Here is a 115,343-nt window from a genome sequence, read left to right on the forward strand (position 1 = left end):
ACCCGAGTTAGCTTTACATCAGCTATTTGCATTATAGATATGCAGATCCGCGGATATGCACTCTCAGGTAACGGCACAATTCCGAAAAAATTACAGCTTATGCGCGAAGATGTTAAGCATTTTATCTTGCCTAAAAAAAGAAAACACCGAACGTTTCCACGTTCAGTGCTTTATATACCATCAAGGTACCCGTTAAGATATAAGCCTAAAATTGCTTAACCGAACGGCATTGCTGCATTATTACAGGGCTGATTATTTATACCTTAGCGATAGTCTGTTATTAAACGCAGCTGTTAACCTTTGTAGATTTTCGGGTTAAATACATCCCTTAACCAGTCGCCTAATAAGTTAATAACTAATACCAGTGTCACTAATACTACACCCGGGAAAACAGTTATCCACCAGGCACCGGAGAAGATATATTTAAAACCGATACTGATTAAAGCGCCTAAAGACGGCTGATCTACCGGCAGGCCTAAACCTAAGAATGACAGAGCAGCTTCAGACATAATAGCATTAGCCACCTGCACCGTTGAAATTACTAAAATAGGCGACAGACAGTTTGGTAGAATATGGCGGAACATAATTCTGCCCGCTTTAAATCCCATTACCTGCGCGGCTTCAACATACTCTTTCTGCTTTTCTGCAAGCACAGAAGCACGTACTGTTCGAGCATATTGAGGCCATTCTGCCACACCGATAATCACCACCAGCATGATCACCGCATATTGACTGAAGAACTCACTGCCGAAACTGGCTTTAAAAATCGCCGAGACAATAATCGCCACCATCATGGTGGAAAAGGACAGCTGCACATCGGCAAAACGCATTAAGAAACTGTCAACGCGCCCTCCAAAGTAACCGGCAGACAAACCAATCACAATACCTAATATCAGCTGTACGCCGACAGCTAAAAAACCTATGGTCAGGGATAAACGTGAACCGTATAAAATGGTAGAAAGGATATCACGGCCCTGATCATCAGTGCCGAGCAGAAAGCGTTCGTCGCCCTCTTCCAGCCATGACGGCGGCAGCTCAGAGTCCATCAGATCGATACTGTTTAAATCGTAAGGATTTGTCGGCGAAATTAACGGCGCAAACAGTGCTGCAGTAAAAAAAGCTAAAAACAGTGCAAAGCTGAGCATTGCGACTTTATCTTTCTTGAAATGATAAATCAGATCTGAATTTTTAAATCGTTCCCAGCGGGTCGGCACGTGTGAAGAAGTAATAGTATTCATGGTTATGCCCCTTTACCGGTAATATTTACAGTCGGGTTAACAACCCCGTACAACAAGTCAACAATGGTATTGGTGACCACAAAAATCAGACCGACAAAAATAACATAAGCGGTAATTAAAGGTGTATCCACACGGTTAATCGCTTCTAAAAATAGAAAACCTGTGCCCGGCCACTGGAATACTGTTTCAGTTAAAATGGTATAAGCCACCATGGTGCCTATCTGTACACCACCCACGGTAAGAACCGGCAGCATAGTATTTTTAAGTGCATGCTGATAATAGATTTTGTTCATCGCTAAACCTTTAGCGGTGGCAAATTTTACATATTCAGAGCTTAATGCTTCGAGCATTTCCGAACGCACTAATCGAATAAACAGAGGCAGCATAATAGAAGCCAGCGAAATACTCGGCAGAATCAGATGCAGCAGACCGTCTTTGGTCAGAAAGCCCGTTTCCCAGCCGAGAATATTAACTGTATCTCCGCGTCCATAGGAAGGCAGCCAGTTAAGTTCAATGGAGAAAACATACATCAGCATAATCGCAGTCAGAAAAACCGGAACAGAAATACCAAAGCTGCTGAGTGCCATTATCACTTTTGTCCAGGCGCTTTTAGGATGAATAGCGGAAAACACCCCTAACGGTATAGACACAAAAACAATAATTAAGGCGGCCCCAAAAACCAGTTCCAGTGTTGCCTGCAGCTTATTAAGAATCACCTCGGCGGCAGGTTTTTTAAAGAAATAAGAAGTACCTAAATCCCCCTGAACAGCATTAGAGACAAAGCGTGTATATTTGGTCATATACGGATCATTAAGACCTAACTCGTCACGCAGAACTTGTCTTTCTTCTTCAGAAACAGACTGACCTACCAGCTCACGTAATGGGTCTCCGAGATTATCCTGAATGGCAAAGGCCACCAGGCTTATCACAAACATCACTATCAGAGCCTGAAACAGGCGCTTGACCAGAAACGTAAACATTGATACTTCCCTATATTATTTGAAATGATTAAATCTGGAAAAAGCAGACTTAAAAATTGACGTTTAACCCGGCAGAAAAATGCTGATTAAAACGTTGTAGACCTGTTATAACAAACACTTATAAACCATTGTTATAACTTAAAACCTCATACTGTAAAACTATACAGTCTGAGGTTGTTTAACATAAATTTTAAAGCCTTAGCGCAGGTAATTATAAAACATTAGCTGCGCCGGCCTTTATAACTGCTTTATTACAAACCGTTACTTAACAACCAGGTCGCCAAAGTACGGGAAGTTTTGTGCATTCACAATAGGTGTAATCTGCAGGTTAGATTTTGAACCCCAGGCAAGGTTCTGCCAGTGCAGCGGCACAAATGCGGCTTCTTTATAAAGTATCTGCTCTACTTTCTGCAGTGAAGCCGAGCGTTTAGCAATGTCGGTTTCTGAATTTGCCTCATTAACTAACTTGTCAACTTCAGGGTTTGCATAATAACCACAGTTGTATGCACCTTTACCTGTCTCTTTATTACGCGTCATGGTTAGGAATTCAGAGAAGTTTGCAGAATCTTCTGTATCTGAATGCCAGCCGATCATCATCATATCTGCAGCACAAACGTCAAATTCAGGCCAGTACTGCGCTTTAGGTAAAGTTTTCAGATCCACTTTAATGCCTATTTTAGACAGCATTGCAGAAGCCGCCTGAGCAATCTTGGCATCATTAACATAACGGTTATTCGGCGCCATCATAGAAAGTTTAAAGCCTTTCTCGTAACCTGCTTCTTTCATCAGCTGCTTAGCTTTTTTCAGATCATAACGCGGCACTAATGCTTCATCGTAACCAGAATAACCTGCAGGGCCCTGCTGCCCGGCAGTTGTTGCAAAACCTTTCATGATTTTCTTAACAATACCTTTATTGTTAATCGCATGAACGATTGCCTGACGTACGCGTACATCTTTAAGGGCAGGATTACTGTTCTGATTCATCTGGAAAGTAATAATGCGAGTACCAGAAAGGGTTGTTAACTCGATATCTTTCGTTGTTTTAACACGTTTCTGATCATTCGGTGCAACCGGATGAATCATATCTACATCACCGGAAAGCAGTGCGGCAACTCGAGTGGCATTCTCTTTAATCGGCACTAATGTTAGTTTATCAACATTACCCGGAGATTTAGTGTCCCAGTAATCGTCAAAACGCTCAAAGACAACTTTAATGCCCTGCTCGCGAGAAGTGACAATAAACGGACCTGTACCTGAAACATTGGTTGATGCAAAAGAATTACCGTGTTTTACAATAGCCGCTTTATCTTTGCCGTCAATTTGTCCGCCGTAGAACTTGCTGTCCATCGGAAAAATATACGTAGCTGTCTGCAGCACCAGAGGATAGGGTTCTGTTGATTTAATTTCTACCGTGTAGTCATCAACTTTAACCATTTTTTCATACGGGGCAAAAATAGCTTTAAAATCACCGGATACTTTCAGGCGGTTAAATGTCCAGACAACATCATCGGCTGTCATAGTATTACCAGAATGGAATTTAACCCCCTTGCGCAGATTAAAACGGAAAGTTGTATCATCGATTCTCTGCCATTTTTCAGCTAAACGCGCTTCAAAATCGAACTCTTTAGTCAAACGAACCAGCGGATCAAAAAGCATATGCGACATCTGCATAGTGCCTTCAGAAAGCTGCTCGTGCGGGTCAAGCGATACCGGATCGGCATCATAGGCAACAGTAATATCCGCGGCACTTGACGTAAAACTTAGACCTGCAGCCAGTAATGCTGCTGCTAGTTTGGTTTTGTAGAATTTCATTTAATAGCTCCTTTAACGGGAAATTTCCCTTTCCATTTTTAGTTGTTATTAGCAGGTGGTCACGGCTTTAGCTAAACTCGCCTAAAGCCGTGCACTTTATGCTGATTCTAAATCGTTTCTTAAGCCTTTAAATTCAGGCATTAAAGATACAAGATGTTTACTGTATTCATGCTGTGGATTAGTAAACAACTGTTCTGTCGGTGATATTTCCAGTAACTGTCCTTGTTTCATTACACCGATACGGTCACATACCTGACGGATAACCGGCAGATCATGGCTGATAAACAGCATAGTCAGATTTAATTCATCCTGCAGATCCTTAAGCAGGTTCAGGATCTGCGCCTGTACGGATACATCCAGTGCGGATGTCGGTTCATCACAGATAAGTAGTCGCGGACGTGTTGCTAAAGCACGCGCGATAGAGATCCGCTGACGCTGACCTCCCGAAAATTCATGGGGATATTTCACGCCGGCCATACGCCCAAGACCAACATGATCCAGCAGATCATGTACGATCTGGCGAATTTGCGCTTCTGATTCTGCTAACTTATGAAAACGAATCGGTTCAGCAATGATGTCGAATATTTTCATACGCGGATTCATTGAAGTATAAGGATTCTGGAAGACCATCTGCATCTGTCTGCGCATCGGACGGCGTTCTTTCTCCGACTTCAATGCGGTTAAATCAACACCTTCAAAAGTAACCTTACCCTCATCAGGCGGATATAAACCGGCAATAACCCGGGCAATAGTTGATTTACCGGATCCGGACTCACCTACCAGACCAAAAGTTTCACCTTCCTGAATCTGGAAACTGACATTATTTGATGCCTGCACAAACTCCCGGCGGCTTTCAAAAAAAGAGTCTTTAGTAATAAATCGTAAACTGACATTTTCAACATTCAGCAGAGGCCCGGTGTAGATCCGCTGATCTTCACTCTGTCCCAGCCAGTGCGTTTTAATATCCAGCTGCTCCATTTCATGCGCTTCTTCGATATAACTTACCAGCGGGAAACGATCCAGTTTAATATCTGAACGGGGAACCGCAGAAATCAGGCTGCGCGTATAGTCATGCTCCGGAGTGCCGAGCACCTGCTGCGTTGCACCGAATTCAACTAGATCACCGCGGTACATAACCGCAACTTTATCGGTAACATTTGAAACTACGCCCATATCATGGGTTACTAACATGCAGCCGACATTTTTCTTAATACATAAATCGCGGATAAGCTTGAGGATCTGATCCTGAATCGATACATCCAGTGCAGTAGTTGGTTCATCGGCAATAATTAAGTCCGGCTCACCTGAAAGTGCAATGGCAATTACCACACGCTGTCTCATTCCCCCGGAGAACTGATGAGGGTACTGCTTAATACGCAGATGAGGCTCAGGGATACCGACCTGCTCCATTAATGTTAACGCTCTGGACAGCGCTTCTTCTGGAGTAACATCAAGGTTGGCAAGTATTGTTTCGGTTAACTGACGTTCAATGGTGAACAGCGGGTTGAGTGATGTCATCGGATCCTGGAAAATAAACCCGATTTTGGAGCCGCGTACTTTACGCATCTCCTGCGGGGATAAACCGGATACTTTTTCACCTTCAAGAAAGACCTCTCCGCTGGCAATAACACCAGGAGGGCTTAAAAGGTCAATAATAGCATTACCCACAGTGGATTTACCGGCACCTGACTCTCCGACAACACCGACAATTTCTCCCCTTTCAATGGTGAAAGAGAGTGACTTAACGGCCGCATGAACTCCATGGCGAGAAGGATATTCAATGCGAAGATTTTTTACTTCTAATAGAGACATTACCTGATTCCTGGTAACTAAACGGTTTCCCGTGCAGTTAATAAATTGATTCCGTTCATTATCAGTATTATCTGCATGATTAAAAAACCGGCAGATCTACCTATAACAAAAGTGCAAAAAAGCAGCAAAAGTACAAAATAGCATCACTTTATGCTAGAGAATAAATTGATCCAGCACAATATTGCACCTGCAATTATGACTATGGCTTCAAATTAATAGCAGATATTTAGCAAAAAATAATACTGTGCAGAGAGTGAATTCAGCTTTAAAGCAAAGATAAAAAGTACCTGAATAGTTAACATAACATCAAGCTAAATATTTAAAATACAATCAGATAAGGATGTGGAGTAGGAATTTACTATAACAAGAGGAAGCTCAAAACAGTGCTGCCCGGAATATACCAGGCAGCGGCTTTACGGGGTGTTTTTGATTAAGCGACAGCTGCTTTGTGCACAGGTTCACGCAGCCCCTGCTGAATGAAATTAGAGAAGTGATTCAGCGCTTTTTGTGCCAGCGGCGGTAAATTATCAAAATCGATATTATCAAGCAGATTTTTAATCTCTAAGCCGAGCTCGGTATCCCCTTGAATGGATAAACGGCGCTGGAAAAACAGCGTATCAGGATCTTCTTTTCTTCCGGCAATAAGAATAAGTTCATTAACCGCACCGGAAAATACCACGTCTTCCTGGGCACATTTCTCTTCGATAATTAACTTATCCTCAGCAAAGCTTAAATACCAGGTCAGTTTCAGATCTGTTACTTCTACTTTTAACCACTTTTCTTGTAAAAACTCTAAATCGCCGTCTTCGATGGCTTCAGCAAAAACGTTATCTAATAATTCCGACAGTAGTTTTTTTTGTACAAAAAAAGGCAGCAGTGCGCTCGGCAGAGCAAGCACTTTAGGGGCATTAATAACAAGGTTATGATGAATATTGGCAAGCACAGATTTGAACATGGATTTTCCCGATTAATGATAACGGCTGGATTATAAATGTTAAGTTCAGATTTATATTAGTCTAAATCAATATTTTTTCTTAATGTTAAATTTTCTCTGCATTCCTGCCCTATATCAATAAAACAATCTGATATTTTTTTACAATTATGCAACTTTGTATAGTTAGGATATTTATGGAACTTCTCTGCCCTGCCGGCAGCTTGCCTGCTTTAAAAACCGCCATTGATTGTGGCGCCGATGCCGTTTATGTCGGTCTGAAAGATGATACTAACGCCCGCCATTTTGCCGGTTTAAATTTTAATGATAAAAAACTCGCCAAAGGCGCACAATATGTGCGTGATAATAACAAACATCTACATGTCGCCATTAATACCTTTGCCCACCCGGGCGGCGAAAAGCGCTGGCAGAATGCCGTTGATAAATGTGTCGATTTAGGCGCCAATGCTGCTATTATTGCCGATATTGCCACACTCGATTATGCGGCTAATAAATACCCGGAGCTGGAACTGCACCTTTCAGTACAGGCTTCGGCAACCAATACTGCGGCCATCGATTTTTATAAACAGAATTTTAATGTGAAACGCGTGGTGCTGCCGCGTGTTCTATCGATTCAGCAGGTAAAGCAGCTTTCCAGAAATACCGATATGGACCTGGAAGTGTTTGCCTTCGGCAGTTTATGTATTATGGCGGAAGGCCGCTGTTATCTGTCATCCTATTTCACTGGTGAATCACCAAATACTGTCGGCGCCTGCTCTCCGGCAAAGTTTGTCCGTTACCAGGAAACCAACAACGGCCTGGAATCGCGTCTTAATGATATTCTGATTGATCGTTATCAAGATGATGAAAAAGCCGGTTATCCAACCCTGTGTAAAGGTAAATTCAATGTTGATAATAATCTTTATCACGCACTGGAAGAGCCGACCAGTTTAAATACACTGTCTATGGTGTCGGAATTAATGAAAGCCGGCATCTGTTCGGTCAAAATTGAAGGCCGCCAGCGCAGCACGGCATATGTGGAGCAGATAACCCGTGTATGGCGTGAAGCCATTGACAGCTATAAAGCTAATCCACAAGCTTATCAGGTAAAAGAGCAGTGGAATGCGGTTCTTGCAAACGTATCAGAAGGCAGCCAGACAACACTTGGCGCATATCATCGTGACTGGCAGTAAATTTAAGGAAACAGCGTGAAATTATCATTAGGCCCTCTTCTCTATTACTGGCCGAAACAAACCGTAGAAGATTTTTACCAGCAGGCTTTAAAAAGCGAAGCTGATGTTATCTATTTAGGCGAAACCGTCTGCAGTAAACGTCGCGAATTAAAAACCCGTGACTGGATTGAACTGGCGAAAGCACTGGACGATCAGGGAAAAGAGATTGTTCTTTCCAGTATGGCGCTGTTAGAAGCGCCTTCGGAAGTTAAAATATTACGCCAGCTGTGCGAAAACGGCAGCTTAAAAGTTGAAGCTAACGATGTGGGTGCTGTGCAGTTACTCTCTGAAAGCAAGGTTCCTTTTGTCTGCGGCCCGGCTATTAACTGTTATAACGCCAGTGTTCTAAAACTGTTTGTTAATAAAGGCATGCAGCGCTGGGTAATGCCCGTTGAACTGTCCCGCGACTGGTTAGTTAAAACAATGACAGACTGTGAAGACTTAGGTATTCGCGAGCAGTTTGAAGTTGAAGTTTTTTCTCATGGTTTTATGCCGCTTGCCTATTCAGCACGCTGCTTCACTGCCCGCTCTGAAAACAAAGCCAAAGACGACTGCGAGCTGTGCTGTATAAAATACCCGACCGGACGTCCGACAACCACACAGGAAGATCAGCAGGTGTTTGTATTAAACGGTATTCAGACACAATCTGGTTACTGTTATAACCTGATTAATGATCTGCCGTCGATGGAAGGACTGGTAGATGTGGTGCGTGTCAGTCCTTCCGGCAGCGAAAGCTTCGAAGTGTTAAGTGATTACCGCGGCGCATTAAAAGGCTTAGACAAACCGGTTATTCTTGGCAGCAAAGAGTGTAACGGATTCTGGCATCAGATTTCCGGGCTGCAGACGCAGATGTAAATACTGATTTAAGCAGGTACGGCATTTACTGTACCTGTTTAAACAACTTCTTATATAAAAACCCCTGTACATAATCAATCCCGAGTTTTTCTGCAAAATTAAAATCATCCGAAGTTTCCACCCCTTCGAGTATCACCTGTTTACCGGTATTATGCGCATAACTTACCATACAGCTGACTAACGCCATGAAATTTCTATTGTTTTTATTTCTGAGTACATATTTATCCAGCTTAATATAATCCACCATCTGCACCACTGATGTTGACAACATCGACTGCGGATTAAAAAGATCATCAATCGCCGTATTAATATTATTCTTAGCAAGGTTATCAATCATCGCTAGACTCATCACGGCATCACTAAGCTCTGAGTTTTCAATCAGCTCAACAATCACATTAGATTTCTGATAATTATTAAACAGTTTTACAAAAGGATTATCACTTTTTAATAAACCCGGGGCTGAATAGGAGTCCTGATCTAGATTGACAAAAATATCTGTACTCTCGGGAGCATATGATAACTGCAGTATCTTTTGTGCATACTCTACCTGAAATAAACTCAGCGGATTATCATGTAAAGAAGCATACACAAGATCCGGGCGTATGCAGCTGTTATCCGCATCAAAAAAACGCGACAGGCATTCGTAGGCAAAAATATCATTACTGCTGACAGCAACGATCGGCTGGTATTCCACCCCGTAGCGTTTCTCTTCCATTAAACTCAATAACTGCGGGGCTTGAAGGCGGGCTTGCTGACTCATTAATTTATCCGTAAATTTACATTAGCACAGACTGTAAATGAGAATCATTAGCATGTAAATAGATCCACTGGAATATATAACCAAACTATCTGCAGATGCAGATTCAAGCCGCTTGAGTATAACTGCTGAAAAGCAGTTAATTAAAGAATTACAGGCTTTCCCCTAGAATACTGACCGCTTTAATATAAGCAAATACAGTCTGCCTAAGCTGCAGATTCAGCTCTTTTAATGATTTTAAGGTTATTTTAGCCAGCAGTTTCTGCTTACCCGTACTCAGGGTTAATAACACACTGCCGGCTGATAACGATTCAATCTGTTCGATACTGACCTGTAAGCAGTTCTGCAGAGAGCTGCCGCTTAAACGCTGGGCGGCAATAATCACATCTTTACTTTCGACTTTAATCTGCAGGCGGGTTTCGCCGGGCTGGGTATCAATCGCTAAAATAATTTCCTGATTGTCCACTAAACCATGCAGCAGCGAATACTCTTTATCCCAGCTAACTGAATCGACATTCAGCAGCAGTCCAGAATGCGCATGTTTAGCCAGGCTTAATTTAGGATTTAAAAACAGGGTCTGAGGCTCTCCAATCGCCTCCACCCTGCCCTGATCAATTAAAATCATCTGCCGGCTGAGATAAAACACCTCGGGCATAGAGTGGGTAATATAGATAATCGGAATACGTTTACTGACAGTTTTAATAAAAGGTAACAATAACTTACGGCTGTGCTGATCCAGTGAGGATAAAGGTTCATCCATAATCAGCAGCTGCGGATCGGTTAAAATGGCACGTGCAATCGCAATACGCTGCTTTTGTCCGCCGGACAGTTGATGGCTTTTTTTATCAAGCAGTGAACTGAAATCCAATAATTCAGCTAACTCATCGATTGTGTACAAACTTTTAGGCGCTTTTTTACACGCCAGCTGTAAATTGCCGAGCGCATTAAGATGCGGAAACAAACGCGGCTCCTGAAAAACCATGCCGATCCTGCGCTTTTCCGTTTTAATAAAAGAGCTTTGGCTCTGCCACTGACACTGTTTAAAATTTAATTTACCGGAAAAGGAGTTATCTAACCCGGCAAAAGCCCGTATTAGTGAAGTTTTACCCGCACCGGAATCACCAAAAACAGTGCAGACTCCTTTTAACTGTAAGGCCCCTTGAAAATGAAACAGCAGCTGCTCAGATTCATGTTTTATAAGATCAAACTCAAGCATTACTCAGCCTCTTCTGGCGTTTCTGCAGCACACCGTAAATAAACATCAGCAGCGCCATGGAAAAGGCTAACAGGCTGAATGACAGTACATGCGCCTGCTCGTACTGCAGCGTTTCAACATGATCAAATAGTGCAATGGATAATACCTGCGTTTCGCCGGGAATATTACCGCCGATCATCAGCACCACACCAAATTCCCCTATGGTATGTGCAAAACCTAATGCGCCGGCAATAATAAAACTCGGTAGCACCATGGGAAAAACCACCCGGTAAAATGTTTCCGTGGAATTAAAACCCAGTGTCGAAGCGACTTCAAGGTAGTCTTTATCTAAATTGACAAAGGCACTCTGCAGCGGCTGCACCACAAAAGGCAGGGAATAAATAATTGAAGCAATTAATAAACCGGAAAAAGAGAAAGCTAAGGTACCGCCGGTTAAACTCATCCACAAGCCGCCGAATAAACTGTCCGGCGAAAAGGAGATCAGCAGATAAAAACCCAGTACCGTCGGAGGCAGTACCAGAGGCAGTGCAACTAAAGCTTCCACGAAGGGACGATAAAAACGTTTGCTGCGGGCCAGCCACCAGGCCAGCGGCGGAGAAATAATTAATAAAATAACCGTGGTTAATCCGGCTAGTTTAAAGGTTAAAAAAATCGCGCTGTAATCTAATGCATCAAGCATATTTTATAAATAACCTTTTTCCCGAATGAATGCCTGTGTTGTTTCTGATTTTAAGTAATTGATAAAATTTAATACTTTTTTATTATCAGCGGCGGCTGTTAATAACACCCCCTGCTGCAGAATCGGCTGATGCAGATTATCCGGGATTAAATAATAATGCTGTTTATTATTCTGAAGCAGCAGTGAATAAGCCACAAATCCGGCATTAATATTACCCGAATCAATAAACTGATAGGTCTGGGCGATATTTGCACCTTTTATATAGGAAAAGCGCTGCCACAGATTTAACTGTTTTAAGGTCTGCTTTGATGCTAGGCCGTAAGGTGCAAGTTTAGGGTTGGCAATAGCCAGACGCCCGGAAAAATCCAGCAGCGTCTGCTGATTAACCTTTTCTCCCTGCGGCAGCCAGAACGCCAGCCTGCCCTGTGCATAGGTAAAACGCGAACCTTTTACGCCGTACTTGGAGTCTTCAATCAAGACAGCACGTTCACTGTCTGCGGATAAAAACAGATCAAATGGAGCGCCATGACGGATCTGATTAAATAAAGTGCCCGTGGATGCACTGGAGATAATCACTTTATCTCCAGATAACTGCTGATAGCGCAAAGCAATTTCATTTAATGTAGTTTTGAAATTACTGGCAACCGCCACTTTAATTGAAGCATGAAGCGGCATAACAAATATCAGCAGCAGCACTGTCAGCAGTTTCATTTATCAGTCCATTTATTTAAAGCTTCCTGATCCGAGTCTCGGGCATCAACCCAGTAACTTTGCTGCTGAGCATTGGTTTCTTTTTTCCAGAAAGGCGCCTGAGTTTTCAAATAATCCATAATAAATTCACAGGCGGCAAACGCATCCTGACGGTGCAGACTAGCAATACCGACAAACACAATCTGGTCCAGCAGCTGCAGCTCACCAATGCGGTGAATAACCGTACAGTCAATAATATTCCAGCGCGACTCCGCCTGCTTAACTATTTCAGCTAGAGAGGACTCGGTCATTCCCGGATAATGCTCCAGGGTTAAAGTGCTGACCTGCTCTCCCTGGTTAATATCCCTGACCAGTCCGCTGAAGGTCACCACGGCACCAACGCTGGGATCTTTACGCAGCCGGTTATATTCAACCTGCTGATTAAAGTCTTCACTCTGTACTTTAATCATAATTAACCGCCGGTTACTGGCGGAAAGAAAGCAACTTCATCACCACTGTGCAGATCAACATTGTCATTACAGATTGTCTGATTAACAGCAACCATCAGCCGGGTATTAGAAAGTACTCTATTCCACTTGTCATCACGGGCTTTCAAGTTACTCAGCAGCGCCTGTACACTGCTGTTTTCATCACTGGCCATCTGTAATTCGCTGGTTGCCAGCTGATCGCGAATCTGCGCAAAAAACAACACTTTAATCATCTTTAGTCCTTAATTTTAAATATTATCCGCTTTAAAGTGCCCGGATTTTCCGCCGGTTTTTTCAAGCAGCTTAACCTGGGTAATAACCATATCTTTCTGCACCGCTTTGCACATATCATAAATAGTTAATGCGGCTACTGAAGCGGCCGTTAACGCTTCCATCTCGACACCGGTTTTACCCGAAAGTTTACATAAACTTTGAATTTTAACGCGGTTAAACTGCGGCTCAGCAGTTAACTCAACTTCAACTTTTGTTAAGGCTAAAGGATGGCACAGCGGAATAACATCAGAGGTTTTTTTAGCGGCCATAATGCCGGCAATTCTTGCTGTCGCGAAAACATCACCTTTATGGTGCTGTCCGCTGACAATTAAATCCAGGGTCTGCGCCGACATTTCAACATAAGCCTGCGCAACAGCCTGACGCTCCGTGACACGCTTATCGGTCACATCCACCATATTCGCTTTGCCGTCCTGATTAATATGAGTAAATTGACTGTTCATATTAAACACCAACATGCGGCATAAAGTTACACGGTTTATGCTGAGAATTCAGCTGTTCAACAATTATTTTTGACCATGCGGTTTTACATGCGCCCGTTGACCCCGGCATACAGAAAATCACGGTTTTATTAGCAAAACCGGCAACTGCGCGGCTTTGAATAGTTGATGAGCCGATTTCCTGATAAGAGATATGGCGGAACAGTTCACCAAATCCTTCAACTTGTTTATCAAATAAAACCGAGACAGCTTCAGGTGTAGTATCACGCGATGTGAACCCTGTTCCGCCGGTAATTAAAATCGCTTCAATTTTCTCATCGGCTATCCAGCTGGAAACTACCGCACGAATTTTATACACATCATCAATAACAATCTGCTTGTCTTCCAGGTGGTGGCCCGCTTCTTCTAAAGAGTCGACCAGATAAGCACCCGAGGTATCCGTTTCTTCAGTACGGGTATCGGAGACCGTTAATACGGCAATTTTTGATGATTTAAATTCTTTTGTAGAGAGATGACTCATTTTTATTCCTTATTATTATTTTAGGGCCTATTTATCTTTGCTCTTTGTTCCTGCTGGAGGCTATTTTTATGCTCAGCAAGGCAGAAGTCATGCAGTGTAGCACTCTACATTAATGACTGATAACGAAGTTGAGTGTAAAAATAGCCCCAGCCCTTCGGGTTGAGGCTGAAAATCCCTCACTCTACGTTGCTCATCACTCATTTAGAACAACTAAACTTCATTCTTCGCGCCTTGATTGAGAAACTTTCAGGCTCAACAGGGGCAATTTTCAAGGATAAACAGGCCCTAGTTAGTCAGACAGTTTTGCATGCATTTCCTGACAGTTTTTCCATTCTTGTGGTGTATTACTGTTCTGGAAGCGGAAATCATCCTGCTGCTGGTAATTAACAGACTGTATTTTAAGTGTTTTAAGTAAACGGTACAGAGAGCGTTGTTTTTTCTGTGGTGAAATTAACGCTTCTGCTAAATAATCTTTGAGCTGCTTATTAAGCGGTAAAATCATAGGGAATGTCACCTGCTGGTAAAACACGCCGCGGCTGAACTGCTGATATTTTTCAATCAATAAAGCACAGTCGGTTTTCCGCAGTAAAGGCATATCTACGGGCATAATAAACAGCGCATCATATAAACCCGACAACTGTTCAACACAGGCATGTAAGCCGCCTATCGGCCCTAACTGCGGGTGCAGATCCGCAATGCAGTCAAACTGCGCATATTCTCCGCTAACATAAACATGTTGTAAATCTAAAGACTCCAGCAGATTAACACAGCGGCTGAGCAGCGTCTGCTCTTCTAATAATAACTTTGCTTTATCTTGCCCCATTCGGCTGGACAGGCCGCCGGCTAATACAATTCCTGCTATTTTCAAACCTAAAATTCCTAGTTATTCAATAAAAAAAGGGGCTTTACAGCCCCTTAATAGAGATGTCGGCAAGGTAGTTTACCAGCCTTCTACTCCCTTCATATCAGGTAACTGGTGCGCGATGCCTTTATGACAGTCAACACAGGTTTTATCGCCTGATGCTAAGGCAGTTGAGTGCTGTTTAACACTTAGTGCCCTCTGCTCACTGAAGTCCATGAAATCAAACTCATGACAGTTGCGGCATTCTTGAGAATTATTCGCTTTCATTCGATGCCATTCACGATTTGCAAGGTATGCGCGGCGTTCTTCAAATTTTTCTTGAGTATTGATAGTGCCCATTGCAAATGCCACTAACTCTTTAGACGCCTGTACTTTACGGACAATTTTATCTGTCCAGTTATGCGGAACATGACAGTCAGAACAGATAGCACGTACGCCGGAACGATTTGAGTAGTGAATTGTTTCCTGGATCTCTTTAACAATCGGTGCATGACAGCCTGAGCAGAACTCTTCTGTATTAGTTGCTTCCATACCCGTATTGAAGCCGCCCCAGAAAATAATACCACCGGCAAAACCAAGAAAAAGTATAAAACCAAATGCGGCCGATGACGGCGTTTTCATAATAAACCACAAACGTTTCAATAGTTTAAGCATAATTGTAAACTCCCGACTTATTGTAACGAATCAACAGGTTTGAAAGTATTTTCAACCAGAGGTTTAGCATCAGCCTGCGGTACATGACACTGTAAACAGAAATATCGGCGTGGTGAAACATCAGACAAGGTTTCTCCCTCACGCGTTTCAAAGTGTGTCACACTGATTTTTGTTGCAGCCATGGCGCCGGCATTTTTAAAGCTGTGGCAGGATAAACACTTATTCGCATTAGTATTAACCTGATAGCCGCGAATGCTGTGCGGAATTAACGGAGGCTGCTGTATATACTCTCTGTCAATCAGCTGCTGATCACGTGGAACACGCTTCATTGCCTCTGATTTATTGATATCTGAAACCTGCTCATAACCGCGTAATGATAAAACCCCGCCGTTATCTGTGATTATATCGCTGTCACTGCTCCACGCTGGTGATGCCGATAATGCTACTATCCCTGCTGCTATCACTGTTAGCAATTTTTTCATTTTATTTCTCCACCCTTTGCCAGGTTATTCTTACCGCTTAAAACGGTTGTAATTTCAAAAACATTTTCTGCACAAACATCAACACAACGGCCGCAGTTTGTACAAGTTAAGTCTTTAACTAAAGGTCCAATTTCATGTTTTTTTCCATATACCGGACCTTTTAAAATCTCGGGTTCAGGACAAACATCAAAACAGTCTGAGCAGTCTGTACATTGTTCACGTTTAACTGCACTCACTTTTATTAAACTAGTTCGATTGATCAGAGAGTAAAAAGCCCCCATCGGACACAAATGGCCGCACCAGCCGTTTTCAACAGCAAGCAGGTCAAACAGAAAGATCATTAAGAATAAGACCCAGCCTAACCCCATGCCGAAAAACAGCCCCCGGTTAAATGCAGAAACCGGATTAACCAGTTCCCATGACATTACCCCGGTAAAAAGGGGCAGTATCATTACCATTGCTAATATCCAGTAGCGCCATTGACGGCTTATTACTTTCTCTTTGCGTAATTTCAGTTTTCTTCTGCACCATGCGGCCGCATCAGTTAATAAATTAACCGGACAAATCCAGGAGCAGAATACACGCCCGCCAACTAATCCATAAAACAGAACAACAATTAATGCCCCTAAAAATGCCTGAAACAGCGGCAGATGTCCTGAAGCCATACTTTGAAGCAGTATAAACGGGTCAGTAAAAGGCACCACGCCTAATAGCAGACTGGAACTTAAATTACCTTGAATAATCCAGATTCCAGCTAACGGGCCGAGTAAGAAAAGCGTTAATATCATCAGCTGCACTGTGCGGCGCAGTATTAAAAAGCGGTTGGATAACAACCAGCCTTTTTTCTTTACTGCATCGAATCCTAAAGACTGATTATTTTTCATTTCAGCACCTCAGGAACACGGTCCGGCAGATCTAATACCGGGTCAATTAATGATTCGCCTGCTTTTTCTTTCTCTTTCCATCCCCAGCGATAATGGTGCCCAAGCTCGCCTTTAGCGATAGTTCTCGGCAGCACTTTAATCGCGGCTTCTTCTAATACACACGCTTCTTCACATTTACCACAGCCGGTACACAGATCGGAGTGCACCGTAGGAATAAAAACAGCATGATGTCCGGTGCGGATATTGCGATGCATCTCTAAAGTGATCGCTTCATCTATCAACGGGCATACACGATAACAAACATCACAGCGCAGACCTTGAAAATTAAGACAATTCTCCTGGTCAATCAGCACTGCCAGCCCCATTCTAGCGTCATCGATATTGTTAAGTTCCGGGTCAAGTGCACCTGTCGGACAGGCCGCTTTACAAGGAATATCTTCACACATCTCACAGGGATCTGTGCGTGCCAGGAAATAAGGTGTTCCGGTTGCTATCGGCTGAAATAACCTTCCTAATTTCAGCATATCGTAAGGACAAGCCTCAACACATAAACCGCAGCGGATACACGCGGACTGAAAATCAGCTTCAGTCAATGCACCCGGCGGACGCAGCATCTGCGGGTTAGCGGACTGGCTCTGATTCGAATAACCAGCCAGCCCCATTCCCATAAATCCGACGCCGCACGCCCCTTTACTTGTATTAACAAGAAACTGACGACGTGTAACTTTGCGTTGAGGACGTTTGCTCATACGTTTTTATCAAACTTTTTTAGTAATTTTTACAGCACACTTTTTATAATCCGTCTCTTTTGAAAGCGGATCTGTCGCGTCAAGTGTGATCTTGTTAACCAGCTGCTTCGCATCAAACCACGGCATAAATACCAGACCTTTCGGCGGGCGGTTACGACCACGCGTTTCAACACGCGAGGTTAGTTCACCACGGCGGGAAGCCAGCACAATTTCATCACCACGACGCAGTCCGCGTGATTTAGCATCAGCCGGGTGCATAAATACAACCGCATCCGGGAACGCACGATATAATTCAGGAACACGACGTGTCATCGAGCCTGAATGCCAGTGTTCAAGAACACGGCCGGTACTTAACCATAAGTCGTACTCTTCATCCGGAGACTCAGCCGGCGGCTCATAAGGCAGTGCAAAAATTACTGCTTTATTGTCTTTTTTACCGTAGAACTGTACTTCGCTGCCTTTTTCGACATACGGGTCATATCCTTCACGGAAACGCCATAATGTCTCTTTACCGTCAACTACCGGCCAGCGAAGACCGCGCGACTCATGGTACTGTTCAAACGGCGCTAAATCATGTGCGTGACCACGGCCGAAGGCTGCATATTCTTCAAACAGACCTTTCTGCACATAAAAACCAAAATGACGTGCTTCATCATTTAAATGCTCGTCTTTTACTTCATCAAGACCGAATGCATCAACATTACCGTTACGGTAAAGTACGTCGTACATAGTTTTGCCTTTCACTTCAGGCATTTTATCAATCAGATCTGCAGGCCAGACTTCTTCAATTTTAAAGCGTTTAGAAAACTCCATCAGCTGCCATAAATCAGACTTAGCGCCTTCAGGTGCTTCAACCTGCTGATGCCAGAACTGCGTACGGCGTTCAGCATTGCCGTATGCGCCCTCTTTTTCCACCCACATTGCAGTCGGTAAAATAAGATCCCCCAGTTGAGCAGTTACTGTCGGATAAGGGTCTGATACAACGATAAAATTATCAGGGTTACGATAACCCGGAATAACTTCTTCATTAATATTAGCCGCGGCCTGGGCGTTGTTATTACACATAACCCAGTAGGCATTCAGCTTGCCGTCTTTAAGCATACGGTTCTGCAGTACAGCATGGTAACCTGGTTTAGGGGGAATAGTACCTTCAGGCAGTTTCCATATTTTTTCAGCCGCAGCACGATGTTTAGGATTTTTTACCACCATATCAGCCGGCAGACGGTGTGAGAATGTCCCCACTTCACGCGCTGTACCACAAGCTGACGGCTGGCCAGTTAATGAGAATGGACCTGAGCCGGGTTTCGAAATTTTACCGGTTAACAGATGCACGTTATACATCAGATTATTCGCCCATACACCACGGGTATGCTGGTTGAAACCCATAGTCCAGTAAGAAGTCACCTTCTTATTCGGATCGGCATATACCTTAGCAAGCTTGATTAGTTTATCTGCTGGTACACCGGACATTTTTTCAGCATACTCAACATCAAATTCAGAAACATATTCAGCAAACTCTTCAAAAGTCATCGCTGTTGAAGCACCGGAATTAGGATTTTTTGCATCTTTCTGCAGAGGATGTGTCGGGCGCAGACCATAACCTATATCTGTTGCACCTTTACGGAAATTAGTATGTTTCTTAATAAACTCTTTATCTACTGCATCATTTTTAATAATGTAGTTAGCAATGAAGTTTAAGATTGCCAAGTCAGACTGCGGCGTGAAGATCATGCCGTTATCAGCCAGTTCAAAGGAACGGTGCGTGAAAGTAGATAAAACATGTACACGTACATCAGGATTACTTAAACGGCGGTCGGTCAGACGTGACCAGAGAATCGGATGCATCTCGGCCATATTTGATCCCCAAAGAACAAACGCATCGGCATTTTCAAGATCATCATAACAGCCCATCGGCTCATCGATACCAAAGGTACGCATAAAACCGCCTACAGCAGAAGCCATACAGTGACGCGCATTAGGGTCAATATTATTACTGCGGAAACCGGCTTTCATCAGTTTTGAAGCAGCATAACCTTCCCAGACAGTCCACTGACCTGAGCCGAACATACCAACAGAGGTCGGCCCTGTTTTCTTCAGCGCGTCTTTAAACTTTTCGGCCATAATATCAAAAGCGGCATCCCAGGATACTGGTGCAAACTGACCTTCTTTATCGTATACGCCGTCTGTCATACGCAGTAAAGGGGTAGTCAGACGATCTTTGCCGTACATGATTTTTGACAGGAAATAACCTTTAATACAGTTAAGACCTTTATTTACCGGTGCATCAGGGTCACCCTGTGTAGCTACAACCCGGCCGTTCTGCGTACCGACTAATACACTACAGCCCGTACCGCAGAAGCGGCACGGGGCTTTGTCCCATTTAATTTTGCTCGCATCCTTGCTGGCAATTAAATTGCTCGCGGAGGCCGGCAGCGTTATTCCAGCAACTGCGGCTGCAGATGCGGCCGCTTGTGCTTTCATAAATTCACGTCTCGTAAATTTCATCTTACTCCCTCACTCTTTTCTTTAGATTCTAGTTTTTCAAACTCGTGATAAACAAGTCCGGTATTAATGACGCCGTCTAGGGCGTTAATTTCGTCAATCACTTCCATGATTACTCTTTGATTAGGTGCTTCTAAAACAACAACCGCTTTCCCCTCCTGCGAAATTGTTATTAATTCAGCGCCCTGTAATGAATTGATACTAGTGGTAATGGTAGCAGCCTTTTCGGGATTAACATGTACAATCAAGCTGGATACATGTAATTCTTCATTTTTCATTGTAATTCCTTTATCTCAATAGCCTGTGCCGGACAAGGTGAAACACAAGCGCCGCATCCAGTACATAATTCTGTATTAATCTGCGGGAGCGCATTGATTCCAATTTTAAAAGTAAGCGCAAGGCTCTCGCAGCTTTCAGCGCAGCTGCGGCAGTAAATATTCTGTGCAGCCAGACACAAAGTGCTTATTTGTGCTTTTTTGTTCCATGGAGTCTGATCTGTAGTGGTAAATATTTGTTCATTACAGATATCTGCACATTTTCCACAAAAACTGCATTCCCCTAAATTAAAGTCAATCTGCGGATAACCGCCGTCGCCTTTTGTAATAATTTGTTCGGGGCAAATAGAAATACAATCAGCGCATTTAGTGCAGTTATTTATAAAAGCCTGTGCATCTTCTATCCAGGGAGGCAGGTTATGAACTGCAATCCTGTTTTTAGATCGAAATAAGCTTCGTTTATCGGAATTAAACTGCACCATCTAATAACCCTACAAGTTGAGTTGTTATTTTAACGTTAACTAATTGCGCTGAATTGTTAAGTAATACTAACCGAGAGCATATACCTATTTAGAGTAAACTTGGTGGACAATTGATGAATATCAAAGGAAATATATAAGGAGTGAGAGTTACCCCTCAATAAGCAAGGTTATATCGCCTAATTAACCGTCAATCAAGGACCTATAAAGATTTTAGCAATGATAATCAGTTACATTTAGAGGTTTGTTCTGCTAAATTTCGAGCGGAGTAACAGCTGTTATTAATAGACTCAACGACCTGTATAAATAATATTTAATGATTTAAATGTAAAATTAATGTTACCCGAGTAACACTATAGATAATAAATATATTTACGGTGCAGAAATAAACAACAAAATCTGAGCTGAAAATTACAACTCAGATAGTCTGTATATCAAATCAGCCTCCAATTGAAGCAAGATGAGGTGTTCCGCCCATCAGCCCTTCCTCTAAAAAATGTCCGGAAGTTTTACTCTGCAGTGCCTGCAGAATACGGGATTTTAAGGCTTCTTTATCATTTTCCGATGCCAGCAGATCTCGTAAATCAACGCCTTGTTCACCAAACAGGCAAAGATGCAGGCGTCCGCTGGAGGAAACCCTTAGGCGGTTACAGTTTTTACAAAAATCTTTACTGTAAGGCATAATCAGGCCTATCTCACCCTGATAATCTTCATGACTGAAAATCTGTGCAGGACCGTCATGACTTAAGGGTATTTTCTGTATCCAGCCCTCTGCCAGCAGCATTTGTTTAAACTTTTCTCCTGAAAGATGGTGACTGGCAAAAAACTCAGCATTGTCTTCTGTCTGCATCAGTTCGATAAAACGCAGCTGAATCGGCTGATTTTTAATCCATTCAAGATACAGGGATAAATCCTGATCATTAAAACCTTTCATCAATACACTGTTAATTTTTACCTGCTTATAACCGGCTTCCACCGACGCGGCAACGCCTTCCATCACTTTCTGAAAGATATTCTTTCCGGTGATCAGGTGAAAGGTTTTAGCATCCAGACTGTCAACACTGACATTAACTGCATCGAGACCGGCATCAAACCACTGCTGAACGGAGTTTTTGAGTTTGTAGCCATTGGTGGTGGCAGCCACTTTTTCGATACCAGCAGTCTGTGCAACAGCCGCAATGATCGAGGTAAAATCTTTACGTAAACTAGGCTCTCCGCCTGTTATTCGTATCTTTTTTGTTCCAAGCTCAGAAAAAGCCTGTACCAGATTCTTAATTTCCAGTTCACTCAAAAATTGTTTTTCCTGAGTTCTCTGGTAACCGTCCGGCAGGCAGTAATTACATTTAAAATTACATTCGTCAGTAATGGACAGCCGTAAGTATTCAAACTTCCTGTTGAAGTTATCCATGAGTTGCTGCATGTTCAGTTCCTTTCCAAATACGGGAGGCAAACCTGTTTCCAGATTTACCCTTCTTAATAAAGAAGGTATTCATTATCAAGCGGCTTAATCCACATATTGATTCATTCGAAAAAACTTAGTGATATAAAGCTCGGAGCTATATTAATAATTGTTACACATCTTGGTGAAAAATAAACACTATGTTACATTCAATTTCACTTTCTCTATTCTCTATTAGCTATGAAAATTAATCTACTGTTTCGTTCTCTTTCTCTGACAAAAGTTATAACTAATTTCTGTTTATTGATATTAATCATCTCAATCGTGCAGTTTGTAAGTGTATCCGGTATCTTTAATAACCATCTGTCCAACAGCGCCACAGCATATAAATTATTTAAGTTAAAAGTGACTACCGTGGAACTTCTCTATGCCTCGCGTTATGTTCCGGAAAATATCCCGGCGCTTATAATTGAAACCGAAAAAGCCCTGTCAAATCATGACCCCTTCAGCTCCGCATGGCTGGATACAGCTCCTCTCAACAACAAAAGAACGGAGCTTATGAGACAGTGGAAAGAGATTCATCTATTAATTACTCAGGAAAAAATATTTCAGGCAGAAAAAGAGTTAACTTCTTTTTCTGAGTCGCTTAACGATATGATCCGCATGTATCGGCAGCTCGCTTATAAAAAAATGACTTTAATCTATGCCATTGAAATGATCGAACTTCTGCTCAGTGCACTGATCGTTATATTTTTATTCTATTATTCAAAAAAACATATTATTAAACCGGTCACTCAGCTTGTTCAGAATGCCAAAGCTATTAAAGAACACCGCTTTAAAGTTGATTTTCCACAATGCAACAATGAAATAGGCTTTTTGTCCGACGGCATGCGTGATATGTCCGCCGAGTTAGAAAGTTTAATGACCGCTATGCAGGAGCAGGTAAAGCAGAAAACTCTAGAACTGGAAAAGGCCAATGACACCATTGAGTTTTTATTTTCTATATCGCAGCAGCTCAATACAGTGAAGCTGACCTCTCCAATTCTTTATAACACACTGAATTCTCTTGGTAAGCAGGCTAACTTATGCAGATTATGTCTGGAATTAAACAACGGTTATTTTATTAAAAGCGAGCTGGGCTGCGCTTCTATTTACCCCGCCACCTCCCGTATTGCTATCGTTATTAACGACAAGACTTACGGTTATTTAAATTACGTACAGAATGATAAATCACAGGACTGTGTCAGTCTTATTGAAAGCTTCAGCGGCCTGGTAGCCCGCGCTTTATATCAGGATGAGTATACTCTGCAGACTCAGAAAATTTCACTAATGGAGGAGCGCGGGGTTATTGCACGGGAGCTGCATGACTCAATTGCACAGTCTTTATCCTTCTTGAAAATTCAGTGCGCGGTTTTACAAAGGCAGGTAGGACAGACGGAGAACCAGCAGGCAGTACATACCATTGATAATATAAAAGCAGCTATAGCAGAAGCATATACCCAGCTTCGTTCACTGCTTTCAACTTTCCGTTTAAATGTGCCTGAATCGAATTTTAGAGATGCCCTTGAAACCATGATTGAATCACTGCAGATTCAAAGCAGTGCCGAAATCACTCTTAATAAATTTAAAGATTACTTTCATACCACACCTAACCAGCATATTCATCTGCTGCAGATAATCCGTGAAGCAACAATCAATGCAATTAAACATGCACAATGTAAACATATAGATATTTCCTGTATTATCACCAATGAAGATAATGTCTGGATCAGTATTATTGATGACGGCCTGGGAATCAGAGATAATTCTTCACAGGAAGGTCATTATGGACTGTCTATTATGAAGCAGCGTGCGGATGAACTGGGTGCAACACTTTCTATTATACCTTTACAAAACGGCACAGAAGTAAAACTTATCTTCCCTTATAAAAACAAGCTACTGAAACAAGGAATTGAAAATGTCTAATTTAACTCGGGTTATCATTGTTGATGATCATCCTCTTATGCGCAAAGGCATCCAGCAATTACTAAATATCGAACCTCGCTATGATATTATAGCGGAAGCAACCAACGGCATTGAAGCGGTCAGTTTTGCAAAGAAAATGCAGCCGGATCTGATCTTACTTGATTTAAATATGCCCGGTATTTCCGGATTAGAAACTCTGACTGCACTGCGCAAACAGGGCTGCAGTGCAAAAATCATCGTGTTAACAGTCAGTGACAGTAAGCAGGATGTTATCGCCATTATTAATCAGGGTGCAAATGGTTATCTGTTAAAAGATTCAGAGCCGGAGAGTTTATTAACTAATATCGACAAGGTAATGGCCGGCCAGCTGCTTGTCAGCGATGAACTGCATGATTACCTGAACGATCTGGATCAGGAAGATAATATCCGCAATAAATTAGCTTCTTTAACAAAACGTGAAGCGCAGATATTGCAGGAGGTGGCTAAAGGTCACAGTAATAAAGAGATTTCAGATAACCTGCATATTTCCGAAGGCACTGTAAAAGTACACGTAAAAAGCCTGTTGAAAAAACTAGAAATAAAATCCCGCGTTGAAGCCGCAGTTTTATATCTGCAGCAGGCTAGATAAGATTTTCTATAAACAGCAAACCACTGAGAACTGCGGCCATGCACCTCTCAGTGGTTTACTTATACCCTTTTTATATTATTCTATTTAAACTCGGGATTTATGCTTTCAGACTCACTAAAAAAACAGATCCGCAGCAGTTATGATCTTATTACTCAGTCCTTGCCAAACTTCACTAAACGTAAGGCACAGAACTATTTAGTGGCTGAAATAGCTAAAGTCCTTGCTGGTGAATATGATAAATCCCGTCGTATTCTTGTTGCAGAAGCCGGTACCGGTATAGGCAAATCACTGGCATACTTATTAGCGGGTATTCCTGTTGCGCAGCGGTCAAATAAAAAACTGATTATCTCTACCGCCACAATTACCCTGCAGGAGCAGCTGATACATAAAGATCTGCCCTTCTTTTTACGTCATAGTGACTACAAATTCTCTTTCACTTTAGCTAAAGGCCGGCAGCGTTACTGCTGTGAACATAAATTGTTTACTGCCCTTCAGGAGGGAGAACAGCAGCCTCTTTTCACAGAAAAACCGCAGGCAGGTGACCGGGAGCTGTTCAAACGCTTAAACGAGGCTTATCTCGCCGGTAAATGGCAGGGTGACCGTGACAGCTGGCCGACACAAATACCAAACCGCGTATGGTCGCATATCGTTTCCGATAAATTCAGCTGTAAACGTACTTTAGCAAACCATCGCCAGTGCCCTTTTCATCGAGCACGGGATGATATTAATAAAGCCGACGTGATCGTTGTAAATCATGCTTTACTGCTGGCGGATCTTGAATTGGGCGGCGGCATTATACTGCCGGATCCCGACAGCTGTTTTTATGTACTTGATGAAGCACATCATCTTCCCAAAATTTCCCGTGATTTTTCCAGTGCCCGGGCAAGCATTAAAGGCAGCCAGGACTGGCTGAAAAAAATAAAACAGCTCAGCCAGCATATTAACCGGGTGATCAAACGTCAGACCACCATTACACCGGGTTTAAATATGCTCGAAAGCGCAGTTGAATTAACTAAAGATCTAAAAATAGTAGAGCAGTATTTTACTGATAACCCGAGTTATTTCAGTGAATCTGAACAGTTTAGATTTACAATGGGCGAACTGCCCGATGCTTTAACTATTCCGGCGTCGAATTTAAAAGATGAAAGTAAAAAATGTCTGGCGGCGTTAAATAAACTGTCAACGATCATCAATGAAGAGATTAAAGACGGTAATGTCAAAATGAGTGATGCAGAGCCGCTGCTGATTGAATCCGGCTTTTTCCTGCAGCGCCTGGAAAATATGCATGCACTCTGGCTAATGCTGACCAAAGAACGTTCAGCAAAACACAGCCCTATTGCAGCCTGGGCTGAAAAAGACAAGTCAGATATCTACCTGAATGCCTCGCCGATTGAAGTCGGCGGTATTTTAGAATATATGTTCTGGTCACAGGCTGCCGGTATTATTTTATGCTCGGCCACCCTGACCTCGCTTAATAATTTTGAATTTTTCAAACGCCAGAGCGGCCTGCAGAGCAATGACGGCACCCAGTACTTACGCTTGAAATCTCCTTTTGATTATCCGTCGGTACCGTTAATTATCTCTAATATGGATAATGACCCGACACAGGCCGGCTTTGATAATGAACTGTTCGATAAAATACAAAATAATCTTCAGGATAAACAGGGCAACTTAGTGCTGTTTGCATCCTACTGGCAAATGAATTTAGCGGCTGATAAACTCGCGCCTAAATACGGCGATGCGTTATTAGTGCAGGGAGACTTATCACGCAGTAAACTTATTGAAACACATAAGAGCCGCTGTGATAAAGGCCAGACAAGTATCCTGTTCGGCACCGGTAGTTTATCCGAAGGACTTGATCTGCCTGGACATTATTTAACAAATTTACTGATAACTAAATTACCCTTTGCCGTTCCTAACTCTCCGGTTGAAGAAGCACATTCTGAGTGGATAAAATCACAGGGCGGCAATCCGTTTATGCAGCTGGCAGTTCCTGAAACCAGTAAAAAACTGATCCAGGCCTGCGGACGACTGATAAGAAAAGAAAATGATACCGGACAAATAATTATTTTAGATAAACGTCTGCAGACAAAACGCTACGGAAAAGGTCTGCTGGAAGCACTGCCGCCGTTTGCAGTGCAGTTCGAGAAGAACAAATAATGACTGATGTTTTATTTGACCCGAACAGTATTTTCATATCAATTGTAGTTATCACGGCACTTAATTTAGGATATAAGAGATGGCTGAGTTAAGTTCAATCAACTTTCCGCTGCAGCAGTTACAAGAACAGTTAACTGATTTAAGCAGCCGCTGCACTAAACTGGATGCAGTTATTCAACAAACAGAAAACAGATGCTTCGTCTTTGAAGTTCACCTGTTTGGCAAACGCTGTCTGACCCTGTGCGGTTATATTGAGCAGATAAACAATACATTTTCTTCATTAGAGAATGCTGTCTGCAAAAATCGTCCGGAAATACTGATTAAACATGAATGCGAACAGTTTATTGCTCAGTACCATGCGCTGCAGCAGCTGGTGCAGGGGCTGGAAAAAGGTGAAGCTGAACTGCTCTATAAATCCTATTCTTCTCCAAAAGAGAAGATTTACCAGCAGCTTCAGAAACAAGCGCAGTATGAACACAGGCTGCTGAATATGATTGCCGAACAGGAAGAGCTGCTGATAACCAGCAGTTATGCACAAAAAGCCTATATCAAAGAAAAAATCGAAGCATTAAAAATTCGCTATCAAAAATGTAATGCATTCACCCAGAAATTAGAATTCCAGTTAGAAGAGATTAGTGATGAGTAAAGAAAACCATAACAAAAGCAGTCTGGCAGATGCGCCGAAATCAGTGCAGCTGGCTGTTGATTTAATCCAGCTGCTAGAAGAAAACCAGATCGAAACGGATACTGCCGTTGAAGCCCTGAGTATTGCTTTAAATGATTTTAAACAAAAAGCGGCACGTGAATAAACACCGCCTTATATAATACGTCACAGGCATAAAAACTCTTCTTTATGCCTGTACGGTATTTCATTCACCTTGAGTTCATCGACTCGTGCAGTTTTCGGCCCGTTCTCCAGCCACAGGAGCATCTTATCTATTTTTTCCCTGTCGCCGAACATTAATACCTCTACTTCGCCGCCGTATAAGTTCTTGGCGTGTCCGACCAGTCCATATTTACAGGCCTCTCTGCAGGTAAAATAACGAAAACCAACGCCTTGAACCATACCAGACACCATCACTTTACAGCCGATATTTTCCATAATTTCTCCTAATCATCACTCCGTTATTGTACAGCTTAAGTTTAGAAGTAATTGTGAATAAGATTAAAAATAAGAGCAGCACTGTTTAATGTTGTGACGTGTAACTCAGCAGAACAAAACAGAGGTACAGGCTGTAAGCAGGAAATGAATTTAAAAGAGGAAGCAGCCGGCACTTGATGAATCAAGTGCCGGCTGTGGCGGAGTTTACTGTTTACGCCAGGTGGTACCGTTCGGACCGTCTTCCAGCACTATTTTTAACTCGGCAAGTTTATCACGAGCCTGATCGGCAGATGCCCAGTCTTTATTTGCACGCGCATCATTACGCTGTTTGATTAATGCTTCAATCATAACAACTTCATCATCACTTTCACCGCCCTGCAGGAACTGCTCCGGAGTCTGATTTAATAAGCCTAAAACATTAGCCAGTTTAACCAGTAGATAAGCGAGTCCCGCAGCCTGTTCACTATCGCTTCCTTTAACCCGGTTTATCTCTTTTACAAGGTCAAAAAGCACCGCTAACGCTTCCGGTGTATTAAAGTCATCATCCATTGCATGACAGAACTTAATATAATGACTGTCGTTTTTATCAAGCTCTGTAACTGCTGAAATATCCACATCGCGAATACAGGTATATAAACGTTCTAAACTAGCGCGCGCCTGCTTAAGATTGTCTTCAGAGTAATTAAGCTGACTGCGGTAGTGCCCTGAAATCAGGAAGTAACGCACTGATTCACTGTCGTAAACCTCTAAAACATCTTTAATAGTAAAGAAATTGTTTAATGATTTAGACATTTTTACTTTATCAACCTGCACCATACCTGAATGCATCCAGGTATTGACATACTGGCCGTGGTGCGCACAACAGGACTGAGCAATTTCATTTTCATGATGCGGGAAAGAAAGATCCGAGCCGCCGCCGTGAATATCAAATACTTCACCGAGATGCTTATTATTCATTGCAGAACATTCAATATGCCAGCCGGGACGACCGTCTCCCCATGGCGACTGCCAGAACGGTTCGCCGGCTTTCGACATTTTCCACAGTACAAAATCCAGCGGGTTATGTTTGCTGTCTTCTACTTCAACACGCGAACCAGCCTGAAGCATTTCCAGGTTCTGGCCGCTAAGCTGGCCATACTCAGAAAAACTTTCAACCGAGAAAAGAACATCACCATTATCGGCAACATATGCATGCTCTTTGCTGATCAGTTTTTCTATCATGCTGATAACTTCAGGCATATGATCAGTAACCCGAGGTTCAAGGTCCGGGCGTTCCATAAACAGGGCGTCAAAATCCTGGTGCATTGCTTTAGTAAAACGCTCAGTCAGCTGATCACAGCTTTCATTATTTTCAGCAGCGCGCTTGATAATTTTATCATCAACGTCGGTAATATTACGGATGAAATTAAGATCGTAACCGCTGAAACGGAAATAACGGGCAACGGTATCAAAAGCTACAAATGTTCTTGCATGTCCAATATGACAATAATCATAGATAGTCACACCACACACATACATGCCGACCTTTCCAGGAATAAGCGGTTTGAATTGTTCTTTTTGTCGTGTCAGTGTGTTGTAAATTTTTAACATGCAGCTTCCAGTCTAATTACGGATAAAAAACGTATTCTAACCTGACCTTGTGACAAATTCATCCTTTGTGTTTAATGAATTAATATGTTCAGGTATGATAGCGTTTTTTTACAGATACAGGATCTGAAAATGATTACTTTACATACAAACTTTGGCGATATTAAGCTTGATTTAAACGAAGAAAAAGCACCTAAAACAGTTGCCAACTTTATTAAATATGCAGAATCAGGTCATTATGACAATACAATCTTCCACCGTGTAATTGACGGTTTTATGGTTCAAGGCGGCGGTTTTGCACCCGGCATGGAAGAAAAAGACACTAATAAACCAGTTAAAAATGAAGCAAACAACGGCCTGTCAAATAAAAAATATACAGTTGCAATGGCGCGTACTATGGAACCGCATTCTGCATCGGCTCAGTTTTTCATCAACATCAACGACAATAAATTCTTAGACTTCAAATCAGAAACAACTGACGGATGGGGTTACTGTGTATTTGGTGAAGTGGTTGAAGGCACAGAGGTTGTTGATAAAATCAAAGGTGTTGCAACAGGTAACTTCGGTTTTGTACACCAGGATGTACCGCTTGAAGATGTAGTTATCGAAAGTGTAACGGTAGCATAACTTCTATGAGAACACTCTTCATCGCCGATCTGCACCTTAGTGAACATCAGCCAAAAGTAACAGATGCATTTTTTTCATTTTTAAACAGTGAAACAGAAAACGTTGATGCGCTTTATCTTCTCGGGGATCTGTTTGAGGTATGGATTGGTGATGATGAGCATACTCCACTGATGGACGAGGCCGCGGCCCGCCTGTCAGCTTATGCTCAAAGCAATAATATCAAGCTCTATTATATTCACGGCAACCGTGATTTTATGATTGGTAAAAGATATGCAGCACAGGCGTCCATGACCCTGCTGCCTGAACACACAACAATCACTTTAGACGGTGAAAATGTGCTGATTATGCATGGTGATACACTTTGTTTAGCTGACAAAAACTACCAGAAAATGCGCGCAGTTATTCATAATCCGTTTTTACAACTTATTTTTAATCTGCTTCCCCTGTCTCTGCGTAAAAAAATCGGCTGGAAGATCCGTACCGCCAGTCAGTCTAAAAAAGTATATAAAAACAGAGAGATGATGGGAGTTACCCAGGCGGAAGTATTACGTCTGATGAAAAAACATGATAGTCAGACCCTGATTCACGGCCATACACACCAGGCTGCTGAGCACAATTTTCTGCTTGCAGATAAAGCGGCCAGACGTTTTGATGTGGGAGACTGGTCGAAAAATTTAAGTTTTGTTGAAGCAGAACAAAGGCAGATAACCTTAGTCAGCCGCCCTATTGATTACTACGCTCAATTATAAAATCACGCCGTAAAAAAGTTCAGCCGCCTTGTTTTTAGTTTTTACGGCGGAAGATCTGCAGCCGTATACTGTGGATATTAATCACTGGCATGCCGGGCCGCAATACTCATAACATTATAACCGCATAGTGCAGAAAATTAGCCGTTACAACCACCTTGCTGTTCCCCTTCAGCACCTTTAAACTCTGCTAGAAACTCTCTTCAAACAGTTCCAGCCGGGGCGGATATGCTAGTTCTGCAAATCGGCATCAACATTTTCAAGATACCTGGCTAAACATGAGCGGTTCTCAATTTGCAGCAGACATAAAAAAGGCCGGCTAGCAGCCGACCTTAATAAAATACGGGAAAACGGATTATAGTTTAGCGTAGTCCAGAGTAATGGCGGCGGCTTCAATTAAAAAGGCATCAATAGGCTCAAAATCATCGGGTAAATCATTAATTGATTTAACCGGCGGTAAACCCGCGCGTTTTAAGCGTTCGTTATTACGCTCTAATAAAAGAAGTTCTTTCTCTTCACGTAGTTGAACCCGCTCGCTTTCAACAAGAGAGATACTGGTCATATCCTTTTCTTTACGATATTCCTTAATATCTTCAAGCAGGTAGCTGAACTCTACTTCGCCTTTAATACGTTTTTCATGCTTTTTAGCAAGTTTATTAATATCAGACTGTAAATCTCCGACCGGTTTATAAGCAGCTGATCTGATGTTATCCCAAGGTAAAGCATTTTTCTCTAAACTCTCACCTGTATCTTTACTGTCAACTGCAGTTGGAAATAGAATGTCCGGTATTACACCTTTATTCTGCGTACTGCCGCCGTTAACCCGGTAAAATTTTGAAAGAGTATATTTAACAGAGCCGATTTTCTCTTTGTCTTTATCATAAAAACGCGAGACTCCGCCATGCTGCTGCACAGTACCTTTACCGAAACTCTGTTCGCCGATCACAACCGCACGACCGTAATCCTGCAGAGCCGCTGCAAATATTTCAGAAGCCGAGGCACTGTAACGGTTAATTAATACTGTTAACGGGCCGTCGTAGCTTACTGATTTATTTTCATCTTCATGAACATAAATATTATTCAAGTTATCTCGTACCTGTACAACAGGTCCGGACGGAATAAACAAACCGGTTAACCAGGTTGCTTCTTTTAATGCACCGCCGCCGTTATTACGCAGATCAATAACAATACCTTCAACATCCTGTTTAATTAATGAAGCGATACCTTTTTCAACATCTTCTGTTAACTTGATATAAAAACTGGGAATAGTAATAACCCCGACTTTTTTATTGTCTATCTCTTCAACGGTAAATTTAGCCTCACGATCTTCGAGATGAATCTCTTCACGAACAATTTCAACAACCCGGTTTTTAACATCTGCTTTACCAGATAATATCTGCAGCTGTACTTTTGTGCCTTTCGGGCCTTTGATCAAGTCAACAATATCATCCAGGCGCCATCCGATAATATCAATAAGCTGCTCACCGTCTTGACCGACAGCAATGATTTTATCTTCTTTAAAAACCTGTTTAGAGCGATCGGCAGGACCGCCGGGTACCAGACTGCGGATCACAGTGTAGTCGTCTTCAAGCTGCAGAACTGCGCCGATCCCTTCTAATGACAGGCTCATTTCTGTTTTAAAACGCTCTGTATTTCTTGGAGATAAATAATTGGTATGGGGCTCGATTGTTTGTGCGTAAGCATTCATAAAGCTTTGGAATACATCTTCACTTTCTGTCTGAGTTAAACGTTTAAGCATATTGCGGTAACGTTTATTAAGCAGCTCTTTAATCTTGTCCCATTCCTCACCGCCTAATTTTAATGCTAATGCATCTGATTTTACTTTCTGCTGCCAGAGCTTATCAATCTCAGCCGAATCCTTAGCCCAGTCACTTTCGCTGCGGTCAAACTGGTATTCATCTTTTACATCAAATTTAATTTCATCCTTTAACAGCGATAAAGCATAGTTGTAACGCTCAAAACGGCGCTTAAGATTTAACTGGTAAATTGTGTAGGCAGGAGATAACTGACCGGATTTCAAACTGTCGTCAAGTGAGAACTGATAAGTTTTTAATTTATCAATATCACTGCGCAGAAAGATCTGTTTATTGTAATCAAGCTGTTCGATATAACGATCAAATACTTTCTGAGAAAGTGCATCATCAAGGGGAATAAATTTATAATGTGAGCGACTGAATAAGTCACTCACTCTTTTCGCCACCTTTGCATGCTGCTCCTGCTGCTGCAGCTGCGGAATATCTTTTATATCGAAACTAACAGGAAGTGCATAAGCGGCTCCGATAAACAGGGAGCAGGCTATAAACAGCGTATGGCGAAAAAATTTATTCATTATTTACCTTTATACAATTAGATGTTTTGCTTTAACTTTTACCGTCATTCCAGAATCAAGTTGAACCTGAACATCATCTTTAAGTATCTCAACAACAACACCAGATACCGGAGACTTACCTAATAAGACCCTAACTGACTGTTTAAGTTTCAATTCAGAGTGAGTTGCTTCTTTAAAATTACTTAAATCTTCAACTTTCTGCTCTTTAACCGGTGCTTTTTTGGCACGAGTCGGCACATTAACTTTTTTAGGAGCACGTTTCGGCGCTGCGTCTGCGGCTGCTTTTTTCTTATTGGCAAAAGCTTTATCTTTGCTCTCTTTCAGCGTTTTTAAAGCATGCTCTGCATGTTCTGCAGAAACTTCTTCACCTTCCGCGCCGTCAAGATCAACACGTTTAACAGCCTGTTTAATGCTGTGCAGGTAACGCCAGCTAAGTGTGTATTGACGTAGTGCCCCCCGCAGCTGAGTTTTACTGACGCGCGGCTCATTTTCTAAACGCGAAGCCAGCTCTTGAAATATTCCAATTTTTAATGGTTTAGCTTCATTACTAGCAGCTGTAAAACATAAAGGAAACTGTTCAGTTAGAAAGTTAATAATCTGTTTGTTGTTAGTAAATTTTTCTGTGTTTTCCATGTAAAACCTATATTAAAGCCAGTAGCCTGACGGTAAAAAACGACCAAACGGGTCATTTAAAATAAAAAATATTGCCATATTATAGTGATGCGCTAATGAAATGTGAAACTTAATTTGAGTTTCCCTACTATTTTCGCGAGCTTGGCAGTCTGTTTGCTCTATATATAGGCGATTTTAAACACTTTAAACTAGCCCTGAAAAACAGCACTCACAGGACTACCACTTTGTTATAAAAGCGGGTAGAATCCAACGCCCTGCAATACCTACAGAGCCAGACAACTGGTTTTATATTGCCCTGACTTGATATCAGAAGAGAATAAAATGACTCCAGAACTACTTTCACCAGCCGGTACACTTAAAAATATGCGTTACGCATTTGCCTACGGCGCAGATGCAGTTTACGCAGGTCAGCCTCGTTACTCACTGCGGGTACGTAATAATGAATTTAATCTTGAAAAGCTGAAAATCGGTATTGATGAAGCTCACTCCCAAGGTAAAAAACTTTATGTGGTATGTAATATCCAGCCTCATAATTCAAAATTAAAAACATTTATCCGCGATATGCAGCCTGTTGTTGATCTGAAACCCGATGCGCTGATTATGTCGGACCCTGGTTTGATTATGATGGTTCGTGAAGCTTTTCCTGATATGCCGGTACATCTTAGTGTTCAGGCTAATGCCGTTAACTGGGCAAGTGTAAAATTCTGGGAAAAACAGGGTATTGAGCGTGTGATACTGTCACGTGAGTTATCTTTAGATGAAATCGAAGATATTCGTCAGCACTGCCCTGACATTGAAATAGAAGTATTTGTTCACGGTGCATTATGCATGGCTTATTCCGGCCGCTGCTTATTGTCCGGTTACATTAACAAACGTGATCCTAACCAGGGCACCTGCACTAACTCATGCCGCTGGAAATATGACGCACATGAAGCCAAAGAAAATGAAACGGGTGATATAGTTGCTGTTCAACGCCCGGATTCAACCCTGGGTCAAGGAAAACCCACTGACCAGATGTTCCTGTTACAGGAAGAGGGACGCCCGAACGAATATATGCCGGCTTTTGAAGATGAGCACGGTACCTATATTATGAATTCAAAAGATCTGCGTGCTGTCCAGCATGTAGAGCGTTTATTAAAAATAGGTGTACAGTCACTTAAGATTGAAGGCCGTACCAAAAGTTTTTATTACTGCGCACGTACTGCTCAGGTTTATCGTAAAGCGATGGATGATGCCATTGCCGGACGCCCTTTTGATCCGAAACTGATGAGCACCTTAGAAAATCTGGCACATCGCGGTTATACTGAAGGTTTCTTAAGCCGTCATACACATGATGAATACCAGAATTATGATTACGGTTATTCAATCAGTGATACGCAGCAGTTTGTCGGCGAAATGACCGGCAGAAATGAAAACGGCCTGGCTGAAGTTACCGTTAAAAATAAATTTTTAGTCGGTGATAAACTTGAGTTAATGACCCCGCAGGGTAACCTGAATTTTACCTTAGAGCAGCTGCAGACACGTAAAGGCGAACTTGTCGATGTTGCACCGGGTTCCGGCCATGTTCTTTATATGCCGGTACCGAAAGAGATAGACCTTAACCATGGTTTATTAATGCGTAACCTGAATTCAGGTGCTAATACACGTAACCCGCACAGTAAATAAATATGGCATTATTAATTAAAGACAACTGCATCAATTGTGATATGTGTGATCCGGAATGCCCGAATGAAGCGATCACCTTTGGTGCTGAAATATACGAAATTGATCCGGCGAAGTGCACCGAATGTGTCGGTTATTATGAAAGACCAACCTGCATAGATGTCTGCCCGATCAACTGTATTATTGTTGATCCTGCCCATGTTGAAAGTGAAGCGCAGTTATTAGACAAATTCGCTGAACTGCACAGCAGCTGAATAGTTTGACACAAGCAAAATTTTTACAGGGTTCAATACTTAACCATGTAATGACCATGTCAGCGACTAATGCCCTGGGCATTAGTGCGCTGTTTATGGTTGATCTGGCCGATATCTACTTTATCAGTTTATTGGGCAGCTCTTCATTAACCGCGGCTATTGGTTATGCCAGCGCCATTCTTTTTTTTACCACCGCAGTCTGTATCGGTCTGGTTACTGTTAACAGCGCCAGAGTGTCAAAATCGATCGGGCAGCACAATAGAGGCCAGGCCCGCCGCCAGGTCAGCTGTATATCTTTATATGCAGTTATCTTCACAAGTTTTATCGCCCTGTTATTCTGGCTGTCTGCGCCTGAGCTGTTAACGGCGCTCGGTGCTCAGGGAGAGGAGCATAGGGAAGCGGCACTTTACCTGAGAATTATCTTACCCTCCCTGCCGATTTTAGCCTTAGCGATGCAGATGGGGGCAACCCTGCGTAGTTTAGGTGATGCTAAACACGCCATGTATGCCACTTTAGGCGGCGGTATTATTAACGCCCTGCTCGACCCTGTTCTTATCTTTGTTTTTAAATTAGATCTGCAGGGGGCGGCCATTGCATCCGTTGCGGCCCGCTGTACGGTACTGGCAGTTGGTTTCTATTTTGTATTCTTCAAATATTCGATGCTGACGCGTTTCAGTTTTTCTGATTTCTTCCCGGATATAAAAATAATTTCAAATATTGCCTTTCCAGCTATGTTAACTCAAATTGCCACCCCTTTAGGCAACTTATACGTTACCTATGAAGTGGCAAAGTTCGGCACTGAATATATCGCCGGCTGGGCGATTATCGGACGTTTGATTCCCGTTGCATTTGCTATGATGTTTGCACTTTCCGGTGCGGTCGGCCCTATTATCGGCCAGAATTACGGCGCTTTACAATTTTCCCGGGTTAGAGAAGTTTTAAATCAGTCGATTAAATTCATTATCAGCTACACCCTGGTGATCTCCCTTATACTGTCTATGGGTCAGGATATTGTGGTAAATATATTCAATGCTGAAAATCAGACCGCTGAGATTATAAGAATTTTTTGTCAGTACATCGCAGTCACCTTCATTTTTAACGGCATTACCTTTGTGGCAATGGCATTTTTAAACAACCTGGGTTATGCAAAATATTCAACAATACTCAATATAGGCAAAGTGACCTTCGGCACAATTCCATTTGTCACCATCGGCGCACTCTATTATGATGCGCCGGGAATTTTATACGGTCAGGCCGCCGGCAGTATTGTTTTCGGCATCATAGGGTTATTATTAACCCGCAAAGTGATGAATATCGTTGAAAAACAGCATATGAATAGCGATCCAGGTCCGCTTTCTTGATCTGTATTATGAATAAGCCTCTGAAATATTGGTCTAATATCAAGTGATAACTTACTTGTCACGCTAGCTAATGGAATAAGTGATTAACCATGCGTATTATATTTGTTTTTACCGTCGCACTGCTGTTAGGCGGCTGCTACCAGAATGAATCTGGTCTTAGCGACACTTTACTGTACTGCACTGAAAACAGTCCGCAGTCTTTTAATCCGCAGATCAGCCATGATGTTTCAACTTTGGATGCGACAACGCATCAGCTGTATAATCGTTTAATTAAAATCGATCCGACCAGTAACCGCTTTATACCCGATCTGGCAACCCACTGGCTGGAAAGCGAAGACAAACTAAGTTATACCTTTTTTCTACGCAGAAATGTCAGTTTTCACCAGACAGATTACTTCTCTCCTAAGCGTTATTTTAACGCCGATGACGTTATCTTCAGTTTTAACAGAATGCTTAATAAGAATCATCCTTTTCACTCTGTTAACCGCGTTTCAGACACCTTCTTTTTTAATCATCCGTTTACCAATCTGGTATCCGATATTATAAAAGTTGATCAATACACGGTAAAATTTGTATTAAACAGCCCGGATGCAACATTATTAGCAAATTTAGCCGCTCACTATGCCGTAATTCATTCACAGGAATATGCGCAGAGTCTGCTGTCCAGAGGGCATCCGGAAAAAATAGATTTTTATCCTATAGGTACCGGCCCGTACAAATTTAAAAACTTCCAGTCATCGCGGGTGACACGCTATCTTGCCCATGATCTTTACTGGGGAGAAAAGGCCGCAGTAAAAAAACTTATTTATGACGTAACACCAAACAATACCAAACGTTATACAAAATTACTTTCGGGGGAATGTGACGTTATTACCTACCCGGCGGCAAGTCAGTTAAGTAAAATCAGTAAAAACACCGATGTAGTGATCAGCAGTCAGCCGACCGCCAACATTGCATTATGGTCTTTTAACACAAGCAGAGAGCCCTTTGACCAGGTTGAGGTACGTCAGGCATTAAGTCATGCAGTCGACCAGAAAACCATTGTTGATGCCGTGTTCTTTGAAAGTGCCAGTGCTACCGATACCCTGCTGGCCAAACGGTCATGGGCATTTAATCCAAGATCGACTCATATTAACTACCAGCCGGATGACTCCCTGCTCTCATTAAAACAGAGGGGTTATGATTTTACTAAAAAACTAACTATCCTGACCCCCTCGGATAATTCGGTTTTCAATCCTAATTTCCATAAGACAGCTGAGTTGATTCAAGCTAATCTGTTTGATATCGGAATCGACAGCGAAATAATTTCCCTGACCCATGCTGAGCTGGAAAAACGTCTTCTTTCAGGTGATTACGATACCTATGTGACGGGTATTAATATTCATATCAATGATCCTGATAATTTATTCAGGCCCCTGCTTAGTTGTGATTCTACTGTGTTAGAAGGTAACTCCAGCCGCTGGTGCAGTGCTCAAGTACAAGAATTATTAGACTCGACACTGATAGAGCCGAGTTTTATAAAGCGCGTCAGGAATTATTACGAACTTCAGAAAATAATTCAGGAGCAGCGTCCCTATTTTCCAATCGCTCACGTACTGCGCATGGATGCATTCAACAAAAATATCTCAGGTTTATTAGTTAATCCGTTAACTGGTATTAATTTTCAAAATGTCCGAAAAATAGAAGCCCGGTAATATGCTTAAATATCTGTTTAGACGCCTTAATTTACTTATTATTACTGCGTTTATCTTAACCATAATCGCATTTATGCTGCAGCACTGGTCCAGCGGCAGTATAGATAATCGTAATTACTTTCTGCAGTACATCGATTATATGGCCAATATATTTCAGGGCCGGTGGGGAATCTCGTCAATAGACCAGCGCTCACTGCTGAATAAAGGTCTAACTGCTTTTGCTTCAACACTGGAGCTGTGTTTTGTTGCCTGTATTACATCAATCATTGTGGCGTTTCCATTAGGCATACTTGCAGGTCTCAAGCGCAACGGGTTTATTGATTATACAATAATGACAATTGCACTGATCGGCCTGGCTATTCCGGTTTTCTGGCTGGCGATAATTATGACTATGCTGCCTAATGCTGTCGGCATCAGCCTGCCTGTCGACGGCAATATCAGCCCGGTTTTTGAAGTTCCGGTTATTTCCGGTTTTGTATTAATTGACAGTCTGCTGGCTGCCGATCAATATCAGATGCGTGCCTTTGCTGATCGTGCCGCCCACCTGATACTGCCTGCTGTTGTTTTGTCATTTTTCTTAATCACAGAGATCATCCGGCTGACACGCCATGCAATCACTATGATAATGAGAAGTAATTATATAAAAGCGGCTTACGCAAAAGGACTGGCGACTAAACAAATTGTCTTACGACATGTTCTGAAAAATGCATTACCGCCCATTATTCATCAGATCCGCCTGCAGCTAAGCACCATTATCTCTTTTGCCATGACCATAGAAATTGTCTTTTCATCCGACGGTGCAGGAGTCTGGTTATTAACAAGCATTCAAGAAGGCGACTACCTTGCCCTGCCTGCTGCTGTGCTTATTATTTCCGGTTTTATTCTGTTATCGAGCATTTTAATCGATATTTTACTGATGATTATTTCGCCAACTAAACGGAAAGCTTTATATGCTGATCAATAACGAATTCAATGAAGATAAAATCCAGTCGCCTCTGCAGTATACCTGGGCTATTTTCAAGAACAAAAGCGCGGCGATTGTTTCTATGTGGGGAGTAATTACCCTTATATTTTTTGCTCTGTTTGCAGAGTTAATTGTTACCCATGAACCGTCAACACAATATGCACAAAACCTTTTATTACCGCCTTACTGGCTTGAAGGCGGCAGCACAGATCATATTTTAGGAACCGATGATCTGGGGCGGGACACATTAGCTCGTTTGATTCAAGGTCTGCAGCTGACCCTCGGCGGGGGCATATTAATCACTTTCATGATTTCGTTAATAGGTTCACTGATCGGTGCCACAGCAGTATTAACCAAAGGTTTAAAAGCCAGTATTCTACATCACCTGCTCGATGCCCTGCTTACTATCCCGACCCTGCTGACTGCGCTTATTCTTATTGTTCTGTTCGGCCCGAGTTATGAAAACTGTTTACTTGCCGTTTCCTTGTCGCTGCTGCCGCAGTTTATACGCGGTATCTATATTGCTATCGAAAATGAACTCAGCAAACAATACATAATAGCACTGCAGCTTGACGGAGCGACCAATACCCGGCTGCTGCGTTTCGGTATTTTCCCTAATATTATTGAACCTATGGTAACTCTGTTAAATCGAATTTTTACCATGGCAATCCTGGAAATTGCGACATTAGGGTTCTTAGGTTTCGGTACCCAGCTGCCCGACGTTGAACTGGGCTCATTAATCGCCAGCAGCATAGACCTTATCTATCTGTCTCCCTGGCTGGTGTTTTTTCCTGGTATTGCAATCTTTCTGATCATTATCATATTTAACGTTTTTTCCGAAGGTCTCCGCCACTCTGTTATTGAAGGGGAAGAATAATGGCGCTGCTTGATATTCGTAATCTAAGTATTGATATTACAACTGCGCAGGGAAAAGTACGCGTTATCGATAAAGCTTCATTAACTATCGTAGACGGCACAATCCATGGTTTAGTAGGAGAGTCGGGCTCCGGCAAAAGTATTATAGCTAAAGCTATTTTAGGACTGCACAACCCAAGCTGGACAGTGACCGCCGACCGTATGTTTTTAGGTAGTACTGATTTAAGCAAACTATCCTCGCCGGAGCGCAGAAAAATTATGGGTAAAGAGATAGCCATGATTTTTCAGCATCCCAGATCTTACTTAGATCCAAGCCGTAAGATACTGTCACAGATTAAAGAGGTGCTGCCGCATTCTTCGTTAAAATCGCGATTTATAAACATAGTAAAACCAACTAAAAAACAATCCGTTATGCGCCGGATTTATGAGCTGCTGCACAAAGTGGGCATTCAAAATGACAAGGCTGTACTGGACAGTTACCCGCATGAACTGTCTGAAGGTGTCTGCCAGAAAATAATGATCGCCATGGCGGTTGCCAACAGCCCGAGACTGATTATTGCTGATGAACCGACCAATGCAATGGAAGCTGTTACTCAGGCGCAGATATTCCGTCTGCTGTATAAACTAAATCAGCTGCACAATACTGCCATTTTATTATTAAGTAATAATTTCGGCAGTATTAGTGATTTATCGGACTATATCACTCTGGTTTACTGCGGCCAGACTGTCGAATCCGGCAGCTATAAACAGGTGATGGAAAGTCCGATGCACCCCTATACCGAGACAATGATCAAAACAATCCTGAACTTTGACGAGTCAATTGATCATAAAAGCCAGTTATATACATTACCCGGTAATATTCCGTCAGCCAATCAACTGCCGATCGGCTGCCGTTTAGGCCCCCGCTGTCCGCGAGCACAACGAAACTGTGTACAAAACCCGGATGCAGTAAACTACAAAGGTCATATTATCCGCTGTCACTTTCCAACTTTAGATGAAACTAAACATGCAAACACTTCTCAACGTAAGTAATTTATGTAAAAACTACAAACGCAGTGCGCGGTTTTCATCTACAGGTTTCCGCAAGACACTCGGCCCGCTTAATTTCACTTTAGAACGGGGAAAAACTCTGGCGCTTGTCGGCGAAAGTGGTGCAGGAAAAAGTACGCTGGTACAGATTATTGCCGGATTAATTAAACCCAGCTCAGGCGAAATTTATGTAAAAGACAAACCGCTGTCGACTTTTTCACAGCAGGAAAGGTGTACATCAATTCGTATGATATTTCAGGATCCGAGCAGCTCACTTAATCCTAAAGCCACCATAGGCAGGATACTGGCGGCGCCGCTGGAACTGAATACGCCTTTAACAATGGAACAACGTAGAAGGCAGATTTTAAATACATTAAATCTGGTTGGATTATTACCCGATTACCTGGATTTTTATCCGAATATGTTATCCAGCATACAGCAGCATCAGGTTGCCATTGCACGCGCACTGATTTTAAAACCGGACATCATAATTGCCGATGAAATTTTAGCAAGCTTAGATATTTCCCTGCGTTTTAAAATAGTTAACCTATTATTAAATATACAGGAAAAGATCGGCGTGAGTTATATTTTCGTTGCTCATAATATGAATTTAGTACGGCATATGAGCGACCAGATTGTTGTTATGGAAGACGGCATGATCGTTGAGAATAACAGTACCGAAAAAATCTATAATTTTCCTCAGTCAGCTGTTACCAAACAGCTTTTGCAGAGCCATCAGCCGCATTACAGAAAAGAGCGCTAATACATTGTATTTAATTACTAAAAAAAAGGTTTTGTTACTATGATGTAAGATATTCAGATAAAAAAACGTTATGATTAGCTTAATAAAGATTATTTATTAACCACATATGAAAATCATGGAGTGAGTTTTCGATGAATGACTATAAAAAAAGTCTTTGGATAAGTAACCTTATTGTTCTTCTATTTGCTGTTCTTGTGACTTTTGCCGTCAAATTAATATTTAACCCGCTGCTCTCTCAGCAGCAGGAGTTAATCGCAAAAGAACTTAATTTACAGAACAGCCCGTTAATAACCAATATTGAACAGTTAAATGAACTGATCGAGCATCAGGTCTTTGATTTTATAAAAGTCAGCAATAGCGACTTACCTGCACCTCTGGTTCACGAGGATCCGCAGCTTAGCAGATTCTTTTCTTCTTTATCTCCCGTTGCATCGACGACGGTTATCTCCAGCAGCGGCAGCCAGCTTATCGAGTTTACGGTACATAACAGTCAGCTTTTTACACTGTTGACTCAAATTCTCTTTGTAACTTACACGGCATTAATCATTTCAGCCTCGCTGATCAATATTGTTTACTACCGTTTGTATAAAAGTATTGAAACTTCGCTGGTACATGAAATATCAGATGAGCAGTCACCAGGCAGCCCTTTTGTTAAGGTATCAGAGCAGCTGCACCAGCAGAAAAAATTATTCCATAAAGCCCTGCAGAATCAGGAAAAGCAGATTGTAGATCTTGCACGTCAGGTCAATATGGATAATCTCACCGGGCTTAATAACCGTCATGCATTTCGTAAGGAGTTAACCGAAATACTCAGTGAAGAGGAAGAGCAGAAACACGCAATACTGTCCATTATCCGGGCCAGTGAATTAAATACCATTAATTCACAGCGCGGTTTTCAACAGGGTGATGACTACATTGTGAATATTGCCGATATTATCACTCAGGTCACCGACCGTTTTTCTGCGGTGTCAGTATTCCGCATCAGCGGCTCGGACTTTGCGCTGATTGCCCGGGAAATGAACGTAAGTGAGGCGCAGAGGATTGCTAAAGAGTTAAAATCTAAATTCGATCAGTATCAGAATGTTAATGAACTGGAAAGCATTGCCTACAACGGCATCTCTTCTATCATTTCCGGTCAGCTGCCCGAGCAGGTTTTAGCCCGTACCGATATGGCGCTGGCAAAAGCGCAGACCGAAGGAATTAACAGCTGGGCGTTTGAGCAGCATGATCATGATGAAAACCAGTTCGGTCAGCAGCACTGGCGTAATATAATCGACAGCATTATCGAAAAAAGAGCATTGATGCTGCTGCACCAGCCGATTCAAGCCATTCACCGCAATATGAAAGGCTATCAGGAGATATTTACCCGTTTTCTTGGTGAGAACAACAGTATGATCCCCACCGAAACCGTTTTTGCTATGGCGCAGCGTGTTGATATGAGCGTGAAATTAGAGCAGCTGATATTAGAAACAGTCGTCAGCCAGTGCCGCCATAAATCCGACGGCAGTACACGCTGGGGGATCAATATAACCGGCTCTGCTATACAGAACAGTAATTTTATCGTCTGGCTTGAAAGACTGTTATTAAGAGAGCCTAACATAGCAGGCTCTTTAATATTTGAAATGCAGGAAGAGGTGCTGGACTGCAACCTTGTTGCCAGCAAACGTGTTTTTGATATGCTCAAACGGACCGGCACCCGCTCAGCAATCTGCAATTTTGGTAAAGGAATCGGATCATTTAGATTATTCAAAGAGCTGAAACCTGATTTTGTCAAAATTGATGCAAGCTTAATAAGCAATATCGAACGCGACAGTGCAAACCAGCAGTTTGTACGTATGATCATTGATGTTGCTCATCGAATGGACTGCCGCGTTATAGCTGAAGGAATCGAACACTTAGAGCAGAAACAGATCTTAGAAAATATGTATATCGACGGTGTGCAGGGGTTCTTAATTGCACGTCCAAGTCCTCTATAACTCCCTTTTACCGCCCTGCCTCTGCAGCAGGGCTTTGCATCTCAAAACATCTTTTTGTACAATGCGCTTTCAAAAAAATGCCCTCAAATATTTCAAGGCTGAAGAATGTCAGACGCACTTACAAAAAAACAACAGTTCACCATTAAAAAACTCAATAAAGGTTTGCGTCGTTTAACCGGCCAGGCAATTGCAGACTACAACATGATAGAAGACGGCGACCGCATTATGGTTTGTTTATCGGGAGGTAAGGACAGTTTTACCATGCTTGATATACTGATCGAACTGCGCGCCGCGGCACCTATTGATTTCTCAATCATTGCTGTCAATCTGGATCAGAAACAGCCGGGATTCCCGGCTCATATACTGCCGGAATATTTACAAAGCCTGGATATTGAGTACAAAATTGTAGAAGAAGATACCTACAGCATAGTGCAGGACAAAATACCGGAAGGCAAAACTACCTGCAGCTTATGCTCACGCTTACGCCGCGGCATTTTATACCGCACCGCCAAAGAGCTGGGTGCAACTAAGATTGCACTGGGACACCATAGAGATGATATGCTGGCGACCATGATGCTGAATATGTTCTTCGGCGGCAAACTAAAATCTATGCCGGCAAAACTTGTTTCCGATAACGGCGAGCATGTGGTGATCCGTCCGCTTGCTTACTGTAAAGAAAAAGAAATAGAGCAGTACGCACAACTGAAACAATATCCGATTATTCCATGTAATTTATGCGGTTCTCAGCCGAACCTGCAGAGGCAGATAGCCAAAGAGATGCTCAACGACTGGGATGAAAAATTTCCCGGCCGTTTAGAGACGATGTTCACAGCGATGCAGAATGTTGTTCCTTCACACCTTTGCGATACCACTCTGTTTGACTTTAAGTCAGTCAATAAAGATTCCGGCATTATTGACGGTGGTGATATCGCTTTTGATAAAGAAGAAATTAAGCATAGCGTAGAACAAAGCGAGTCAATTGAAGCGCAGTACTACAGTCAGCATCAGACATTAGAAATTAAAGAACTGATTTAACCGGCTTTTGTGTAAAGCGCGCTTTTATTGAGCAGCGCTTATTCACATAGGTTTGTTTTAGATCAGTTTATTGCTTTTTACTGTAATTTAATTACAGTAAGTTGAAAAAATAGATAGGTTTCAACAGATAGTCATTTATAATCAACGCAGTTTTTAACAATTTCAATTAATATAATGGAGAAAACCATGAGAACACCTCTTGTAATGGGTAACTGGAAATTAAACGGTACTAAAGAATCTGTATCTACTTTAATCAAAGGCATTGAAGCTGCAGCTGACGCTGCTGCAAACGTTGAAGTTGCTGTATGTCCACCAGCTATCTTTATCGAGCAAGTTGCTAACTTAACTGCTGCTAACAGCATTGAGTTTGGTGCTCAAGATGTAAGCACGAATGTTGAAGGTGCTTACACTGGCGAAACTTCTCCAGTAATGGTTAAAGAGTTCGGTGCTAAATACAGCCTTGTTGGTCACTCTGAGCGTCGTCAATACCACAACGAAACTGATGCTGTTGTTGCAGCTAAATTTGTAGCTATCCAGAAACACGGTTTAGTGCCTGTATTATGTATCGGTGAAACGCTTGAAGAGCGTGAAACTAACGTAACAACAACTGTTGTTGAAACTCAACTTAAAGCAGTAATCGATGTTGCCGGTATTGATGCACTAGAAAACTGTGTTATTGCATATGAACCAGTTTGGGCTATCGGTACTGGTAAAGTTGCAACTTCTGAGCAGGCTCAAGAAGTTCACGCACATATCCGTTCTTGGTTAGCAGAGCAGAGCAAAGTTGTTGCAGAGAAAGTACAGATTCTTTACGGCGGCAGTGTTAAAGCGGCAAGTGCAAAAGAATTATTTGCACAAGCTGATATCGACGGTGGTTTAGTTGGTGGCGCTGCATTAATCATTGAAGAATTTGCTGGTATCATCGAAGGCGCTAAATAAGCCTTTAGCAGCATTTAAATACTAAGGCGCTTAATGCGCCTTTTTTTTCAGCTTAAATATTTTTACAGCGCTAAATAATCTTATCCCAGCTTTTTACCTGGTTATTAAAAAAACCGGAGTCAGTGTAAGCTTTTTCAAGCAGTCCTTTTTCCTTAAGAATTTTAATGCCCTTATTCAAAGCATTAATCACCCCTTCACCCTGACCATTCCTTTTTGATACAGCAAAATGACGACTGCCCTGCAGACCGACCTTTAACTCGGGCACGGGTACTAAATGAACTCCTTCCGGAGTAAATGACAAATCGTCACTGGGTTGAAACGGCGCTAATAAAAAATCTGCACGTCCTTTGGCAACCATTTTAACCATTGATGACCACTTTACCGTATTGATCAATGAATTCATTTTCATCGCATTTAAAGTCTGCCAGTCTGCGCTCCATGCTTTGCTTGAAACAGCTCTTAAGCGGCGGACGTCTGCAAGCGATTTTGCGTTTAACGCCTTTTTATTTTCGCTGATGGTATATAAACCGGCTTCAAAGCGCCCGTTTTCAATAACAGGATCAGAAACATAAAGCAGATCAGAATCATCAAGGAGATCCCGCCAGATTGAGTTTCCTGCCATTACTGCTTTTCCCGAATGAACCAGTTTGATTATTCGAGCATGGGAAGAAGCCACAATAAAACGAATTGAAGCATCTACACCTCCCAGTGCTAAAGCCTGCTGGATCAACACAACTTCAACAACATCACGTCGAGAGCCAGAGCCGCAGTAATCTGAGATCTGCAGCGGATCACGACCGTGCATAAAAACAGCATAATCCCGCTTCACATCCTTGGGGATCACAATAATCAGTTCATCTCGCTGTGTTATTGAAGGGTGCTGATTTTCCACAGCAGCAGCGGAAACATGAGTTATTAAAGTAATTAATAACAGCAGTATTTTTTTCATAAACTTCCTTATTTATTAAACCTGTTTCATTTTAATTAAAAACTTAATTCACCACACGCATTAAGATCTAATAATGCAGGCAGTCCCAGTATTTAAATAAATTTTTACATTTTTTTATATTGTGCAAATAAAAGTTTGCCTTTATACACAAAGCACATGCTATGATGAGAAATAACTATTTATGATTATCCGGAGAGCGTATGAATTCACCAACTACAAATACTCAAACACAGAGTCATGGTATTTCGATTAATAAAGTACTTAAAAATACCTATATTCTACTCGGCATGACCCTGACTTTTTCAGCATTAACAGCAACTATCGCAACTATGTTCAATATCGGTGCAATGGCGTCACTAGTACTGATGCTGGTTGGTTTTGCTCTTTTATTTGTTGTATCTAAAACCGCCGATTCCAGTAAAGGTATTTTCTGGGTGTTTATGTTCACCGGCGTAATGGGCGCTTCACTCGGTAACATGCTTAACCATTATTTAGCGATGGAAAACGGTGCTTCATTGATTATGCAGGCATTAGGCTCAACGGCACTGATATTCTTTGCTCTGTCGGCTTATGTATTAACATCACGTAAAGACTTCTCTTTTATGGGCGGCTTTCTGATGGCAGGTATGATTGTGGTTATTATTGCAATGATTGCTAACATCTTTTTACAAATTCCAATCATGCAGGTCGTTATCAGCAGCGTTGTAGTATTAATTATGTCAGGTTTCATTCTTTTTGATACCAGCCGCATTATCCACGGTGGTGAAACCAACTACATCCGCGCAACGGTTTCTTTATATTTAAACCTGTTTAATCTGTTTATTCACCTGTTAAGCTTATTAAATATTTTAGATGACTAATAGATAACCGTTACCCCTTATATCACCTTGTTACAAATAGTGACAAGGTGATACTTTCCCCGTCAGCTTTCTCTTCTTAGTTCTAATACTATTCCGACAATACAATTGCAAAAAACCTCCAACCAGAGAGGCGGAGGTTTTAGCTGATTACCCTTAATTCAAGAACGGACTGTTATTGGTTATCTTACCTGGTGCTGCGGTAACAGCGCCGTCAAGCACATAAACAGCCAGACCGGCATCCCCCCCCGTTGTCACATTAAAGGATATACTGCCGCCGTCGGTAGTAATGCTGTTACCTGTTACGGCATCAATATAGGTACCGGGCAGAACATTTCTGAAGCTGAAACTGGACTGGCCAACACCAACCAGGGCAAAAGAATCGATATCAACGCCGCCGACATTACCGACATAACGGCGGCGGTAACGTGCCCAGCCGCCGTCTGCATCAGCAACACTATACTGGCCCATCTGCAGCGCCGGCACTGCGTGACGGATTTTGTTTAAGCCCATTAGATGCTGTGCCAGATCATTACTCAAGGTATTATTCACTTCACCGCTTGCCTGGTATTCCGCAAAGTCACTAGCCGTAACATCACCCTGCAGGTGCTCACCAAAGTAAGAGCGGCCGGTTTTCTGCAGTGACATATTTACGCCGTTAGCGCCGCCGCCGGGCCAGTCATTGGGTTTACCTTGTGCAAAGCGAATTTCAGAACCGTAATAAACAATCGGAATACCGCGGAAGGTAAACAGCATTGACCATAACGGAGCAAAATCACCTTGATAGCGGGTTTCACCTTTATTCGGGCCGTAATCATGTGAATCCGCATACCAGGTTAAAAATGTTGCATCATTATATGCAGAATCATTACCTAGTGCTGCATTAAAACCGCCGCCGTGACCGTTGGTAAAGCCGTTATGGGAGACCATATCAATCACAGAGAAATGGTATTCAGCATCACCATGGGGCGCCATTTCACTGTAGTCAGGTGTGCGGTATTCATTGCCGTTAAGTTTATGATTATCACTGCTGACATCAAAGTTGTTATTGTCCCAGGTATAGTTCTGCTGGCGCAGCAGCGAGGTCTTATCGGTAATATTACCCACAAAGTTTGCTACTTCACCAAACATAAAGAAATCAGAACCACCGCGGGCAGATTCACTCTCTTTGGCAATGCGGTTAAACTCCGGCCAGTACATATCGTTAAGGGTTTTCTTATCGATATGCATAACGGTATCTACCCGGAAACCGTCAACCCCCATACGGATATAACGGCCGTATGCTTCAACAAGATAATCACGTACTGCTGGATTCTCTGTATTTAAATCAGGCAGATCTTCATGAATATTATTGAGATTTGCATTGGGGTAAACATCAAAGGAATCTTCACTACCGAAGCCCTGACTGTGAAACCACTGACTAGAAGTTTTATATTCATCGTAGCTCAGCGGACGCCCTTCATAATTATCCATAGTATAAACGTAGGATTCATTTGACGGCCATTGATACTTCATGATGCCCTGCGCATCAAGTTGATCTAGATTGTAGTCTGCAGTGTCGGCAGCTGTGAAAGGACGGCGGCTCGGGATCCTCTGGTAAGGAGGGATCGGCTCTCCGTTAATTGTCCCGGGTGATGTTAAACCGTCATATTCCCAGCCGTTCGGGAACTGAGCAATACCATTCAGGTATTTACTCTCGTCCCAAACCCAGCCGGCCCATTCATCCGGAAGCGGAAACAATTTAGGATCGCTGTTATATTTGATTTCAGCTTTGCCCTTTACACCTAAACGCCCCGTGTGGTTAAGTACAATATCCAGATAAACTTTCATATCGCGCGAATGTGCTTCGTCAATCACCCGCTGGAAATCATAACCGGGAGAAAGCAGACGCTCATCCTCTTTAGTAAAGTCGTAAGCATGGTAGCCGTGATACGCTAAATCACCGGCATTCTGTACAATTGGCGTGATCCACACAGCAGTGAAACCCAGGGCCTTAATGTAATCCATTTTTTTAACCAGGCCTTCAAAATCCCCTCTCCAGGTAACATCTTCAGGGCCGGTAAAACCGTCATCGCTGATATCATCTGTCATGCGTTCCTCAGTCCAGGAACACCAGTTATCACCAACCGTATTATCAGCATTACCGTCAAACCAGCGTGTTGTTAACAGGAAGTAGATGGTTTCCTGACGCGGATCGAAGCGGGTAATATTGACTTCACCAATACGGTAAGTAAAAGACTGCTCCGTCAAGTTGCCGGCATTATCAGCAGCCAGAAGATTAATCGTCGTATTTTCACTAATATTGAATGTTTGACCATAGTAAGGAGTGCTTTCAGTGGTTGCCTGGCTCCCGTCAAGGGTAAAGTACAATACAGGGCTGCTGTCACGGTTATCACTAACATTTAAAGTAACCGCAACAGGAGTCACTGAATGACCTGCCGGAGGATTAGCACTGATCACAGGCGCGGTGTTGTCTTCATTTAATCGATAGCTGAATTCTACAACATCTGACTGATTCGCTTTATTATCAACGGCGGTTACTTTGATAAGCGCATCAACCACAGCAGTTCCACTATCAGTAATACTAATAGCCTGGTCATACAGGGTAGAATTAACCGTCGGTAAACTGCCGTCAAGTGTGTAATAAACCTGCACCTCAGGATCGCGGTCATCAGCCTTGAGTTCAATTGTTAACGTACTTTCTTCATAACTGCCGGCAGCAGGCACAGCGCTTAGCACGGGTGCCTTAGTATCTTCAACATCACACTGATCCATGCTGACCCAGCTGTTATTCTGGTAGCAGGGAGTCTGCGCATTAAAACTTAAATCGGCAGTCTGTCCGGCACTGCCGTTAAAGATAACCTGCGCACTATCTATAGTCTGAGAAAACTCAAACTGATACCATTCGTCACCCAGAGACTGGAGCGTTTCACCGGGCCAGACTGTCTGCGTTAAAACAGGGTTAACATCCCAGTAGTGAATATTAGGAGCGCTATGGCCGGCACTGTTGTGGTAATAAAGCAGCGTACTTTCAGATGCGCCGTCTGCTATGACTGTATAAGCAAAGCTGCTTAGCGCACTGTTACCAGAAGCATCAACAGTAAATACTTTTAATAAAAGATCTGCCCCCGTTGTATTAATATCTTGTGCGCTGAAGCTTTGATTATTACAGTTAGTCGACTCGACTGTCGGTATTGAACCATCGGTTGTGCAGTACAGCTGCGGTGTCTTGTCCTGATTATCACTTACGCTCAGTGTAATCTGCTGCGCAGTGCTGTAAGTACCGGCGGCAGGAACTGCAGTTACGACAGCCGGCTGAGTATCAGCCTGAATAACTTCAACTGCGCTGATCTCTTTACTGTCGGCATTAATACAAACCTGGTAGGTTTTATCAGCATCAACGCTGAAATCCCCCTGCGGATAACTTTCTGACCAGTCACCAAAATGATCTATCTTAAAACGCGGATTATCAGAGCCAAAACTCTGCTCGCTGCAGTAAGTTATATTATCGCTGCTGAGCATTGCTGTACTTGCCCACGCATTAGGTGTTCCGCGAAAATACCAGCTGTCCTGTTCAATGACGCCGCAGGTGCTTACCTCTGTAACGGTAACGGCATGAGTATCACTCATAAACGAAATATTATAACTGCGGTCAGCAGAAACTATGTAATCTGCTGACGGATAACTTTCACTCCAGTCTGCAAAACGGTCAATTTTAAATCTTGGGTTATCAGAGCCGAAGCTTTGACAGGTTTGATATTCATTACCGGAAACATTCCGCATAGCTGCAGATGCCCAGTCATTTGCTGTTCCACGGAAATACCAGTCAGCCTGGGCAGTAACAGATACTGCCGTCAAACCGATCAAGAGTATTTTTTTCATCTTAGATTTCCCTTTCCAATGCGCTTAACACGATCAGCGCAGTCCGCTGTAGTAATTTGAGTGCCGCATGAAATCTATCCATACATTCAGCCGCAGTTCAGCTGATCAGTACAAACACCTAAAAGCTGACAAAAAAACTGCCGTTTTTAGAATCCATCGCACTAAGTCAAACTGGAACCATTCCAGCTCGGCTGTTAACGTAACAAAGCGCGGACCTTTGTTACGCCCTAGCACAACTACCTTTTATGCTAAGCTGTGTTAACTAACTGGGCATTTCCGGCAACATAATTTACAGTGATCAATACTCAACAAACCGGCATGCACAATAATTAAACTGCATTTAAAGTCGTACATGACGATTATTTATGCAATGTGATTTTGACTGCAAAAGGGCAAAGCAGCATACAGCTCAAAAAATAGTCACAACAACCCTGTAAAGTTATGAACAAGTTCACAGTCACAGCTTAATACAGCCGGCCTGCTCTTTTATTTGCGTCTTATTTATGCTCGCCAATCAGCTGTAGATGATTGATTAGTAAGGATTTTAAATGAAATTCATAGTGAGAGCGTTTACAACTAATTAGACTAGAGCTTTAAAAACGGCCGTGGTAAAAAGGTTTACAACGGACACGTTACAGTAATAACAACTAAATGATCACACGACTCAATAATGCAAAGGTTTACAAAATATGATTATGAAAAGGTTTACAGCAGTATGTTTACTTATCACTGCTTTTTTTGTTTTTTCCTGCAGTGACTCATCTAATATGCAGCAGCTGAATCCCGATCAGCCTATTCTTGCTTTTGGAGATAGTCTGACATTCGGCTACGGTGCGCCGCAGAATAAAAGTTACCCGGCGCAGCTAAGCCGACTGATCGACATACCGGTAATTAATGCAGGTATTAACGGAGAATTAAGTAAAAACGGCCTGGCCAGGTTAGAACAGCTGCTGGAGCTGCATGATCCGCAGTTACTGCTGCTCTGCCACGGTGCTAATGATATGCTCCGCAAGTCAGACTTAGCGCTTATGGCAGATAATCTGCGCGCCATGATAAGCATGGCACAGGATAGAGATATTCAAGTGGTGCTGATTGCCGTGCCTAATACCACCCTGCTGTTAACCCCTTTAAAGCAGTATCAACAGGTGGCCGATGAGATGGGCATTATTGTGGAGAATGATCTGCTGGCAGATGTTTTAAGCAGGCCCGGTCTGCACAGTGATCTGATTCATCCTAATGCAGCAGGTTATCAACAAATGGCCGAGGTAATAGCACAATTGCTGGCGGATAAAGGCGCAATATAACAGCAGCAGCGCAGAGCCGTAAGTTCTCTGCGCGGCTGTAACTTAATGACTGTAACCTAACTCCTCTGCCGGCTGAATATTACTTGCCCGCCATGCAGGATAAACAGTCGACAGAACACTCATTATAAAAGCAACAGCGGTAACACTGATTACCTGACTGATATCAAGCTGCGAGGGTAAAAAATCAATAAAGTAGATATCTCCGGATAAAAACTGATGCCCGGTAAGGCTTTCAATATATTTTATAATAGCAGTTAAATTCAAGGCTAAATAAACACCGCAAAGTGCGCCCAGCAGGCAGCCGACAACCCCGTTAAATGCCCCCTGCACCACAAAGATACCGCGCAGCATCCACTTAGAAGCGCCCATTGTTTTTAGAATGGCGATATCAGAGCGCTTTTCATTAACCGCCATCACTAATGTCGATACAATATTAAAACAGGCAACAGCCACCACCAGCAGCAGAATAATATACATTAATGATTTAACCATCTGAATATCCTGATACACCGAGCCCTGACTGGTGATCCAGCTTTTAATATACAAATAAGCAGATAAACTGTAACCGATATCACGTGATATCTTCTGCGCATCCAGCAGGTTTGTTACTTTAAATGCAACCGCATTAGCGCTTTTCATGGACAATATCTGTTTAGCATCATCAATATGAATAAAGCCGAGCATATTATCCAGCTGCCCGCCCATATCAAAAAGGCCGACCAGCTTAAATTTTAATTTACGCGGAGACTTTAGCCGACTGCCCGACTGTTTATCCGGTAATAATAGAGTGAGTGAATCGCCAACAGTAACTGACAGTTTTTTGGCAACACTTTTGCCCAGGATAATTGACTGTTCACCCGGCACTAAAAGATCCCAGCCCCCCTGCTTAATATACTGCTCAATACTGGTGACTGAGCTTTCAGAATCAGGGCTGACAGCACGCAGCTGCAGGGCTTTCATCTGCTCATCTTTCTGCAGCAGAGCACTGAATGTGATATAAGGCGCCGCACTGACAACATCCGGATGTGCTTTAACCTGTTTCAGAGTCTTATCAATATTTTTAAAACTGCCGCTAACCATCTCCAGCTCACCGTGAGGAACAACCGACAGAAGCTGATCCCGCAACGCTTTTTCAAAGCCGTTCATCGCCGATAAACCGATAATCAGTACGGCAACCCCCAGGGAGATCCCAAGTATTGAAGCGATGGAGATAAATGAAACAAATTTATTTTTGTGTTTTGCACGGCTGTAACGCAAACCGACAAATACAGATAATGGTCGAAACATTATGAATTACCCTGTAAAACGCCGCTGATCATATGCTCCTGACGATTAAGCTTATTAGCCAGTGCCTGATCATGGGTGACCACCACAAAGGCTGTTCCTAACTCTTCATTAAGTGTTTTTATCAGCTGATAAACACTTTCCGCACTTTTAGCATCCAGATTACCCGTAGGTTCATCAGCAAGCACCAGTTTCGGCTCGTTAATTAAAGCACGTGCAATGGCCACACGCTGCCTTTCACCACCGGACAGCTCCGACGGGCGATGTTCCATACGCTCCTGCAGTCCGACACGCTTTAACATCTGCTGCGCTTTTTCTGTTGCTTTCTTAATATTAACCCCGGCAATCAGCAGCGGCATAGCCACATTTTCCAGCGCGTTAAATTCAGATAACAGATGATGAAACTGATAGACAAAACCAAGGCATTGATTGCGCCATTTAGCCTGTTTGTCAGCAGATAATTTATGAATATCTTTACCCTGGTAATAAACCTCACCTTCACTGGGAACATCTAGTGCGCCTAAAAGATGCAGCAGAGTACTTTTACCAGAGCCTGAGCTGCCGACAATCGCTAACAGTTCACCTTCCTGCACGGTTAAATCAACACCGTGTAAAACCGTCGTTGACAGCTTACCTTCCTGATATGTTTTACCTAAATTTGAACAAACCAGCATATCTTTACTCATCTCTTAAAACCTTGCCCTGACGGGGCTTATAAAATCATTAGTTAACTATTTATCGTTGATATATCTTAATACTTTTGCAGTACGCCATGCAGAATATAACTTTGCTGACAAACTTAAAAAAATGCTGCAGCAAACATAACTTATTCATACCTTAACGCTTCGACCGGGCTTACTTTTCCGGCACGGTATGCCGGATATAATGTTGCTAATAAACTCAACAACATCGCCCCGGACATAATCACTACAATCTGCAGCGGTTCGTGTAAAACTGGTAATAGACGTGCACCGCCGGATGCATTAGACAGCAGATGTAAACCTAAAAATGCCAGCGTCTCGTTGATATAAGTACTTAAAAGCAGCCCCAGAGCGGTGCCGAACAGCGCACCGATAATACCGCTCCATGCGCCCTGGATAATAAAAATAAGATTAAGTGTACGGCCGCGGATACCCAGCGTTTTTAAAATCGCCACTTCGGCGTTTTTATCGCTGACCACCATCACTGATGAGGAAAGAATATTAAAAGCGGCTACTGCAATAATTAAACATAATAATAACCAGATCATGTTTTTTTCCATTTTAACCGCGGCAAACAGCTGCCCGTGTGTTTCCCGCCAGTCCGTAAGTCTCTGTCCGTCAGCCAGCTTAGGCGGAGTCCATGACTGAATATCAAAGGGATCATCAAGATACAGACGCAGTCCGGTGGCCTGCTCTTTTTCAATACGGATCAGGCGCGCCGCATCCTGAATATGCATCAGCACCATCTGTTTATCAACATCAGAGCCGACGGAAAATAATCCTGCCACGGTAAATTTTCGCTGACTGGGCATGCGCCCCAATGGTGTAAAACGACTGCCGCGGGCTGAGATAAGACGTACTTTATCACCGACCCCGACACTCAACTCCCTTGCTAGGGCCTGGCCGATAATAATGTTGTAGTCGCCGGCTTTAAGGTCTGTTAATCTGCCTGAATGAATGGTCGATTTAATCACATCACTGGCAAACAGCTCCGGCTTGATGCCTTCTATCTCAACCCCAAGCAGACCTTTACTGCTTTGAATAATAGCTTCAGTGCGCACCACTGGCTCGACACTTTTCACGTGTTCCAGCTGTGCAAACGACGCAAGTTCCTGCTGCCAGTCACTAACAACATTTTCCTGATTACTGACCATAGCATGCGGTACAGCGCCTAAGATGCGCGTTTTCAACTCCTGTTCAAAACCATTCATCACAGATAAAACTGTAATCAACGCCAGAACACCGAGTGTAATACCGCCTGTTGAGAAAAGAGAGACAAAGGAGACGAACTTATTGCTGCGTTTTGATTTGGTATAACGCAGTCCGATAAATAAACTGAGGGGGTAAAACATAAATTCCTTTGCTTTTTGCTAGTATTACATTGCATTACAATCATAATGATTCGTAATATAGTCGCTGTAACGGGTGAAAACATAAACGGCTTATATGCCCAAGCAGCTTGAAAATGCAGGAATCAGCATCTTCAACTGGTTTGCCTATATATAATATCCATTCTAATGTATCTTTATAAATCAAGATACTGAAAACTATGTAAAATAGTACTTTGCAGATAATTTAATAAAAAGGTCGAATAATGACAACCAGTGAATATTTTCTAGTTAACTACCAGCTTGCAATTAATGTCGAGTTACTCGATACTGATGAAAATATTCCAGACAGCGAGCAGTTTGAAGCAGAAATCCCCGCCCCTTTCCGTATGGCCAGCGACCTTGCCAGCATCGACTCACATCAGCTCCACTCTTTAAAGTTGAATAATGAAACAACCCAGGCATTATGGGGATTTTTACAGGCACAAAATCAGAAAATCAACACCCTGCTCAGCTATGTACTCAGCCAGCAGGATCAACCTGAATTTCATTACCAGACAAGTGCATTCAGTGCCGGATGCTGCTGTTTTGATGCCGACAGCAGCAGGTTCAGCACAGGCAGAGATGTGCGCCTGAAAATTTTTATTCCCGAAGAATCAGCCGCTGTTTACTGCTATGCATCAGTCAGCTCAAACACAGACAACAATATCAAGCTGACCTATCAGCAGCTCCGCGAAGAAGACAGAGAGCTTTTAATCCGTACTGCACTGCATATACAGTCAAAACAGCTGAAACTTCGTGCCGCACAACGTGCATTATCACAATAAAATATCACGGAAAAAAAGATCCAATGAAACAAACTCCTTTATTATCTATTCCAGCAGTTAAAAATAAAACTGACCGTTTAGCATTTGCTAATCTACTCGGCAGCAGCCAGGCCTTAGCAGTCAGTGAATGCGCCAGACAGCAGAAATCGCCTCTTATTTTAATTGTTAATGATACGCCGACAGCCTTAAAACTACGTTATGAGCTGGAATTCTTTGTCGAAGGCAAGATCGAGCTGATTGCATTTCCTGACTGGGAAACGCTGCCCTACGATCATTTTTCACCGCACCAGGATATTATCTCCACCCGAATTGAAACCCTGTATAAACTGCCGAACCTCAAACAGGGTATTTTAATTGTACCGATCAGCACCCTTTTATTACGCCTGGCTCCGCCTTCGTATTTAAAACAGCATACTTTAATCATTAAAAATGAGCAGAAAATTGAACTGCAGAGTTTACGCGCTGACTTAGAAGAAGCAGGTTATTATGCAGTTGAACAGGTGATGGAACACGGCGAGTTCTGTGCTCGCGGCTCTTTATTAGATATCTACCCCATGGGCAGTGAAACCCCCTACCGGATCGATTTCTTTGATGATGAAATAGACTCTATCCGCCCCTTTGACAGTGAAAGTCAGCGTTCTTTAAAACCGGTTAATGAAGTAAAATTTCTCCCGGCACATGAATTTGCAACCGACAGCGGTGCAGTTAAACGTTTTAAAGCTCAGTTTGCCGCCGTATTTACTAATCCGTTATCAACCGGTAAAGACTCCATTTTTAGAGAAATCAGCCAGTTTAACTTACCCGCAGGAATTGAATATTATCTGCCGCTGTTTTTCGAACAAACAGCCACGCTGTTTGACTACTTTCCGGCAAACTCAACACTGGCCGTTATCGGTGATATTAATCAGGCGGCGAATGATTTCTGGCAGACCATAGAGTCTCGTTATACGGAGCGTTCTGTGGATCTGTTCCGTCCATTATTACCCCCTGAACAATTGTACTTACGTCATGAGCAGTGCTTTGAGAAATTAAAACAGTGGCCCCGTTATTACTTTGAAAATGAAGCGTTTAAATCCCCAAAACCAGGTAAAGAAAATTTCAATATCTCGGCACTTTCTGATATCCAGATAGAGCATAAGCACAAAGAGCCTCTGCTTAAACTCAAAGAGTTCCTCAGCGGCTTCTCCGGTTCAATACTGTTCAGTGTTGAATCCGCCGGCCGTAAAGAATCGTTAACAGAGCTGCTTGCGCCATTAAAATTATCCCTGCCTGAATTTGTCGATCTTTCTGCATTTACAAAAAGTAAAAAAAGATTCGGCATAACAGTCAGTCCAGTTGCAGACAGTTTTATCCTAAATGATGCTGGTTTAGCTTTTATAACCGAAAATGAACTGCTCGGTTTTAAAGTCACGCAGCGCCGCAGACGTAAAGAAAGCAGCGATGAAAACTACAGTTCAGAGCATATTGTACGTAATTTAACTGAGCTGAAAATAGGCCAGCCGGTAGTACATATTGACCATGGAGTAGGCCGCTATTTAGGTCTGCAGACCATAGAAACAGCAGGCAGCTTAACTGAATTTGTAACCCTGGAATATCTGCGCGGTGATAAACTTTATGTACCGGTCAGCGCTCTGCACCTGATCAGCCGCTACAGCGGCCACGATGTAGAAAACGCACCGATCAATAAACTAGGCACTGAAACCTGGCAGAAAGCCAAAAAACGGGCGGCTGAAAAAGTACGCGATGTAGCAGCTGAACTGCTGGATGTGTATGCACAGCGTGCGGCTAAAGTCGGCTTCCGTTATAAACTGAACAAAAACAACTATGCCATGTTCAGTAACGACTTTCCCTTTGAAGAGACCCATGACCAGGCATTATCAATCAACTCAGTATTATCGGATATGTGCAGCTCGCAGCCGATGGACCGCCTGGTCTGTGGTGATGTAGGTTTTGGTAAGACAGAAGTTGCCATGCGCGCCGCTTTTTTAGCCACCGACAATACTCGTCAGGTAGCTCTGCTTGTTCCCACCACGCTGCTGGCACAGCAGCATTATGAGAACTTTAAGGATAGATTTGCCAACTGGCCGGTACGCATTGAAGTATTATCTCGATTTAAAACCGCCAAGGAGCAGAAACAGATCCTGCAGGATGCCGATCAGGGCAAGGTTGATATTTTAATCGGCACCCATAAACTGCTCAGCTCTGATGTTAAATTTTCCGACCTCGGTCTGCTGATTATCGATGAAGAGCACCGTTTTGGTGTGCGTCAGAAAGAAAAAATTAAAGCGCTGCGGGCGCAGATTGATATTCTTACCCTGACTGCCACTCCGATACCAAGAACACTGAATATGTCCATGAACGGCATGCGCGATCTGTCAATTATCGCCACGCCGCCGGCGAAACGTCTAGCAGTTAAAACCTTTGTTGAAAAAAAATCTGATCAGCTGATCAGCGATGCCGTTACTCGTGAAATTATGCGCGGCGGACAGGTGTATTTCTTACATAATAATGTCGACACCATAGGCAAAGCGGCTGAAGATATCCAGAGTCTGCTGCCGCTGGCAAAAGTTGCCGTTGCACATGGTCAGATGAATGAACATCAGCTTGAACGTATTATGTCTGATTTTTATCATCAGCGTCAGAATGTATTAGTCTGTACCACCATTATTGAAACCGGTATCGATATTCCCAGCGCCAATACCATTATTATTAACCGTGCGGATCATTTAGGCCTTGCGCAGCTGCACCAGCTTCGCGGCCGGGTCGGGCGTTCACACCACCAGGCATATGCCTACCTGCTGACACCAGCCCCTAAATTAATGACCAAAGATGCGAAAAAACGTCTGCAGGCGATTGAATCCTTAGACACTCTAGGCGCCGGTTTTACCTTAGCCACACATGATCTCGAAATCCGTGGTGCAGGTGAATTATTAGGTGATGAACAGTCCGGTCAGATCACCACTATCGGTTATAACCTTTATATGGAGATGCTCAACCAGGCGGTAACAGCATTACAAAACGGACAGGAACCGACACTGGATCACCTGCTGGCCAGCCAGTCAGAAGTTGAATTACGTATTCCGGCTCTGCTGCCCAATGATTATATAAGCGACGTTAATATGCGCCTGTCTTTATATAAACGCATTGCCAACAGTAAAAACCAGCATACTTTAAAAGAGATCCAGGTAGAGCTGATCGACCGTTTTGGTCTGCTGCCTGATTCTGCAAAAAATCTAATTCAAGTGACCGAAATCAAGCAGCAGTGCGGCAGTCTTGGTATAAAGAGGCTGGAAGCCCATGCCAAAGGCGGTAATATTTTATTTACTGAAAATACCCGGGTTGATCCTATGTTCTTAGTTTCTTTACTGCAAAAACAGGCAAATACCTTTAAACTAGACGGACCGACAAAGCTGAAATTTACTTGTGATCTGCTCGACTCAAGAGAGCGGCTAAAATGGATCGGCCAGTTATTAGCTAGTTTTAAATCTCATTTAATTAAATAAATTTAAGGATACATCTTGAATTACAGACTGTTATTACCCTTTGTTTTTATCTGCACTTCACTGTCAGTCAGCGCCGAACAGCGCTGGTTTGAAGTTGAACTGCTTCTTTTTCAACGCAATACCGACATTAAAAATGTAAATGAGAAATTAGCTTCAGATAATATCTCTGTTGATACAACAGACAGTATCAATATGTTAAAAGCGCAGCCGGACAGTCAGTGTCTGCCGGACGAAAGCTGTCTGCACCAGCAGCTGCCGGTCGTCATAAAAACTGAGCAGTTTGATAATGAAAACAATGTCTTTCAGCTGTTAGATGAGTCACATCTGCAGTTAACCGAGCAGCGAAGAAAATTAAAAAATCACGCCTCTTTCACACCCGTTGTGCATTTAGCCTGGCGTATGCCCGTTGACAACAGAGCCAAAGCGCTTCCTATTCACCTTTTTGCAGGGGAAAATTTAGCTTTTAAAGTACCCGCGGCTAAAACAGCAGACGATAACCCGACACTGCTCACGGCAGAAACTGAACTGACAGATACAGTAATGGAGGAATCTACTCAAACAACTACCCTGCAGCAGGCTATCAGCAGTGTACAACCGCCAGCTGTGCAGCAGACAGATAAATGGGAAATTGACGGTAATTTCAAAGTCTATCTGCAGCATTACCTGTTCATTGACAGTCAGCTGGTTATCCGCCAGACGGCCAGACAGGATATCGAACAGGCTGAAGTTCCAGCAGTTGCGGATTTTGAAGTGATCGACAGTGAAAACGATGTACAGATAATCAATCAGACTTCCGCAGTAGAAAGCATACCAACAGCTCAGGAAACGGTAATTAAAGAAGTGCTGTTCGATCAGAACCGCCGCCTGCGTAGTGAAGAGATACATTATCTGGATCACCCGTTAATGGGCATGATAGTGCAGATTCGCAAGATCCCTAAAAAAACTCAGTCTGCTGATTCAGCTGAATAGTTTTCAAGATAAAGCCCGCCGCAAGCGGGCTTTAACCTTACTCATTTACAAGCTTTTATCCCTTGTTTTCCAATACTGCTCTGCCAGCTGCAGACAATCCTGCTGACTGTCTGTCTCATTAAACTGCTTCAAAATAACTGCAATGGTAGAGATAACAGCCGCATCACCATATTCATCCTGTGCTTCCCCCGTCCATACTTTTCTTAAATACTCAGCCGAAACCTCACCATGAGCGCCACTGCTCTCTTGTAAATAGGTCGGCCACTGCTCCTCAAAGTAACTGCTGCTGTTATTTATGCTGCGCACACCGCAGACAGTTGTACTTACACGCGGATTAATTTCACTTTCACCGCCCTCGCCCTTAAAAGCAATCATATTAACTTCTTTACTTAATACAGCGGCCTGTGCATGCAGTTTTTCATAACCTTTGTGAAAGACACCGTGAACTGCATAGGGAGCTGCACAGGGATTAAGCGCTCTGGCAACCGTGTTAAGCGGCGTACGTAAACCGACTTGATCGCGTAATGCTAATAGAGGAATCAGCTTAGGACAGTAAGCAGATAAAGGCAGGTAGCAGATACTGCTCTTATCCAGAAGCTGCTCTGCCTGCTGTGGAGAATGTGCGATACCGATATTTAAGTCAGGACATGCCTGTTCAACCTGAAATTTAACTGCATCTACAGCATTGTAACCGTGGATAACAATACGTTTGCCCTGCTCTGCTAATACCTTAGCGGCTAATAATAACCACGGCGGCTGGCGTTTTTTCCCGGCAAAGCACGGCCAGTCTAAATCTGCATTTATTGACCGCCATTGCGGTGAAATCGTCTCACGCAGTGCTTCAATATAACCAGCGGCTTCTTCTGCAGTCTCACAGCGCACCCGCTGCAGCATCAGCAGTACAGCAAGCTGTAATAACTGTGCATCACCGTTAAGGTACAAAGTTAATGCATCAAAGGCTTCCTGCTGCGTTAAAGAACGGCGTCCTTTTTCACCCCGGCCGGTTATTTTAATGTATTCACTAAACATAATAATCCTTGTTTATATATAAGAGCCAAGCTGCGAGGGTAAATCATTTAATATTGCGATCGGTTTAAACTGCGAAAGTATCTGCTGATCATGTACTCCGTAGGTAACCCCCACACAGGCGATGTTAGCATTATTTGCCATTTCTAAATCATAACTGGAATCACCAATCATCAGAGCCTGCTCCGCTGTAATATCTAGTGTTTCTAATATTTTAAACAACATTAACGGATCCGGTTTAGAGCATGTTTCATCGGCGCAGTAGGTCACGCTGAACAGATCCAGCACATCATATTTGTCCATCATACGGTTAAGGCCGCGGCGGCCTTTACCCGTTGCCACTGCAAGCAGGTACCCCTGATCCTTTAGTGACTGCAGCCAGGATCTGATGCCGGGATAAAAAGGCGTTTCCTGCTGATTAATATGCAGATACTGCTGACGATATGCATCGATCATCTCATTATGTTTACTTGTATCCTGTAAAGGAAACAGAGTCTGCATAGACTTCTCTAAACTCAGTCCGATAATATGGCGGACCTCTGATGCTGATGGAGGAGGCAGTTGACAGGCATCGGCGGCATGCTGCACGCAGGTGATAATTTTATCGATAGAGTCCATCAATGTGCCGTCCCAGTCGAAAATAATAACCGGATATTTCATTTTACCTCTCTTTATCTATGATTCATTAAAAACCAGCATAAGGATATAAAAGGAAAATACAATAATAATACCAATCTGAATAAGCATCTGATTTTTTATGCTGGTTAAAATCAATTCTATCTTCGTTATTAATTTCGTAATTAGAATAACTAGTTACATCAATTAATACCTTGCTAGTATCGATTTTTCCTGCGCCTAAACTAACCATTTACTTAATCAGTTTGGTATAAGCTGCAGTTTTGTTAAATCAGGGCCGGGCAGCAGAGGGGGCTTAAGGAGTAACGGATGCTGAAATAAGCGCATAAACTTTAAGCACTTATTTCAGCTGATTTAAACTGCGTTTTCAGTTTAACTGCGCTGCAGTTTTTCCAGCAGAGCTTCAAGCTGCGCGCACAGCGGCGCACTGACTGTCATCTCTTTTTCTAAAACCGGGTGGAAAAAGGTGATATGTGCGGCATGTAAAAACAGACGGTTAAGCCCAAGCTCCTGCATTTTACTGCTGAAGTTCTCGTCTCCGTAACGTTCATCACAGGCAATATTATGCCCTTTACAGGCAGTATGCACCCGGATCTGGTGGGTTCGACCTGTTACCGGACTAGCTTCCACTAAAGTACAGCCCTGATAACGCTGCAGTATTTTAAAACGAGTTTCAGAAGGTTTACCTTCCGGACTGACTTTAACAACTGAGTTCTGCGCATGTTTTAATAACGGCTCGCGAACACTGCGCCATTTTTTATCCCATGCACCTTTTACCAGCGCCATATACTGTTTGTTCATGGTTTTATTACGCAGTTGTTCATGTAAAGCTCGTAACATGCTGCGTTTTTTGGCAATTAATAAACAACCGGATGTTGCTTTGTCAAGGCGGTGTACCAGTTCTAAAAAGCGCGCTTCAGGGCGTAATGCCCGCAGCCCTTCTATCGCGCCGAAATCAAGACCGCTGCCGCCGTGTACTGCCAGGCCGGAAGGTTTATTTAAAATGATCAGGCCGTCATCTTCATAAACAATTAAAGATTCTAATTGAGCAATTTTATTTAATTTAGGTGAAGGTAAAGAATTTTCTTGCGCAACACGCACCGGCGGAATCCGCACCAGGTCACCTTGCTGAAGTTTATATTCAGGTTTAATACGTTTTTTATTCACACGTACTTCTCCCTTACGCACGATCCGGTAGATCATACTTTTAGGGACACCTTTTAAATGTAAACGAAGAAAATTATCGATTCGTTGCTGTGCATTTTCTTGAGTGATCTCAAGTATGCGTACTGAGTGATTTATCTGTTCCATTCGTTAAGTTTATCACGACTTAAACAGATAATATGTAAAAATTTATATTGCGGGTAATACCCTATTAATGAGAGAATTGGCTAGTTAACGACTCGTTGATGCAATATTGACTAGAAGTCGAAATAACGAAAATAATGAAAACATAATGTTGAGCCTTTTTACTCATTAAGAATACCTTGATTAATTTAAATCAACAGGACTGTCGGTTTGCTGTTTTACAAGCTGTACAAGCCTGATTAATGAGATTCTTGCTTTCACTTTATAATGCACCTCTGCACATTCCCAGTCGAGAGACTGTATAAACAGACCCGAGGTCAAGTGAGCAAATGTATCGCCAACACACTAAAAAATAACGATAAAATTAAGAGTCATATAAAATGAAAAGAATGTTAATTAATGCAACTCAAGCAGAAGAGCTGCGTGTTGCCCTTGTAGACGGGCAGAAACTTTACGACCTGGACATTGAAAGCCCGGGTCATGAACAAAAAAAAGCAAATATCTACAAAGGCAAAATCACCCGTGTTGAACCAAGTTTAGAAGCCGCATTTGTTGATTACGGCGCTGAACGTCACGGATTCCTTCCACTTAAAGAGATTGCCCGCACTTACTTCCCTGAAGGTTACTCCTTTAAAGGCCGCCCTAATATCAAAGACGTGATTAAAGAAGGCCAGGAAGTTATTATCCAGATTGAAAAAGAGGAGCGCGGTAACAAAGGCGCGGCTTTAACCACCTTTATCAGTCTTGCCGGCAGCTACTTAGTATTAATGCCTAATAACCCTCGTGCAGGCGGTATCTCCCGTCGTATCGAAGGTGATGAACGTACTCAGTTAAAAGAAGCACTTAGCCATCTGAAACTGCCTAACGGTATGGGTTTAATTGTACGTACTGCTGGTGTTGGTAAAACACCGGAAGAACTAGAATGGGATCTTAATGTTTTAGTTAATCATTGGCAGGCAATTGATGAAGCTTCACGCTCAAAACCGGCGCCCTTCTTAATTCACCGTGAAAGCAACGTTATTGTACGTTCTATCCGTGATTATCTACGCCGTGATATTGGTGAAATTGTTATCGACCACGCCAAAACATTTGAACTTGCTAAAAACCATATCTCCATGGTTCGCCCTGATTATGTTAACCGTCTTAAATTATACCAGGGTGAAATCCCGTTATTCACTCACTACCAGGTAGAAAGCCAGATTGAATCAGCTTTCCAGCGTGAAGTACGTTTACCGTCAGGCGGCTCAATTGTTATTGATCCCACTGAAGCGTTAACCTCAATCGATATTAACTCTGCCCGTGCTACACGCGGCGGTGATATCGAAGAAACTGCATTTAATACCAACCTTGAAGCAGCGGAAGAAATTGCCCGTCAGTTACGCCTGCGTGATTTAGGCGGCCTGGTTGTTATCGACTTTATCGATATGACACCGGCTCGTCACCAGCGTGAAGTTGAAAACCGCATGCGTGAATCCGTACGTCAGGACAGAGCCCGCATTCAGTTAGGCCGCATCTCTCGTTTCGGTCTGATGGAAATGTCACGCCAGCGTATTCGTCCTTCTCTAGGTGAATCAGCATCTCGTGTCTGTCCGCGCTGTCATGGCCAGGGTACTATTCGTGATAATGAATCCCTTGCATTAGCCATCCTGCGTCTGATTGAAGAGGAAGGATTAAAAGAAAATACAGTACAGATTCAAGCAACTGTACCTGTTGCTGTTGCCGCATATCTGCTTAATGAAAAACGTAAAGCAGTAGCTAAAATCGAAAAACGCCATAGCTGTGAAGTGTATATCATTCCAAATGCTAATCTTCTAACACCGCACTTCGAAATCAAACGTACTCGTAAAGACGGTAAAGAAGACATTAACTATGATGCGCTTGAGAAGCAGCATACGGTTTATGTTCCAAATGTCATCAAAGATGAAAATAAAAAAGATTCAGATCCTGTATTAACCGGTTTTTCCAGCCCGAAAAAACAGGTAGAGGCTAAAGCGAAGCCGAGCAAAGCCGAAAGCAAACAAGTACAGCAGCCTGAATCGTCATTCGTTTCTCGTCTGTTCTCTGCTATCTCATCGCTGTTCTCAGATACAAAAGAGGTTCAAGCAGAAGAGAAAAAGCCTGAAGAGAAAAAAGTAGAACGCAGTAAAAACACCCAGCGTCAGCGCAGCAGCAGCCGTAACCGCAACCGTAACCGTAATCAGAACCGAGCAGACAAAAACAGCTCTGAAACAAAAGGTAACGAACGTAAAGCGAATACACGTAAAGACAATGAACGTGTTAAAAAGCAGGATCGCAGTCAGCAGCCGCATAGCAAAAAAGACAACGAAGAAGTAGTTGCAGTTCGTCGTAAACGCAGAAACATGCGCAAAAAAGTACGTGTGCAGAATACTGAACAAGCGCTAGAAAATGCAGCAGCACCAGTTACTGAACCTGTAGTACAAGCAGTTGAACAGCCTGTACAAGCTAAGAAAAAAACGCGTAAAGCAGAGCCTAAAGCAGCAGTGAAACAAGCAGCAGCCGCTGCGCAGAAAGCTGAAACAAAAGCAAAACAAAGCGAAACTGAACAGGTAGACAGCGAAGCTAAAGTAGCAACTGGTGATGAATATACACCGGTTGCAATTCCAAGCCGCCGTTCTCGCTACCTGCGCAACAACGGTCAGCGTAAGAAAAAGAACAACGTTTCTGAAGATAATATTGAAAGCACAGTACCGGCTAGTCAGCTGGATCCTGTCTGCAGCCGTTATCCAGAAACTGAAATTAATGCAGAAGCACCGTTCGAACCCGTTGCAGATCAGGCAATGGCAGAAATGGCTAACGCATTAAATGAAATTGAGCAGAAAACACGCAGTGAAGCACCTGTTGCCAGTGAAATCAGTACTATTGATAATACAGTTGATACTCACCAGGCTGCGCAGCAGCTTCAGGAAAGTATTTCTGAAGAGGTCATTGAACAGGCTACACAGATATTACCTGAAACAGCAGCTGAAGCACCTGTTGCTGAAACGCCTGTAGTTGAAACGCCTGTTGCTGAAACGCCTGTAGTTGAAGCACCTGTTGTTGAAGCACCTGTTGCTGAAACACCAGTAGTTGAAACACCAGTAGTGGAGACGCCTGTTGCTGAAGCACCAGTAGTTGAAGCACCAGTAGTTGAAACACCAGTAGTTGAAGCACCAGTAGTTGAAGCACCTGTAGTTGAAGCACCTGTAGTTGAAGCACCTGTAGTTGAAGCTGCGGTAGTTGAAGCTGCGGTAGTTGAAGCTGCGGTAGTTGAAGCTGCGGTAGTTGAAGCTGCGGTAGTTGAAACACCTGTTGTAGAAACAGCGGCGACAGCGAAAAAATTCGGAACAGTGAGCGCAGTAACACAGTATGCCGCTTCACCAATGACCAGAACGGTCAGTGATGCGCTGGACCTTAGTGCTGAAATTGTAATTATCGGTGCAACTGAACGAGCACCTATTACAAAATCAACACAACAGGCCGGCAGCCGTTTTGCCACAAATCACTCCAGCAGTGAAACGGTAAAAGCAGCCTTGTAATGCTGTAATATTACTCAATAGCTTTTACCTATTAAATTAAACGGATATTTCATTGAAATATCCGTTTTTTTATACTGCTATTTTTTTTCTACAGGTTTACTATAGCCTTCTAAAATCTATAACAGTTTGTTTACTTTTCACAACAAAAAGCGAACAACTCAATTTATTTCAAGGTATTTTTATGAGCGAAACAATACATCACAAACTATTAATTTTAGGCTCAGGTCCTGCTGGATATACAGCAGCTGTTTACGCAGCCCGTGCTAACCTGAATCCTGTTTTATTAACAGGTATGCAGCAGGGAGGTCAGCTGACTACAACAACTGAAGTAGAAAACTGGCCGGGCGGTAATGCTGATATGACAGGTCCAGGTCTGATGGACAACATGAAAGCACATGCCGAACGTTTTGATACAGAAATCATATTTGATCATATTAATGAAGTTGAATTAACTAAGCGCCCTTTTACTCTAAAAGGTGACAGCAATACTTACAGCTGTGATGCATTAATTATCGCTACAGGCGCATCGGCACGCTATCTTGGCCTTGAGTCGGAAGAAGCTTTTAAAGGTCGTGGTGTGTCTGCATGTGCTACTTGTGACGGTTTCTTTTACCGCAACCAGAAAGTTGCAGTTGTCGGTGGTGGTAATACCGCAGTTGAAGAAGCATTATACTTGTCTAATATTGCTTCCGAAGTTCACCTGATCCATCGCCGTACAGGTTTCCGCTCTGAGAAAATTTTATTAGACAGACTCAATGACAAAGTCGCTAACGGCAATATTATTCTCCATACAGACAGAGTCTTAGATGAAGTCTTAGGCGATGAGATGGGTGTTACCGGACTGCGTTTAAAAGATACTTTATCAGATAAAACTGAAGAGCTTGAAGTGATGGGCGCCTTTATCGCTATCGGCCACAAACCGAATACCGATATGTTCGAAGGTCAGCTGGAAATGAATCACGGTTACTTAAAAGTGCAGACAGGCAGTGAAGGTAATGCAACTCAAACCAGTATTAAAGGTGTATTTGCAGCTGGTGATGTCAGTGATCATATCTACCGCCAGGCTATCACTTCAGCAGGAACAGGCTGTATGGCAGCCCTGGACGCAGAGCGTTTCTTAGATAATCTGTAAAATTTTAAACCGTACTAACCAAAAAAGGTAACCCGCGGGTTACCTTTTTTATTTCCGAAAATTAACGCGGCTGCTGATTATTATTTAGTTCAGTCTGCAGCATCTTCTGAATCGCAGCTAATTCTATCAGTGAATACTTGTATTCAATAAAGTCATGCACGTTAGTAGCTGTGCTTAATTTAAAATAATAAATCGCAGTTTCTAAATCCCCGGATAATTTATGCCAGTGCGCCAGGTAAAAATAAGCTTCACATAAACGCTGTGCCAGCTCTTTATTGCTCTTAACACCGAATGAAACCCGTTCAAAAAACTCCTTTTCAGTGGTTCGCCCGGCAATAACATCAACCAGCAGCCAGGCATAACGTTTATCTCTATCCTGCTGCTGGGCATCCTGCAGAGCCTGCTGTGCTTCCTGCGGCGCTGTTTTGCTGTTAATAATAAAACGCCATAAAACCCGGTACGGATCGTTAACATCAAGTTCATAGAATGTGTCAATATCATCGCTGGCCAGCTCATAACGCTTTACCTGATACAAACCAATTGCACGATGCAGGTAACTGTAGTGCATATTTTCAGACAGCTCTATTGCAGAATCGAAGTTTTCAAAAGCTTCACTGTAAGACTGCGCTAATAGGAGATACAGACCTAAAGAGTTATAGGCATCAGCAAAAGTCGGATCAATATTAATTGCCTGATGGAAGTCATAGCGGCTGTGTGCGCTTAGCCCCATACGATCATAAATAATACCGCGTTCATAAAATAAGACAGCACGCTGTTTCGGATCCAGCGCTTTCTGCTCGGCAATCAGCTGATTAATACGCAGCAGCTTTACCTCATCCTGGTAATCAATCTGCACCGCAGTGGCAATCGGGAATACAGGCGATGCAGGAGTGGTTTCAGGTACCGGCTCATCATCAGTCGATACGCTCTGACAGGCAGTCAGCGTTAATAATAGCGGTAAGAAAAGCAGTGCAGACAAATGAATTCTCATGAATAAACCCTTGTAGATAAGAGATTTAAGAGTGAACTATAACACAGATAAAGTAAAGGTCGATCTCGGTAAAGCCTCTGCAAAAATATGATTTAGTGAGACAAGCTAAAACAGTTATGTATAGATTTAATACCTCTGCAGACAGCGGGGTAATATACTCTTAAAATCAAGGCATAAAAAAAGCACTGCGGACAGTGCTTTTTAGAGAAGAAAAGGAGTTAAAGCAGATTCTGTTAAAGAATCGCCTCCTGATCTGCCCCCTCTTTTTCAACAACTTCAGGGATCATATGATCACGTGAAATGCCTAATCTAATAGCCGATGAGCTGGCAACATAAATCGAGGAGTAAGTACCTACAAATATACCAATCAGCAGCGCTGTGGCAAAGCCGTGGATCAACGCGCCGCCGAAGATAAACAGTGACACAAGTACAAAAATGGTTGTACCCGATGTAATTAAAGTACGGCTTAAAGTCTGCGTTAACGAATGATCAACAATTTCTTCAGGTGTTAATGTAGCCTGCAGGCGGAAGTTTTCACGTATGCGGTCAAATACAACAATTGTATCATTAAGCGAATAACCTACTACGGCTAACAGCGCGGCCAAAACCGTTAAATCAAACTCCAGCTGAAACAGAGAGAAAACACCTAAGGTAATGATAATATCGTGAGCAAGAGCAAAAACTGAGCCCATTGCTAAACGCCATTCGAATCGAGCACTAACGTAGATCAGGATACAGATAAGCGCAATAATAATCGCTAAGCCGCCGTCTTCAGCCAGCTCGTCACCAACATTCGGTCCGACAAACTCAATACGGCGCATATCAACCTGACCAAAATCAGCCTGCTGCAGGGCATTAAGCACATTAGTACCAATAACCTCCCCTTTTACACCTTCACGAGGGGCCAGACGCACCATCACCTCATGGCTGCTGCCGAAGTGCTGCACAATTGCATCGGGAAAATCAGCTTGTGCAAGTGTCGCACGCACATCTGTTAAATTAGCAGGCTGCTCGAAACCAACTTCAATCAGGGTACCGCCGGTAAAATCAAGCCCCCAGTTTAACCAGTTAATGCTCAGTGTTGCCAGAGAACCCACAATTAACAATATTGAAAACCAAGAAGCAGGTTTTGAATATTTCATAAAGCGAAGAGTCTGCTTCGCTCTAAATAACTCAAACATAATTTATCCTTGCCCTAAATTGATAGTTTTTTAATGTTGTTACGACCGCCCCAGACTGCGTTGACAATAGCACGCGTTCCGAAAATTGACGTTAACATTGAAGTTGCAATACCAATCGCAAGTGTCACTGCGAAACCTTTAATAGGTCCTGTACCCACAGCAAACAGGATGATTGCAGTTATTAAGGTCGTAATATTTGCATCGGCAATGGTGGAGAATGCATTGGCATAACCCTCATGAATCGCTTTCTGCACCGATCTTCCCGCGCGTAACTCTTCACGAATTCGCTCAAATATCAATACATTAGCATCAACAGCCATACCTACGGTCAATACAATACCGGCAATACCAGGCAGCGTTAATGTTGCACCTGGAACCATCGACATTACACCGATAATCATCACGATATTAAATAACAATGCAGTATTCGCCACTACACCAAACTTACGGTAATAGACAAACATAAACAGAATCACAGCAAGCATACCGTAAGTCATCGCTTTAATACCGTTATCGATATTCTGCTCACCTAAGCTCGGACCGATTGTACGCTCTTCAACGATCTGGATTGGAGCGATCAGCGCACCGGCACGTAATAACAGAGCTAAGTTATGCGCTTCTGCGGCATTATCAAGTCCGGTAATACGGAAACTGCGGCCAAGCTGCGCTTGAATGGTTGCCACATTGGCAATTTCTTCACGCTTTTTGATTTCAAGTTTACCGTTGGCTTTTTTCTTGCCGGTCGGTAAATACTCGATAAACAGTGTTGCCATCGGTTTACCAATATTACTTTTGGTAAAGCGGGACATTTTACTGCCGCCTTTTGAATCAAGAGAGATATTAACCTGCGGGCGTCCGTATTCATCGGCACTGGACTGTGCATCAACAATATGGTTACCAGTTAAGATAATCTTCTTCTTAACCACTACTGGACGTCCGTTACGCTCTTTATAAATAACAGAAGAGGAAGGTAAACGGCCGGCTAATGCATCATTAACATCAGTCACTGAGTCTACCGGATGGAATTCCAGTGTAGCAGTTGCGCCGAGGATCTCTTTAGCACGGGCAGTATCTTGAATACCGGGTAATTCAACTACAATACGGTCAATGCCCTGGCGCTGTACTAACGGCTCAGCTACACCCAGTTCATTAACACGATTACGCAGAATACTTAAGTTCTGCTGCAGAGCATCTTCTTTTATTGCTTTTAATTTCAACTCTGTCATGGCAATAGACAAGACATACTCGTCATTTTCTACTTTATCAGTAAACTCAAAACCGGCATTTCGAGGTTTTAAGAAATCAACTGCTTTATCTAATGTATTCTGATCCGTAAATCGTAATAAAACACCAGTGGTACCGGAATCTTTACGGATTCCGCGAAAACGAATTTTTTCTTCACGCAGATCCGAACGCAGATCTTGAACCATCTGTTCCTGCGCTTTAACAACCGCTTCATCCATATCCACTTCCATCAGGAAGTGTACGCCGCCGCGCAGATCAAGACCTAGTTTTAAAGGTCCGCCGCCGATAGCTTCTAACCAGGCAGGTGTAGACGGGGCTAAATTTAATGCAGTTACAAAACCGTCACCAAGTGTGCTGCTGATATTCTCACGGGCAACAAGCTGGTCTTCACTGGATTTTAAACGAACTAATATTTGTCCGTCTTCTAAAGCCGCACTTTTAGGGCTGATGCCGGCCTGCTGTAAAATGCTTTGAACTTTATCTAAAGTAGCAAGTTCGACTTTTGCACCACGAGTAGCTGAAACCTGAATGGCAGGATCTTCCCCGTATAAATTCGGAGCGGCGTAAAGTAAGCTGATCAGCACAATAAAGCCGAGCAGTACATACTTCCACATTGGGTATTTATTTAACACATTTCTGTCCTTTGAAGTAGGGACTAAAAAAAAGCGAAGCAGATAACTGCTTCGCTTTATTTACTTAGATTGATTTAATAGTGCCTTTCGGTAGAGCGGCACTGATGAAATCTTTTTTAAGAACAATAACGTTATTTTCATTCAGTTCAATTTGAACATAATCATTTTCGTCACTGATTTTAACAATACGGCCGATTAAACCGCCTTGTGTTAATACTTCATCACCTTTACCAAGGTTGTCCATCAGACCTTTATGCTCTTTAGAACGGCGGGCCTGCGGGCGATAAATCATAAAGTAGAAAATCGCAGCAAAGATAACCATCATAAAAATAAAAGAAAAACCACCCTGCTCAGGTGCGCCTTCAGCTGCTGCATGTGCTTGTGAAATGAATAGACTCATCTTGTATCCCTTATAAATTGAAAATTAAATATTATTGTTGTAATTAATTCTGTTAAACGTCCAGCTCTGGTTTTTCTTTTCCAATGCGCTTATAGAACGTATCAACAAAGTCCTCTAATGTACCCTGTGAAATGGCATCACGCAAACCTTTCATCAAACGCTGGTAATAACGTAAGTTATGGATCGTGTTTAAACGCGCACCAAGGATTTCTCCACATTTGTCAAGGTGATATAGGTATGCACGAGTATAATTTTTACAGGTGTAGCAGTCACATTCTGAGTCTAAAGGACTTGTATCTTCACGGTGTTTAGCGTTACGGATTTTAACCACACCGTCAGTGGTAAACAGATGACCATTACGGGCATTTCGCGTCGGCATAACACAATCGAACATATCAACACCGCGGCGGACACCTTCAACCAGATCTTCCGGTTTACCAACGCCCATCAGGTAACGCGGTTTATCAACCGGTATTTTTGGTGCAATATACTCAAGAATGCGGTGCATATCTTCTTTCGGTTCACCAACTGCAAGGCCGCCGATTGCATAACCGTCAAAGCCGATATTAGTCAGACCGTCAAGCGAGATATCACGCAGGTGTTCATAACAGCCGCCCTGGATAATACCAAACAGTGCATTTGGATTTTCCAGTTCATTAAAACGATTACGACTGCGCTGTGCCCAGCGAAGTGACAGTTTCATGGAAATATCTGCTTCTTCTTCGGTTGCCGGGTACGGCGTACATTCGTCAAAAATCATAACAATATCAGATCCTAAATCATACTGGATCTCCATTGATACTTCAGGCGATAAGAATACTTGATCACCGTTTACCGGGCTGCGGAAATATACGCCTTCTTCTTTGATTTTACGCATTTTTCCTAAGCTGAATACCTGGAAACCGCCTGAATCCGTTAAGATAGGGCCCTTCCACTGCATAAAGTCATGCAGATCGCCGTGCTGTCGGATCACTTTCTGTCCCGGGCGCAGCCACAGGTGGAAAGTATTACCTAATAAAATCTCGGCACCGGTTGCATCAACTTCTTCAGGCGTCATGCCTTTAACCGTACCGTATGTACCAACAGGCATAAATGCCGGTGTTTCTACACTTCCGCGATCAAATGTTAAACGGCCGCGGCGTGCACGTCCGTCAGTTGTAATTAATTCGTATTTCATGATTTTCCTTATCAGATAAACAGTCTGATTATTGTTAATAAAGTAACTTTACAGTTTGTTACTTCTTGGTTAAAAACATAGCGTCACCGTAACTGAAAAAACGGTATTTTTCATTAACGGCAACTTTATAGGCATTATCGATATTATCTTTACCGGCAAAGGCGCTGACTAACATCAATAGTGTTGATTCCGACAAATGGAAATTAGTGACCATTGCATCGATTAACTGAAATTTATAACCCGGATAGATAAAGATACTGGTTTCAGCAAAATAAGGCCCCAATTCCACACCGTCTTCAACAGAAGCCTGAGCAGCACTTTCAACGGAGCGGACAGAAGTGGTGCCGACGGCAATCACCCGTCCGCCCTTCTTTTTGGCGGCATTAATTTTATCAACCACTTCCTGCGATACCTGTGCATACTCACTGTGCATTTGATGATCGAGTATATTATCTACTTTAACCGGCTGAAAAGTGCCGGCGCCGACATGCAGAGTAACAAAAGCAAAATCAACACCTTTTGCCTGAAGTTTATCCAGTATTTGCTGATCGAAATGCAGGCCGGCAGTGGGAGCGGCAACCGCTCCCGGGTTTTTATTATATACAGTCTGGTAGCGTTCTTTATCGGCATCATCGTCAGGACGGTCAATGTACGGCGGCAGCGGCATATGACCGATGCTTTCTAATACCTCTAATACACTTTTTTCATTATCGATATGAATTTCAAATAAAGGACCATGGCGTTTGACCATAAGCGCATCAACACTGTTTTCTAAACGCAGCTTACAGCCGGGTTTGGGGGATTTTGAGCTGCGTACATGAGCCAGAAAACTTGTTTCGTCTAAAACCCGCTCTACCAGCACTTCTATTTTACCGCCGGTCTCCTTTTCGCCGAATAAACGCGCAGGAATCACACGTGTATCATTAAAAATAAGCAGATCGTCTTTATTGATAAGATCACAGATATTACTGAAATTCAGATGTGTTAAAGCACCGCTCTGTCCGTCTAAAGAAAGCAGACGGCTGGAGGAGCGGTCCGGCATAGGGTAACGAGCTATCAGCTCTTCCGGCAGTTGAAAAGAGAAATCAGAAACTTTCATATAAATATATCCGCACAAACAAAGCGACATAGTATACCGCAGCAGTCTGTCTGTGCAAAGATATAGATAATTGCATCAGCTAAATTTTCATAAAAACTAAAATACAGATAACAGCTTGTTGTAAAAGATAAAAACAAACCAACGCAAAAAATTATCAGCTGTTAAACAGCAGCTGCAGAGCGTACTGAAAAAATCGCTCTGCAGTCACGGCCAAATTACTCTGTGAGCAGTGAGTTAATCTCTTCTTCTGTGGCATGACGAACATCAACACCTTTTACCAGATAGACAATCTGCTCGCAGATATTCTGGCAGCGGTCACCGATGCGCTCAATACAGCGCGCCGAAGAAAGTACCTTTAATACAAAAGGAATAGAACGCGGATCTTCCATCATAAAGGTCATCAGCTCACGCAGAATACTTTCGTACTGACGGTTTACTTTTTTATCTTCATTATGAATTGTCACAGCGGCTTTTAAATCTAAGCGGGTAAAGGCATCCAGTGAATTATGAAGCATCTTCAACACTATCTGTCCCATATTCTCCAGCCCGATAAGCGAAGGTATTGCTTTACCATGGTTTTCAATCACCATAGAAGCAATGCCGGCAACCCCGTCTCCAACCCGTTCAAGTTCCGTCACTGTTTTCATAATAGTTAGTATTAAGCGCAGATCACTGGCGGCCGGCTGGCGTTTAGCAATTATTCTCGAACATTCATGGTCAACATTAGATTCAAACTGATTAACTTCTTTATCTTTCACAATAACCTGGCGCGCCAGTTCAATATCGTTGTCGGCCATCGCAGTCAACGCATCAGAAAACTGCTGCTCAATTAATCCGCCCATCTGCATCACCTGGTTACGAACACTTTCTAATTCGCTGTTAAACTGTCCCGATATATGGCGATTAAGATTTAAAGATTCCATTGTTTGTTCCTTGTAGCTGCTGCATTGTAATTTGAACGATAATTATAAAAACACCTTTTACCCATAACGCCCGGTAATATAGTCTTCGGTCTGCTTCTGCAGCGGCGTAGTAAACAGTGTATTGGTGTCGGAATATTCAATCAGCTTACCCATATACATAAATGCAGTCTGATCTGAAACCCGGGCGGCCTGCTGCATATTATGAGTTACAATCGCAACGGTAAATTTCTGTTTCAGTTCTGAGATAAGTTCTTCAATTGTTAATGTCGAGATCGGATCCAGCGAAGAGGTCGGCTCATCTAATAATAGTACTTCCGGGCCGATAGCAATAGCGCGGGCAATAACTAAACGCTGCTGCTGACCACCGGACAAGCCGAATGCATTATCGTGCAGGCGGTCTTTTACTTCATTCCATAAGGCGGCTGCGCGCAGTGAATTCTCAGCAGCTTCATCTAATGTGCGCCTGTCTTTAATGCCCTGTAAGCGTAATCCGTAAACGACATTCTCATAAATCGATTTGGGGAACGGATTCGGACTCTGGAACACCATGCCGATACGACGGCGCAATGACGCAACATCAACAGACTTATCATAAATATTGATTCCCTGTAATTCGATACTGCCCTCTACGCGGCAGCTGTCAACCAGGTCATTCATACGGTTGATACAGCGCAGCAGTGTTGATTTACCGCAGCCGGACGGACCGATAAATGCGGTTACTTTTCCTTTAGGGATCTTCATGGAAACATCATAGAGCGCCTGTTTGTCTGCGTAATATAGATCCAGTTTTTTAATTTCCAGTGCCGTCTGAGCAGCACTTAAACCTGCAAGCGCCTGTGTGTCTGCTGCTGGTGTTGCTAATGTGATCATCTGTCTATCCAACTTTGGAGCATTAAACTTGATATGCCCGTTTATATTTGTAATTACACTTAAAGCGAAATTCAGTGTTCCAGTGCACGGTATTTTTCTCGTAAATTATTACGAATAGCAATGGCGGCCAGGTTAAGCCCGATAATAACCGTTACCAGTAAAAACGAAGTAGCGTAAACTAAAGGTCTGGCGGCTTCCACATTGGGGCTTTGAAAACCCACATCATAAATATGAAAACCAAGATGCATAAATTTGCGATCCAGATGTAAAAACGGAAAGTTAGCATCAACCGGCAGTGCCGGCGCCATTTTTACCACCCCCACTAACATCAGCGGTGCAACTTCACCGGCGGCGCGTGCAACCGCTAAAATCAGCCCTGTCATAATGGCAGGACTGGCCATGGGCAGAACAATCCGCCATAGGGTTTCAGATTTTGTTGCACCAAGCGCCAGTGAGCCTTCCCGCAGCGAACTTGGGATGCGGCTTAAGCCCTCTTCGGTTGATACAATCACAACCGGCAGAGTCAAAATAGCCAGAGTTAATGCCGACCATAAAACCCCGGGGGAGCCGAATGTCGGTACAGGCAGTGCTTCAGGATAGAATAATTGATCAATGCTGCCGCCGACAATATATACAAAGAACCCCAAACCAAATACCCCGTAAACAATCGACGGCACACCCGCGAGGTTAACAACGGCGATGCGGATAAATTTTGTCAGATTGTTTTTACCAGCATATTCATGCAGATAGACAGCAGCAATAACACCAAAGGGGGTCACCATCACAGCCATTAACATAACCATAAAAACAGTACCAAAAATAGCCGGGAAAACACCGCCTTCAGTATTTGCTTCACGCGGATCGTCACTAACGAATTTAGCAGCCTGATGCAGCCAGTGCCTGACTTTAGCAGAAAAACTCATATCATTAGGCAGATAAAAGTCTATCACCTCAGACAGCGGCAGCTGCACTTGACGCCCGCTCATATCCCGTACTGCAACACTGTCGCGCTGCGCCTGTTTACGATAAGAAAACAGCTGTTCTTCCAGCACCTGGTACTTAGCAGATAATTTTTTACTCTGTACATCAAGCTCGAGAAGCTTCTGCTCAGTTAATAAACCATCCATATCCAGTTTACGTTTTTTTAAACGGATTTTTTCTAAGGCAAAGTTAATGCTTCCAATCTCACCGTTCACTACTTTTTCCTGCTGAACTTGTAACGCACCGGCACGATCCAGTCTGCTGCGCAGTTCATCGATGAACTGTGCCTGTTCAACATCTACGCTTTGCCCGTTCTGCAGAATATCTTCAATATAACCGTAAAAATTGCCGTTTTTACTACGTTCAAATACAACAATATCTTTTGGTTTACTTCTGTCAGCAATAATTGTTTCTAGTACCCATTGAAAGTCCAGATCAACATATTCACGGTTACCTATTTTTATCAGGTAGCGCTGCAGGGTCTCTGGCTTATCTTGCAGTCCGCTGATACCGGCGGCAGTAAGCTGTTCAGTTAATACGGTTTCAACATCGTAGATTTCACCGATTAAATTATAATGACCGCCCTGTTTATCAAGCATATCAAATTCATAAACACTGCTCGGCCAGAAAAAACTCAGTCCGCGCCAGCCGATTAATATAAACAGGCCGATAACTGCAATTAAACTTAAACTTACCGCGCCGCCGGTCATCCATATCCATGGAGTGCCTGATTTAAACCATTTTCTCATAATATAGCCATATTGCCTCAAAGTGCTTTGTCAGCGGCTTTACAGCCTGGAGTATTTTTCACGTAAACGCTGCCGCACAAATTCGGCAGCCGTATTAAAAAAGAAGGTAAAAATGAAAAGTACAAATGCGGCTAAAAACAGGATCCGGTAATGTGAACTTCCAACCTCAGACTCCGGCATCTCAACCGCGATATTCGCCGATAAAGTGCGCATCCCCTCAAAAATATTCCAGTCCATAATCGGCGTATTACCCGTTGCCATCAGCACAATCATGGTTTCACCGACAGCGCGCCCGGCTCCCATCATCACGGCGGAGAAAATCCCCGGACTAGCGGTTAAGATAACGACTTTGATTAAGGTCTGCCAGGGTGTCGCCCCCAATGCTAAGGAGCCCATAGTTAAACTTTTCGGTACACTAAAAACAGCATCTTCTGCGATGGAGAAAATAGTCGGGATAACCGCAAACCCCATGGCAATACCAACAACCAGTGAATTACGCTGGTCAAAATCAATACCCAGTTCATTGGTCAGGTACATACGCGTATCCCCGTCAAATAACCATAGTTCCAGACTACCGCTGCAGTGCATGGACAGGTAACCGGCAAGCAGCAGAACCGGGATCAGAATTAACGGATGATAGCCGTCAGGAAGCGAGTCTTTAACAGGCTTAGGTAAAACAGTGCAGATAAATGCAGCCGCTAATACACTCAGCGGCAGACTAATCAGCAGCAGAATAATTCCCGGCAGATGATTCTCAACCAGAGGCGCCAGCCACAGACCGGCAAGAAAACCTAAAATAACCGTCGGCAGTGCTTCCATTATTTCAACCGTAGGTTTGATATAGGAGCGAATTGCCGGAGACATAAAATAAGCAGTATAAACAGCGGCAGAGACAGCAATCGGCACCGCAAACAACATCGCATAAAAAGCCGCTTTTATTGTTCCAAATGAAATCGGTATCAGGCTCATTTTAGCTTCAAAATCATCACTGGCTGAAGTCGACTGCCAGACATACTGGGGTTCGGGGTAACCTTCATACCAGACTTTCTGCCAAAGTGCCGACCAGGTAATTTCAGGATGTTCATTATCCAGAGCCAGCAGACGCAGGCTGCTGTTATCAGCAATTAACAGCGCATCGGCACGCGGAGATACTGCGATCTGCATAGCGCTGCTGTCACTCAGCTTTGTGGTTAACAGACGGGCATCACCTGTGGTGTGAAACAGCGACAGATATCCCAGGCTGTCGGTAGTTAAAAAACCTTTGCGGAAATACTCAGGTGTAATAGCGCTGACATTACCCGGGGCTTTAAAGTCGCGGATAAAAGTAAAGGTGCGTTTATTATCCTGCAGAACTTCGAACCACTGGCTGATTACACCATTATCATTTGCGACCATTAAAGAACTTGCACCGGTCAGCAGCTGCATATCAGTCACATCAGCATCTCGTGCATTAATTGTTAGAGCAGATTTAACGCGAATATTTTTAATATCAGCAACGTCATACACTAATAAATTATTTCCTGAGCGTACAAACAGATTGTTGAGATCCGGGCTGAGCAGCATCTGATCCACCCGATGAGGCAGTGAAGGAAGCGCAACAGCCTGTTTTTCCCAGACCAGCTCATCGTTAAACATATTTTCTTCGGCAGTTAACAGGTAATAAATGCCGCGCCCGTCAGCGGTCACCACAGCAGCCGCCGCACTTTCTTCTGCAAGCTCAAAGGCAGCACTGATGATTTTCTGCTTGTGAACATCTATCTGCATCCAGTCACTGCCGAAAGGGTAATTAATTTCAGGTGTTATCAAACGCACATCATCTGGATAGGAGGTGCTGAACTTAGGCTGGAATATTTTCACCCGCCCCTGTGCATCAGCAAACAGGTAAGCACCGGCAGAAGCCGATGTTTTAGCAAAAACACTGTGATTGGAGGATATTGTTTCTGCCAGCAGCAGCTCCCCCAGGTCAATATCACGTAAAGAGTAGAAAAGCAGTTTACCATCATCAGTAATCTGGTAAGTAATATCATTCTGCTCATCCAGGCCTAATGCTAATACTTCGGCACTGCTTTGATAAGTGAACTCTTTCTTAGATTCAATGGTGGCGGGAGCGAAAATAGGAGAAACAACATAAAGCAGATAAGCGAATATCAGCAGCAGTGTCAGCAGCACCAGTGCCCCGCCGCTGCTGATACTGTATTTGACTAGTTTATCCTTGATAACACGTTTCTTATCGGCCTGTAACGTGTTTGATAAATCACCATGCATTTATTTACTATCTCCAGCATATTTTCTACAAGTGCGGGTTAATGAACTTTACTGTCTGCAGCAGCCGGCTTTAAAATAAGTGTTTTGTTTTAGTCACTCATATAAATAATTGAGTTATGGGGCTGCTTCATAAACAGCAGGCGCAAAACTTCAAGCTCTAGTATATTGCGCTTTTATGACAGTTATATTACAAATGTATAGTTTGTGACATAAAGCAGGTATAAAAAAACCAGTCATCAGACTGGTTTCTGCGGCTGCCGGCAGGATAGATTTACTTATCCAGCGCCTTATGCAGCACTTTACCTAAGCGCGCTATACCCTGTTCGATAATATCGGGATCAACACTTGAGAAGTTCAGGCGCAGTGTATGCAGACCGCGTTTACTAACGTAGAAGGGGTCGCCGGGAACAAAGGCGACTTTTTCTGCAATCGCTTTATCAAAAACCTCCATCGCAGACAGAGATTCGGGCAGGGTCACCCATAGAAACATGCCGCCTTCCGGATTGATATAGGTTACCTGCTTAGGAAAACAGCGTTTGATGGCATTTTCCATCACTAATTTCTGTTGACCGTATACCGCAATAATTTTTTCAATATGCGCCGGCAGATCATTATCCTGTAAAAAACGGTGTAATACACGCTGACAGAAATAATTTGAGTGCAGATCCCCTGCCTGTTTAGCAATAATCAGTTTTTCCATCAGAGGTTTCGGCGCGACAATCCAGCCTAAACGAAACGACGGAACAACTGTTTTTGAAAATGAACCTAATAAGATAGTCTGCTCCGGCAGAAGTTCTTTGAAGGACTGCTTTTCTTCTCCTGAGAAGCGTAAATCTCCATAGGGGTTATCTTCGATTAACAGAGTGTTAGTTTTCGACAGACACTGCGCAACTGCACGGCGGTTTTCATTAGTGTATGAAATACCCGACGGATTCTGAAAGTTCGGTACCGTATACATCAGTTTGGCATTACTGCTTTGCAGTGTTTCCTGCAGTGCGTTTATGTCCATGCCGTCCTGATTCACAGGTACTGAATTAAATTCTGCAGCATAAACTTCGAATGCCTGAATAGCACCTAAGTAACCGGGCTCTTCAATAATAACCTGATCACCTTCGTTTAGTAAGACTTTACCAAGCAGATCCAGCCCCTGTTGAGAGCCGTTGGTGATCAGTATTTCATCAATATTTATGTCTAAACCTTTAGCCTTGTAATCGGCAGCAATCATTTCACGCAGCGGCAGATAACCTTCAGTACTACTGTACTGCAGGATATCCTTACCATCTTCATTAAAGATATCATTAGTTGCTTTCTGAAGCGCATCAACAGGAAACAGATCCCGGTTCGGCAGTCCGCCGGCAAAAGAGATGATTGACGGATCAACAGCCACTTTCAAGATTTCGCGAATGAAAGACGGCGGCACACCAGAGATACGGTTTGAAAAAAGCTCGTTCATAAAATTATCCATAATAACAGTTATTGAATTAGTGTTATTCAATAGGGTAAATGCAGAATAACCTTTTTATGTTATTTAAAAACAAATAACAAGGTTTAGACGTGTGATAAATCGAATTAATTAACTTTTCTATTATTTGCGGTAATAAAGCAATGCTTTGTTTAGATACACAGCACAGATAAAAGTAACATATTGATTATAATAACTAATTATAAAATCAATAACAAAACAGCCGTGCCTGTAACTAGATAAATCAGCTGTTCTGCTGTACTTACTTCGAGCAGAAGCTGCAGATAAATTATCCTCGGCATCAATTTCAGATTAAAAAAAAGGAGACATAATGTCTCCTTTGGAAAATCTAATTAATCATCAGATAATTTGATTAAGCTAGTGCTTTTTTAGCAACTTCAACTAAGTGAGCAAATGTTGCTTTATCAAATACTGCGATGTCTGCAAGGATCTTACGATCGATTTCAACAGAAGCCTTTTTAAGACCATTGATGAAACGGCTGTAAGATAGACCGCTTAGACGAGATGCAGCGTTAATACGTGCAATCCACAGCTGACGGAATTGACGTTTACGCTGACGACGGTCACGGTAAGCGTATTGACCAGCTTTAGTTACTGCTTGAACCGCTACGCGATAAACACGTGAACGAGCTCCGTAATAACCTTTAGCTTGTTTTAAGACTTTCTTATGACGTGCACGCGCTTGTACACCACGTTTTACTCTTGGCATTTTTTAATTCCTTACTTAAGCGAATGGTAACATTCTGTTAATACTTGGTACGTCTACTTTCGCTACCATGCTTTGAGCACGCAGGTGGCGTTTACGTTTAGTAGACTTCTTAGTAAGGATGTGACGTAAGTGTGATTGCTTACGCTTAAAACCACCAGAAGCAGTCTTTTTAAAGCGCTTTGCAGCACCTTTGTTAGATTTCATTTTAGGCATTGCGAACTCCGCATTGTTCTAAGTTTATATTAAACCAGTAAGGCGAATGACAACACAGTTATGCATTTATTAATGCACAACTGCATATAACATTACTTTATGCCTTAGCTAGCACGTTTAGGGCCTAACACCATAACCATCTGACGGCCTTCCATTTTCGGGAAAGACTCGACAACAGATATCTCAGCTAAATCCGCTTTAATACGGTTTAGAAGATTCAATCCTAATGACTGGTGTGCCATTTCACGACCACGATAACGCAGTGTTACTTTAGCTTTGTTACCCTCTTCAAGAAAGCGAGTCAGGTTGCGTAGTTTTACCTGATAATCGCCTTCATCAGTCCCAGGACGGAATTTTATTTCCTTCAACTGAACCTGTTTCTGATTCTTCCGCTGTTCTTTAACGGATTTACTCTTTTCGTACAGAAATTTGCCATAATTCATGATGCGACAAACTGGCGGCTCAGCATTTGGGCTGATCTCAACTAAGTCTAAATCTGCATCAATTGCCATTTCTTTTGCTTCATCTAGTGAAACAATACCAACTGGTTTGCCTTCCGAATCAGAAAGACGAACTTCAGTCCCAGTGATCTCATCATTCAAACGATGTTTATTGCCCTGTTGCGGGGCTTTTCTTGCACCTTTTATAACAAATTCCTCCAAATAGATTTAACGACGTGTAATGATTTCTTCTTTAACATAATTAACAAAGTCTTCGACTTTATATTTTCCTAAATCATCACCTTTACGTGTTCTTACAGCCACTTCCCCGGCTTCGACTTCTTTATCACCGATAACAAGTAAATACGGAACACGCTTTAAAGTATGCTCGCGGATTTTAAAGCCTATTTTCTCATTTCTCAAGTCCGAAATGGCTCTAATTCCCGATTTTTTCAATTTATTTACAACTTCCTGCACAAAATCAGACTGTTTGTCGGTAATGTTCATCACCACAACCTGCTGCGGTGATAACCACGTCGGGTAAATACCTGCGTACTCTTCAGTTAGAATACCGATAAAGCGTTCTAGTGAGCCTAAAATCGCACGGTGGATCATAACCGGCGTATGGCGTTCGTTATCTTCACCGACAAATGAAGCATCTAGACGACCCGGCATTGAGAAATCAAGCTGGATAGTACCGCACTGCCATGCACGGCCTAAACAGTCATACAGAGTAAATTCAATTTTCGGACCATAGAATGCACCTTCGCCCGGCAGTATATCATACTTAATGTCGTTTTTATCTAAGGCATCGCCTAAAGCAGCTTCAGCTTTATCCCAGGTTGCATCATCACCTACGCGCTGATCCGGGCGGGTTGATAATTTAACTTCGATATCATCAAAACCAAAGGTTTTGTAACATTCAAATACCATTTGAATACATGCAGATACTTCACTAAGAATCTGCTCTTCCGTACAGAAGATATGTGCGTCATCCTGAGTAAAGCTGCGCACGCGCATCAGACCGTGCAGTGAACCCGATGGTTCATTACGGTGACAAGAACCGAACTCTGCCATACGCAGCGGCAGATCACGGTAAGACTTCAACCCCTGGTTAAAGATCTGTACATGGCCCGGACAGTTCATCGGTTTAATCGCGTAATCGCGGTTTTCCGAACAAGTACAGAACATATTGTCTTTGTATTTACCCCAGTGACCAGATTTCTCCCAAAGAGAACGATCTAATATCTGTGGTGCTTTTACTTCCTGATAATCATAAGCTTCAGTCTGCTCACGAACATATTTCTCTAATTCGCGGTAAATAGTCCAGCCGTTATTATGCCAGAACACCATACCCGGTGCTTCTTCCTGCATATGATAAAGGTCTAACTGTTTACCGATTTTACGGTGGTCACGTTTAGCCGCTTCTTCAAGACGTTTTAGGTATGCCTTAAGCTGCTTTTTATCAGCCCATGCTGTGCCGTAAATACGCTGCAGCATTTTATTGTCTGAATCACCGCGCCAGTAAGCACCGGCAACTTTCATCAGTTTAAAATACTGACAGAATTTCATTACCGGTACGTGCGGACCACGACACATATCGATATATTCTTCATGATGGTATAAACCTGGACGGTCATCTTTGTGGATGCCTTCAAGAATCTCCAGCTTATACTCTTCACCGCGCTCTTTAAAAACGCTGACAGCTTCATCTACCGATACTTTCTTTTTAATCACAGAATAATTGGTTTTAACCAGCTCATTCATGCGTTTTTCAATTTTTGCCAGCTCTTCATCATTGATAGCAACATCTAAGTCGATATCGTAATAAAAGCCGTTTTCGATAGTCGGACCGATAGCCATTTTAGCTTTAGGGTAAAGCTGTTTAACTGCGTGACCTAATAAATGCGCGCAGGAGTGACGTAATATTTCTAAACCTTCATCATCTTTTGCGGTGATGATAGAGATATTTACATCATCTTCAATGGGATCACAGGCATCAACTAATTGACCGTCTACACGACCGGCGATACATGCTTTCGCAAGACCCGGACCGATATCAGCGGCGATTTCCATTATTGATGTAGTATTTTCGAATTGACGTTGATTACCGTCGGGAAGAGTAATTATTGGCATGCTATTTTCCTCACAGTGATGCTTCCAACCAAAAAGCATTTGTATTATCTATAAAAACGAAGCGCGCATTTTAAAGCAATATAAGCCGCATGAAAAGCGGCAATTATCAATCGCTTAAAAGTTAAACATATTTTTAATGGATAATGAGTTAAACAGCCTGAAAGTTATCTATTTTTTGCTTTTTGCCGGGGTGCTTTCTGGTAAAAAATCATTGCCTTTAAACAGATTTAATACCACCTCCTTGTTACTTGCCAGGTACAGACCGAGCTCCTCTAACTGCTCATCATCTAAGGTAACCGAGCTTGCTCCCAAAAATGCCGCCAGCTGATCAGCACTGTCTAACATTTTGTCATAAGCATCAGCTTCTTTTTTGCTGGTAAAGGTCATTTTTTCAACACCTTTTCTTTCTACAATGTATTTTATAATTACTGCCACGGCGGCCTCTTTTATAATTCGATAATGAACAGGTACCACACCTGTTTTTTTATACAGTAAAATATTTATATTTAAGATGCAAGCTTTGTTTAAAGATATAAACTTTGCTATCTTCTACTTTACCTATTAAAACATATGAATATAGCCAGTGAAAACAATCATCTGCCACCATTGTGATATGGTTTCAAAAGTACCGAAATTAAAAGCGGGTTACGCGGCAAAATGCATACGCTGCGGGCGGCTGATCGCCAAAAACAGCTTATGTGACCCTTCCGGTATACTGGCTTTATGCATAGCAGCCCTGATTCTTCTTGTACCTGCCTTCTCTTTTCCGTTAATTTCCATTCATCTGTTAGGCATTACCGAAGGGGCTAATTTATTACAAGGCGCTTTAATGATGACCGACAACGCGCCGGTTGTCTCATTTGTGGTTCTATTTTGTGCTGTGATTGCACCTACCCTGTTAATTTTAACCATCACTTTCAGCAGTGCCTGTTTAACATTTAACTATCACCCGCCTTATCTGCCGAAAATTTTTAAAATAACCCGTATTCTTATACACTGGTCGATGCTTGAGGTATATATGGTGAGTTTAATGGTTGCCATTTTTAAACTCATGACCTACGCCGATCTGTATTTAGGGTCGGGTTTTTATTTTTTTGCAGCCCTGTTACTGCTTAATATGACGATTTTAAGTAATTATAATAATCATGATTATTGGGAGCGCTATATACATGGATAAACGCGCGACAGCAGGAAAAACCGGTATAGAACAAGGACTGCAGCTTTGCAGTATCTGCGGCAATTACTCAAAACAGATTGATAACCCAGAAATCTGCCCGGTATGCTTTAACGATATCAGCCAGCGCAAAAAAAACAGTTTACAAAAAACCTGGGCATTATTAATTACATCAGTGGTATTCATTATCCCGGCAAATTTGTACCCGATTACCTATCTGCTGAAAAATAACACTTTATATCCTGATACTATATTTTCAGGAATTTTAAGTTTAATCAACAGTGATATGCTCGGCATTGCTTTAATCGTATTTGTTGCGTCAATAGCAGTTCCAATTTTTAAAATCGCCGCATTAGCGGTAATTGCATTATCAGTACAGCTGCATTGGAACTTAAGCCCCAAAAAACAGCTCTGGGCATTTGGATTCGTTGACTGGATAGGAAAATGGTCGATCCTGGATCTGTTTGTTATATCAATTATGGTTGCCGTTTTCGATAAAGGACACCTTTTGTCCGTATATCCGGGAATCGCGGCAACTTCTTTTACAGTAGTAGTCATCACCACCTTATTTGCAGCTAACAGCTTCGATACACGTTTAATTTGGGACGCTCAAACACATGAATGAACACTTTTCGGAAAACCAGGCACAGATTGTCAAAACTCGTTCAATTTCTCCTATCTGGTTTTTACCTGTTGTGGCGGCCGTTCTCGGCCTGTGGATTCTATTTCAGAATATCACCCATGCGAATGTACAGGTTAAAATTCACTTTCAAAAAGCGGACAGCATTATCGTTGATAAAACCAAAATCCGCTATAAAGGTGTGATTGTCGGTACCGTCAAAAAAATTGAACTGGACAGCGCCAGCGGTGTTAATGTTATTGCAGAAATTGAATCCCACGCCACTTTTATGCTGCGTGAGCAGACTCAGTTCTGGCTGGTTTCACCAAAAGCCTCACTGACTTCAATTAGCGGTTTAGATACCCTGTTTTCAGGCAGCTATATTAATCTAGAACCCGGTGACGGTGAAGAAGCAACAGTTTTTGACGCAATTGATGAAGAACCGATATCCATTCCCGATAATGCTTTATTAGTCAGCCTTAAAAGTGATTCTGCCGGTTCAGTCAGCGTCGGCACGCCCATTTTCTTTAAAAAAATTAAAGTCGGTGAAATTGTGCAGGTGCGTTTAGATGACAGCGGCCGTCATGTCAATATCAAGGCCTTTGTCGAAAGCGATTATAGTCACCTGGTAAAAAGCGCCAGCAAGTTTTGGAATATAAGCGGCTTACGGGCTAATATTTCGCGGGCCGGCATCGACGTCAATTTAGACAGTATTACTTCGTTAATCGCCGGAGGTATCACATTCAGCTCTCCACAGAAGAGCACAGCGGCTTCCGCAGAGACTCAGTTTGAATTATATGAAAACATTGATAAAAGTGAGGCAGGTCAGACCATCGAGCTGACTGTCAATAATATTAACAACCTGCCTAAAGGTGCCGGTATTTTATTTAAAGGTCACGGCATCGGCAGAATCACTGATATTGAGTATTCCCTTGAGCAGAAACAGTTTATTGCCCAGGCCACTATCAACCCGCAGTTTAGTGAGATGATCACTCAAGGAGCTCAATTCTGGGTTGAAAAAACCGCGCTTTCATTTTCTAAAATTAAAAATCTGGGTAATATTATCACCGGCGACTATGTCGCTTTTGCCCCTGCAGCAGACGCGGAAGTTGCGCAAAAGGCCTCCAGCTTTGCTCTGCAGCAGTCACGCTTACCTGTCTCTCCTGCGCTTGACTTAATGCTGCTTACGGAAGATGCGACAGGTTTAAATGCCGGTGATCCGGTCAGTTACCAGGGGATAAAAATCGGCAGCATCCGCAGCTTAGATTTTGCAGAGAACGGCCGTTTTATCGAAACCTCGATCAGCATAGACAGCAGCTACCAGTACCTGATTAACAAAAACAGTCAGTTTTATTTATTAAGCGGTGTCAATATGAAAGCTTCTCTGCAGGGCATAGAGATGCAGTCGACACCTTTAGAGCACCTTCTTTCCGGCGGTATCGGTTTATATAATGCCGAACCGGTCAAAAAATCTGCTAAAAACACGCTCCTCGACAAAAATCTGCGCTTCAGATTATACCCTTCCAGAGCGCTTGCCGAAGTGGGCAAAAATGTCTTTAGTAAGCCCTTAATTCTTTCTGTTTTAAGTAAACAATTACCCGCAGTCAGCGAAGGCTCACCGGTTTATTACCATAAACTGCCGATTGGAGAAGTAATCGGATTCTCTATCGACAACTCAGGTTTAATGAAAACCGAGTTAAGTATTAAAGGACAATATAGACACCTTATTAAAGAGCAGAGTATATTCTGGAATATCAGCGGCTTTAATGTAGATGCAGGACTTGGCGGCATTGAAATACAGGCAGAGTCATTATTAACCATAGTAAAAGGCGGTATTGCAGTTGATCATGGTAAAAAAGACATAGATAACAAATACGCTAACGGCAGTTATAAGTTGTTCAGCAGTTATGAAAAAGCAGCTAAACCTCCTACTGTTATCACCCTTCTTTTTGACCAGGCCAATGAACTGCAGGTCGGTAGTAAATTACGTCTGAAAGGCCTGGTTATCGGCAGAATAACGGAGCTGACACTCAGCAGTAAGGGTAAAGTACAGGCAAAAGTAAATGTCAAAGCTGAATTTGCAGCGCAGACAGCCCGTAAAGGCAGCCGCTTCTGGGTAGTAAGCAGTGATATTTCATTAGCCGGCGCTAAAAATCTGTCAACATTAGTCAGCGGTGTATTTATCAATGTTGAACCGGGTAAAGGCGCCCCCGCGACTGAATTTACCGGTGAAGTCAAGGCGCCTATTATTGAACGCAGTAAAACCGGTCTGCCGTTAATTCTACTGACCGACAACGCCGGCTCAACCGATATCAACAGCCCTGTTTATCACCGTCAGATCCAGATTGGTGAAGTGATGAGCAAGCAGCTCAGCAGTGATGCATCGGGTGTTGAAATCGCGGTGAACATCTATCCTGAATATTCACACCTGATCCGTGAAAACTCAATTTTCTGGCCGGCTTCCGGCTTTAACTTAAATGTAGGCATTACCGGTGTGGCACTGAAATCAACCTCACTGACCTCTTTAATAAAAGGGGGGATCAGTATGAGCACTCCGGACAATAAACCGCTGCAGGAAATGAGTGACGCTTTTGCCCGCTTTGAACTGAAAAAAGAGTTCAATGAAAGCTGGCTGAACTGGAAACTGGCCATTCCCAAACCGTAGCATTAACAAATATACCCGTTACCAATCAAAATGCATTTATCAGTCGCTAGCTCGGACACCAAGACAAGGCGCAACATAATGACAATGGCTAGCCCTTATCGAATGTTGCAACGTAGTATTGGTTTTCGAGCTAGTGACCCACGGGGCAAGCCGTGATGTAAACATCTTCGTTGTTGTGAAGTCTCGATTTAACCCGTTAGATCTTCATCTTCACGCCTAGAATCTGTTCACCTCTCGACTTGCTGATTTTTGCATCTTGATTGATAACGGGTATATAAACATGTATAAAGCGCACTTATGCAGCTGCACAAGTGCGTTTTTTTTAAGGATTAATAATGGACAGCAACACGCTTCTACCACAGCTCTTTATCGATAAGATGGGCAGTATTTTACCAAAACATCTGCAGCTTCAAGACCTAATCGACGCCTGTCAGCGTCCGCTCCGCCGTGCTGTTAGGGTGAACACATTAAAAATATCCGTAAGCGGTTTTAAAAAACGTGCTGTTGAACAGGGCTGGAACTTAACCGAAATTCCCTGGTGCAGCGAGGGTTTCTGGATTGAAATTGAAAATGAACAAACGCCTCTGGGCAACAGTGCTGAGCATTTAGCCGGGCTTTGTTATATTCAGGAAGCAAGTTCAATGATGCCGGTTTCTGCACTGTTTCATTTCTTCGAGCAGACAGATAAATCAATACTGCTGGATGCAGCGGCCGCGCCGGGTTCAAAAACCACGCAGATGGCGGCTAAAATGGAAAACCACGGCCTGATCATCGCTAATGAATTCTCCTCAAGCCGCATTAAAATGCTCCATGCTAATGTGCAGCGCTGCGGCATTAAAAACGTCGCATTAACCCATTTTGATGCACAGGTTTTCGGCACATGGCTGCCCGGTACCTTTGATGCGGTTTTGTTAGATGCCCCCTGCTCGGGCGAAGGCACAGTACGTAAAGACAGATACGCAATGAATAACTGGAGCCAGTCCTCCATTAATGAAATTGCACAGATGCAGCGGGGGCTTATTTTAAGTGCTTTTCATGCATTAAAAGAAAACGGTATTTTAATCTATTCGACCTGTACATTAAGCCATGAAGAAAACCAGGATATCTGCCACTTCTTAAAAAATGAATTTCCAGATCATGTTGAGTTTTTAGATCTGCGCGATCTGTTCAGCGATGCTCATAAAACAGCAACACAGGAAGGTTTTCTGCATATCTGGCCGCAGGTATATGACAGCGAAGGTTTCTTTGTAGCGGCAGTTAGAAAGACCCGAAGCAGCACAGTTGAACCGGCTAAAAAACGTTTAGGAAAATTCCCCTTTATCAGACCTACCAGGCAGAAAGAGAAAGAACTGTATGACTACTTTGCAGATCAGTTTGCTGTAACAGATATTGAAGGCATGTTATATCAGCGCGATAACGAGTTCTGGCTGTTTCCTGAGCCGATCAAAGGACTGATCAATGAGCTGCGCTTTTCCCGTTTAGGTATCAAGATTGCCGAAGAGTTTGGTAAAGGGCGTAAAAGCGGCTTTAAAACCATGCATGAGTTTGTCAGCAGTTTCGGCGATCAGGCGGGCAGAAATAAAATCGAATTAAATGCTGAGCAGGCCAAAGAGTTCTATCAAGGCCGCGATATACGCGGAGTAGAAACACAGGACGCCTCAGGTGAGATTTTACTGAGTTACCGCGGCAATGTAATAGGTTTAGGCAAAGCCCTTAATAACCGCATTAAAAACAGCCTGCCGCGTGAAATGATCCGCGATAATAATTTATTTGAAAAATAACAGTTCTGCTGAATAAAGCAGGAGTTTCCCTCAAAAGGCTGCGTTTCTTATTATTTATTTGAACTGCGTCTTTCATTTTGAAAATAAAATACAGTCAATGATTTGTATATCAGGTGATCTTGACTAGACTCAAAGTGTTCAAACAATTATTCCTTTAATTAGAAACAACTGTTTCCCAAGCCTAGGTTCCCCCTTTACTCCTAGGCTTTTTTTTGTTTATTGATTGAGCAGGGTTAATTTCTGGAATTTATTGTTGTCATCAAGCAGCAGCTGAAAACGCCCGCGCACTCCCAGCTGCGAAAAGAAAGGCACAAAACGCATCGCCGGTATCTGAATCATCCGCCCTGCTTCGTCCCGTACCTTAACAATCGTATTAGGTGTATGGTACAGCTGTTCAAAAGCCTGATAGGAGATATTGAGGCGGAAATAATAAGCATTCACGAATTTTTACCCTTTACAGTTAAATGTGTATATCTGCCCAGCGATGCATAGGGCTCCTGATGACAGTATTGTTTTTCCATCTCTAATAGTTGTGCAAATTTTTCTTCGCAGTGCGAAGACTCTTTTAAATAGTCATGTAATACACGGACACCGGTTTTCTGCAGGATCTGCATCTCAAACTCATCCAGCCACATTTTAATATCTGTTTCTAACAAAGGATATGTTGGTGTTAAGCGCACTACCTTTTTACGCACCATACCTTTAGCAACAAAATCAAAATTACCCGAGACTAAATTAAAAAACCGCTGTGCTTCTTTGTTATAAAACATTAAAGACAACAGACCGTCTGCACAGAGAAAACTTAATAACCCTTGTAATGTCTGTTTAGGATCAGCCAGCCACTCTAAAACAGCATGGTTTAATATCAGATCAAATTTTCCAGAGCAGTGCTCGGGCAGATTCTGAATTGAACAGTGCAGGATCTCAACATTTTCAGCATAGGCCTGACCGTTAAGCTGCTGCTGTGCTTCTTTTAACAGCTCACCGGAAATATCACAAAGCACAACCTGGTGTCCAAGGGCCGCCAGTTTTTGAGTGAAAAAACCAAAGCCGCCTCCTGCATCAAGAATACGTAACGGCCGCTGCGGCAGTAAAGATAAACAATGTAATAACTCAGACCAGACGATCTCTGAGCGTATTTTACCTTTAGTAGAGCCGTAAATGTTTTTTACAAATTTCTGTGCGATATTATCAAAATTATGATCAGCCAATTTATATACCCATTTTAATGCTAGAATTCAATTTTTATATTTCATGGAAAATAAAGCGAGTTATCAATATGTTATTTATGTTAAAAAAATGGATTGGCGGGCTGTTAATGCCGCTTCCGCTGTTACTGATACTCTTTTTTATCGGGCTTATTTTACTCTTTTTCAGCAGAAAACAAAAAACTGCTAAGACTTTTTTACTGTTTACTTTTATCCTGCTGTTCGCTTTAAGCTCTATGCCGGTCTCTGAGCGTATTGTTCACTCGGTAGAGCGAAAACATCTGCCGATTATGCAGCCGGCACAAAATTATGAGGTTATACTGCTGCTCGGCTCCGGCGGTATTGCCGATCCGAGTTTACCTGTCACCGGCCAGCTTTCAGCAACCGCATTAAGCCGCTTTATTGAAGCATTGCGTTTATATAATGCCAATCCCGGGGCGACTTTAGTGGTTTCCGGCTCCGGTTTTGGAGATGTAAAAACGCATGCGCAGATGATGCAGGAGTTAGCCTTAACCATGAATATTCCGGCTGACAAAATTATTCGCCTGGATGATACCTTAGATACTGACGATGAAGCACGTATTATGTCGGAAATGATCCGCGGTAAAAGAGCGGTATTAGTAACCTCAGCCGCGCATATGGACCGTTCTCTGCAGCTGTTTTATAAATACGGCGCAGGACCGGAAGCCGCCCCGGCTGATTTTCTAGCCAAGAACCGCATGGGCAAAGTTTCTGCACATTATTATATCCCTTCTGCGCGTAATCTTGATAAAACCACAAAAGCCTGGCATGAGTATTTAGGGAAATTTCAGAATCTGATCAAAGAACTGCTGAAATAAAGATAAAAAAAGGCGAAGAAATTTCTTCGCCTTTTCGACTGCTTATAACAGAGAAATTAAACCAGCTGCGGGCCTGCTTTAATCACTGCCTGTGCGACAACGATATGCTCGCCGTTAAACGACATTGCCGGCGAACCGTATAACTCATAACCCTCTGCGAGCAGCTTGGTTATACGGGCACAAAATTCTGCATCATCTCTACCTGTGATCAGTTTGTATGTTTCTTTTACTTGAGGCATTTAAGTTTCCTTCTTGTTAGCATCTATAACCGTCAGCATACGACAATAATTTAAAAGAAAAAATCAAACGCAGTAAAACTGTGAAAGCACAACTGAGATGGATAAAAAAACGGCACTTTAAGTGCCGTTTTTGTGAGGGATAACGCTTGCAGCTAAAAGGACTGTCTTACCTACGGGCGGTAAACTTTAACGTTTTCAAAGCCGGCTTCTTTTAAATATAAAGCCTGCAGCTGACTCATCACACCGCGCTCGCAGTATAGAAGGTAGGTTTTATCCTGCGGCAGTTTTTCAAACTGACTGGCTAATTTAAAGAAAGGCAGATGTTCAATGCTTACCCCTTCAATCTGCAGCGGAGCTTCTTCCTCTTCATCAGCTGAGCGGATATCTAACACTACTTCATCAGCTGCAAAATCAGAAACAGATTCAACTTCAGCCACTTCTTCATGAGCTTGTTTTTCTATATCACGGATATCTAATACATCAGCTTCTGTTACCACCTGCTCGATTAGAGAAAGATCAAACTTGGCTTCCTCTTTATCAATTTTTTTCATTACCGCTTTAACTGTCGGACGCTGTGAAATAACGCCGCAGTATTCAGGAATAGTTTCAGAAAGCTCTGCAGTACCGATTTCACGGGCACAATCGATAATATCCTGCTTATCGGTAGCAATAAGAGGACGCAGAATAAGCATATCAGTTACCTGATCAATCACAGAAAGGTTACGCAGTGTCTGACTGGAGACCTGTCCAAGCGCTTCACCTGTTACTAATGCTTCAATATCTAAACGTTCAGCGGCTATCGCTGCGGCGCGCATCATCATACGTTTTAATATAACGCCCATCTGCCCGTTATCGACTTTCTCTAAAATTTCAGCAACAACCGGCTCAAAAGGAATCGAGATAAATTTAACCCGGTGCGATGCACCGAAACGGTTCCAAAGCTGATAAGCAACCTGCTTAACACCGATCTCATGGGCAGCACCGCCTAAATTAAAGAAACAGTAATGAACACGTGAGCCGCGTTTAAGCAGCTGATAGCTGGATACACCGGAATCAAATCCGCCGGAGATAAGTGATAAAACCGATTCCTGCGTACCTAGAGGGAATCCGCCAAGACCCTTATGACGTTTATCGATGAAAAACAGCTTGTCGTTATTAATTTCAAGGTGAACAGTAATATCCGAACCTTTTAATTTAACACCGGCAGCATCGGTATGCTGATTTAAACCGCCGCCGACATAACGCTCTGCTTCGATAGATGAGAAGTCATGTTTACCGATACGTTTAACACGCACGCAGAAGGTTTTACCGTTTAATGTGCTGCCGACATTTTCTTTAGTCTGCTCATAAATATTATGCAGATCAGTAAACTGTGTTTCTTTAACTTCTAGAAAATGCGCAATACCCGGTGTGCTTTTCAGCACATGAATCAAAGTTTCTCTGTTTTCAGGTGTTTCATCTGCCGTGCGGACAATGATTTTATCCCACTCTAAAATTACTTTAACCTGTTCATCATGGCGTGATAAAACATTACGGATATTACCCTGTAACATTTTGCTGAAACGTTTACGAACGGGTTTACTTTTCATCATGATTTCAGGGAAAAGTTTTACGATAAATTTCATTGTGTGATCACTGTGCTAGTTAAAATAAGGTGGCGGATTATACCCTTTGCGCTCAGTGAGGCAAAGAGGATAGTTAATTTTTATTGCTGATTCTGCAATGCACTACAGGTCACTTCGCATTCACCAAGCTCGGCAGCGGCATATAACGAATCACCACTGATAGTAAGCGACAGATCCATACTGCGTTTAAGCAGCTTAGCTAAAGCTTGAATCTGTTCAAATTGAAACTGATAAACTTCAACATCAACAGCTGCAAAATCAGCTTGTGACTGCTTCCACCACACGGCAGATTTAGTGTTAAAGCTGTACACTTTTACCGCCTGTGCCTGACGGCGGGCTTTTTTAATACGCTCAAACGCCGGTTCACCGACATCAATCCATAATAAAAATTCATCGGCTAAACTTTTTGCCCAGATATCCGGATCATCAGCAACGGATAAACCTTTGGTAAAGGTTAAAAATTCTTGAGCATTAAGGCAGAATGCCATTACACGCGCCGTCATTCGCTCCAGTGTTTCAGAGGGATGCTGGGCAACGGTTAAATTCAGCGTGTCATAAACATCATTATTAAGATCCGAGAGGTTAATGTTCATTTTATAAATGGTCGGTTTAAGTGCCATGTTTTTTCCATTATTTAAGGGCAACAAAAAGCCGCGGACAACGCGGCTTTGAAATTTATAGTTGGTAATTTTTGTGAGCGGTTTATGCCGTAGGCATTTTAGCCAGCTCAACACATACTAAGTCGCCGAACTCTTCAGTACTAACAAGGTTAGCTTCAGTCGCTTTAGACAGATCTGATGTTGAATAACCTTTAGCAAATACGCTCTGCATGGCAGCCCAAAGGTTCTTCGCTTCTTTCTCCATACCAAAGCTCATCTCCAGCATTAATGCAACAGAGCCGATCATTGAATACGGATTTGCGATACCTTTACCGGCAATGTCCGGCGCACTGCCGTGTGACGGTTCGTAGTATGATTTTTCAGGACCTTTGCAGGCAGAAGGCATCAGGCCTAAAGAGCCTAAAATACCGCCGCCCTGGTCACTTAAGATATCACCAAACATGTTTTCCATTACCATTACATCAAACATGGCAGGATTTAAACAAAGGTAAGTAGCAGCCGCATCAACCAGAATATTTTTAACTTCTACTTCCGGGTAGTTTTTACTTTCTTCTTCAACAATTTCATTCCACAGCACGCTTGATTTTAAAACATTTGATTTGTGGATATTATGAAGCACTTTTTTGCGCGTCATAGAAACATCGAAAGCAACTCGGATAATCTGGCGGATCTGATCTTCATCATATTCAAGTACTTCACGGACAAAACGTTTACCATTTTCATCAACGCCGTTTTCTTTCTCACCGAAGTATAAACCGCCCACTAATTCACGGATAATCATAATATCGATACCTTCACCGATAACTGATTCTTTTAACGGAGAAAAGTGTGCAAGACCTTTAGGCAGGTAAACCGGACGGAAGTTAGCGTAAGTATTGTAGCGGCGGCGAAGCGGTAATAAAGCACCACGCTCAGGCTGTTCATCAACAGGGATTTTTTTAGAATCTTCATGATTCAGACCGATTGTACCTTTAAGAATTGCATCGGCTTTATCACAAGCTGCTTTCGTTTCTTCAGGGAAAGCGCTGCCCGTTGCAAAATATGCCGCAGCACCAAATAACACGTCGTTAAGTTCAAAGTTAACTTCCGGGTTACGCTGTTCAACAAGGTTTAATACTTTAACCGCTTCTTTCATTACTTCAGGACCGATACCGTCACCTGCAAGTAAAGCAATGTTATATGTAGTCATTATAATTCCCTAAATGATGGTTATGTTTTTAGATCTTCTTAATTTTGTGTAAAACACTATAAGGAAAAGCAGAGGCAGTTTCAAACCTCCTGTGACTATTTCCCGGTAAAAATGTTTATTTAAGCAGAATATATGAATATTAAACCGGATTATCGATATCGATATAGGTTACATCCAGCTCAAGTTCGTCATTAATCCATTGCCCAAGCGCCTGTACTCCATAACGTTCGCTGGCATGGTGACCGGCTGCAAAATAATGAATGCCCATTTCCCGGGCAATATGTACGGTGCGCTCGGATATTTCACCACTAATAAAAGCATCAATGCCCTGCTCAGCGGCAATATTGATATAATCCTGTCCGCCGCCGGTACACCAGGCGACACTTTTAATCTCTTTTTTACCGCCGTTTATATGCAGCGGCTTACGTGATAAAGCAGATTCAATACGCTCACTCAGCTGCTGCGCGCTGAGCGCCTGTTCAAATTTACCAACCCGGCCGACACTGCGTTTATCCCAGGGCTCTAAGGGACGACGATCGGTAATCCCTAATAATTTCGCCAGCTGCGCATTATTTCCCAGCTCAGGGTGCACATCTAAGGGCAGATGATAGGCATAAAGGTTAATGCCGTTTTCAATCAAGGTTTTAATACGATTGTATTTCATACCGACAATCGCTTGATCTTCACCCTTCCAGAAAAAACCATGGTGCACTAAAACTGCATCGGCCTGTTGTTCAACCGCAATATCAATCAAAGCCTGACAAGCAGTGACCCCGGTAATAATTTTCTGTACCTGCTCCACACCTTCAACCTGCAGACCGTTCGGGCAGTAATCTTTAAACTGATGTATTTCTAAAAACTGGTCTAATTTATTGGCGAGTTTTTTATTTTTCATATTATTTCCCATCGAATAAAAGCAAGTATACCCAAACCACCTCAAAATACAGATTCAGAGCTTCTCCCATAGGGCAAGACGATAAACGATAATCTTCGTTGTTAAAAGGTTTTGATTTAGAATAACTAGATCATCAACCTTCTGCCTAGAATCTCATCATTTACCGGCTTGCTGATTCCTGCACTTTGAGGTGGCTTGGGTATCATATTGTAGCGGATAGCTTCTCTATTCGATACAAACTAAAGAAACTAAAAAATATAGGAATAAACGGTATTCATTTAAGCCAGGTAATTCTGCGGTATGACAAAAAAGAAGCGGCTGCCCTCACCTAAAGTACTTTCAATATTTAATTCACTGTCATAATGGGTTAATGCATGCTTTACAATTGACAAGCCTAGTCCTGAACCGCCGGTATCACGAGAGCGGGAAGTATCAACACGATAAAAACGTTCCGTAAGATGCAGAATATGCTCCGGTGCAATACCATCACCGTTATCCGTTACGCAGAAATAAGCGCCCTGTGCACTGGAGCGCCAGACAACTTTAACCGAGCCCTTCGCAGGAGTATAGTTAATTGCATTGTAAACCAGATTAGCCATCACACTGCGCAGCTGCATCTGATCACCAAGCAGCAGCAGGTCATCCTGAATTTCAAACTCAACAGACATCACTTTCTTGTCACCTAAAGCAACGGCTTCATTTTTAATCTGAGTAAGCAGTGCAGGCACATCCACATGCTGATCCAGGTCAATACTCGGTGCACCTTCAATTTTCGACAGGGTCATCAGCTGTTCAACTAAGGAACACATACGAGTTGTCTGCTGATCCAGCACAGTAACCGCTTTGCTCTGGTAGGAGTTTTCTTCAGTCTGCATTTCTAAAATTTCAATATACCCCTGCAGCACAGTTAACGGTGTTCGCAGTTCATGGGAAACATTAGCGACAAACTGGCGGCGCATTTCATCCATCTGCCGATAGCTTGTAACATCTCTAACAATCAGCAGGCGCTGATGCTTTGCATAGGGCATAACCCGGAACTCTAATATTTTGTCCGGATTAATCGGCGACGTTAAATCAAGCGGTTCATGAAAATTATCCGCTTTAAGGTAACCGACAAAATCCGGGTGACGGATCAAATTGGTGATATTTTCACCGCTGTCTTCCGGCCACTTAAAACCCAGCTGAAACTGCGCTAAACGATTACACCAGATAATCTGACCTTCCTTGCGAAATACCACCACCGCATCGGGCAGTGCTTCAGAGCCTTCGCGAAAGCGGCTGATTACGTCGGCTAATTTATTACGCCGTTTGCGGTGACGCTGCTGCATATTATGAATACCGGTAAAAGCATGTTCCCACTCGGATCTGCCCTGCGGCAGCACTGTACTTTTACTCAACCATAACCAGTCATTGAGTTTTTTAAGGTAATAATAATGCCAGATAATATGTGCGGAAAATGCAGCTAAGAGCAGCTCAGTCAGACAGTTAAATAATATACCGATAATCAGCAGCGGCAGGTATACAATTACCAGCGCCCATATTAACTGCTTCCATGAATAGATTTTCAAATTAGTTACTCTTGCTTGCAGTCATAAAACAGCTAAGATTTAGTCGAAAAACGATAACCGGCGCCGCGGACAGTCTGTACCAGGTGATCGTGATCGCCGAGTGCTTTACGCAGACGTCGAATATGCACGTCAACGGTACGGTCTTCAACATAAACATTGGTTCCCCAGACGTTATTCAGCAGCTGTTCTCGACTGTAAACCCGCTCCGGGTGGGTCATAAAAAAGTGCAGCAGTTTAAATTCCGTCGGTCCCATATCCAGCGGCGTTTCAGCAAGCGAGGCTCGGTGTGAAACCGGATCTAACTTTAATTTCCCCACTTCCAGAGTATCGTCCAGGGAAGTCGGATTAACCCGGCGCATCACTGATTTTAAACGGGCCATCAGCTCTTTTGGTGAAAAAGGCTTAGTTACATAATCATCGGCGCCGTTTTCCAGACCGCGTACTTTATCTTCCTCTTCACCGCGGGCAGTGAGCATTACCACCGGTATCTGGCGCAGTATGTCATCCTGCTTAAGGTGTTTTAATAATTTAATGCCGCTGCCGCCGGGAAACATCCAGTCTAGTAAAATAAGATCCGGATAGGGTTCAGCTAACTTGTCTAGTGAACTTTGATAATTATCAGCTTCAATACATTCATAACCATGCTGATCTAATACAAAACACAACATCTCGCGAATTGCCTGTTCATCTTCTACAACTAAAATACGGCTTGCCATTAAATTTTACCTGTTTGTTGTCAATTTTAAGTGCGCTTATTATTGCCATGCATTATGACACTTATATTACAATGAATCATAAACTGTCATCAAACTTGCAGAAAACAGCATTTATTAAAAAAACTGATCAACTTTTGCCGATTTTCCTAAAAATCATTTACACTCTGTTCCTATTTTTTGTTTCTCATTAATTAAGGTGCATTCCATGTTTTTCAAAAACCTGCAAGTTTATCGTTTTACTCGTCCGTTAGAGCAGGACGCAGATGCTTTAGAAAGAAATCTTGAAGAGTTTAAGTTTAAAGCCTGCGGCAGTCAGGATGTTTCTAAACTTGGCTGGGTATTTCCAATGGGAAAATCAGGCTCCATGTATACTCACCTGGCCAGTAAACAGATTCTAATCTGCCTGAAAAAAGAGGAAAAAATGTTACCTGCCGGTGTTATTAAGGATCAGGTTAATGAACGTGCAGAAGCCATTGAGCTTGAGCAGGGGCGTGCACTGAAGAAAAAAGAGAAAGACAGCCTTAAAGAAGAAATTATTATGCAGCTGCTGCCCCGTGCATTCAGCCGTACTTCACAAACTTTCGCCTGGATTGATCCGGAATCAGACATGTTATATGTTGACGCCTCAAGCAGCCGTAAAGCAGAAGAGTTAATTTCACTGCTTCGTAAAACTTTAGGCAGTTTACCGGTTGTGCCGGTGCAGCTGAAAAACCAGGCTGATGTAGTTATGACCGACTGGCTGGCTGAAGGTAATATCCCGGCTAACTTTAAATTAGAAGATGAAGCTGAATTATGCTCGGCGTTAGAAGGCGGCGGTATTATCCGCTGTAAACAGCAGGATCTGCTTTCAGAAGAGATTAAAAACCACCTGTCTGCAGATAAATTTGTCACTAAATTAGCACTTAACTGGGCTGACAGCATCTCATTTATTATTGGTGAAGAGTTTGCATTCAAACGCATTAAGTTTGCCGATGTACTGCAGGAGCAGAACGAAGATATCGATAAAGATGATTTTGCAGCCCGCTTTGATGCTGATTTTGCTTTAATGACCGGCGAAATTAAACAGCTGGTTCCCGCAGTGATTGAAGCATTCGGCGGCGAACAAGCTTTGTAATTTAACAACCAGACAAAAACCTCTGTGATTACTCGATTACAGAGGTTTTTTATTGTCTAAATTTTATATTTTACTGCAGCTAATCCGCACCGTTTCCTGCTATTATGCACCGCTAATAATCCCCATTAATTACACAATGAGTTGAATATTATGAGTCTTTCTATTTTTGGCAGTGCGACAGCAGAGAGTGCAACAAAAGCCCTTTTATTAGGTTCAGGAGAATTAGGTAAAGAGGTTGCCATTGAACTGCAGCGTTTTGGTATTGAGGTCATAGCGGCAGACAGTTATGAAAATGCCCCGGCGATGCAGATTGCACACAGCTCACATGTTGTCAGCATGCTTGACGGTGAAAAATTAGAGCAGATTATCCGCGCTGAAAAGCCTGATTATATCATTCCGGAAGTTGAAGCTATTGCAACCGAGACCTTAGTAGCATTAGAAGCTGACGGTTTCAATATTGTTCCCAGTGCACGCGCTACAAAATTAACCATGGACAGAGAAGGTATCCGCCGTCTCACAGCAGAAACACTGGGCGTTAAAACATCTCCTTACATATTTACAGACTCAAAAGAAGAATACCTGCAGGCAGTTAAAACTGTCGGCATTCCCTGCGTAGTTAAACCGGTAATGAGCAGCTCAGGTAAAGGGCAGAGTATTATTAAATCGCAAGATGATTTACAAGCAGCCTGGACTTACTCGCAGGAAGGCGGCCGCAGCGGCGCCGGACGGGTCATTATTGAAGGTTTTGTTCCCTTTGATTATGAAATTACCCTGCTGACGGTCAGCGCTGTTGACGGAGTGCACTTTTGTGCGCCAATCGGGCATCGTCAGGAAAATGGCGATTACCGCGAATCCTGGCAGCCGCAGCAGATGTCAGAAGAGGCTCTGAGCAAAGCACAGAATATTGCAGAAAAAGTCGTTAAAGAACTTGGCGGTTACGGCCTGTTCGGTATGGAGTTTTTTGTTAAAGACAATGAAGTCTACTTCAATGAAGTATCGCCACGCCCGCATGATACCGGATTAGTGACCCTGCTTTCTCAGGATGCTTCAGAGTTCGCTCTGCATGTACGCGCTGTTTTAGGCCTGCCGATCGGCGGTATCACTCAGTATGGTCCGACTGCATCCAGTGTAATTTTAGGTAACGGCAGTTCACAGGATATTAAGTTTGCCAATATCAGCCAGGCATTAGGCGCAGTACCGGGTTCACAGATGCGTTTATTTGCTAAACCGGATATTAATGGTTCGCGGCGCTTAGGTGTCGCAATTGCACGCGGTAAAAATACCAGCCAGGCAGTTGAAAATGCCAGAAACGTTTCATCGAAAGTTGAAGTGATTTATTAACTTAATCTACGGCAGATAAATGCAAAGGCAGCTTCGGCTGCCTTTTTTTATGCCAGAAAATAGGGTTAAAGATCAATTTTTATTAATAATCATGCACAAACAGCAAATAACGCTTGAAATATAAACACAAAACAACTACTGTCTAGTTATACAGTGTTTTTACATACAGGTGTTTATTATGTTAGCAAATTATGTACAGATCAAAAACTCAACTTCCTCTTTAACTGAACTTTATGCAAAAGCAATTAATAAACAGTTCATTAACGTAAGTTACGAGCAGCAGAACTTCCATGATTTATTAAGCCATCTAAATGAAGATAGTGATCCGCGCTGGATACTGTTTATTGCACCTCCCGGCAGACCTAATTTCAAGTTTCTACAGCAGGCCGGCATTGATAAAAGCCGCGTTATCACCCTTGATGCCGACAAAGTAAAAGATGCGCTAGAGATGCTTAAAAGCACATTAAAAAGTAATAACTACGCAACGGTTGTTTCCTGGTTAAACAATGTGGATAACGATTTAAAGGCTGAACTGGAAACATACTGCAAAGCATCTGAAACAGACTGTTTTGTTTACTGTAAACAATAGCGCCGCTGAATGAAAAAATTGGGTATAATAGGCAAAATTTATTAACAAGCAGGCCATTAAATAATGTTTCAATACAGCGACAAAACCAAAAACTTAATCAATCTTATCGGCAGCGGTGATGCGGCTTACGTACCTAAAGCAATTACCTGTGCTATTAATACACTGGATGCAATTGCCGCTGATGAAAGTTTATCTGATAAGACCCGTGAAAATGCGGCCTTTGCCGCCGCTAATCTGGTATTAAGTGATTACAACGATAACGATTAGTATCTCGAAGCTAATCTCAAAAACAAAAAAGGAGCCGGCAGGCTCCTTTTTTTATGGATGTTTGTTACAACAACTATTTAACCGATATGGGTAAGACCGCCCATGTAGTGTTGTAAAACAGCCGGGATTTCGATACGGCCGTCTTCAAGCTGATAATTTTCCAGTATAGCAACCAGTGTACGCCCTACCGCTAAACCCGAGCCGTTTAAGGTATGTACTAATTCCGGTTTTTTTGCACCCGCCGGACGGAAGCGTGCCTGCAGGCGGCGCGCCTGGAAATCACCTACGTTTGAACAAGATGAAATTTCACGGTAAGTTTTCTGCGCCGGTACCCATACTTCTAAGTCATAGGTTTTTGTCGCACTAAAGCCCATATCACCAGTACATAGAACAACTTTACGGTAAGGCAGTTCAAGATTTTTAAGTACCTGCTCAGCATGTGTAGTAATCTCTTCTAATGCTTCAAAGCTTTTTTCCGGATGTACTATCTGCACTAACTCGACTTTATCAAACTGATGCTGACGGATCAGGCCGCGGGTATCACGTCCGTAAGAGCCGGCTTCGCTGCGGAAACAAGGTGTATGAGCTGTGATTCGAATCGGCAGATCCGACTCATCATAAATCATATCACGCGCCATATTAGTCAGCGGCACTTCCGCAGACGGGATAAGCGACATACCGACCCCCTCTTCCGTTGCCGGTTTAGTATTAAACAGATCATCACCGAATTTCGGCAGCTGAGTTGTACCGTATAAACTGTCGGCATTAACCAGCAGCGGTACGTACAGCTCAGTGTAACCATGGTGGTTAGTGTGAAGGTTCAACATGTACTGCGCTAAGGCACGGTGTAATTTGGCAATCTGCCCCTGCATCACAATAAAACGTGAGCCACTGATTTTAACGGCAGATTTAAAATCTAAACCGCCTAAGGCTTCACCCAGATCAACATGATCTTTAACGTCGAAATCAAACTCTTTTGGCGTTCCCCAGGTAGAGATTTCAACATTTTCATCTTCGTCGTTACCAACAGGGACCGAATCATGCGGGATATTAGGAACAACATAAGAAGCCTGTTTAATCTGCTCAGCTAACGCAGTAAACTCTTCTTTAGCGGCATCAAGGTCTTCACCAAGTTTACCCATTTCAGCACGTAAAGGTGCAATATCTTCACCGCGTTTAGCCGCCATGCCGATCTCTTTGGAACGAGTGTTACGCTGTGACTGTAATGTTTCTGTTTCAACCTGCAGTGTTTTGCGTCTTTCTTCTAACTGATTGATTAACTCAACATCTAAAGCAAAACCGCGAGACGCTAATTTTTCTGCTGTTTCTTCAATATCATTACGTAAAAATTTTGGATCTAACATGCTCTTTCCCTAACTCTTTAAAACTAATAAAGTGCCTACATATGCGGCTAAAATACAGACAACAACATTCAATGCGACATTGAGCATCGCTTTGACTAATTCACCCTGCTGTAAAAGCAGTAAATTATCCATGGAGAATGTTGAAAATGTTGTTAATGCACCTAAAAACCCGACACCGATTAACGGCCACCAGGGTGATGCGGTAATTGTTTCCTGCTGGACCAGCTGAAAAATGTAACCCATTATCAGCGAGCCTAAAATATTGACCGTAAGTGTAGCAAATGGAAAACCTTTTCCAAAGAGGCTTATCATGCCAATACCAATTAAATAGCGTAATGTCGCACCAAAAGCGCCGCCGCAGGCCACTAAAGCTATATTTGTTATTATATTATTCATAGAATTTGCTGCTGCCTTGTAACTTTTCTAAATCAGAAGTGAACGGAGCATAAAACAAACGCCCCGTATCAGCTGCTTAAGCGATATTTGTTATCATATTATTGATAGCGTTTGTTGCTGCTTTGCAGATTGAGCTGCTGCAGGTAATTGAGTTTATCTGAAATCTGTTTCTCAAAACCGCGATCGCTGGCCTGATAAAACTGAGTGCCCTGCAGCTCTTGCGGCAGATATACTTCACCAGCGGCAAATGCACCGTCTTCATCGTGGGCATAACGGTAACCAAGGCCGTGATTAAGTTCAGCCATCAGTTTTGTTGGTGCATTACGAAGATGCAGCGGCACCTCAAACTCCGGCAGTTCCTTAACAGCCTGCTTAGCCTTAGCGAATGCGACATACACGGCATTACTTTTTGGCGCTGATGCACAGTAAACAATCGCCTGCGCAATAGCACGTTCACCTTCATAGGGGCCGACACGGGCAAAACAGTCCCAGGCATTAATAGCAATCTGCATGGCGCGCGGATCTGCATTACCAATATCTTCAGAGGCAATGGCTAACAAACGCCGCGCCACATACAGGGGATCACATCCGCCGGCTAACATACGTGCAAACCAGTAAAGAGCCGCATCGGGATCCGAACCGCGTACAGATTTATGAAAAGCAGAAATAAGATCGTAAAACAGATCCCCCTGCTTATCAAAACTGACGCCTTCCCGACCGGCAATTTCCATCAGCAGATCTAAACCTATGGTCAGATGCCCGCCACTGTCATCAGCCATATCCGCCAGCAGTTCTAAATAATTAAGTACTTTTCGAGCATCACCCTGCACCAGCTGTGCAAGCTTATCTTTAACACCGTCGTCAAAGCGAATATGCTTTTCAGCTAAGCCGCGAGTTGAAGAGCAGGCCTGATCAATCACTGCACTTATTTCATCATCGCTTAGTTTTTTTAACAGATAAACACGCGCCCGCGAGAGCAGTGCGTTATTCAGTTCAAAAGAAGGGTTTTCTGTCGTCGCACCGACAAATAAAATAGTGCCGTCTTCAATATAGGGTAAAAAAGCATCCTGCTGACTTTTATTAAAACGATGTACTTCATCAACAAACAGCAGGGTTCTGACACCCGATGCCTGGTTCTGCTGCGCAATTTCAATGGCGGCGCGGATCTCTTTAATACCGGAGGTTACCGCTGAAAGCCGCTCAACATGCGCCTGGCAGTAGGCCGCAATCAGCTCGGCTAATGTGGTTTTTCCGATGCCCGGTGGTCCCCATAAAATCATGGAATGGGCGGCACCGCTTTCAAGCGCTTTACGCAGCGGTTTACCGACACCAACAATATGAGACTGACCGATATAATCAGCAAAACCTCTAGGACGCATACGCGCGGCTAAAGGCTGAAAATCATTATTAAATTCGAATAGATCTCTCATTAACGCTGATCATCAATTTCAACACCATCGGGAATGGTAAATTTAAAATAACCCGTTTCTAATTTTTTATTCAGCGGCTTCTGTGTTAATTCAAACTCACTGCGCTGCCCCTGCGCTTCGATAACCACAAATTTACTAACATTATCAGCGTCGTTGAATTCAAAAACAAATGTGGTTTCCTGCTCCTGCTGTTTATTGTCTTTTACGGTAAACTGATTTTTATCTTTTTTAACCGAATAATCCGCCCACTGCTGTTTATTCGCCCCGGACAATAAAACAAACGGCGTGCCCTCTATAGCATCACTTAAATTAATAATGCTGACCTGCTCAACAAACGGCGTGTAATACCACATAGTTTTGCCGTCAGAAACAATCAGCTCTTCTTCTGGTGTCTGTACCTGCCAGCGGAATTTACCCGGGCGGGAAATGGTTAACTGCCCTTTGCTTTCATTTAATAATTTACCTTCCGGGCTGATGATTTTCTGTGAAAACAAAGCGTTAACCACGGAAAACTTTGCTAACTTTTCTTTCAGCAGCTGCGCATCACTAGAAGCTGAAGCGGTCTGCGGCAGCGTTAATAAAACAAATAACAGAGAGATGATTTTTTTCATGAATTAATCCTTCACTGGGGGTGGAGTAAGTACGTCACGGCTGCTGTTTGCACCAGAGGGTGCGCTGACAACGCCCTGCGCCTGAAGCTGATCAACAAGGCGTGCAGAGCGGTTATAACCGATTCTGAATTTACGCTGAATGCTGGAGATTGATACTTTACGGGTTTCAGTTATAAATGCCACTACTTCGTCAAACAAGGAGTCAATCTCGCTTTCAGATTCCGCTTCTTCGCCCGGTAATAAAGTGTCTAATGAAGCATCGCCGTCAATAATCTCCTGGATATAATTCGGCTCGCCGCGTTTCTTCCAGTCGGCAACCACTTTATGTACCTCATGATCATCAACAAATGCACCGTGAACACGGGTAGGAACACCAACGCCCGGCGGCATATATAACATATCACCATGACCTAATAATGTTTCAGCCCCCTGCATGCCTAAAATCGTGCGCGAATCAATTTTGCTCGATACCTGGAAAGCAATTCGAGTTGGAATATTGGCTTTAATCAAACCGGTAATAACATCTACCGACGGACGCTGCGTTGCTAAAATAAGATGAATACCGGCAGCACGTGCTTTTTGTGCAATACGCGTGATCAGTTCTTCACATTTTTTACCAACAATCATCATCATATCGGCAAATTCATCAACCACCACCACGATATTCGGTAATTTAGTCAGCTCAGGTGCGCTGACATCCATGCTGTCACCCGGTTTCCAAAGCGGATCCGTTAACGGTTCACCGGCATCTACTGCTTCCTGTACACGGCTGTTATAACCGGCAAGAGTTCGTACTCCGATTTCAGAGAGCAGTTTATAGCGGCGTTCCATTTCACCAACACACCAGCGCAGTGCATTAGCAGCATCTTTCATATCTGTTACCACTTCAGATAAAAGATGTGGAATACCTTCATAGACACTTAACTCCAGCATCTTAGGATCGATTAAAATCAGGCGCACATCTTCAGGTGATGATTTATATAAAAGACTGACCAGCATACAGTTCACACCAACAGACTTACCTGAGCCCGTTGTACCAGCGACTAACAGATGAGGCATTCTGGCTAAATCCACCACCACCGGCTCTCCGGAAATATCAGCACCAAGCACCATGCTCAGCGGTGATTTAGCTTCAGTGAACTCTTTACTGCCTAATACAGTCGATGAATAGACGGTTTCACGATATTTATTAGGCAGTTCTAAAGCAATCACAGATTTACCAGGTATCTGATCAACCACCCGCACACTCATTGCAGACAGTGCACGCGCCAGATCTTTTTCCAAACTTGAAACTGTGCTTACCTTCATACCCGGCGATAATGCTAATTCAAAACGGGTAATAACCGGACCGGGCAGAACATTCACCACATCGGCTTTTATTTTAAATTCTAATAACTTAGCTTCCACTAAACGGGCGGCACTATCGAGCTCCTCCTGAGAAACTGGATGCGCTTTTTTATTCGGTCTGTCTAACAGATCAATGCTTGGAAACGGCGCTAAATCTGTATCGATTTTACGTTTAATAACCGGTTTAGCGTGTTCCGGAAGATGCGAGAAATCAGTCTTGGCTGGAACGGCCGGTTTCTCTGCAGCAGCCGCCTTTTCAGGAGCCTGATAAGGCGGTTCATCAAAGATAATATCTTCTATATCAGGGATTTCATTATCTATTTGAAACGGCGCTTCAAGATAGTCTTGGTCACTATCGCGATGGTCAAAATCAAATGTCACCTCTTCTTGCGGTGCATCTGCCTGCTCCTGCTCAACAATACTCAAAGGTACAGGCTCTGCGGCAGCTTTGGCGGCACGCTTAGCGGGCTTCCTGGATTTTTTCGGTGCAGGACTATTGAGCGCTTCTTCAGCAGCCTGCTGCTTTAGACTTCGGCGCTGTTCGTTCCAGCGGCTGATGTGTGACGGTAACTGATAGAGCCAGGTAACGCCGGCAATTACAGCAGCACCTAGACCATCAATCAGGCGCAGCCAGGAAAAACCCAGCAGCAGTGTTGTGCCGGAAATCAGCAGAGTCAATAAAATAAGATTAGCAGCTAACAGACTGAAAAAGCCCAGCATACTCTGGGAAATAATATCTCCAACCAGACCGCCGGAGGGGTAATAATGAAAGTCATTAAAATTCAATGACGCTAAAGCCGAAGTGCTGAATACAGTAAAAATAAAACCAACAATACGAAGGCCCAGATTTAGAAAATCAATATCTAAACGAAACTGCGGTTTCCAGAAAAGAACCCAGGCAAAAGCGGCAATAACAACAGGAATAAAATACGCCAGCAGACCAAAAGCATAAAAAAGAATATCTGCTGTCCATGCGCCGACTCTGCCGCCGGCATTCTCAATTTCAGCAACCCACTGCTGCTGCGACCAGCTTGGATCTACCGGAGAAAATGAAAAAAGTGAAATTGAAACAAAAATAGCCGCAAAAATACTGATGATAATGCCGACTTCAAACAACTTTTGAACACCTGAGAGGTGATTAATCATATTAGTTTTCGTCAAAAGGTTAACCTTGTAATAAATATTTAACTGGAAATACTACACCCAAATATTTTCGGTGCAAAATACTTAATCTAAAAAATCATCGGGTAACTGGTCACGCAGGCGCAGCCATATTTTACCGCTGGCAAAGGCTGAATCTCTGACCACCTGCATTATCTGCTGCGAGTCGCCCTGCTCTATCGCCTGTTTAACCTGAGAATAAAAATCCAGCGCTATTGATTTAGCCTCAGTATTAGAAAAATAAAAAGTACCGACTTTACGATAAAGATCCTGCAGGCCGTTTAAAATTAAAACATAAATCATATTGTTAGAAGAAACAGCAACCTGATGATAAAAGCGGTAGTCAAACTCAGTAAAGACTTCACTGCTGGCTTCAATGGGAGGGACATCCTCTAAAAATGACAGCACCGTTTCACGATTGTGTTTAGCAGCCATGCGCAGGATGATGGTACTGACATTAGTTCGCACCGACATTAACTGATCAATAAAATCAGCACGCCGGTCCACATCAAGACGAGTTAGCGTGCTTAAAATGTTAAGACCAGAGCTTTCCCAGAAGTCGTTCACCTTGGTCGCTTTACCATGACGTATGGTGATCCAGCCGTCTTTAGACAGGCGCTGCAGTACTTCACGCAGAGTAGTACGCGTAACGCCGATTTTATCAGCAAGCAGACGTTCAGCAGGTAAGTCTGAGTGAATTGGAATCGATCCGTTCCAGATGGATTCAATCAGATACTGCTCGGCAACATCTGCAGGACCCTTTGCTTTCATAATCATTAATTTCTACCGCCCGTTTCTTATTATTTTTTTATAATACCACAGACATTATTAAGCAGGAAAAATCGTTTACTTATATAGACCTAGAAGAAACAAACAATTGTGCTTATGTTATAAACAATTACAGCAAATAATCACCTTATTATATTGAAGTTCATTTATTTACAGCCGCCGCGGTGGTAATGTTAGAAAGTTAATTTATCTTATTATCTAGGAGTCAACAGTGTTATCAACATTAAAAAATCTCAGCAGACAGCGCTGGGCGTGGCTGCTGCTGGCCGCCAGTGCTTTCACCCTTGAACTGTGCGCACTCTATTTTCAGCATATTATGAAACTCGAACCCTGTGTAATGTGCGTATATGAACGGGTAACCATGATAGGCATTGTATTTGCTGGGTTAATCGGCGCAGCGGCACCGCAGAATATGCTGATCAGACTGTCAGGGTTCTTAGTATGGGCAGTCAGTGCCGTGTGGGGGTTGTTATTAGCGATTGAACATACTGACTACCAGATGAACCCGTCACCTTTTGCCACTTGTGATTTTTTACCTAACTTTCCAAGCTGGGCACCTCTGCACGAATGGCTGCCGTGGTTATTTAACCCGACCGGTGACTGCGCAGATATCGTCTGGCAGTTTCTAGGTTACTCAATGCCGCAGTGGTTAATTGTCAGCTTCGGCATTTACTGCGCACTCTTCCTGTTTGTTGCGCTTACAGCATTATTACCAGACAGAAAATAATTTAATCTATCTGCATCAGCCCGGCATCTGTCCGGGTTTTCTTTATATCAAGCTCCTCATCCTTAACAGTTCTAGCATTCCAGCTCAGTATGATTTTATAGTATTACCTAGCCTGCTCTAATAACTGCGGGTATTTTAAAAATACCTGCAGGCGCTTAATTTCATTAGCAGTAAAGTGATCCTGGCGGTAGGAAAGCAGAATATCTCTGCGCTCCTGCTCGGTTAGATTGTGATTTTCAGATATAACTTTCTGATATGCATTAACTTTTTGTAACCACTGGCGGCTGCTTTTTCGGGTCTGCTCAATCCTGCCTTGTATTTCCGGGTTGAATTGATGAATATCTTCATTTGCCGAGATTAACTGCGACAGTACTTTTTCTGCGTTTATCGTCGGCTGCAGTGCACTTGATTCCTGCGCACTAAGCTGGCTGATCTGGTATTCAATCAGTTGTTTCTTGTGCTTATCAGTCAGGCTTGGATCCTGCCTGATTTCTAGTCGTGCTAATGCCTGATCCAAGTAACGTATCTCTGCGCTGAAAAAGGCTTCAATTTCGGCTGCAGAAAAATACTGAAATTGTAAATTGTAAATCTGCTGCAGAAATAGCTTACTCTCTGCTATATCAATAAAATCATCTCGTTGCGGTGCATCTTTTTTTATAAAAAATACGGTCTTCAAATAATTCTGATATCGAAAAAACAGCTCAATTAAATTGTCTGCCGCCTGTTGGTTTAAATTAAGTTCAGCACCTAATGCAGCCAGTAAGAGTTCAAGACTTAAGCCTTTTTCCTGATGTTGAAAAATTAAATGATCAAACTGCCGGCGCAGCTTTAAATCGACTGTCAACTCAACTTTTAAAGGCCGTTTTTTGCTGCTGATGAGCCACGGGGGCTGTTTCTGCTGCGTTTTTATTTCTATATTCTGCCCGCCAGCCTGCTGATGATTTGACTGCGGCTGAATCTGCACTTCAGGCTGTGTTTTTTCGTTCAGATAACCTGAAGCGGTAAAAAACAGTATCGACAGCAGTGATATCGCGGCACTCACCGCGATAACTTTGCGCATAACTATAAGCCCTTCAGCTTTAAACGCTGCACATGCTGGCGGTATAAAGTAACCGGATTTGTTTCAAACCAGCTGACCAGCCCGAAACTCTGATTTACTTCATCCATATGATTCATTTTATAATCATCCTTAATAACCCGGCCTAAATGAGCACTGCATGAAGCAACAACCCCATCATTTAATTCTCCGTCATCAAAAGAATAACTGGTTAATTTTAAGGGATAATCAACTGCATCTGCCACATGGGTAAGCGGCTGTGCTCCCGACCAGGAATAATAATAAACGCCGTTACTAGCTAGCTCCTGACCTTGGCCGCAGTATGAAGACGGCATTCCTTCAGGGTATTTTTTATTGAATATCAGTGAACCAGGAGTGGTTAATGCATCGGTCATTGCCAGACTGTCTTCAGGTAATAACTCCCCTTCGCTGATGCCGGTAACAGCATGAGCTAAAAGATCCAGGCCTTGTTTGATTAAAGCCTCTGTTACCGAGTCTTTAGTAACGATACCGCGCATCAGATCGGCAAATTTGCTTCCCCAGTTAACGCCGCCGATTGAGGTAACTGATGCGACCATCTCCGGACTAACGCTGGCAACATAACGTGCTGTTGGTCCTCCATGACTGTGGCCTATAATATTAACTTTTTCAGCCCCGCTTTCTGCCAGCACCGCTTGTATATAGGTCCGCAGCTGCTC

105 protein-coding genes, 1 pseudogene and 1 riboswitch (1 of these 107 running past the window's edge) are annotated in these 115,343 nt (G+C 42.9%); of the genes and pseudogenes, 38 read left to right on the plus strand and 68 right to left on the minus strand.

From position 1 onward, the window contains the following. Window positions 1-219 (plus strand): annotated as a pseudogene (locus G337_RS29015) (IS4 family transposase); the annotation flags it as partial. 74 nt (window positions 220-293) lie between these two features. Here G337_RS29015 and G337_RS0104905 read toward each other — a convergent pair. The 5 genes from G337_RS0104905 to ubiT form a co-directional block, all read right to left on the minus strand. Continuing rightward, complete coding sequence (locus tag G337_RS0104905) at window positions 294-1,238, minus strand: ABC transporter permease (protein WP_028862881.1); 945 nt, start codon at window positions 1,236-1,238, stop codon at window positions 294-296. Between the two features lie 2 nt (window positions 1,239-1,240). Beyond that, window positions 1,241-2,218, minus strand: coding sequence for an ABC transporter permease (locus G337_RS0104910; RefSeq protein WP_028862882.1), 978 nt, complete (start codon window positions 2,216-2,218; stop codon window positions 1,241-1,243). Window positions 2,219-2,479: 261 nt separating this feature from the next. Beyond that, the gene (locus tag G337_RS0104915) at window positions 2,480-4,030 is read right to left on the minus strand and encodes an ABC transporter substrate-binding protein (protein ID WP_028862883.1); all 1,551 of its coding nucleotides are present in this window, start codon (window positions 4,028-4,030) and stop codon (window positions 2,480-2,482) included. Between the two features lie 96 nt (window positions 4,031-4,126). After that, window positions 4,127-5,842, minus strand: a complete 1,716-nt coding sequence (locus G337_RS0104920) for a dipeptide ABC transporter ATP-binding protein (RefSeq protein WP_028862884.1) — start codon at window positions 5,840-5,842, stop codon at window positions 4,127-4,129. A gap of 430 nt (window positions 5,843-6,272) precedes the next feature. Continuing rightward, window positions 6,273-6,797, minus strand: a complete 525-nt coding sequence (gene ubiT, locus G337_RS0104925; RefSeq protein WP_051302978.1) for a ubiquinone anaerobic biosynthesis accessory factor UbiT — start codon at window positions 6,795-6,797, stop codon at window positions 6,273-6,275. A gap of 173 nt (window positions 6,798-6,970) precedes the next feature. Here ubiT and ubiU point away from each other — a divergent pair, with 173 nt between their 5' ends. Both ubiU and G337_RS0104935 read left to right on the plus strand, forming a co-directional pair. Further along, on the plus strand, window positions 6,971-7,966 hold the full coding sequence (gene ubiU / locus G337_RS0104930) for a ubiquinone anaerobic biosynthesis protein UbiU (RefSeq protein ID WP_028862886.1): 996 nt from the start codon (window positions 6,971-6,973) through the stop codon (window positions 7,964-7,966). A gap of 15 nt (window positions 7,967-7,981) precedes the next feature. Then, window positions 7,982-8,860: a U32 family peptidase gene (locus tag G337_RS0104935; protein WP_028862887.1), complete on the plus strand. Its 879-nt coding sequence runs from the start codon at window positions 7,982-7,984 to the stop codon at window positions 8,858-8,860. A 25-nt stretch (window positions 8,861-8,885) separates the two neighbouring features. Here the strand turns inward: G337_RS0104935 and G337_RS0104940 are convergent, their stop codons facing one another. From G337_RS0104940 to moaA, 17 genes are all read right to left on the minus strand, one after another. Then, complete coding sequence (locus G337_RS0104940; RefSeq protein WP_028862888.1) at window positions 8,886-9,620, minus strand: EAL domain-containing protein; 735 nt, start codon at window positions 9,618-9,620, stop codon at window positions 8,886-8,888. Window positions 9,621-9,768: 148 nt separating this feature from the next. Continuing rightward, the gene (gene modC, locus G337_RS0104945) at window positions 9,769-10,833 is read right to left on the minus strand and encodes a molybdenum ABC transporter ATP-binding protein (protein ID WP_028862889.1); all 1,065 of its coding nucleotides are present in this window, start codon (window positions 10,831-10,833) and stop codon (window positions 9,769-9,771) included. Next, window positions 10,826-11,512, minus strand: a complete 687-nt coding sequence (gene modB / locus G337_RS0104950; RefSeq protein ID WP_028862890.1) for a molybdate ABC transporter permease subunit — start codon at window positions 11,510-11,512, stop codon at window positions 10,826-10,828. The genes modC and modB overlap by 8 nt, the downstream gene beginning before the upstream one ends. 3 nt (window positions 11,513-11,515) lie before the next feature. Further along, the gene (gene modA / locus G337_RS0104955; protein ID WP_028862891.1) at window positions 11,516-12,223 is read right to left on the minus strand and encodes a molybdate ABC transporter substrate-binding protein; all 708 of its coding nucleotides are present in this window, start codon (window positions 12,221-12,223) and stop codon (window positions 11,516-11,518) included. After that, on the minus strand, window positions 12,220-12,672 hold the full coding sequence (moaE, locus tag G337_RS0104960; protein ID WP_028862892.1) for a molybdopterin synthase catalytic subunit MoaE: 453 nt from the start codon (window positions 12,670-12,672) through the stop codon (window positions 12,220-12,222). Before moaE ends, modA begins: the two co-directional genes overlap by 4 nt. Before the next feature lie 2 nt (window positions 12,673-12,674). After that, window positions 12,675-12,923: a molybdopterin converting factor subunit 1 gene (gene moaD, locus G337_RS0104965; RefSeq protein ID WP_028862893.1), complete on the minus strand. Its 249-nt coding sequence runs from the start codon at window positions 12,921-12,923 to the stop codon at window positions 12,675-12,677. A gap of 15 nt (window positions 12,924-12,938) precedes the next feature. Continuing rightward, entirely contained in the window at window positions 12,939-13,424 is a 486-nt protein-coding gene (moaC, locus tag G337_RS0104970) for a cyclic pyranopterin monophosphate synthase MoaC (protein WP_028862894.1), read from the minus strand. A 1-nt stretch (window position 13,425) separates the two neighbouring features. Then, entirely contained in the window at window positions 13,426-13,941 is a 516-nt protein-coding gene (gene moaB, locus G337_RS0104975; RefSeq protein ID WP_028862895.1) for a molybdenum cofactor biosynthesis protein B, read from the minus strand. Window positions 13,942-14,230: 289 nt separating this feature from the next. Beyond that, entirely contained in the window at window positions 14,231-14,809 is a 579-nt protein-coding gene (gene mobA, locus G337_RS0104980) for a molybdenum cofactor guanylyltransferase (RefSeq protein WP_028862896.1), read from the minus strand. 72 nt (window positions 14,810-14,881) lie between these two features. Further along, complete coding sequence (locus G337_RS0104985; protein ID WP_028862897.1) at window positions 14,882-15,457, minus strand: NapC/NirT family cytochrome c; 576 nt, start codon at window positions 15,455-15,457, stop codon at window positions 14,882-14,884. 17 nt (window positions 15,458-15,474) lie between these two features. Beyond that, window positions 15,475-15,939, minus strand: coding sequence for a nitrate reductase cytochrome c-type subunit (locus tag G337_RS0104990; protein WP_028862898.1), 465 nt, complete (start codon window positions 15,937-15,939; stop codon window positions 15,475-15,477). Then, window positions 15,936-16,823: a quinol dehydrogenase ferredoxin subunit NapH gene (gene napH, locus G337_RS0104995; protein WP_028862899.1), complete on the minus strand. Its 888-nt coding sequence runs from the start codon at window positions 16,821-16,823 to the stop codon at window positions 15,936-15,938. The genes G337_RS0104990 and napH overlap by 4 nt, the downstream gene beginning before the upstream one ends. Then, window positions 16,820-17,572, minus strand: a complete 753-nt coding sequence (gene napG, locus G337_RS0105000) for a ferredoxin-type protein NapG (RefSeq protein WP_028862900.1) — start codon at window positions 17,570-17,572, stop codon at window positions 16,820-16,822. The genes napH and napG overlap by 4 nt, the downstream gene beginning before the upstream one ends. A 9-nt stretch (window positions 17,573-17,581) precedes the next feature. Continuing rightward, window positions 17,582-20,077, minus strand: coding sequence for a nitrate reductase catalytic subunit NapA (gene napA / locus G337_RS0105005; RefSeq protein WP_028862901.1), 2,496 nt, complete (start codon window positions 20,075-20,077; stop codon window positions 17,582-17,584). Continuing rightward, on the minus strand, window positions 20,074-20,352 hold the full coding sequence (locus G337_RS0105010) for a chaperone NapD (RefSeq protein ID WP_028862902.1): 279 nt from the start codon (window positions 20,350-20,352) through the stop codon (window positions 20,074-20,076). Before G337_RS0105010 ends, napA begins: the two co-directional genes overlap by 4 nt. Beyond that, a complete protein-coding gene (napF, locus tag G337_RS0105015) occupies window positions 20,349-20,831 on the minus strand; it encodes a ferredoxin-type protein NapF (protein WP_028862903.1) in 483 nt (160 codons plus the stop codon). Before napF ends, G337_RS0105010 begins: the two co-directional genes overlap by 4 nt. A 436-nt stretch (window positions 20,832-21,267) precedes the next feature. After that, window positions 21,268-22,248 carry a GTP 3',8-cyclase MoaA gene (moaA, locus tag G337_RS0105020; protein WP_028862904.1) on the minus strand — a complete coding sequence of 327 codons (981 nt, stop codon included), beginning with the start codon at window positions 22,246-22,248 and terminating at the stop codon, window positions 21,268-21,270. After that, window positions 22,239-22,396, minus strand: a riboswitch (molybdenum cofactor riboswitch). (Overlaps the previous gene by 10 nt.) Window positions 22,397-22,641: 245 nt before the next feature. Here moaA and G337_RS0105025 point away from each other — a divergent pair. From G337_RS0105025 to G337_RS28145, 5 genes are all read left to right on the plus strand, one after another. Then, the gene (locus G337_RS0105025) at window positions 22,642-24,192 is read left to right on the plus strand and encodes a histidine kinase (RefSeq protein WP_245597632.1); all 1,551 of its coding nucleotides are present in this window, start codon (window positions 22,642-22,644) and stop codon (window positions 24,190-24,192) included. After that, window positions 24,185-24,820: a two-component system response regulator NarL gene (gene narL, locus G337_RS0105030; protein ID WP_028862906.1), complete on the plus strand. Its 636-nt coding sequence runs from the start codon at window positions 24,185-24,187 to the stop codon at window positions 24,818-24,820. Before G337_RS0105025 ends, narL begins: the two co-directional genes overlap by 8 nt. A 99-nt stretch (window positions 24,821-24,919) precedes the next feature. Continuing rightward, window positions 24,920-26,980 carry an ATP-dependent DNA helicase DinG gene (gene dinG, locus G337_RS0105035; protein WP_028862907.1) on the plus strand — a complete coding sequence of 687 codons (2,061 nt, stop codon included), beginning with the start codon at window positions 24,920-24,922 and terminating at the stop codon, window positions 26,978-26,980. Between the two features lie 79 nt (window positions 26,981-27,059). Further along, window positions 27,060-27,626 (plus strand): primosomal replication protein, encoded by a 567-nt coding sequence (locus G337_RS0105040; protein WP_028862908.1) that lies wholly within the window; start codon window positions 27,060-27,062, stop codon window positions 27,624-27,626. Further along, on the plus strand, window positions 27,619-27,789 hold the full coding sequence (locus G337_RS28145) for a YbaM family protein (RefSeq protein ID WP_084605287.1): 171 nt from the start codon (window positions 27,619-27,621) through the stop codon (window positions 27,787-27,789). Before G337_RS0105040 ends, G337_RS28145 begins: the two co-directional genes overlap by 8 nt. Window positions 27,790-27,809: 20 nt before the next feature. Here the strand turns inward: G337_RS28145 and yccX are convergent, their stop codons facing one another. Beyond that, window positions 27,810-28,082: an acylphosphatase gene (gene yccX / locus G337_RS0105050; RefSeq protein ID WP_028862909.1), complete on the minus strand. Its 273-nt coding sequence runs from the start codon at window positions 28,080-28,082 to the stop codon at window positions 27,810-27,812. Between the two features lie 204 nt (window positions 28,083-28,286). Next, a complete protein-coding gene (gene cysS / locus G337_RS0105055) occupies window positions 28,287-29,672 on the minus strand; it encodes a cysteine--tRNA ligase (protein ID WP_028862910.1) in 1,386 nt (461 codons plus the stop codon). A 129-nt stretch (window positions 29,673-29,801) separates the two neighbouring features. On the opposite strand from cysS, the gene G337_RS0105060 reads away from it, so the two are divergent. Both G337_RS0105060 and G337_RS0105065 read left to right on the plus strand, forming a co-directional pair. Beyond that, window positions 29,802-30,296: a peptidylprolyl isomerase gene (locus tag G337_RS0105060; protein WP_028862911.1), complete on the plus strand. Its 495-nt coding sequence runs from the start codon at window positions 29,802-29,804 to the stop codon at window positions 30,294-30,296. A gap of 5 nt (window positions 30,297-30,301) precedes the next feature. Further along, window positions 30,302-31,045: a UDP-2,3-diacylglucosamine diphosphatase gene (locus G337_RS0105065; RefSeq protein ID WP_028862912.1), complete on the plus strand. Its 744-nt coding sequence runs from the start codon at window positions 30,302-30,304 to the stop codon at window positions 31,043-31,045. Window positions 31,046-31,397: 352 nt separating this feature from the next. Here G337_RS0105065 and prc read toward each other — a convergent pair whose 3' ends face one another. Beyond that, window positions 31,398-33,392 (minus strand): carboxy terminal-processing peptidase, encoded by a 1,995-nt coding sequence (gene prc / locus G337_RS0105070; protein ID WP_028862913.1) that lies wholly within the window; start codon window positions 33,390-33,392, stop codon window positions 31,398-31,400. 9 nt (window positions 33,393-33,401) lie between these two features. After that, window positions 33,402-34,025 carry an RNA chaperone ProQ gene (proQ, locus tag G337_RS0105075; RefSeq protein WP_028862914.1) on the minus strand — a complete coding sequence of 208 codons (624 nt, stop codon included), beginning with the start codon at window positions 34,023-34,025 and terminating at the stop codon, window positions 33,402-33,404. A gap of 321 nt (window positions 34,026-34,346) precedes the next feature. Here proQ and trhP point away from each other — a divergent pair, with 321 nt between their 5' ends. The 11 genes from trhP (at window position 34,347) to tpiA (ending at window position 46,578) form a co-directional block, all read left to right on the plus strand. Beyond that, window positions 34,347-35,690, plus strand: a complete 1,344-nt coding sequence (trhP, locus tag G337_RS0105080; RefSeq protein ID WP_028862915.1) for a prephenate-dependent tRNA uridine(34) hydroxylase TrhP — start codon at window positions 34,347-34,349, stop codon at window positions 35,688-35,690. A 2-nt stretch (window positions 35,691-35,692) separates the two neighbouring features. Then, complete coding sequence (locus G337_RS0105085) at window positions 35,693-35,941, plus strand: YfhL family 4Fe-4S dicluster ferredoxin (protein ID WP_028862916.1); 249 nt, start codon at window positions 35,693-35,695, stop codon at window positions 35,939-35,941. A gap of 5 nt (window positions 35,942-35,946) precedes the next feature. Next, window positions 35,947-37,302, plus strand: a complete 1,356-nt coding sequence (locus G337_RS25660) for an MATE family efflux transporter (RefSeq protein ID WP_037027103.1) — start codon at window positions 35,947-35,949, stop codon at window positions 37,300-37,302. An 89-nt stretch (window positions 37,303-37,391) separates the two neighbouring features. After that, entirely contained in the window at window positions 37,392-38,996 is a 1,605-nt protein-coding gene (locus tag G337_RS0105095) for an ABC transporter substrate-binding protein (protein ID WP_028862917.1), read from the plus strand. Window position 38,997: 1 nt separating this feature from the next. Beyond that, window positions 38,998-39,960, plus strand: coding sequence for an ABC transporter permease subunit (locus tag G337_RS0105100; RefSeq protein WP_028862918.1), 963 nt, complete (start codon window positions 38,998-39,000; stop codon window positions 39,958-39,960). Then, entirely contained in the window at window positions 39,947-40,837 is an 891-nt protein-coding gene (locus G337_RS0105105) for an ABC transporter permease subunit (RefSeq protein ID WP_028862919.1), read from the plus strand. The genes G337_RS0105100 and G337_RS0105105 overlap by 14 nt, the downstream gene beginning before the upstream one ends. Further along, window positions 40,837-41,868 (plus strand): oligopeptide/dipeptide ABC transporter ATP-binding protein, encoded by a 1,032-nt coding sequence (locus tag G337_RS0105110; RefSeq protein ID WP_028862920.1) that lies wholly within the window; start codon window positions 40,837-40,839, stop codon window positions 41,866-41,868. The genes G337_RS0105105 and G337_RS0105110 overlap by 1 nt, the downstream gene beginning before the upstream one ends. Further along, window positions 41,843-42,628, plus strand: a complete 786-nt coding sequence (locus tag G337_RS0105115; RefSeq protein WP_028862921.1) for an ATP-binding cassette domain-containing protein — start codon at window positions 41,843-41,845, stop codon at window positions 42,626-42,628. The genes G337_RS0105110 and G337_RS0105115 overlap by 26 nt, the downstream gene beginning before the upstream one ends. A gap of 131 nt (window positions 42,629-42,759) precedes the next feature. Next, a complete protein-coding gene (locus G337_RS0105120; protein WP_028862922.1) occupies window positions 42,760-44,604 on the plus strand; it encodes an EAL domain-containing protein in 1,845 nt (614 codons plus the stop codon). 105 nt (window positions 44,605-44,709) lie between these two features. Continuing rightward, a complete protein-coding gene (gene ttcA / locus G337_RS0105125; RefSeq protein ID WP_028862923.1) occupies window positions 44,710-45,639 on the plus strand; it encodes a tRNA 2-thiocytidine(32) synthetase TtcA in 930 nt (309 codons plus the stop codon). 186 nt (window positions 45,640-45,825) lie between these two features. After that, entirely contained in the window at window positions 45,826-46,578 is a 753-nt protein-coding gene (gene tpiA, locus G337_RS0105130) for a triose-phosphate isomerase (protein ID WP_028862924.1), read from the plus strand. 70 nt (window positions 46,579-46,648) lie between these two features. Here the strand turns inward: tpiA and G337_RS0105135 are convergent, their stop codons facing one another. After that, a complete protein-coding gene (locus tag G337_RS0105135; protein WP_028862925.1) occupies window positions 46,649-47,527 on the minus strand; it encodes an ABC transporter substrate-binding protein in 879 nt (292 codons plus the stop codon). Between the two features lie 200 nt (window positions 47,528-47,727). Between G337_RS0105135 and G337_RS0105140 the strand changes: the two genes are divergently transcribed. Continuing rightward, window positions 47,728-48,387 carry a Bax inhibitor-1/YccA family protein gene (locus G337_RS0105140; protein WP_028862926.1) on the plus strand — a complete coding sequence of 220 codons (660 nt, stop codon included), beginning with the start codon at window positions 47,728-47,730 and terminating at the stop codon, window positions 48,385-48,387. Between the two features lie 153 nt (window positions 48,388-48,540). On the opposite strand, the gene G337_RS0105145 is transcribed toward G337_RS0105140, so the two are convergent. Next, entirely contained in the window at window positions 48,541-52,266 is a 3,726-nt protein-coding gene (locus G337_RS0105145; protein ID WP_028862927.1) for an alpha-amylase family glycosyl hydrolase, read from the minus strand. A gap of 695 nt (window positions 52,267-52,961) precedes the next feature. Here G337_RS0105145 and G337_RS0105150 point away from each other — a divergent pair. Then, complete coding sequence (locus tag G337_RS0105150; protein WP_051302986.1) at window positions 52,962-53,570, plus strand: arylesterase; 609 nt, start codon at window positions 52,962-52,964, stop codon at window positions 53,568-53,570. Between the two features lie 42 nt (window positions 53,571-53,612). Here the strand turns inward: G337_RS0105150 and lolE are convergent, their stop codons facing one another. From lolE to G337_RS0105165, 3 genes are all read right to left on the minus strand, one after another. Further along, window positions 53,613-54,857 carry a lipoprotein-releasing ABC transporter permease subunit LolE gene (gene lolE, locus G337_RS0105155; RefSeq protein ID WP_028862929.1) on the minus strand — a complete coding sequence of 415 codons (1,245 nt, stop codon included), beginning with the start codon at window positions 54,855-54,857 and terminating at the stop codon, window positions 53,613-53,615. Further along, window positions 54,857-55,540 carry a lipoprotein-releasing ABC transporter ATP-binding protein LolD gene (lolD, locus tag G337_RS0105160; protein ID WP_028862930.1) on the minus strand — a complete coding sequence of 228 codons (684 nt, stop codon included), beginning with the start codon at window positions 55,538-55,540 and terminating at the stop codon, window positions 54,857-54,859. The genes lolE and lolD overlap by 1 nt, the downstream gene beginning before the upstream one ends. Window positions 55,541-55,680: 140 nt before the next feature. Next, the gene (locus G337_RS0105165; RefSeq protein ID WP_028862931.1) at window positions 55,681-56,907 is read right to left on the minus strand and encodes a lipoprotein-releasing ABC transporter permease subunit; all 1,227 of its coding nucleotides are present in this window, start codon (window positions 56,905-56,907) and stop codon (window positions 55,681-55,683) included. Window positions 56,908-57,149: 242 nt separating this feature from the next. Here G337_RS0105165 and G337_RS0105170 point away from each other — a divergent pair, with 242 nt between their 5' ends. Genes G337_RS0105170 through G337_RS0105180 form a run of 3 tightly spaced genes read left to right on the plus strand, consistent with a single transcriptional unit; the run spans window position 57,150 to window position 62,182 of the window. Further along, window positions 57,150-57,710 carry a PilZ domain-containing protein gene (locus G337_RS0105170; RefSeq protein ID WP_028862932.1) on the plus strand — a complete coding sequence of 187 codons (561 nt, stop codon included), beginning with the start codon at window positions 57,150-57,152 and terminating at the stop codon, window positions 57,708-57,710. 23 nt (window positions 57,711-57,733) lie between these two features. Next, window positions 57,734-61,213 (plus strand): transcription-repair coupling factor, encoded by a 3,480-nt coding sequence (gene mfd / locus G337_RS0105175; RefSeq protein ID WP_028862933.1) that lies wholly within the window; start codon window positions 57,734-57,736, stop codon window positions 61,211-61,213. Between the two features lie 15 nt (window positions 61,214-61,228). Then, entirely contained in the window at window positions 61,229-62,182 is a 954-nt protein-coding gene (locus tag G337_RS0105180) for a peptidoglycan binding protein CsiV (RefSeq protein ID WP_028862934.1), read from the plus strand. Between the two features lie 45 nt (window positions 62,183-62,227). Here the strand turns inward: G337_RS0105180 and G337_RS0105185 are convergent, their stop codons facing one another. The 4 genes from G337_RS0105185 to rluC form a co-directional block, all read right to left on the minus strand. Next, window positions 62,228-63,211: a glycosyl transferase family protein gene (locus G337_RS0105185; protein ID WP_028862935.1), complete on the minus strand. Its 984-nt coding sequence runs from the start codon at window positions 63,209-63,211 to the stop codon at window positions 62,228-62,230. Between the two features lie 12 nt (window positions 63,212-63,223). Beyond that, window positions 63,224-63,868 carry an HAD family hydrolase gene (locus tag G337_RS0105190; RefSeq protein ID WP_028862936.1) on the minus strand — a complete coding sequence of 215 codons (645 nt, stop codon included), beginning with the start codon at window positions 63,866-63,868 and terminating at the stop codon, window positions 63,224-63,226. A gap of 25 nt (window positions 63,869-63,893) precedes the next feature. After that, a complete protein-coding gene (locus G337_RS28560) occupies window positions 63,894-64,076 on the minus strand; it encodes a hypothetical protein (RefSeq protein ID WP_157619230.1) in 183 nt (60 codons plus the stop codon). 140 nt (window positions 64,077-64,216) lie between these two features. Next, the gene (gene rluC / locus G337_RS0105200) at window positions 64,217-65,155 is read right to left on the minus strand and encodes a 23S rRNA pseudouridine(955/2504/2580) synthase RluC (protein WP_028862937.1); all 939 of its coding nucleotides are present in this window, start codon (window positions 65,153-65,155) and stop codon (window positions 64,217-64,219) included. Window positions 65,156-65,532: 377 nt separating this feature from the next. On the opposite strand from rluC, the gene rne reads away from it, so the two are divergent. Together rne and trxB are read left to right on the plus strand one after the other, a co-directional pair. Beyond that, window positions 65,533-68,688 carry a ribonuclease E gene (gene rne, locus G337_RS0105205; protein ID WP_028862938.1) on the plus strand — a complete coding sequence of 1,052 codons (3,156 nt, stop codon included), beginning with the start codon at window positions 65,533-65,535 and terminating at the stop codon, window positions 68,686-68,688. 181 nt (window positions 68,689-68,869) lie between these two features. Beyond that, window positions 68,870-69,820, plus strand: a complete 951-nt coding sequence (gene trxB / locus G337_RS0105210) for a thioredoxin-disulfide reductase (protein ID WP_028862939.1) — start codon at window positions 68,870-68,872, stop codon at window positions 69,818-69,820. 61 nt (window positions 69,821-69,881) lie between these two features. Here trxB and nlpI read toward each other — a convergent pair whose 3' ends face one another. The 16 genes from nlpI to G337_RS0105295 all read right to left on the minus strand — a co-directional run bounded on the left by nlpI (window position 69,882) and on the right by G337_RS0105295 (window position 87,749). Next, a complete protein-coding gene (gene nlpI / locus G337_RS0105215) occupies window positions 69,882-70,811 on the minus strand; it encodes a lipoprotein NlpI (protein ID WP_028862940.1) in 930 nt (309 codons plus the stop codon). Between the two features lie 233 nt (window positions 70,812-71,044). Next, complete coding sequence (secF, locus tag G337_RS0105220; RefSeq protein ID WP_028862941.1) at window positions 71,045-71,992, minus strand: protein translocase subunit SecF; 948 nt, start codon at window positions 71,990-71,992, stop codon at window positions 71,045-71,047. Between the two features lie 14 nt (window positions 71,993-72,006). Continuing rightward, the gene (secD, locus tag G337_RS0105225) at window positions 72,007-73,869 is read right to left on the minus strand and encodes a protein translocase subunit SecD (RefSeq protein ID WP_028862942.1); all 1,863 of its coding nucleotides are present in this window, start codon (window positions 73,867-73,869) and stop codon (window positions 72,007-72,009) included. A gap of 64 nt (window positions 73,870-73,933) precedes the next feature. Further along, on the minus strand, window positions 73,934-74,269 hold the full coding sequence (yajC, locus tag G337_RS0105230) for a preprotein translocase subunit YajC (protein WP_028862943.1): 336 nt from the start codon (window positions 74,267-74,269) through the stop codon (window positions 73,934-73,936). A gap of 52 nt (window positions 74,270-74,321) precedes the next feature. Further along, entirely contained in the window at window positions 74,322-75,446 is a 1,125-nt protein-coding gene (gene tgt, locus G337_RS0105235; RefSeq protein ID WP_028862944.1) for a tRNA guanosine(34) transglycosylase Tgt, read from the minus strand. 58 nt (window positions 75,447-75,504) lie between these two features. Further along, the gene (gene queA, locus G337_RS0105240; protein WP_028862945.1) at window positions 75,505-76,545 is read right to left on the minus strand and encodes a tRNA preQ1(34) S-adenosylmethionine ribosyltransferase-isomerase QueA; all 1,041 of its coding nucleotides are present in this window, start codon (window positions 76,543-76,545) and stop codon (window positions 75,505-75,507) included. A gap of 215 nt (window positions 76,546-76,760) precedes the next feature. Continuing rightward, on the minus strand, window positions 76,761-77,468 hold the full coding sequence (gene phoU / locus G337_RS0105245) for a phosphate signaling complex protein PhoU (RefSeq protein WP_028862946.1): 708 nt from the start codon (window positions 77,466-77,468) through the stop codon (window positions 76,761-76,763). Window positions 77,469-77,525: 57 nt separating this feature from the next. Then, on the minus strand, window positions 77,526-78,338 hold the full coding sequence (gene pstB / locus G337_RS0105250; RefSeq protein WP_028862947.1) for a phosphate ABC transporter ATP-binding protein PstB: 813 nt from the start codon (window positions 78,336-78,338) through the stop codon (window positions 77,526-77,528). Between the two features lie 71 nt (window positions 78,339-78,409). Next, window positions 78,410-80,068, minus strand: coding sequence for a phosphate ABC transporter permease PstA (gene pstA, locus G337_RS0105255; protein ID WP_028862948.1), 1,659 nt, complete (start codon window positions 80,066-80,068; stop codon window positions 78,410-78,412). A gap of 39 nt (window positions 80,069-80,107) precedes the next feature. Continuing rightward, window positions 80,108-82,333 (minus strand): ABC transporter permease subunit, encoded by a 2,226-nt coding sequence (locus G337_RS0105260; RefSeq protein WP_028862949.1) that lies wholly within the window; start codon window positions 82,331-82,333, stop codon window positions 80,108-80,110. Window positions 82,334-82,604: 271 nt separating this feature from the next. Beyond that, window positions 82,605-83,786, minus strand: a complete 1,182-nt coding sequence (locus tag G337_RS0105265; protein WP_028862950.1) for an aminotransferase-like domain-containing protein — start codon at window positions 83,784-83,786, stop codon at window positions 82,605-82,607. Window positions 83,787-84,168: 382 nt separating this feature from the next. After that, window positions 84,169-84,525 (minus strand): 50S ribosomal protein L20, encoded by a 357-nt coding sequence (gene rplT / locus G337_RS0105275; RefSeq protein WP_028862951.1) that lies wholly within the window; start codon window positions 84,523-84,525, stop codon window positions 84,169-84,171. A gap of 15 nt (window positions 84,526-84,540) precedes the next feature. Continuing rightward, complete coding sequence (gene rpmI / locus G337_RS0105280) at window positions 84,541-84,738, minus strand: 50S ribosomal protein L35 (RefSeq protein WP_025564055.1); 198 nt, start codon at window positions 84,736-84,738, stop codon at window positions 84,541-84,543. Window positions 84,739-84,842: 104 nt separating this feature from the next. After that, a complete protein-coding gene (gene infC, locus G337_RS0105285; protein WP_019613448.1) occupies window positions 84,843-85,400 on the minus strand; it encodes a translation initiation factor IF-3 in 558 nt (185 codons plus the stop codon). Between the two features lie 6 nt (window positions 85,401-85,406). Further along, window positions 85,407-87,314: a threonine--tRNA ligase gene (thrS, locus tag G337_RS0105290; protein ID WP_028862952.1), complete on the minus strand. Its 1,908-nt coding sequence runs from the start codon at window positions 87,312-87,314 to the stop codon at window positions 85,407-85,409. A 168-nt stretch (window positions 87,315-87,482) separates the two neighbouring features. Next, window positions 87,483-87,749 carry a YebG family protein gene (locus tag G337_RS0105295; RefSeq protein WP_028862953.1) on the minus strand — a complete coding sequence of 89 codons (267 nt, stop codon included), beginning with the start codon at window positions 87,747-87,749 and terminating at the stop codon, window positions 87,483-87,485. A 148-nt stretch (window positions 87,750-87,897) separates the two neighbouring features. On the opposite strand from G337_RS0105295, the gene G337_RS0105300 reads away from it, so the two are divergent. The 4 genes from G337_RS0105300 (at window position 87,898) to rsmF (ending at window position 93,553) form a co-directional block, all read left to right on the plus strand. Continuing rightward, window positions 87,898-88,491, plus strand: coding sequence for a paraquat-inducible protein A (locus tag G337_RS0105300; protein WP_245597633.1), 594 nt, complete (start codon window positions 87,898-87,900; stop codon window positions 88,489-88,491). After that, window positions 88,484-89,113 (plus strand): paraquat-inducible protein A, encoded by a 630-nt coding sequence (locus tag G337_RS0105305; RefSeq protein ID WP_028862955.1) that lies wholly within the window; start codon window positions 88,484-88,486, stop codon window positions 89,111-89,113. The genes G337_RS0105300 and G337_RS0105305 overlap by 8 nt, the downstream gene beginning before the upstream one ends. Next, window positions 89,106-91,772 (plus strand): PqiB family protein, encoded by a 2,667-nt coding sequence (locus tag G337_RS0105310; protein WP_028862956.1) that lies wholly within the window; start codon window positions 89,106-89,108, stop codon window positions 91,770-91,772. The genes G337_RS0105305 and G337_RS0105310 overlap by 8 nt, the downstream gene beginning before the upstream one ends. 335 nt (window positions 91,773-92,107) lie before the next feature. Beyond that, on the plus strand, window positions 92,108-93,553 hold the full coding sequence (gene rsmF / locus G337_RS0105315) for a 16S rRNA (cytosine(1407)-C(5))-methyltransferase RsmF (RefSeq protein WP_028862957.1): 1,446 nt from the start codon (window positions 92,108-92,110) through the stop codon (window positions 93,551-93,553). A 216-nt stretch (window positions 93,554-93,769) separates the two neighbouring features. Here the strand turns inward: rsmF and G337_RS0105320 are convergent, their stop codons facing one another. Beyond that, entirely contained in the window at window positions 93,770-93,994 is a 225-nt protein-coding gene (locus tag G337_RS0105320) for a DUF2835 domain-containing protein (RefSeq protein ID WP_028862958.1), read from the minus strand. Then, a complete protein-coding gene (locus G337_RS0105325; protein ID WP_028862959.1) occupies window positions 93,991-94,764 on the minus strand; it encodes a methyltransferase domain-containing protein in 774 nt (257 codons plus the stop codon). The genes G337_RS0105320 and G337_RS0105325 overlap by 4 nt, the downstream gene beginning before the upstream one ends. A 68-nt stretch (window positions 94,765-94,832) precedes the next feature. Between G337_RS0105325 and G337_RS0105330 the strand changes: the two genes are divergently transcribed. Beyond that, a complete protein-coding gene (locus G337_RS0105330) occupies window positions 94,833-95,600 on the plus strand; it encodes a YdcF family protein (RefSeq protein WP_028862960.1) in 768 nt (255 codons plus the stop codon). A 56-nt stretch (window positions 95,601-95,656) separates the two neighbouring features. On the opposite strand, the gene G337_RS0105335 is transcribed toward G337_RS0105330, so the two are convergent. The 7 genes from G337_RS0105335 to phoB all read right to left on the minus strand — a co-directional run bounded on the left by G337_RS0105335 (window position 95,657) and on the right by phoB (window position 102,452). Continuing rightward, window positions 95,657-95,839: a DUF1737 domain-containing protein gene (locus tag G337_RS0105335; protein ID WP_028862961.1), complete on the minus strand. Its 183-nt coding sequence runs from the start codon at window positions 95,837-95,839 to the stop codon at window positions 95,657-95,659. A gap of 170 nt (window positions 95,840-96,009) precedes the next feature. Continuing rightward, window positions 96,010-97,464, minus strand: a complete 1,455-nt coding sequence (thiI, locus tag G337_RS0105340; protein ID WP_028862962.1) for a tRNA uracil 4-sulfurtransferase ThiI — start codon at window positions 97,462-97,464, stop codon at window positions 96,010-96,012. Window positions 97,465-97,544: 80 nt separating this feature from the next. Beyond that, window positions 97,545-98,084, minus strand: a complete 540-nt coding sequence (locus tag G337_RS0105345) for a YaeQ family protein (protein WP_028862963.1) — start codon at window positions 98,082-98,084, stop codon at window positions 97,545-97,547. A gap of 82 nt (window positions 98,085-98,166) precedes the next feature. Then, window positions 98,167-99,273: a 3-isopropylmalate dehydrogenase gene (leuB, locus tag G337_RS0105350; protein ID WP_028862964.1), complete on the minus strand. Its 1,107-nt coding sequence runs from the start codon at window positions 99,271-99,273 to the stop codon at window positions 98,167-98,169. 139 nt (window positions 99,274-99,412) lie between these two features. Next, entirely contained in the window at window positions 99,413-100,168 is a 756-nt protein-coding gene (locus G337_RS0105355) for a Nif3-like dinuclear metal center hexameric protein (RefSeq protein ID WP_028862965.1), read from the minus strand. A 278-nt stretch (window positions 100,169-100,446) separates the two neighbouring features. After that, window positions 100,447-101,736, minus strand: coding sequence for a phosphate regulon sensor histidine kinase PhoR (gene phoR, locus G337_RS0105360; RefSeq protein ID WP_037027110.1), 1,290 nt, complete (start codon window positions 101,734-101,736; stop codon window positions 100,447-100,449). Between the two features lie 32 nt (window positions 101,737-101,768). Next, the gene (gene phoB / locus G337_RS0105365; protein WP_028862967.1) at window positions 101,769-102,452 is read right to left on the minus strand and encodes a phosphate regulon transcriptional regulator PhoB; all 684 of its coding nucleotides are present in this window, start codon (window positions 102,450-102,452) and stop codon (window positions 101,769-101,771) included. A gap of 205 nt (window positions 102,453-102,657) precedes the next feature. Between phoB and rdgC the strand changes: the two genes are divergently transcribed. The 4 genes from rdgC (at window position 102,658) to G337_RS0105385 (ending at window position 105,763) form a co-directional block, all read left to right on the plus strand. Further along, the gene (rdgC, locus tag G337_RS0105370; protein WP_028862968.1) at window positions 102,658-103,566 is read left to right on the plus strand and encodes a recombination-associated protein RdgC; all 909 of its coding nucleotides are present in this window, start codon (window positions 102,658-102,660) and stop codon (window positions 103,564-103,566) included. Window positions 103,567-103,716: 150 nt separating this feature from the next. Further along, entirely contained in the window at window positions 103,717-104,907 is a 1,191-nt protein-coding gene (gene purT, locus G337_RS0105375; protein ID WP_211235781.1) for a formate-dependent phosphoribosylglycinamide formyltransferase, read from the plus strand. Window positions 104,908-105,085: 178 nt separating this feature from the next. Then, the gene (locus G337_RS0105380) at window positions 105,086-105,496 is read left to right on the plus strand and encodes a SulA-like leucine-rich domain-containing protein (protein ID WP_028862970.1); all 411 of its coding nucleotides are present in this window, start codon (window positions 105,086-105,088) and stop codon (window positions 105,494-105,496) included. 63 nt (window positions 105,497-105,559) lie between these two features. Beyond that, entirely contained in the window at window positions 105,560-105,763 is a 204-nt protein-coding gene (locus G337_RS0105385; protein ID WP_028862971.1) for a YaeP family protein, read from the plus strand. Between the two features lie 77 nt (window positions 105,764-105,840). On the opposite strand, the gene serS is transcribed toward G337_RS0105385, so the two are convergent. The 6 genes from serS to fadR form a co-directional block, all read right to left on the minus strand. Beyond that, complete coding sequence (gene serS / locus G337_RS0105390; protein WP_028862972.1) at window positions 105,841-107,127, minus strand: serine--tRNA ligase; 1,287 nt, start codon at window positions 107,125-107,127, stop codon at window positions 105,841-105,843. Between the two features lie 9 nt (window positions 107,128-107,136). Beyond that, window positions 107,137-107,523, minus strand: coding sequence for a fluoride efflux transporter CrcB (crcB, locus tag G337_RS0105395; protein ID WP_028862973.1), 387 nt, complete (start codon window positions 107,521-107,523; stop codon window positions 107,137-107,139). Between the two features lie 98 nt (window positions 107,524-107,621). Then, window positions 107,622-108,953 (minus strand): replication-associated recombination protein A, encoded by a 1,332-nt coding sequence (locus G337_RS0105400; protein WP_028862974.1) that lies wholly within the window; start codon window positions 108,951-108,953, stop codon window positions 107,622-107,624. Beyond that, entirely contained in the window at window positions 108,953-109,564 is a 612-nt protein-coding gene (gene lolA / locus G337_RS0105405) for an outer membrane lipoprotein periplasmic chaperone LolA (protein ID WP_028862975.1), read from the minus strand. The genes G337_RS0105400 and lolA overlap by 1 nt, the downstream gene beginning before the upstream one ends. Before the next feature lie 3 nt (window positions 109,565-109,567). Beyond that, window positions 109,568-112,057 (minus strand): DNA translocase FtsK, encoded by a 2,490-nt coding sequence (locus G337_RS0105410; RefSeq protein WP_037027117.1) that lies wholly within the window; start codon window positions 112,055-112,057, stop codon window positions 109,568-109,570. Window positions 112,058-112,138: 81 nt separating this feature from the next. Next, a complete protein-coding gene (fadR, locus tag G337_RS0105415; RefSeq protein WP_028862977.1) occupies window positions 112,139-112,849 on the minus strand; it encodes a fatty acid metabolism transcriptional regulator FadR in 711 nt (236 codons plus the stop codon). A gap of 223 nt (window positions 112,850-113,072) precedes the next feature. On the opposite strand from fadR, the gene dsbB reads away from it, so the two are divergent. After that, entirely contained in the window at window positions 113,073-113,588 is a 516-nt protein-coding gene (gene dsbB / locus G337_RS0105420) for a disulfide bond formation protein DsbB (protein WP_028862978.1), read from the plus strand. 103 nt (window positions 113,589-113,691) lie between these two features. Here the strand turns inward: dsbB and G337_RS0105425 are convergent, their stop codons facing one another. Further along, window positions 113,692-114,648: a lipase secretion chaperone gene (locus G337_RS0105425; RefSeq protein WP_028862979.1), complete on the minus strand. Its 957-nt coding sequence runs from the start codon at window positions 114,646-114,648 to the stop codon at window positions 113,692-113,694. Between the two features lie 2 nt (window positions 114,649-114,650). After that, window positions 114,651-115,343, minus strand: the 3' portion of a protein-coding gene (locus tag G337_RS0105430; protein ID WP_028862980.1) for an esterase/lipase family protein. 234 nt of this gene lie beyond the right edge of the window; the window shows 693 of its 927 coding nt (coding positions 235-927); its start codon lies beyond the right edge, outside the window; the stop codon is at window positions 114,651-114,653.

Origin of the sequence: Psychromonas aquimarina ATCC BAA-1526, from assembly GCF_000428725.1 — a bacterium.
GTDB lineage: Bacteria > Pseudomonadota > Gammaproteobacteria > Enterobacterales > Psychromonadaceae > Psychromonas > Psychromonas aquimarina.

What these genes read in the sequence shown, in the direction of transcription:
- G337_RS0104905 (WP_028862881.1), bottom strand. Translation starts at nt 1,238, where the DNA reads ATGAATACTATTACTTCTTCACACGTGCCGACCCGCTGGGAACGATTT.
- G337_RS0104910 (WP_028862882.1), bottom strand. Translation starts at nt 2,218, where the DNA reads ATGTTTACGTTTCTGGTCAAGCGCCTGTTTCAGGCTCTGATAGTGATG.
- G337_RS0104915 (WP_028862883.1), bottom strand. Translation starts at nt 4,030, where the DNA reads ATGAAATTCTACAAAACCAAACTAGCAGCAGCATTACTGGCTGCAGGT.
- G337_RS0104920 (WP_028862884.1), bottom strand. Translation starts at nt 5,842, where the DNA reads ATGTCTCTATTAGAAGTAAAAAATCTTCGCATTGAATATCCTTCTCGC.
- ubiT (WP_051302978.1), bottom strand. Translation starts at nt 6,797, where the DNA reads ATGTTCAAATCTGTGCTTGCCAATATTCATCATAACCTTGTTATTAAT.
- ubiU (WP_028862886.1), top strand. Translation starts at nt 6,971, where the DNA reads ATGGAACTTCTCTGCCCTGCCGGCAGCTTGCCTGCTTTAAAAACCGCC.
- G337_RS0104940 (WP_028862888.1), bottom strand. Translation starts at nt 9,620, where the DNA reads ATGAGTCAGCAAGCCCGCCTTCAAGCCCCGCAGTTATTGAGTTTAATG.
- modC (WP_028862889.1), bottom strand. Translation starts at nt 10,833, where the DNA reads ATGCTTGAGTTTGATCTTATAAAACATGAATCTGAGCAGCTGCTGTTT.
- modB (WP_028862890.1), bottom strand. Translation starts at nt 11,512, where the DNA reads ATGCTTGATGCATTAGATTACAGCGCGATTTTTTTAACCTTTAAACTA.
- modA (WP_028862891.1), bottom strand. Translation starts at nt 12,223, where the DNA reads ATGAAACTGCTGACAGTGCTGCTGCTGATATTTGTTATGCCGCTTCAT.
- moaE (WP_028862892.1), bottom strand. Translation starts at nt 12,672, where the DNA reads ATGATTAAAGTACAGAGTGAAGACTTTAATCAGCAGGTTGAATATAAC.
- moaD (WP_028862893.1), bottom strand. Translation starts at nt 12,923, where the DNA reads ATGATTAAAGTGTTGTTTTTTGCGCAGATTCGCGATCAGCTGGCAACC.
- moaC (WP_028862894.1), bottom strand. Translation starts at nt 13,424, where the DNA reads ATGAACAGTCAATTTACTCATATTAATCAGGACGGCAAAGCGAATATG.
- moaB (WP_028862895.1), bottom strand. Translation starts at nt 13,941, where the DNA reads ATGAGTCATCTCTCTACAAAAGAATTTAAATCATCAAAAATTGCCGTA.
- G337_RS0104985 (WP_028862897.1), bottom strand. Translation starts at nt 15,457, where the DNA reads ATGCTTAAACTATTGAAACGTTTGTGGTTTATTATGAAAACGCCGTCA.
- G337_RS0104990 (WP_028862898.1), bottom strand. Translation starts at nt 15,939, where the DNA reads ATGAAAAAATTGCTAACAGTGATAGCAGCAGGGATAGTAGCATTATCG.
- napH (WP_028862899.1), bottom strand. Translation starts at nt 16,823, where the DNA reads ATGAAAAATAATCAGTCTTTAGGATTCGATGCAGTAAAGAAAAAAGGC.
- napG (WP_028862900.1), bottom strand. Translation starts at nt 17,572, where the DNA reads ATGAGCAAACGTCCTCAACGCAAAGTTACACGTCGTCAGTTTCTTGTT.
- napA (WP_028862901.1), bottom strand. Translation starts at nt 20,077, where the DNA reads ATGAAATTTACGAGACGTGAATTTATGAAAGCACAAGCGGCCGCATCT.
- G337_RS0105010 (WP_028862902.1), bottom strand. Translation starts at nt 20,352, where the DNA reads ATGAAAAATGAAGAATTACATGTATCCAGCTTGATTGTACATGTTAAT.
- napF (WP_028862903.1), bottom strand. Translation starts at nt 20,831, where the DNA reads ATGGTGCAGTTTAATTCCGATAAACGAAGCTTATTTCGATCTAAAAAC.
- moaA (WP_028862904.1), bottom strand. Translation starts at nt 22,248, where the DNA reads ATGCAGCAACTCATGGATAACTTCAACAGGAAGTTTGAATACTTACGG.
- narL (WP_028862906.1), top strand. Translation starts at nt 24,185, where the DNA reads ATGTCTAATTTAACTCGGGTTATCATTGTTGATGATCATCCTCTTATG.
- dinG (WP_028862907.1), top strand. Translation starts at nt 24,920, where the DNA reads ATGCTTTCAGACTCACTAAAAAAACAGATCCGCAGCAGTTATGATCTT.
- G337_RS0105040 (WP_028862908.1), top strand. Translation starts at nt 27,060, where the DNA reads ATGGCTGAGTTAAGTTCAATCAACTTTCCGCTGCAGCAGTTACAAGAA.
- G337_RS28145 (WP_084605287.1), top strand. Translation starts at nt 27,619, where the DNA reads ATGAGTAAAGAAAACCATAACAAAAGCAGTCTGGCAGATGCGCCGAAA.
- yccX (WP_028862909.1), bottom strand. Translation starts at nt 28,082, where the DNA reads ATGGAAAATATCGGCTGTAAAGTGATGGTGTCTGGTATGGTTCAAGGC.
- cysS (WP_028862910.1), bottom strand. Translation starts at nt 29,672, where the DNA reads ATGTTAAAAATTTACAACACACTGACACGACAAAAAGAACAATTCAAA.
- G337_RS0105060 (WP_028862911.1), top strand. Translation starts at nt 29,802, where the DNA reads ATGATTACTTTACATACAAACTTTGGCGATATTAAGCTTGATTTAAAC.
- G337_RS0105065 (WP_028862912.1), top strand. Translation starts at nt 30,302, where the DNA reads ATGAGAACACTCTTCATCGCCGATCTGCACCTTAGTGAACATCAGCCA.
- prc (WP_028862913.1), bottom strand. Translation starts at nt 33,392, where the DNA reads ATGAATAAATTTTTTCGCCATACGCTGTTTATAGCCTGCTCCCTGTTT.
- proQ (WP_028862914.1), bottom strand. Translation starts at nt 34,025, where the DNA reads ATGGAAAACACAGAAAAATTTACTAACAACAAACAGATTATTAACTTT.
- trhP (WP_028862915.1), top strand. Translation starts at nt 34,347, where the DNA reads ATGACTCCAGAACTACTTTCACCAGCCGGTACACTTAAAAATATGCGT.
- G337_RS0105085 (WP_028862916.1), top strand. Translation starts at nt 35,693, where the DNA reads ATGGCATTATTAATTAAAGACAACTGCATCAATTGTGATATGTGTGAT.
- G337_RS0105095 (WP_028862917.1), top strand. Translation starts at nt 37,392, where the DNA reads ATGCGTATTATATTTGTTTTTACCGTCGCACTGCTGTTAGGCGGCTGC.
- G337_RS0105100 (WP_028862918.1), top strand. Translation starts at nt 38,998, where the DNA reads ATGCTTAAATATCTGTTTAGACGCCTTAATTTACTTATTATTACTGCG.
- G337_RS0105105 (WP_028862919.1), top strand. Translation starts at nt 39,947, where the DNA reads ATGCTGATCAATAACGAATTCAATGAAGATAAAATCCAGTCGCCTCTG.
- G337_RS0105110 (WP_028862920.1), top strand. Translation starts at nt 40,837, where the DNA reads ATGGCGCTGCTTGATATTCGTAATCTAAGTATTGATATTACAACTGCG.
- G337_RS0105115 (WP_028862921.1), top strand. Translation starts at nt 41,843, where the DNA reads ATGCAAACACTTCTCAACGTAAGTAATTTATGTAAAAACTACAAACGC.
- G337_RS0105120 (WP_028862922.1), top strand. Translation starts at nt 42,760, where the DNA reads ATGAATGACTATAAAAAAAGTCTTTGGATAAGTAACCTTATTGTTCTT.
- ttcA (WP_028862923.1), top strand. Translation starts at nt 44,710, where the DNA reads ATGTCAGACGCACTTACAAAAAAACAACAGTTCACCATTAAAAAACTC.
- tpiA (WP_028862924.1), top strand. Translation starts at nt 45,826, where the DNA reads ATGAGAACACCTCTTGTAATGGGTAACTGGAAATTAAACGGTACTAAA.
- G337_RS0105135 (WP_028862925.1), bottom strand. Translation starts at nt 47,527, where the DNA reads ATGAAAAAAATACTGCTGTTATTAATTACTTTAATAACTCATGTTTCC.
- G337_RS0105140 (WP_028862926.1), top strand. Translation starts at nt 47,728, where the DNA reads ATGAATTCACCAACTACAAATACTCAAACACAGAGTCATGGTATTTCG.
- G337_RS0105145 (WP_028862927.1), bottom strand. Translation starts at nt 52,266, where the DNA reads ATGAAAAAAATACTCTTGATCGGTTTGACGGCAGTATCTGTTACTGCC.
- G337_RS0105150 (WP_051302986.1), top strand. Translation starts at nt 52,962, where the DNA reads ATGAAAAGGTTTACAGCAGTATGTTTACTTATCACTGCTTTTTTTGTT.
- lolE (WP_028862929.1), bottom strand. Translation starts at nt 54,857, where the DNA reads ATGTTTCGACCATTATCTGTATTTGTCGGTTTGCGTTACAGCCGTGCA.
- lolD (WP_028862930.1), bottom strand. Translation starts at nt 55,540, where the DNA reads ATGAGTAAAGATATGCTGGTTTGTTCAAATTTAGGTAAAACATATCAG.
- G337_RS0105165 (WP_028862931.1), bottom strand. Translation starts at nt 56,907, where the DNA reads ATGTTTTACCCCCTCAGTTTATTTATCGGACTGCGTTATACCAAATCA.
- G337_RS0105170 (WP_028862932.1), top strand. Translation starts at nt 57,150, where the DNA reads ATGACAACCAGTGAATATTTTCTAGTTAACTACCAGCTTGCAATTAAT.
- mfd (WP_028862933.1), top strand. Translation starts at nt 57,734, where the DNA reads ATGAAACAAACTCCTTTATTATCTATTCCAGCAGTTAAAAATAAAACT.
- G337_RS0105185 (WP_028862935.1), bottom strand. Translation starts at nt 63,211, where the DNA reads ATGTTTAGTGAATACATTAAAATAACCGGCCGGGGTGAAAAAGGACGC.
- G337_RS0105190 (WP_028862936.1), bottom strand. Translation starts at nt 63,868, where the DNA reads ATGAAATATCCGGTTATTATTTTCGACTGGGACGGCACATTGATGGAC.
- G337_RS28560 (WP_157619230.1), bottom strand. Translation starts at nt 64,076, where the DNA reads ATGGTTAGTTTAGGCGCAGGAAAAATCGATACTAGCAAGGTATTAATT.
- rluC (WP_028862937.1), bottom strand. Translation starts at nt 65,155, where the DNA reads ATGGAACAGATAAATCACTCAGTACGCATACTTGAGATCACTCAAGAA.
- rne (WP_028862938.1), top strand. Translation starts at nt 65,533, where the DNA reads ATGAAAAGAATGTTAATTAATGCAACTCAAGCAGAAGAGCTGCGTGTT.
- trxB (WP_028862939.1), top strand. Translation starts at nt 68,870, where the DNA reads ATGAGCGAAACAATACATCACAAACTATTAATTTTAGGCTCAGGTCCT.
- nlpI (WP_028862940.1), bottom strand. Translation starts at nt 70,811, where the DNA reads ATGAGAATTCATTTGTCTGCACTGCTTTTCTTACCGCTATTATTAACG.
- secF (WP_028862941.1), bottom strand. Translation starts at nt 71,992, where the DNA reads ATGTTTGAGTTATTTAGAGCGAAGCAGACTCTTCGCTTTATGAAATAT.
- yajC (WP_028862943.1), bottom strand. Translation starts at nt 74,269, where the DNA reads ATGAGTCTATTCATTTCACAAGCACATGCAGCAGCTGAAGGCGCACCT.
- tgt (WP_028862944.1), bottom strand. Translation starts at nt 75,446, where the DNA reads ATGAAATACGAATTAATTACAACTGACGGACGTGCACGCCGCGGCCGT.
- queA (WP_028862945.1), bottom strand. Translation starts at nt 76,545, where the DNA reads ATGAAAGTTTCTGATTTCTCTTTTCAACTGCCGGAAGAGCTGATAGCT.
- phoU (WP_028862946.1), bottom strand. Translation starts at nt 77,468, where the DNA reads ATGGAATCTTTAAATCTTAATCGCCATATATCGGGACAGTTTAACAGC.
- pstB (WP_028862947.1), bottom strand. Translation starts at nt 78,338, where the DNA reads ATGATCACATTAGCAACACCAGCAGCAGACACACAGGCGCTTGCAGGT.
- pstA (WP_028862948.1), bottom strand. Translation starts at nt 80,068, where the DNA reads ATGAGAAAATGGTTTAAATCAGGCACTCCATGGATATGGATGACCGGC.
- G337_RS0105260 (WP_028862949.1), bottom strand. Translation starts at nt 82,333, where the DNA reads ATGCATGGTGATTTATCAAACACGTTACAGGCCGATAAGAAACGTGTT.
- G337_RS0105265 (WP_028862950.1), bottom strand. Translation starts at nt 83,786, where the DNA reads ATGAACGAGCTTTTTTCAAACCGTATCTCTGGTGTGCCGCCGTCTTTC.
- rplT (WP_028862951.1), bottom strand. Translation starts at nt 84,525, where the DNA reads ATGCCAAGAGTAAAACGTGGTGTACAAGCGCGTGCACGTCATAAGAAA.
- rpmI (WP_025564055.1), bottom strand. Translation starts at nt 84,738, where the DNA reads ATGCCTAAAATGAAATCTAACAAAGGTGCTGCAAAGCGCTTTAAAAAG.
- thrS (WP_028862952.1), bottom strand. Translation starts at nt 87,314, where the DNA reads ATGCCAATAATTACTCTTCCCGACGGTAATCAACGTCAATTCGAAAAT.
- G337_RS0105305 (WP_028862955.1), top strand. Translation starts at nt 88,484, where the DNA reads ATGGATAAACGCGCGACAGCAGGAAAAACCGGTATAGAACAAGGACTG.
- G337_RS0105310 (WP_028862956.1), top strand. Translation starts at nt 89,106, where the DNA reads ATGAATGAACACTTTTCGGAAAACCAGGCACAGATTGTCAAAACTCGT.
- rsmF (WP_028862957.1), top strand. Translation starts at nt 92,108, where the DNA reads ATGGACAGCAACACGCTTCTACCACAGCTCTTTATCGATAAGATGGGC.
- G337_RS0105330 (WP_028862960.1), top strand. Translation starts at nt 94,833, where the DNA reads ATGTTATTTATGTTAAAAAAATGGATTGGCGGGCTGTTAATGCCGCTT.
- G337_RS0105335 (WP_028862961.1), bottom strand. Translation starts at nt 95,839, where the DNA reads ATGCCTCAAGTAAAAGAAACATACAAACTGATCACAGGTAGAGATGAT.
- thiI (WP_028862962.1), bottom strand. Translation starts at nt 97,464, where the DNA reads ATGAAATTTATCGTAAAACTTTTCCCTGAAATCATGATGAAAAGTAAA.
- G337_RS0105345 (WP_028862963.1), bottom strand. Translation starts at nt 98,084, where the DNA reads ATGGCACTTAAACCGACCATTTATAAAATGAACATTAACCTCTCGGAT.
- leuB (WP_028862964.1), bottom strand. Translation starts at nt 99,273, where the DNA reads ATGACTACATATAACATTGCTTTACTTGCAGGTGACGGTATCGGTCCT.
- G337_RS0105355 (WP_028862965.1), bottom strand. Translation starts at nt 100,168, where the DNA reads ATGAAAAATAAAAAACTCGCCAATAAATTAGACCAGTTTTTAGAAATA.
- phoB (WP_028862967.1), bottom strand. Translation starts at nt 102,452, where the DNA reads ATGGCAAGCCGTATTTTAGTTGTAGAAGATGAACAGGCAATTCGCGAG.
- rdgC (WP_028862968.1), top strand. Translation starts at nt 102,658, where the DNA reads ATGTTTTTCAAAAACCTGCAAGTTTATCGTTTTACTCGTCCGTTAGAG.
- purT (WP_211235781.1), top strand. Translation starts at nt 103,717, where the DNA reads ATGAGTCTTTCTATTTTTGGCAGTGCGACAGCAGAGAGTGCAACAAAA.
- G337_RS0105380 (WP_028862970.1), top strand. Translation starts at nt 105,086, where the DNA reads ATGTTAGCAAATTATGTACAGATCAAAAACTCAACTTCCTCTTTAACT.
- G337_RS0105385 (WP_028862971.1), top strand. Translation starts at nt 105,560, where the DNA reads ATGTTTCAATACAGCGACAAAACCAAAAACTTAATCAATCTTATCGGC.
- serS (WP_028862972.1), bottom strand. Translation starts at nt 107,127, where the DNA reads ATGTTAGATCCAAAATTTTTACGTAATGATATTGAAGAAACAGCAGAA.
- crcB (WP_028862973.1), bottom strand. Translation starts at nt 107,523, where the DNA reads ATGAATAATATAATAACAAATATAGCTTTAGTGGCCTGCGGCGGCGCT.
- G337_RS0105400 (WP_028862974.1), bottom strand. Translation starts at nt 108,953, where the DNA reads ATGAGAGATCTATTCGAATTTAATAATGATTTTCAGCCTTTAGCCGCG.
- lolA (WP_028862975.1), bottom strand. Translation starts at nt 109,564, where the DNA reads ATGAAAAAAATCATCTCTCTGTTATTTGTTTTATTAACGCTGCCGCAG.
- G337_RS0105410 (WP_037027117.1), bottom strand. Translation starts at nt 112,057, where the DNA reads ATGATTAATCACCTCTCAGGTGTTCAAAAGTTGTTTGAAGTCGGCATT.
- fadR (WP_028862977.1), bottom strand. Translation starts at nt 112,849, where the DNA reads ATGATTATGAAAGCAAAGGGTCCTGCAGATGTTGCCGAGCAGTATCTG.
- G337_RS0105425 (WP_028862979.1), bottom strand. Translation starts at nt 114,648, where the DNA reads ATGCGCAAAGTTATCGCGGTGAGTGCCGCGATATCACTGCTGTCGATA.